The 115,343-nt window shown below is 44.7% G+C and carries 98 protein-coding genes (2 of these 98 only partly in view); 46 read left to right on the top strand and 52 right to left on the bottom strand.

What is annotated here, in order from left to right:
• Positions 1 to 380 carry the 3' end of a TonB-dependent receptor gene (locus C6Y39_RS18155; RefSeq protein WP_105932616.1) on the top strand. It extends 2,029 nt beyond the left edge of the window, so only the last 380 of its 2,409 coding nucleotides appear in the window; the start codon falls outside the window, past its left edge; it ends in the stop codon at positions 378 to 380.
• Positions 381 to 488: 108 nt separating this feature from the next.
• Here the strand turns inward: C6Y39_RS18155 and C6Y39_RS18150 are convergent, their stop codons facing one another.
• From C6Y39_RS18150 to C6Y39_RS18125, 6 genes are all read right to left on the bottom strand, one after another.
• The gene (locus C6Y39_RS18150; protein ID WP_105932615.1) at positions 489 to 1,442 is read right to left on the bottom strand and encodes a cation diffusion facilitator family transporter; all 954 of its coding nucleotides are present in this window, start codon (positions 1,440 to 1,442) and stop codon (positions 489 to 491) included.
• Between the two features lie 171 nt (positions 1,443 to 1,613).
• Positions 1,614 to 3,098, bottom strand: coding sequence for a tryptophan halogenase family protein (locus C6Y39_RS18145; protein ID WP_105932614.1), 1,485 nt, complete (start codon positions 3,096 to 3,098; stop codon positions 1,614 to 1,616).
• Between the two features lie 13 nt (positions 3,099 to 3,111).
• Positions 3,112 to 4,149, bottom strand: a complete 1,038-nt coding sequence (locus C6Y39_RS18140; RefSeq protein WP_240618932.1) for a cupin-like domain-containing protein — start codon at positions 4,147 to 4,149, stop codon at positions 3,112 to 3,114.
• A 41-nt stretch (positions 4,150 to 4,190) separates the two neighbouring features.
• Positions 4,191 to 4,913, bottom strand: coding sequence for a SapC family protein (locus C6Y39_RS18135; RefSeq protein ID WP_167390684.1), 723 nt, complete (start codon positions 4,911 to 4,913; stop codon positions 4,191 to 4,193).
• A 21-nt stretch (positions 4,914 to 4,934) separates the two neighbouring features.
• Entirely contained in the window at positions 4,935 to 6,503 is a 1,569-nt protein-coding gene (locus tag C6Y39_RS18130; protein WP_105932612.1) for a tryptophan halogenase family protein, read from the bottom strand.
• 120 nt (positions 6,504 to 6,623) lie between these two features.
• On the bottom strand, positions 6,624 to 9,575 hold the full coding sequence (locus C6Y39_RS18125; protein WP_240618931.1) for a TonB-dependent receptor: 2,952 nt from the start codon (positions 9,573 to 9,575) through the stop codon (positions 6,624 to 6,626).
• A 617-nt stretch (positions 9,576 to 10,192) separates the two neighbouring features.
• Here C6Y39_RS18125 and C6Y39_RS18120 point away from each other — a divergent pair.
• The 4 genes from C6Y39_RS18120 to C6Y39_RS18105 all read left to right on the top strand — a co-directional run bounded on the left by C6Y39_RS18120 (position 10,193) and on the right by C6Y39_RS18105 (position 18,332).
• Positions 10,193 to 12,874: a glycoside hydrolase family 16 protein gene (locus C6Y39_RS18120; protein ID WP_105932726.1), complete on the top strand. Its 2,682-nt coding sequence runs from the start codon at positions 10,193 to 10,195 to the stop codon at positions 12,872 to 12,874.
• A 63-nt stretch (positions 12,875 to 12,937) separates the two neighbouring features.
• The gene (locus tag C6Y39_RS18115; protein ID WP_105932611.1) at positions 12,938 to 15,883 is read left to right on the top strand and encodes a TonB-dependent receptor; all 2,946 of its coding nucleotides are present in this window, start codon (positions 12,938 to 12,940) and stop codon (positions 15,881 to 15,883) included.
• A gap of 150 nt (positions 15,884 to 16,033) precedes the next feature.
• Positions 16,034 to 17,869, top strand: a complete 1,836-nt coding sequence (locus tag C6Y39_RS18110) for an Lnb N-terminal periplasmic domain-containing protein (RefSeq protein ID WP_105932610.1) — start codon at positions 16,034 to 16,036, stop codon at positions 17,867 to 17,869.
• Between the two features lie 31 nt (positions 17,870 to 17,900).
• Positions 17,901 to 18,332 (top strand): DUF3015 family protein, encoded by a 432-nt coding sequence (locus C6Y39_RS18105; RefSeq protein ID WP_105932609.1) that lies wholly within the window; start codon positions 17,901 to 17,903, stop codon positions 18,330 to 18,332.
• A 72-nt stretch (positions 18,333 to 18,404) separates the two neighbouring features.
• Here the strand turns inward: C6Y39_RS18105 and C6Y39_RS18100 are convergent, their stop codons facing one another.
• Positions 18,405 to 20,957, bottom strand: coding sequence for a glycoside hydrolase family 3 protein (locus C6Y39_RS18100; RefSeq protein WP_105932608.1), 2,553 nt, complete (start codon positions 20,955 to 20,957; stop codon positions 18,405 to 18,407).
• 12 nt (positions 20,958 to 20,969) lie between these two features.
• A complete protein-coding gene (locus C6Y39_RS18095) occupies positions 20,970 to 22,232 on the bottom strand; it encodes a sugar MFS transporter (protein WP_105932607.1) in 1,263 nt (420 codons plus the stop codon).
• Between the two features lie 215 nt (positions 22,233 to 22,447).
• On the opposite strand from C6Y39_RS18095, the gene C6Y39_RS18090 reads away from it, so the two are divergent.
• From C6Y39_RS18090 to C6Y39_RS18080, 3 genes are read left to right on the top strand one after another with little or no spacing between them, the layout of a single operon-like run.
• Entirely contained in the window at positions 22,448 to 23,806 is a 1,359-nt protein-coding gene (locus tag C6Y39_RS18090) for a GH1 family beta-glucosidase (RefSeq protein WP_105932606.1), read from the top strand.
• A gap of 18 nt (positions 23,807 to 23,824) precedes the next feature.
• A complete protein-coding gene (locus tag C6Y39_RS18085; RefSeq protein WP_105932605.1) occupies positions 23,825 to 24,826 on the top strand; it encodes a LacI family DNA-binding transcriptional regulator in 1,002 nt (333 codons plus the stop codon).
• 1 nt (position 24,827) lies between these two features.
• The gene (locus C6Y39_RS18080; protein ID WP_105932604.1) at positions 24,828 to 26,402 is read left to right on the top strand and encodes a sugar porter family MFS transporter; all 1,575 of its coding nucleotides are present in this window, start codon (positions 24,828 to 24,830) and stop codon (positions 26,400 to 26,402) included.
• Here C6Y39_RS18080 and C6Y39_RS18075 read toward each other — a convergent pair.
• The 6 genes from C6Y39_RS18075 to C6Y39_RS18045 form a co-directional block, all read right to left on the bottom strand.
• Positions 26,392 to 28,044 carry an ATP-binding cassette domain-containing protein gene (locus C6Y39_RS18075; protein WP_105932603.1) on the bottom strand — a complete coding sequence of 551 codons (1,653 nt, stop codon included), beginning with the start codon at positions 28,042 to 28,044 and terminating at the stop codon, positions 26,392 to 26,394. The two genes, C6Y39_RS18080 and C6Y39_RS18075, sit on opposite strands and share 11 nt — an antisense overlap.
• Positions 28,037 to 29,794: an ABC transporter transmembrane domain-containing protein gene (locus C6Y39_RS18070; RefSeq protein WP_240618930.1), complete on the bottom strand. Its 1,758-nt coding sequence runs from the start codon at positions 29,792 to 29,794 to the stop codon at positions 28,037 to 28,039. Before C6Y39_RS18070 ends, C6Y39_RS18075 begins: the two co-directional genes overlap by 8 nt.
• Positions 29,795 to 29,916: 122 nt before the next feature.
• Entirely contained in the window at positions 29,917 to 30,030 is a 114-nt protein-coding gene (cydX, locus tag C6Y39_RS18065) for a cytochrome bd-I oxidase subunit CydX (protein ID WP_012519975.1), read from the bottom strand.
• 10 nt (positions 30,031 to 30,040) lie between these two features.
• Positions 30,041 to 31,177: a cytochrome d ubiquinol oxidase subunit II gene (gene cydB / locus C6Y39_RS18060; RefSeq protein ID WP_105932602.1), complete on the bottom strand. Its 1,137-nt coding sequence runs from the start codon at positions 31,175 to 31,177 to the stop codon at positions 30,041 to 30,043.
• Positions 31,174 to 32,754: a cytochrome ubiquinol oxidase subunit I gene (locus C6Y39_RS18055; protein ID WP_105932601.1), complete on the bottom strand. Its 1,581-nt coding sequence runs from the start codon at positions 32,752 to 32,754 to the stop codon at positions 31,174 to 31,176. The genes cydB and C6Y39_RS18055 overlap by 4 nt, the downstream gene beginning before the upstream one ends.
• Before the next feature lie 372 nt (positions 32,755 to 33,126).
• Positions 33,127 to 33,729: a Tll0287-like domain-containing protein gene (locus C6Y39_RS18045; RefSeq protein ID WP_105932599.1), complete on the bottom strand. Its 603-nt coding sequence runs from the start codon at positions 33,727 to 33,729 to the stop codon at positions 33,127 to 33,129.
• 151 nt (positions 33,730 to 33,880) lie between these two features.
• Here C6Y39_RS18045 and C6Y39_RS18040 point away from each other — a divergent pair, with 151 nt between their 5' ends.
• From C6Y39_RS18040 to C6Y39_RS18030, 3 genes are all read left to right on the top strand, one after another.
• The gene (locus C6Y39_RS18040) at positions 33,881 to 35,203 is read left to right on the top strand and encodes a sigma-54 interaction domain-containing protein (protein ID WP_105932724.1); all 1,323 of its coding nucleotides are present in this window, start codon (positions 33,881 to 33,883) and stop codon (positions 35,201 to 35,203) included.
• Between the two features lie 62 nt (positions 35,204 to 35,265).
• A complete protein-coding gene (locus tag C6Y39_RS18035; protein ID WP_105932598.1) occupies positions 35,266 to 35,676 on the top strand; it encodes a hypothetical protein in 411 nt (136 codons plus the stop codon).
• A gap of 69 nt (positions 35,677 to 35,745) precedes the next feature.
• Complete coding sequence (locus C6Y39_RS18030) at positions 35,746 to 37,860, top strand: TonB-dependent receptor plug domain-containing protein (protein ID WP_105932597.1); 2,115 nt, start codon at positions 35,746 to 35,748, stop codon at positions 37,858 to 37,860.
• A gap of 82 nt (positions 37,861 to 37,942) precedes the next feature.
• On the opposite strand, the gene C6Y39_RS18025 is transcribed toward C6Y39_RS18030, so the two are convergent.
• On the bottom strand, positions 37,943 to 38,713 hold the full coding sequence (locus C6Y39_RS18025; RefSeq protein WP_105932596.1) for a sulfite exporter TauE/SafE family protein: 771 nt from the start codon (positions 38,711 to 38,713) through the stop codon (positions 37,943 to 37,945).
• A gap of 115 nt (positions 38,714 to 38,828) precedes the next feature.
• Here C6Y39_RS18025 and C6Y39_RS18830 point away from each other — a divergent pair, with 115 nt between their 5' ends.
• The 8 genes from C6Y39_RS18830 (at position 38,829) to C6Y39_RS17985 (ending at position 46,520) form a co-directional block, all read left to right on the top strand.
• Positions 38,829 to 39,005, top strand: a complete 177-nt coding sequence (locus tag C6Y39_RS18830) for a hypothetical protein (RefSeq protein ID WP_167390683.1) — start codon at positions 38,829 to 38,831, stop codon at positions 39,003 to 39,005.
• A 322-nt stretch (positions 39,006 to 39,327) separates the two neighbouring features.
• A complete protein-coding gene (locus tag C6Y39_RS18015) occupies positions 39,328 to 39,750 on the top strand; it encodes a YybH family protein (protein WP_105932594.1) in 423 nt (140 codons plus the stop codon).
• Complete coding sequence (locus tag C6Y39_RS18010) at positions 39,743 to 39,937, top strand: GTP cyclohydrolase, FolE2/MptA family (RefSeq protein WP_240618929.1); 195 nt, start codon at positions 39,743 to 39,745, stop codon at positions 39,935 to 39,937. Before C6Y39_RS18015 ends, C6Y39_RS18010 begins: the two co-directional genes overlap by 8 nt.
• 62 nt (positions 39,938 to 39,999) lie before the next feature.
• Positions 40,000 to 40,797 (top strand): 5'-nucleotidase, lipoprotein e(P4) family, encoded by a 798-nt coding sequence (locus tag C6Y39_RS18005; protein ID WP_105932593.1) that lies wholly within the window; start codon positions 40,000 to 40,002, stop codon positions 40,795 to 40,797.
• A gap of 330 nt (positions 40,798 to 41,127) precedes the next feature.
• Positions 41,128 to 43,011 (top strand): tetratricopeptide repeat-containing diguanylate cyclase, encoded by a 1,884-nt coding sequence (locus tag C6Y39_RS18000; protein ID WP_105932592.1) that lies wholly within the window; start codon positions 41,128 to 41,130, stop codon positions 43,009 to 43,011.
• Between the two features lie 726 nt (positions 43,012 to 43,737).
• Complete coding sequence (locus tag C6Y39_RS17995) at positions 43,738 to 44,961, top strand: MFS transporter (protein ID WP_105932591.1); 1,224 nt, start codon at positions 43,738 to 43,740, stop codon at positions 44,959 to 44,961.
• A gap of 403 nt (positions 44,962 to 45,364) precedes the next feature.
• A complete protein-coding gene (locus C6Y39_RS17990) occupies positions 45,365 to 46,138 on the top strand; it encodes a siderophore-interacting protein (protein ID WP_105932590.1) in 774 nt (257 codons plus the stop codon).
• Positions 46,139 to 46,328: 190 nt separating this feature from the next.
• A complete protein-coding gene (locus C6Y39_RS17985) occupies positions 46,329 to 46,520 on the top strand; it encodes a CsbD family protein (protein WP_105932589.1) in 192 nt (63 codons plus the stop codon).
• A gap of 204 nt (positions 46,521 to 46,724) precedes the next feature.
• Here C6Y39_RS17985 and C6Y39_RS17980 read toward each other — a convergent pair whose 3' ends face one another.
• Genes C6Y39_RS17980 through C6Y39_RS17970 form a run of 3 tightly spaced genes read right to left on the bottom strand, consistent with a single transcriptional unit; the run spans position 46,725 to position 48,608 of the window.
• The gene (locus C6Y39_RS17980; protein WP_105932588.1) at positions 46,725 to 47,246 is read right to left on the bottom strand and encodes a CC0125/CC1285 family lipoprotein; all 522 of its coding nucleotides are present in this window, start codon (positions 47,244 to 47,246) and stop codon (positions 46,725 to 46,727) included.
• Positions 47,236 to 48,114, bottom strand: a complete 879-nt coding sequence (locus C6Y39_RS17975; protein ID WP_105932587.1) for an anti-sigma factor family protein — start codon at positions 48,112 to 48,114, stop codon at positions 47,236 to 47,238. Before C6Y39_RS17975 ends, C6Y39_RS17980 begins: the two co-directional genes overlap by 11 nt.
• Positions 48,111 to 48,608 (bottom strand): RNA polymerase sigma factor, encoded by a 498-nt coding sequence (locus tag C6Y39_RS17970; RefSeq protein WP_105932723.1) that lies wholly within the window; start codon positions 48,606 to 48,608, stop codon positions 48,111 to 48,113. The genes C6Y39_RS17975 and C6Y39_RS17970 overlap by 4 nt, the downstream gene beginning before the upstream one ends.
• 269 nt (positions 48,609 to 48,877) lie before the next feature.
• Between C6Y39_RS17970 and C6Y39_RS17965 the strand changes: the two genes are divergently transcribed.
• On the top strand, positions 48,878 to 50,317 hold the full coding sequence (locus C6Y39_RS17965) for a S8 family serine peptidase (protein WP_105932586.1): 1,440 nt from the start codon (positions 48,878 to 48,880) through the stop codon (positions 50,315 to 50,317).
• Between the two features lie 34 nt (positions 50,318 to 50,351).
• Here C6Y39_RS17965 and C6Y39_RS17960 read toward each other — a convergent pair whose 3' ends face one another.
• From C6Y39_RS17960 to arfB, 4 genes are all read right to left on the bottom strand, one after another.
• The gene (locus tag C6Y39_RS17960) at positions 50,352 to 51,371 is read right to left on the bottom strand and encodes a porin family protein (RefSeq protein WP_105932585.1); all 1,020 of its coding nucleotides are present in this window, start codon (positions 51,369 to 51,371) and stop codon (positions 50,352 to 50,354) included.
• A gap of 113 nt (positions 51,372 to 51,484) precedes the next feature.
• The gene (locus C6Y39_RS17955) at positions 51,485 to 52,396 is read right to left on the bottom strand and encodes a hypothetical protein (RefSeq protein ID WP_105932584.1); all 912 of its coding nucleotides are present in this window, start codon (positions 52,394 to 52,396) and stop codon (positions 51,485 to 51,487) included.
• Between the two features lie 124 nt (positions 52,397 to 52,520).
• Complete coding sequence (locus tag C6Y39_RS17950) at positions 52,521 to 53,198, bottom strand: SurA N-terminal domain-containing protein (RefSeq protein WP_105932583.1); 678 nt, start codon at positions 53,196 to 53,198, stop codon at positions 52,521 to 52,523.
• A gap of 126 nt (positions 53,199 to 53,324) precedes the next feature.
• A complete protein-coding gene (gene arfB / locus C6Y39_RS17945) occupies positions 53,325 to 53,741 on the bottom strand; it encodes an alternative ribosome rescue aminoacyl-tRNA hydrolase ArfB (RefSeq protein ID WP_105932582.1) in 417 nt (138 codons plus the stop codon).
• Positions 53,742 to 53,883: 142 nt separating this feature from the next.
• Here arfB and C6Y39_RS17940 point away from each other — a divergent pair, with 142 nt between their 5' ends.
• Complete coding sequence (locus C6Y39_RS17940) at positions 53,884 to 54,819, top strand: alpha/beta fold hydrolase (RefSeq protein ID WP_105932581.1); 936 nt, start codon at positions 53,884 to 53,886, stop codon at positions 54,817 to 54,819.
• 12 nt (positions 54,820 to 54,831) lie between these two features.
• On the opposite strand, the gene C6Y39_RS17935 is transcribed toward C6Y39_RS17940, so the two are convergent.
• The 4 genes from C6Y39_RS17935 to C6Y39_RS17920 all read right to left on the bottom strand — a co-directional run bounded on the left by C6Y39_RS17935 (position 54,832) and on the right by C6Y39_RS17920 (position 56,845).
• Positions 54,832 to 55,266 (bottom strand): hypothetical protein, encoded by a 435-nt coding sequence (locus C6Y39_RS17935; RefSeq protein ID WP_105932580.1) that lies wholly within the window; start codon positions 55,264 to 55,266, stop codon positions 54,832 to 54,834.
• Between the two features lie 76 nt (positions 55,267 to 55,342).
• Positions 55,343 to 55,786 (bottom strand): hypothetical protein, encoded by a 444-nt coding sequence (locus tag C6Y39_RS17930; RefSeq protein WP_105932579.1) that lies wholly within the window; start codon positions 55,784 to 55,786, stop codon positions 55,343 to 55,345.
• Positions 55,787 to 55,915: 129 nt separating this feature from the next.
• Positions 55,916 to 56,479 (bottom strand): CBS domain-containing protein, encoded by a 564-nt coding sequence (locus C6Y39_RS17925; RefSeq protein WP_105932578.1) that lies wholly within the window; start codon positions 56,477 to 56,479, stop codon positions 55,916 to 55,918.
• Between the two features lie 45 nt (positions 56,480 to 56,524).
• Positions 56,525 to 56,845 (bottom strand): hypothetical protein, encoded by a 321-nt coding sequence (locus C6Y39_RS17920; protein WP_105932577.1) that lies wholly within the window; start codon positions 56,843 to 56,845, stop codon positions 56,525 to 56,527.
• Positions 56,846 to 57,131: 286 nt separating this feature from the next.
• Between C6Y39_RS17920 and C6Y39_RS17915 the strand changes: the two genes are divergently transcribed.
• Positions 57,132 to 57,659, top strand: coding sequence for a cytochrome b (locus tag C6Y39_RS17915; protein WP_105932576.1), 528 nt, complete (start codon positions 57,132 to 57,134; stop codon positions 57,657 to 57,659).
• Between the two features lie 21 nt (positions 57,660 to 57,680).
• Positions 57,681 to 58,247 carry a YceI family protein gene (locus C6Y39_RS17910; protein ID WP_105932575.1) on the top strand — a complete coding sequence of 189 codons (567 nt, stop codon included), beginning with the start codon at positions 57,681 to 57,683 and terminating at the stop codon, positions 58,245 to 58,247.
• 120 nt (positions 58,248 to 58,367) lie between these two features.
• On the opposite strand, the gene C6Y39_RS17905 is transcribed toward C6Y39_RS17910, so the two are convergent.
• Together C6Y39_RS17905 and C6Y39_RS17900 are read right to left on the bottom strand one after the other, a co-directional pair.
• Positions 58,368 to 59,660 carry an NAD(P)/FAD-dependent oxidoreductase gene (locus C6Y39_RS17905; RefSeq protein ID WP_105932574.1) on the bottom strand — a complete coding sequence of 431 codons (1,293 nt, stop codon included), beginning with the start codon at positions 59,658 to 59,660 and terminating at the stop codon, positions 58,368 to 58,370.
• A gap of 209 nt (positions 59,661 to 59,869) precedes the next feature.
• Complete coding sequence (locus C6Y39_RS17900; RefSeq protein ID WP_105932573.1) at positions 59,870 to 61,939, bottom strand: TonB-dependent receptor; 2,070 nt, start codon at positions 61,937 to 61,939, stop codon at positions 59,870 to 59,872.
• A gap of 309 nt (positions 61,940 to 62,248) precedes the next feature.
• Here C6Y39_RS17900 and C6Y39_RS17895 point away from each other — a divergent pair, with 309 nt between their 5' ends.
• Positions 62,249 to 62,692 (top strand): DUF2721 domain-containing protein, encoded by a 444-nt coding sequence (locus tag C6Y39_RS17895; protein ID WP_105932572.1) that lies wholly within the window; start codon positions 62,249 to 62,251, stop codon positions 62,690 to 62,692.
• 278 nt (positions 62,693 to 62,970) lie between these two features.
• Entirely contained in the window at positions 62,971 to 63,855 is an 885-nt protein-coding gene (locus C6Y39_RS17890) for a LysR family transcriptional regulator (RefSeq protein ID WP_105932571.1), read from the top strand.
• A gap of 104 nt (positions 63,856 to 63,959) precedes the next feature.
• Here C6Y39_RS17890 and C6Y39_RS17885 read toward each other — a convergent pair whose 3' ends face one another.
• Entirely contained in the window at positions 63,960 to 65,315 is a 1,356-nt protein-coding gene (locus C6Y39_RS17885; protein WP_105932722.1) for an OmpP1/FadL family transporter, read from the bottom strand.
• A 386-nt stretch (positions 65,316 to 65,701) separates the two neighbouring features.
• On the opposite strand from C6Y39_RS17885, the gene C6Y39_RS17880 reads away from it, so the two are divergent.
• Positions 65,702 to 66,700 carry an NADP-dependent oxidoreductase gene (locus tag C6Y39_RS17880; RefSeq protein ID WP_105932570.1) on the top strand — a complete coding sequence of 333 codons (999 nt, stop codon included), beginning with the start codon at positions 65,702 to 65,704 and terminating at the stop codon, positions 66,698 to 66,700.
• Positions 66,701 to 66,762: 62 nt separating this feature from the next.
• Here the strand turns inward: C6Y39_RS17880 and C6Y39_RS17875 are convergent, their stop codons facing one another.
• From C6Y39_RS17875 to glmU, 8 genes are all read right to left on the bottom strand, one after another.
• On the bottom strand, positions 66,763 to 67,827 hold the full coding sequence (locus C6Y39_RS17875) for a GGDEF domain-containing protein (RefSeq protein ID WP_105932569.1): 1,065 nt from the start codon (positions 67,825 to 67,827) through the stop codon (positions 66,763 to 66,765).
• A gap of 95 nt (positions 67,828 to 67,922) precedes the next feature.
• On the bottom strand, positions 67,923 to 69,848 hold the full coding sequence (locus C6Y39_RS17870; protein WP_105932568.1) for an ATP-binding protein: 1,926 nt from the start codon (positions 69,846 to 69,848) through the stop codon (positions 67,923 to 67,925).
• A gap of 19 nt (positions 69,849 to 69,867) precedes the next feature.
• Positions 69,868 to 70,890 (bottom strand): ABC transporter substrate-binding protein, encoded by a 1,023-nt coding sequence (locus C6Y39_RS17865; RefSeq protein ID WP_105932567.1) that lies wholly within the window; start codon positions 70,888 to 70,890, stop codon positions 69,868 to 69,870.
• A 119-nt stretch (positions 70,891 to 71,009) separates the two neighbouring features.
• Positions 71,010 to 71,996, bottom strand: a complete 987-nt coding sequence (locus C6Y39_RS17860; RefSeq protein ID WP_105932566.1) for an LLM class flavin-dependent oxidoreductase — start codon at positions 71,994 to 71,996, stop codon at positions 71,010 to 71,012.
• A gap of 292 nt (positions 71,997 to 72,288) precedes the next feature.
• Positions 72,289 to 74,121 carry a glutamine--fructose-6-phosphate transaminase (isomerizing) gene (gene glmS / locus C6Y39_RS17855; protein ID WP_105932565.1) on the bottom strand — a complete coding sequence of 611 codons (1,833 nt, stop codon included), beginning with the start codon at positions 74,119 to 74,121 and terminating at the stop codon, positions 72,289 to 72,291.
• Between the two features lie 2 nt (positions 74,122 to 74,123).
• Complete coding sequence (locus C6Y39_RS17850) at positions 74,124 to 74,936, bottom strand: DeoR/GlpR family DNA-binding transcription regulator (RefSeq protein ID WP_105932564.1); 813 nt, start codon at positions 74,934 to 74,936, stop codon at positions 74,124 to 74,126.
• Positions 74,937 to 75,136: 200 nt separating this feature from the next.
• Positions 75,137 to 76,177 carry a Gfo/Idh/MocA family oxidoreductase gene (locus C6Y39_RS17845; RefSeq protein WP_105932563.1) on the bottom strand — a complete coding sequence of 347 codons (1,041 nt, stop codon included), beginning with the start codon at positions 76,175 to 76,177 and terminating at the stop codon, positions 75,137 to 75,139.
• A gap of 234 nt (positions 76,178 to 76,411) precedes the next feature.
• The gene (glmU, locus tag C6Y39_RS17840; RefSeq protein WP_105932562.1) at positions 76,412 to 77,770 is read right to left on the bottom strand and encodes a bifunctional UDP-N-acetylglucosamine diphosphorylase/glucosamine-1-phosphate N-acetyltransferase GlmU; all 1,359 of its coding nucleotides are present in this window, start codon (positions 77,768 to 77,770) and stop codon (positions 76,412 to 76,414) included.
• A 230-nt stretch (positions 77,771 to 78,000) separates the two neighbouring features.
• On the opposite strand from glmU, the gene C6Y39_RS17835 reads away from it, so the two are divergent.
• The gene (locus C6Y39_RS17835) at positions 78,001 to 79,422 is read left to right on the top strand and encodes a sensor domain-containing diguanylate cyclase (protein WP_105932561.1); all 1,422 of its coding nucleotides are present in this window, start codon (positions 78,001 to 78,003) and stop codon (positions 79,420 to 79,422) included.
• 1 nt (position 79,423) lies between these two features.
• On the opposite strand, the gene C6Y39_RS17830 is transcribed toward C6Y39_RS17835, so the two are convergent.
• Genes C6Y39_RS17830 through C6Y39_RS17820 form a run of 3 tightly spaced genes read right to left on the bottom strand, consistent with a single transcriptional unit; the run spans position 79,424 to position 82,257 of the window.
• On the bottom strand, positions 79,424 to 80,308 hold the full coding sequence (locus tag C6Y39_RS17830; protein ID WP_105932560.1) for a DMT family transporter: 885 nt from the start codon (positions 80,306 to 80,308) through the stop codon (positions 79,424 to 79,426).
• Between the two features lie 18 nt (positions 80,309 to 80,326).
• On the bottom strand, positions 80,327 to 80,818 hold the full coding sequence (locus tag C6Y39_RS17825) for a methylated-DNA--[protein]-cysteine S-methyltransferase (protein WP_105932559.1): 492 nt from the start codon (positions 80,816 to 80,818) through the stop codon (positions 80,327 to 80,329).
• Positions 80,815 to 82,257 (bottom strand): DNA-3-methyladenine glycosylase 2 family protein, encoded by a 1,443-nt coding sequence (locus C6Y39_RS17820; protein WP_105932558.1) that lies wholly within the window; start codon positions 82,255 to 82,257, stop codon positions 80,815 to 80,817. Before C6Y39_RS17820 ends, C6Y39_RS17825 begins: the two co-directional genes overlap by 4 nt.
• A 215-nt stretch (positions 82,258 to 82,472) precedes the next feature.
• On the opposite strand from C6Y39_RS17820, the gene C6Y39_RS17815 reads away from it, so the two are divergent.
• Positions 82,473 to 83,621, top strand: a complete 1,149-nt coding sequence (locus tag C6Y39_RS17815; protein ID WP_105932557.1) for a serine hydrolase domain-containing protein — start codon at positions 82,473 to 82,475, stop codon at positions 83,619 to 83,621.
• Positions 83,622 to 83,691: 70 nt separating this feature from the next.
• Here C6Y39_RS17815 and speA read toward each other — a convergent pair whose 3' ends face one another.
• The 5 genes from speA to C6Y39_RS17790 all read right to left on the bottom strand — a co-directional run bounded on the left by speA (position 83,692) and on the right by C6Y39_RS17790 (position 89,215).
• Complete coding sequence (speA, locus tag C6Y39_RS17810) at positions 83,692 to 85,602, bottom strand: biosynthetic arginine decarboxylase (RefSeq protein WP_105932556.1); 1,911 nt, start codon at positions 85,600 to 85,602, stop codon at positions 83,692 to 83,694.
• 156 nt (positions 85,603 to 85,758) lie between these two features.
• A complete protein-coding gene (locus C6Y39_RS17805; RefSeq protein WP_105932555.1) occupies positions 85,759 to 86,184 on the bottom strand; it encodes an arginine decarboxylase in 426 nt (141 codons plus the stop codon).
• A gap of 189 nt (positions 86,185 to 86,373) precedes the next feature.
• A complete protein-coding gene (locus C6Y39_RS17800; RefSeq protein ID WP_105932554.1) occupies positions 86,374 to 87,762 on the bottom strand; it encodes an NAD(P)(+) transhydrogenase (Re/Si-specific) subunit beta in 1,389 nt (462 codons plus the stop codon).
• A gap of 11 nt (positions 87,763 to 87,773) precedes the next feature.
• Positions 87,774 to 88,055: an NAD(P) transhydrogenase subunit alpha part 2 gene (locus C6Y39_RS17795; RefSeq protein WP_014951245.1), complete on the bottom strand. Its 282-nt coding sequence runs from the start codon at positions 88,053 to 88,055 to the stop codon at positions 87,774 to 87,776.
• Between the two features lie 2 nt (positions 88,056 to 88,057).
• The gene (locus C6Y39_RS17790; RefSeq protein ID WP_105932553.1) at positions 88,058 to 89,215 is read right to left on the bottom strand and encodes an NAD(P) transhydrogenase subunit alpha; all 1,158 of its coding nucleotides are present in this window, start codon (positions 89,213 to 89,215) and stop codon (positions 88,058 to 88,060) included.
• 542 nt (positions 89,216 to 89,757) lie between these two features.
• Here C6Y39_RS17790 and C6Y39_RS17785 point away from each other — a divergent pair.
• The 5 genes from C6Y39_RS17785 (at position 89,758) to C6Y39_RS17765 (ending at position 96,120) form a co-directional block, all read left to right on the top strand.
• The gene (locus tag C6Y39_RS17785; RefSeq protein ID WP_105932552.1) at positions 89,758 to 92,664 is read left to right on the top strand and encodes a TonB-dependent receptor; all 2,907 of its coding nucleotides are present in this window, start codon (positions 89,758 to 89,760) and stop codon (positions 92,662 to 92,664) included.
• A gap of 84 nt (positions 92,665 to 92,748) precedes the next feature.
• Positions 92,749 to 94,317, top strand: a complete 1,569-nt coding sequence (locus tag C6Y39_RS17780) for a tryptophan halogenase family protein (RefSeq protein WP_105932551.1) — start codon at positions 92,749 to 92,751, stop codon at positions 94,315 to 94,317.
• Positions 94,318 to 94,343: 26 nt separating this feature from the next.
• Positions 94,344 to 95,087 (top strand): SapC family protein, encoded by a 744-nt coding sequence (locus C6Y39_RS17775; RefSeq protein WP_105932550.1) that lies wholly within the window; start codon positions 94,344 to 94,346, stop codon positions 95,085 to 95,087.
• On the top strand, positions 95,066 to 95,767 hold the full coding sequence (locus tag C6Y39_RS17770) for a DUF6445 family protein (protein WP_105932549.1): 702 nt from the start codon (positions 95,066 to 95,068) through the stop codon (positions 95,765 to 95,767). Before C6Y39_RS17775 ends, C6Y39_RS17770 begins: the two co-directional genes overlap by 22 nt.
• Positions 95,768 to 95,937: 170 nt before the next feature.
• Positions 95,938 to 96,120, top strand: a complete 183-nt coding sequence (locus C6Y39_RS17765) for a DUF6435 family protein (protein WP_105932721.1) — start codon at positions 95,938 to 95,940, stop codon at positions 96,118 to 96,120.
• 29 nt (positions 96,121 to 96,149) lie between these two features.
• Here C6Y39_RS17765 and C6Y39_RS17760 read toward each other — a convergent pair whose 3' ends face one another.
• Positions 96,150 to 99,236, bottom strand: a complete 3,087-nt coding sequence (locus C6Y39_RS17760; protein ID WP_420808498.1) for a TonB-dependent receptor — start codon at positions 99,234 to 99,236, stop codon at positions 96,150 to 96,152.
• A 290-nt stretch (positions 99,237 to 99,526) separates the two neighbouring features.
• Here C6Y39_RS17760 and C6Y39_RS17755 point away from each other — a divergent pair, with 290 nt between their 5' ends.
• The 3 genes from C6Y39_RS17755 (at position 99,527) to C6Y39_RS17745 (ending at position 102,130) form a co-directional block, all read left to right on the top strand.
• A complete protein-coding gene (locus tag C6Y39_RS17755; RefSeq protein ID WP_105932547.1) occupies positions 99,527 to 100,117 on the top strand; it encodes a sigma-70 family RNA polymerase sigma factor in 591 nt (196 codons plus the stop codon).
• A complete protein-coding gene (locus C6Y39_RS17750; RefSeq protein WP_105932546.1) occupies positions 100,110 to 101,207 on the top strand; it encodes a FecR family protein in 1,098 nt (365 codons plus the stop codon). The genes C6Y39_RS17755 and C6Y39_RS17750 overlap by 8 nt, the downstream gene beginning before the upstream one ends.
• Positions 101,208 to 101,383: 176 nt before the next feature.
• Positions 101,384 to 102,130, top strand: coding sequence for a hypothetical protein (locus C6Y39_RS17745; protein WP_105932545.1), 747 nt, complete (start codon positions 101,384 to 101,386; stop codon positions 102,128 to 102,130).
• 105 nt (positions 102,131 to 102,235) lie between these two features.
• Here the strand turns inward: C6Y39_RS17745 and ppiC are convergent, their stop codons facing one another.
• The 4 genes from ppiC to C6Y39_RS17725 all read right to left on the bottom strand — a co-directional run bounded on the left by ppiC (position 102,236) and on the right by C6Y39_RS17725 (position 105,713).
• Positions 102,236 to 102,517, bottom strand: a complete 282-nt coding sequence (ppiC, locus tag C6Y39_RS17740) for a peptidylprolyl isomerase PpiC (RefSeq protein WP_105932544.1) — start codon at positions 102,515 to 102,517, stop codon at positions 102,236 to 102,238.
• A 406-nt stretch (positions 102,518 to 102,923) separates the two neighbouring features.
• Positions 102,924 to 104,561 (bottom strand): chaperonin GroEL, encoded by a 1,638-nt coding sequence (gene groL, locus C6Y39_RS17735; protein ID WP_105932543.1) that lies wholly within the window; start codon positions 104,559 to 104,561, stop codon positions 102,924 to 102,926.
• Positions 104,562 to 104,601: 40 nt separating this feature from the next.
• The gene (locus C6Y39_RS17730; RefSeq protein ID WP_012520088.1) at positions 104,602 to 104,892 is read right to left on the bottom strand and encodes a co-chaperone GroES; all 291 of its coding nucleotides are present in this window, start codon (positions 104,890 to 104,892) and stop codon (positions 104,602 to 104,604) included.
• Between the two features lie 305 nt (positions 104,893 to 105,197).
• Complete coding sequence (locus tag C6Y39_RS17725) at positions 105,198 to 105,713, bottom strand: FxsA family protein (protein ID WP_105932542.1); 516 nt, start codon at positions 105,711 to 105,713, stop codon at positions 105,198 to 105,200.
• A 211-nt stretch (positions 105,714 to 105,924) separates the two neighbouring features.
• Here C6Y39_RS17725 and cutA point away from each other — a divergent pair, with 211 nt between their 5' ends.
• The 10 genes from cutA to C6Y39_RS17680 all read left to right on the top strand — a co-directional run bounded on the left by cutA (position 105,925) and on the right by C6Y39_RS17680 (position 113,931).
• Positions 105,925 to 106,239, top strand: a complete 315-nt coding sequence (gene cutA, locus C6Y39_RS17720; protein ID WP_105932541.1) for a divalent-cation tolerance protein CutA — start codon at positions 105,925 to 105,927, stop codon at positions 106,237 to 106,239.
• Positions 106,240 to 106,275: 36 nt separating this feature from the next.
• Positions 106,276 to 108,177, top strand: coding sequence for a protein-disulfide reductase DsbD (locus C6Y39_RS17715; RefSeq protein ID WP_105932540.1), 1,902 nt, complete (start codon positions 106,276 to 106,278; stop codon positions 108,175 to 108,177).
• A complete protein-coding gene (locus C6Y39_RS17710) occupies positions 108,143 to 109,048 on the top strand; it encodes a M23 family metallopeptidase (protein WP_105932539.1) in 906 nt (301 codons plus the stop codon). The genes C6Y39_RS17715 and C6Y39_RS17710 overlap by 35 nt, the downstream gene beginning before the upstream one ends.
• A gap of 247 nt (positions 109,049 to 109,295) precedes the next feature.
• Complete coding sequence (aroQ, locus tag C6Y39_RS17705; protein WP_105932538.1) at positions 109,296 to 109,736, top strand: type II 3-dehydroquinate dehydratase; 441 nt, start codon at positions 109,296 to 109,298, stop codon at positions 109,734 to 109,736.
• A 14-nt stretch (positions 109,737 to 109,750) separates the two neighbouring features.
• Positions 109,751 to 110,215 carry an acetyl-CoA carboxylase biotin carboxyl carrier protein gene (gene accB, locus C6Y39_RS17700; protein ID WP_014951276.1) on the top strand — a complete coding sequence of 155 codons (465 nt, stop codon included), beginning with the start codon at positions 109,751 to 109,753 and terminating at the stop codon, positions 110,213 to 110,215.
• Between the two features lie 14 nt (positions 110,216 to 110,229).
• Entirely contained in the window at positions 110,230 to 111,573 is a 1,344-nt protein-coding gene (gene accC / locus C6Y39_RS17695) for an acetyl-CoA carboxylase biotin carboxylase subunit (RefSeq protein WP_105932537.1), read from the top strand.
• 27 nt (positions 111,574 to 111,600) lie between these two features.
• The gene (locus tag C6Y39_RS17690; protein WP_105932536.1) at positions 111,601 to 111,819 is read left to right on the top strand and encodes a hypothetical protein; all 219 of its coding nucleotides are present in this window, start codon (positions 111,601 to 111,603) and stop codon (positions 111,817 to 111,819) included.
• Positions 111,820 to 111,904: 85 nt separating this feature from the next.
• Complete coding sequence (locus C6Y39_RS19010; RefSeq protein WP_276309306.1) at positions 111,905 to 112,030, top strand: hypothetical protein; 126 nt, start codon at positions 111,905 to 111,907, stop codon at positions 112,028 to 112,030.
• A 257-nt stretch (positions 112,031 to 112,287) separates the two neighbouring features.
• Positions 112,288 to 113,232: a hypothetical protein gene (locus tag C6Y39_RS17685; RefSeq protein WP_105932535.1), complete on the top strand. Its 945-nt coding sequence runs from the start codon at positions 112,288 to 112,290 to the stop codon at positions 113,230 to 113,232.
• A gap of 258 nt (positions 113,233 to 113,490) precedes the next feature.
• Complete coding sequence (locus tag C6Y39_RS17680) at positions 113,491 to 113,931, top strand: hypothetical protein (protein ID WP_105932720.1); 441 nt, start codon at positions 113,491 to 113,493, stop codon at positions 113,929 to 113,931.
• Between the two features lie 84 nt (positions 113,932 to 114,015).
• On the opposite strand, the gene C6Y39_RS17675 is transcribed toward C6Y39_RS17680, so the two are convergent.
• The gene (locus tag C6Y39_RS17675; RefSeq protein ID WP_105932719.1) at positions 114,016 to 114,279 is read right to left on the bottom strand and encodes a TIGR03643 family protein; all 264 of its coding nucleotides are present in this window, start codon (positions 114,277 to 114,279) and stop codon (positions 114,016 to 114,018) included.
• Positions 114,280 to 114,372: 93 nt separating this feature from the next.
• Positions 114,373 to 115,343, bottom strand: partial view of an exonuclease domain-containing protein gene (locus tag C6Y39_RS17670; protein ID WP_105932534.1) — the end only. It continues 1,177 nt past the right edge of the window; the window shows 971 of its 2,148 coding nt (coding positions 1,178-2,148); its start codon lies off the right edge, out of view — the gene reads right to left on this strand; its stop codon occupies positions 114,373 to 114,375.

Genomic DNA, 115,343 nt, shown 5'->3' with positions numbered 1-115,343 from the left:
CAACATGTACTGACCGTTCAGGTCTTGATGTGCCTTTCTCGCCTGACATGAAGTACTCACTAACAGCTGAGTATTTTATGGAAACAGAGCATGGTTTTAACGTTTATTACAACGCGTCTTACATCTACACCGATGAACAGTATTCTGACCTTCCGGGTAACACAGGTGAATTTAATCCGCACTCATTGCTACCTGACTACAGCATGCTTAATGCTAGTGTTAGTTTCTCATTCAAAGACGACGCTTTCCGTGTATCTTTGATTGCTAAAAATCTGTTAGACGAAAGCTATGCAACCACATATAGCGGTGACAACTTCCGTTATCAAATTCCTCGAGATGCAGACCGTTACTACGGCATAGCATTTAAAGCACAGTTCTAAAGCTTCAAAACGTCTGTGTTCAAAGGGGCGTGCAAACGCCCCTCTTTTTTGCTTCGCCTCCACTTGCCAATCAGCAGCAAGGCATGCCCTTATAAAAAATAAAGACGTTCAACGTATTTCTTCGTGCTCATGATGATGAGAATGAGCATGCAAATGATCACTTTCATCACGGCAGGGTTCTCCCGGTAATTCAAACTCTATAGTGGTATGCGCAAGCCCAAAGGGCGATAAACGCGCGTGAACTTCTTGTTTGAGTAGTCGCAATTTTTTATTGTCTATTGCACAGTTAATTACCACATGTGCAGTAAGCACATGCTGCTCTCCGTCAAGTGACCAAAAATGCACGTGGTGGATTTCTTCAACATGCTGTATTCCCAACAACGCATTGCTGATCGCATTTCTTGTAGCCAAGTCAGGCACCCCTTGCAAAAACAAAGACATGGTCTGCACAACGTATCTCACTACGTTTATTAAAATGAAGAGCGTAAAACAAATAGACAATATTGGGTCGAGAATAGGCCACTTTACAAAATGAAGGACAATGGCAACAACCAGTACTGCGACCCACCCCATTGCATCTTCAATTAGGTGCCAGTTCAGCACCTTTTCATTCATTGAATGACCGCCATGGAGCTTGTAGGCCGCGAATCCATTTACCAAAATACCCAAAATAGCAAGTCCTATCATACCCTCCGTCATAGGCATTTCTGGGTTGTATAAACGGGGGATGGCTTCAGACAATACCCATATTGATCCAATAACAAGGATCACCCCATTTATCATCGCCCCCATGAGGCTCAAACGCTTAAAGCCGTAGGTGTATTTTTCGGTTGATGCCTTGTGACCAAGTTTACTTAAATACCACGCCAAGCCTATGGAAAGCGAATCACCTAAGTCGTGAACAGCATCAGCCATAATGGCGACACTATTAGTTAGCCATCCGCCGAGAAATTCAATAATAGTAAAAATAAAATTGAGCCAGAACGCCCAGCCAATGCGCGCGGAGTCTTCGCGATGAGCCGATGGTTCACCATGATGATGACTGTGGTCGTGATGGTGCATGTAGGTGTCCGATGCTAAGTGTACCGAACTATACTATGCCAACCTACATAAGCTTTTTCTTCTTTTTTCGATTTTGAGGCAATTAAAATAATGCGCTGGAGCAGGGTTAACAAACTGAAAATATAGCGTGGCGCCTATTGCTCACCACGCTGGAAAGTTAACTGTTAAGCCTTACCCGCAGAAACGAGTAATGTAGTCTTGGTGAGGAGGTAGTTTAGCAACGGTTTTTTCAATACCTTGCTTAATACTATTTAATAAGGTTTCCAACTCCTGTCGACTCATTGTATCCACAATCGGATGGTAGCTTTGTGGCATTAATCCTTGTCCAATCATAACTTGCTGCCAAGAATCATCAAACAATTCGCTACCTTCTCTAAACACACGTCCTGTTTTTTTGAATAAATCTATACGATGTCGCAGAGATGCTGGAATATCCATTTGACGACAGTGTCGCCAAAACGGCGAATCTGTCCTGTTAGTCACATGATAGTGAAGGATAATAAAGTCCCGAATGTGCTCAATATCGAAATCAGCTTGACGGTTGAACTCATCAATATCCTCTTGCACAATTCCTGCAGTTGGAAACATGCGAAGAAAGCGCACTATGCCCTGCTGAATTAGGTGAATACTCGTAGACTCTAAAGGCTCAAGGAAGCCGCTGGCCAACCCTAGTGCTAAACAGTTCCTATTCCATTGTTTACGCCTTTTTCCCGTTCTAAAATGAATAACTCTAGGGTCGTTTAGTGGCTTGCCTTCTACGTTGTTTAACAGTTTCTCAATGACTTCATCATCAGAAAAATAGTTACTGCAAAACACCATGCCGTTACCAACTCGATTTTGCAGAGGAATTCGCCATTGCCATCCGGCTTCATGCGCGATACAACGAGTATAAGGGATAGGTTCTCCAACAGACTCTGTCTGAACCGCTACAGCACTATCGCAAGGTAACCAATGCGACCAGTCTTCATAACCTGTATGTAGCGCTTTTTCTATCAATAGACCTTTGAAGCCTGTGCAGTCAACAAAGAAGTCACCTTCAATTACTTCACCAGATGCTAAGGTTAACGCCGTTATAAAGCCATCCGGCTCTCTTGTTGTTACTTCTTTTATTGTAGAGTCGATGCGACGTAGACCTTCTTTCTCCGCCAAGTTGCGTAAAAATCCAGCGTAGCGTGTGGCGTCAATATGATAAGCGTAATTTAGGCCATTGTTTGGCAAATGAGCGAACTTATTTGCTTCTGCCGCCTTCCGCTCTAGGCAGTAATCGCCGAAGTCAGTTGCGAGCCCCTCTTTCAGACCTCGCATCCAGAAATGCTGGAAACCTGCTGCCCAGCAGTCTTTTCCCGTTACACCGAAGGCATGCAAATAAGCATGTTCAAGATCTTTCCAGTTCTCAAAGTTAATGCCCAGCTTAAATGTTGCATTGGTTTGGGCCATAAATTCTTGCTCATTAATCTTGAGCAACTTATGAAAAAAGACAAGCGTTGGAATAGTGGCCTCGCCTACGCCCACAGTCCCAATTTCAGAACTTTCAATAAGCGTGACGTCAACTTCTTTACCTAGCAGCCGTGTAAATGCGGCTGCTGCCATCCAGCCTGCGGTACCTCCACCGGCTATGACCAATCGCTGCTTTTTCTTTGTCTGCGTAGATGCCATATTTACCTCTAATTTAATGCTTTAAATTGTTAACCAGCCACGCTTTAAACTGGCGTACGGTATTTTCGTCTAACTCGCTAAGAGGGCCTTGCTTTGACGGCGGTATATGATTAAAACGCGTCCCGTCGTCATCAAAGACGTAATGATCAAAAAGCGCCTGCCACGCTCTTCGCTGTGCCTTGGGTAGCTGCTTTAAAGTAAGTAGCGCGTGATATAAAGCATTTTCGGAGCGGCCGATATATGCGGGTACATCTCGCCACCAATAGTTGATAAGTAGATTAATTGATTCTGTACCTTCAATGTGATGCCACCACATAGACGGTATATATAGCGCGTCGCCCGGAAGTAACTCTACCACCAAGGCATGCTTCATCGCCTCCTCAAATCGAGGATATTTATTCAGGTCTGGCGCACTGAAATCAACCATGCTGATCGGTTGACCTGCAGGCGTAAAATGCAGCGGCCCAACATATAAATTTTTCGTCTGAGAAGGGGGAAACAACGTTACTCTTCGCTTACCAGACGCAACGCAGATTAAATTATCAGGAGCGTCGTAATGCGCAGCAATGCGACTTTTATTACCAATCCATAACGTACCCAATGGGTCCAACGACTCAATCGCGATTTTGTTTTTTCCAAGCAAACCTGGCAGACAGGAATCTACTGTTGTAGAGCCCACATAAAGGGTCTCGGCCGTTGAATTATGCTGCTCAGCCAAAAGCGCGCCTAGCGCAGTTTTAAAGAGCATTTTAACCCGCGAGAAATTAAAGCCGGTGATATCGTCGTTGTAAAACATGCGGCCATCGGCAGACGCTGGCAATCGAATTGCGTCAACGACTGCACCTCTATCAAACTCAAGAAGATAGTCACACAAAGATTCATTGCTAGCCTTCGCAGCTTGAACAAGTGGCCACTCTGCAACAAGCTGCTCAATAACGAGCGGTTCGTCCCGCCCAGTAAGATACTCAGCAAGTCCACTTTGCGAGCATTCAAGGGTCGACGTTGTTACAGTTTCTGGTTTGGCGCAGCGACGCTGCCACATGTTATCCATAGACGCGAAACGCTCTCTTATCTTTGCAACGGCTCAATTGTCTATTTCTCACGCGCGTTCTTTTTAAGCGTAACAAGAGTACTCAGTTGAGACATAGACGCGAGCATCATATAAATCGTGTTTAGGTGACCTTTCTCGTGCAGATCTCCTAGTGCATCTTTATCCAACGATTTAAGCACATCTTCGTTAATTGTATAAAAGCCAGACAAACGATTCGTTCCGTTGCCATCCAGATCAATATCTACAACAAACGACTCGATAAGGTTATTTGCCTCAAGGGCAGCTATAAATTGCTCGTGACTAGCTTGAGACTCGTGTAGCGTGCTGAGTACATTTGCTACATTGTCGATATATTCACTGTTACCTCCATGAGGCAAAAACACGTCAACACTACTATCGTGGGGTTCGTTTACTACTCTCGGGTCGTCCATATCGACATGAATAGACAAGCGCTCTTGGCCATCCGTATTGCTTCTTCCAATTAAAAATGGCCCTTTTTCAATGACTAAAGGAAGGTAAGAAGCGTGCCACTTGTCATCGTCTAGAAATAAGTTTTCACCTTGTTCTAGTCCAAACAATGCAACCATTTGAAAGTTGCCTTCACCATCTTTTGCGAAAACAAGAGGATAATGTGCTTGTGCATGTCTAGCCTCAACAGGAAAAGCGGCGACACACATTTGCTTAGCGTCAGGTGAAAGTGAAAAGTCTTGAATCACTTTTAGATCTTTGTGTTCCACATTGTTTAGCAAAACATGATTTGCCATCATTTTCTCCTAGGTGCAATTCTATGCGCGAATTGCCTTAATTAGTTCACGATTAGTCGGAAGAGCAGCAACGTGCTTGTGAGACAGTTTTTCGTTCGCCTTTACTGCGTTTAACGTTTGTCCCATCACGCTATCAGAGTATCGAGAGAAGTTAATAGCGAATTGCTCTGGCGCTTTCATTCCGTAAAGTACATACATGTAGCTAGCCGCTGGAAAAAGTTCGTCGGCATAGCAGAAATCTGTTAAAGAGATAGGTCTGTACTGCCACTCAAGCAGCCAATCTTTGAGCTGTTCAGAGGCATTATCAAGGTTAGTCATAAAGCGCCAATAGGGCGAATCCTTTCTTTCGCTTAACACGTAATGCAACTTCAGAAAATCAACGATACGCTCCCAGCGACGCGTGAAGTTGCTATTAAAACGCTTGCTCACCGAGGGCATAATTTCACGATGATTTGGCAAGTGCTCCGAAATAAAACGAGCGGACATTTCAACCATTACTAAAGCCGATGCCTCTAGTGGCTCTACAAAACCTGCGCTTGTACCTACCGCAACACAGTTTTTAACCCATGCTGTTTTTCTATAGCCTGGGCTGAAAGTGATTTTTCTAAAGTCATTTTCCGATACATCTTTCGTTTTTTTACATGATGTTAGATAGGCTTTCAGCGTTTCTGCTGCTTTCTCGTCACTTGCAAATTCGCTGCTATAGACGCAGCCTACGCCTTTTCTGTGCGGTAGACCAATATCCCAAATCCATCCGTTCTCATGGGCTGTAGATAATGTCGCCGAAGCAATATCAACAGTTTCATCAACGTAGCCAGCTTGAACTGCCATCGCACTGTTATTTTTCAGGCCCTGTGATACATCGGTGATGGGTGAATTAAAATGTTTTCCAATCAGGCTTGCAGAGAACCCCGTACAATCGACGAATAAGTCACCACGTATTTCTTGGGACTTACACTCTAGGCTTGCTATATAACCCTCAACATCTTCTTTAATATGCTCTATATGGTCGTTAACATAATTAACACCCAATCTTTCGATACAGTGTGTTTTTAGTAACTCTGCAAATTTGTGAGCATCAAGGTGATAGCCATAATTAGCCACGGCGGCATAGGGTGGTGTTTGCACCTGCTTTGGCGCTTTAGAAAAGTTACACAGTAATGACTGCGTACTAAACATTTCGGAAAAGGTAGATTTTTGATGCTGGTGACCGTGTGATAGCCACCATGCCCCAACTTCACCTTCGAAAAATCCGGCCGGAAGGCTAAAAGGATGGTCGTAGATATTCTCCGACTCTGTCGACTTCCAGTTTATAAAACGGGTGCCCTGCTTGAATGACGCATCGCAAGATGCGATAAAATCGGCTTCACTGATCCCTATTTTTCTCAGTGTATCCCGCATTGTGGGCCATGTGCCCTCGCCTACCCCTAGTATTTTTACATCTGGGGATTCCACAAGTGTCACCGACACACGGTCATTGTTTTTGATGTTGTGCTCTGCAGCGAGAATTGCAGCTGTTAACCACCCAGCAGCACCGCCGCCTGCCACGACAATGGAAGTTAATGGAGCTTGGAAATGTGATTCCTTCATATTACTTACCAACAATGATGGAGTTTCGACTTGGTGAACACTACTCTATTTCTAACGCAGATAAAAATAGAGCGTTACGGCATAAGCCACAACGCTCTTTAAGTTACAACTTAGTAATACTTAGAAGCTGTAACGGACACCAACATTGTAGCGAGGCTCAACATCGTAGATACCCATAAGCATATTCGGGTGTCTGCCATGCGCTCTTTGATATTCGCCAGTTACGTTAATCCCTTCAACAAAGAGTTCAAGGTTCTCATTAACGTTATAACGCACGTTAACATCAATTTGGTCGTATGCTTCTACATAAGTCGGGTTACGTTCGCCGTTTCCGTCAATCGTTCCTGACAGGAACTTATCACGCCAGTTCCACGCAACACGCACTTCCCACTCGTCTTTTTCATAGAAAAGTACGGCGTTAGCTGTATCGCTTAGACCAAGTAGCACGAACTGGTTTTGTACCCCTTCACCTTTGTTCGTGTTGTAGTTATCGTAAGTAACATCACCGTCAACCGTTGTGTAGTTGACGATAACACCAAAGCCAGTTTCACCGAATATGTGCTGAACCGCCATCTCAAAACCGTCTACGGAACGAGAGGTATCAGAGTTAACAGCCTGAGTTACCGTAATAGGTAACAGCGGATCTTCGCCAGGTATACCTTGTACAGGGTCACCAAAGTTTGCTCGCAAATACTCAAGTACCGCACCAGCATCATCTGTTCCCAGTGCTGCCACAGCTTCATCGTAACGCGGTCCACCAAATGGTGTAGGCAAGTCGAAAATCGTATCTACAAACGTGTCAGAACCAATAAAGTTATCTACTGTTTTATCGAAATAACCGATAGACACATAACTTCCTTCGCCATAGTAATACTCTGTCGAGAAATCGATATTCGTTGATTCAAATGGCAACAGATTTGGGTTACCCGCATTACCTGTACCGCCGTTAAAACGTGCAAGTTGATTTACGGTTAAGCCACCTTGTATATCTCCGTATCCAGGACGGGTGATGGTTTCACTGTAAGATGCTCTTACGTACCAGTCTTCACTCATCTCCATCTTGAAATCAAGTGATGGTAAGAAGTGGTCATATCCACCGTCAAGAGTCGTAAACGTTTCGCCGTCAATAACTGCATTGAACTCGTTTGCTCCTGACCATTGAATAGTCGTGAACTGAGGAACGAGCGCTGTAGACTCTACGTCAGTATCTTCGTAGCGCAGACCGGCACTTACCCACACTGGTTTACCTGCTAACTCAAACTCCATATTTGCTTGCAAGTAAGCAGCAATTTGAGTTTCAGTAACACGGCGATCTACTTGATAATTTGGATCCATACACAGACGCGTACCACATGGACTGATAGTTTCACCATTTGCTGCCGCTATAGCGCTTATCGCTCCAATCAGGTCCTGCATATTTGATGCATAGTAGAATGGTTCTAAATCAGCACCATTACTACCTAACACGTCATCGAAGCGACTTGGAAGGTCTTCTTGCATGAAGATATCATCTGGATAATCATCAGCCGTTCCATAACCACCCCATGTATCGCGCTGTGCAACTGAGTAAGCAGAACGGTTTTTCGCCTCCATAGCCGTAATACCAAAATCAATACTCGTGATTGTTCCTTCGTCGAAGAAGTAATTACCACGGAATTGAACTTGGTCAATTTCAGACTTCATGTAGCTGTTTCTGAATGACGTACCTGATGTAGACATGCGAGCAGGATCTAGCCCGTTCACGCCATCTGCGTAAGTAATGTCCATCACTGGGAAGTCTTGCGAGTAGTCAACTTCAGTCAATACGCGGTCAAAAGACACTGCGCTAACCACATTATCACTTCCTAAGTCATTAGAAGGGCCCGCTTCAGCAGTAGATGAATGGACATCTAGCTCTAGCGTAAGATTGTCGGTCGCAACCCATTCAACATTGAAACCAAGTGATTTGTTTTCGTTATAAGTTGAAGTATCTGAAGTGCCTAAACCGATGTCACAGCATGTAGAATCAGCATAAATTACTGGGCCCATTACAGAGCCTTCTGAATTCGTGCCAGGAGTATATTCACCATAGGCAGGAAGCCCATTGAACCAAGTAGAAAGTTGCTGTCTCTGTGTTTGAACTTCCAACTCAGAGTAGGTGTAATCTAATGATGTAGTAATTCTGTCGTTAGGCGCATATTGAAGTGTCAATTGGCCATTTGTTCTTGTTCTGCTGAATTCATCAAAGTTATACGCTAGATTACGAGGTGTTGAATAAACATCATTCGGGCCTGGTATATTGGTAAACGAACCATCGCGAGGCAGCGAGCCCCAGTCACCGCCGTCACCTTTAATAGTATACCAACCATTACCTGTTTCGGCGCTTGCCTGACCGCCATCACGCTCTTGATAAGAACCGATAATCTGAATACCAAACTTATCGTCATTGAACGTTTCACTGTAAATACCAGACACCAGCGGAGTGATAGAGCTACCGGTCTCGGTTGAACCGTCCATCATACCTTTCGCTGTGATAGTGGCCTTTCTTCCAGGGTTTGCCAATGGTTTTGCAGTAACTAGGTTAACCGTAGAACCGATGCCACCTGTAGGCTGAGATGCAAGACTTGTTTTATACACTTCTACCGCAGAAACACCTTCAGACGCCAAGTTCGCAAAATCGTATGAACGTGACGATGATGCAGAAGTAGCAGCAATGTTAGCCGCAGGCATTTGACGGCCGTTTAACGTAACCAAGTTATAGTCTGGTCCAAAACCACGTACTGTGATTCGACTACCTTCGCCTTGAGAACGATCAATCGAAACACCAGTAATTCGCTGCAATGATTCTGCTAGGTTAGTATCGGGAAACTTACCAATATCTTCGGCAGAAATTGCGTCAACTACGCCTGATGCTGCTTTCTTTGTTAGCATGGCCTTAGTCAAACTTTCTCTAATACCGCTTACTTCAATCACCTCAAAGTTTCCGGCTTCGATTTCGTTATCGTTTTCCTGCGCTTGTACTGGAGACGTAATGAGTGCTCCCAATACTAATGACATACTTGATGCCAAACGTGTTTTCTTAAATGTAGTCATGTGTATCCCAGCATTACTGTTTAATGGATGTAGGGAATGAGTAAGTTGTAAAAACGTCACCCTCTCCCCACATTTTTAATTCGATACTTTATTTTGGCACTTAAATTCAGCACCCTATGTAAGCGCTTACAAAAGAGTGCGGAATATTTGAAAGCGCTTACATACAACAATACGATCAGGATGAATGTAATGCAAGTGTTTAATAACTGTTAAATTAAAAACATGCGCCTACATTACTTAACAATACAGATGTAAAACACGCGTGCTTAGACACTATTGACGGCTATACAGATTGAAATAAACATTGATACCTCTATTCTCATTAAAAATCTGTTAACTACAAAAAAATGACAGCCTTTGCTGTTTTGCAGCCCAAGAAATATCGATTACACCGCCACTTTCGCCTTACTTTAGAGGCAATGTATTAGACCAATTATTTAACAATATAAGGCTCAAAACTAAGCTAGATGCATTGACCTTTGATTGCCGTTGAATTAATGTTAGCAAAATGTAAGCGCTTACAAAACTCTAAAACAAAAATGTAAGCGCTTCCAAAAGGCTAAATGTGGCTTTTGCCACAACATAAAAAACCAAAATCTTTGACCAAGGCTGAAATAATGAATAAAAAATTCACTCAACTATCGCAGGTAGCTGCTGCGATATCAGTCACAACTCTAGTTGGCTGTGGTGGTGGAGCAGAAACCTCTACCAATATCACAGCTGTTGACGCGTCTGTTCCAGTCATTGACTGGCAGCTTGTTTGGAGTGACGAATTTGACGGTACTAGTATTGATGACGATAACTGGACCCATGAAGTAGATTGTAACGGTGGAGGTAATAACGAAGCACAATGTTATACCGACAGTGAAGGCAACGCCTTTGTTTCAGAAGGCAGTTTAAAAATTGTTGCGCTTCCAGCAGAAGAGGGTGCGCCAAAACCGTACACATCGGCCCGTCTTAATACACGTTACAAAGCCGACTTTAAATACGGACGCATTGAAATGCGTGCAAAAATGCCAGAAGGCCAAGGTAGCTGGCCAGCATTTTGGATGATGCCAACGGATGAAGTTTACGGCGGTTGGCCACGCTCTGGCGAGATAGACATTGTTGAAGCAGTCAACCTAAAAGCGGCCAACGCTGAAGGTAATCCAGAAAATCATATCTATGGCACCCTTCATTACGGTCAAGAATGGCCAAATAACGATAGCTCTGGCCAAGCCTATTCATTACCAGATGGTGCAAACCCTGCCGATGACTTTCATACCTACGCCATTGAATGGCAGGAAGGAGAAATTCGCTGGTACATGGATGGATATTTGTACGCTACGCAGCGACGTTCTGAGGTGCGTTACAATGCAAACGGCGACGCTACAGGTCTTACACACCGCGGTTGGTATGCTGAGTACTATGAACAAGGTACTGGCGAGCTAACAACACACTGGGATAATGCCCCATTCGACCAGGAGTTTTATTTAATCTTAAACCTAGCGGTGGGCGGAAGCTGGCCTGAGGCCGTTAACGAGACAGGCATAGACGCAGACGCATTCGCAACCGGTCAGACTTTTGAGATTGATTATGTACGCGTTTATGAATGTGCTTCAGATCCGGACACTGGCAAAGGCTGTGAAACTGTTCGCCCGGGTTATGATTCTTTAGATGACGCATTAGTTGAAGGTGCAGCGCCTGTTCCGTCTCCGCCATCTACAGGTATTCCACAAAACCTGACTATCTTTGATGGAACACCAAATCCGAATTGGCCAGCATGGGATTGCTGTGGTGGTTCAACGCCTGCATTAGTTGAAGATGCGGGCCAAGGTCAAGTGTACGAATTCACATTTGGCGAAGCACCTACAGTAATGGGCTTTATTAGCCGATCGCAATTTATCACCGACCCAGAAGGTGAGGCATCGCCGTTCGACGCTTCGCCAATAGAAGAGACCGGCAGCGTTAAGTTTGACTTAAAGGTAACCTCGCTCCCAAACAATGCAACCACAAACTGGTTATTTAAAATTGAAAGCTCTGAAGGTAGTACTTTTGCAGAACTTCCTCTTATGGATGGTTATGTAGGACCGTCAGACACCGCTGGCGCAACGCCAGAGCAAGGCGTGTGGGAATCGTATGAGTTCCCTCTAAGCACACTGGCTGCGGCTGGGCTTGATACGAGTGCTATCGATGTAATCATGGTTTTCCCTGCGTGGGATACTGGTAACGGCGCAGTTTATCGCATTGCCAATGTTGAAATCTCACAAGAAGGTGGCGTTACCTATCCTGAACTTACCATCTTCGAAGACGGCCAAAATCCGGATTGGCCTATGTGGGACTGCTGTGGTGGTTCAACGCCAACGGAAGAAATGGACGATGAAGAACACGGTTTAACAGCGGAGTTCCGCATTGGCGCAGAACCTACCGTAATGGGCTTTATCACTCGCTCTGCTGCTGGCGGTGGTGATACACCATTTGATGCAACAGCGCTAACAGATGGCGGTTTACTGCAATTTGATATGCGTGTAGTTAATGCACCTAACAACGCCGAGGCATCATGGCTATTCAAAGTAGAATCTAACGATGCCTCCACTGCTGTAGAGCTTCCGCTTGCTGAAAGCGTAGAGGGTCAAGCGCCATCTGAAGGTGAATGGCAAACCTATACCTTCCCTATTTCAGACCTACAGGCACGCGGCTTAGATGTAAGTGGTATCGACGTCATCATGGTATTCCCAGCTTGGGGAACAGGTGAGGGCGCGGTCTATCGCCTAGACAACGTGAAGATTTATCACCCTGATAGTGGTGCTGAAACGCCAGCCGGAGGTATTACCCTGTTTGCAGATACTGCCGCAGAGCAGTGGAGAATCTGGGATTGCTGTGGTGGTTCGACACCTACAGAAGAAATCGACGACGCTGAGCATGGCACCGTTGCAGAGTTCAGAATTGGCGAAGCACCAACCGTAATGGGCATCATTGCAGACGACGGTCACTCATACGATGCATCCTCACTACTTACAAACGGCGCAGTGCGCTTTGAGATGAAAGTAAGCTCAATGCCAAATGATTCGTCAGCACCTTGGCTATTTAAAATAGAGTCAATAGGCGCATCAACCGCTGTTGAGCTTCCACTTTCTGCAAGTCTTGAAGGTGCAGAGCCTGTGCAAGGCGAATGGCAGACCTATACGTTCCCACTGCAAACTCTGTTTGACGCTGGCCTAGATATTAGTGCTATCAACGTCATCATGATGTTTCCAGCATGGGGGACGGGCGAAGGTGCAGTATATCGCGTAGATAACGTAGAAATAGCAGCGCAATAACAAAGCCACCGCCGCTCGAAAACGGGTGGCGGTGTTTTATTGATAAGAATCAGTAGGGCAATTATGAAACACACTACTTTTAAAAAGACCCAGCTTGCCACGTCAATGGCTTTGTTGATGGGCTCCACACTAGCACTACCTACCTACGCACAAGAGGCGGAAACGGCAACACCCGCGGAAGGCGAAGTAGAAGTTATACAAGTTAGCGGTATTCGCGGCAGCATGATCCGCTCTATGGACTTAAAGCGCAGTTCAAACGGTGTAGTAGATGCAATATCAGCTGAAGAGCTGGGCAAGTTCCCCGACACGAACCTTGCAGAGGCATTGCAACGTATTACTGGTGTAACCATTAGCCGTAATAACGGTGAAGGTAGCCAAATTACCGTTCGAGGTTTTGGTCCAGAATTCAACCTAGTGACACTAAACGGTCGTCAAATGCCTGGTACTGGTTTTACCCGTTCATTTGACCTTGCTAACCTTTCGTCTGAAGGCGTAAGTACGTTAGAACTTCAAAAAACAGCACGCGCTGAAAATCCAAGTGGCGGCTTGGGTGCAACGGTAAACATCATTACCATGAAGCCACTCTCTCAGCCTGGTCAAAATGCTACAATTTCAGTCAAGGGCATTCATGATACCTCTGTTGATGAAGGTGATGAGTTAACACCAGAAATTGCGGGCGTTTACAGCAACACGTTTGCCGATGATATGTTTGGGTTCGGTTTATCCTTCTCGCATCAAGAGCGTGATTTCCAGCAACAATCAGCGAATATCCAGGGTTGGCAGCTCCAAGAAAACGAGGCACTTCCCGACTTAGATCCGTCTAGCGTAGTAGATAATCGTACCAATATCACCAATGCTGCGTTCTTTCCTAAAGACATGAATTACGGTATTAATGATGTTCAACGTGAACGTCAGAATGGGCAACTTGTCTTCCAATTCCGACCAATTGATGCCTTTACTGCGACCGTCGACTACACCGCAAGTAGAGCAACGACAGGCTCTAATTCGGTTGGCTGGGGTATTTGGAATAACTTTGGCGCTAACATCAACGCATACGAGCTTGATGAAAATGGTACGGCTGTTTTTGCCGATATTAGTGGCGATGATGCTTCTTTCACCGCAAGCCGAAATACAACTCGCGTAGATGCTCGCTCATTGGGTGTCAACTTAGACTGGATGGTAAACGACAACCTTCGCCTAAGTCTTGATTATCACGACTCATACAATGAAATTGACAACGGATTTGATAAGGGTCTAGGCAGCTCGGGGCAAATTATTTTAGGCTCCAACCAGCTAGAATCAAAGGTTTACGACTACCGCGAGGGTGAGATTCCTCAAGTTTTTGTAAACTGGAACAATGGCACTAATGAAATTCTACCAAGTGAAATCGACTCTAACTTCAGTCAGTTCATATACTCGCCAGGTCGTTCTGATATAGAGCAAATTCAACTTGATGGTACTTGGTACAATTCAGCCTTTGATATTCCGCTAAGTAAAGTTGACTTCGGTTACGCGCGCACAGAACAAGCGCTGTCTGGCTTTAACGCATGGAGCGGATTACGTGGTGGGCCGGGCTTCAACCCATCTTTCACACAAATCTTCCCTGATAGCATGTTTGTTCGCAATGATACGTCTGGTTTCTTGGATAACTTCGATGGTGGTGGTGCAGCTATGAACCCTGGCTATTACTACACCTTCAATTTTGACGAGGCCATCGCGCGTCAGCTTCAGTACATAACTGCAGATGTGGTTGGAGAAGGTAACGCTTATTCAATCGACCCCTTCTTTATGGGTGCCCCTTCAGTAAGTAATGTTGAAGAGATTACCGACTCGATCTACGTTCAAACCGAGTGGGACTTCGAACTAGGTGACTACTACGTACAAGTTAATGCTGGTGTACGTTATGAAGAAACAGAAGTACCAAGTTCTGCAGAGGTACGTGTACCACAGCAAGTCAACTGGGTAGCGGCATCTGAATGGATTACGCAATTTGAAGACGGTCTTCAACTACAAGATTTTACCGGTGAATACGACGTTTTACTTCCAATGTTCGACGTTAAAGTGGATGTCACCGACGATATTGTAGCCCGTTTCTCTTGGGGTAAATCAATTACTCGTGCGCCAATTGGCTTACTTCAGGGCGGCTTATCGTTTAGCGGTAGCCCAAAAATTGGAGCGCGCACTGCGTCAGCGGGTAACACCAGTTTGCTGCCATTCGAGTCATCAAACATAGATCTATCTTTTGAGTGGTATTACGACGAGGCGAGTTACGCCGCAATTGGCTTGTTCAGAAAGTCGGTAGAAAACTACATCACGACTACAGGACAAGATCGCCAATTTGAAGGCCTACGTGATATATACCAAGGCCCTCGTTGGAACGAAGCGGTGAACGCACTTGAGGCTGCAGGAGAGCAAGCTACGGACAGCGCTATTTACGATTACTTTGTAAATAACGGCTACGCAGATGAAAATGGCGTAGTAACACCGAATGCTGACGATCCGCTTATCACTTGGCGAACTACACAGCCTGGTAACTCAAGCGACTCAAAGACAGTGGAAGGTATCGAGCTTGCCATTCAGCATACGTTTGGCGATACCGGCTTCGGCTTTGGTGCAAACGCCACATTAGTAGATGGAGACGTAGAGTACGACCCATATAACCTTGAAGAACAAGATCCATTGGTAGGCATCAGTGACTCGGCCAACTTCCAAGTATTTTACGAGAAAGAAGGCTTGTCAGTTAAAGTAACCTACGCATGGCGTTCAGACTACGTGGTGGGTATTGGACAATCTCAAGGCTCGTCGGACAATCCTGCTACTCAGTTTGACACCTTCGGTCAAATTGATGCAAGCATCAACTACGATGTTAATGAGAACCTGACTGTATTCCTTGAAGGTATCAATATTAACGATGAAACTGAGCGTGGTTACGGTCGTTTTGAGGAGCAATTCTTATTTGCTCGCCAGTACGGCCCTCGCTACACGCTAGGCGCTAGATATAGTTTTTAATTTTACCATCCAATTTAAGTTAAAAGGCCATAACAGCGTTATGGCCTTTTTCATTGAATTTGTTGAATAGTAGTGGGAACTTTGTGTATTATCGTGATGGTTAAAAATCAAAAATTAGAATAAAAAATTTACGGAAAAATAAAGCATTTCATGGAAGGAATTATTCGTTTCCTTGTAGTTTCCATATTTATGCTGTCGCAGCTTTTTACCTTTGCAAGCGCCGATACATTAATAGAAACCGCATCACAACACCCAACATGGCTATCATTGTTGCATTATGAGAAGCCATTAGTTGGTTCAGCGTCTTCAGCCATTAAAACTTCCGATTTTTTTTATTCAGAAACTGGTTCAGTTGACGCTTATGCTGAATTAAAAGCCACACTTAGTGCCTTTCGTGACTCTCCAAGTGAGCAATGCAAGTTTCCAGCTAGATCTTTGTTTATATCTGAGTACGTCCAACCACTAACTGAAGTGAATTGTGTGCAATTCGATGCTTTTTTATCGAACATCAACCCAACTGACATGAGCCTTATATACGCGTCCGGATATCTAGGAAATCCAGCCAGTATGTATGGTCATGTATTTTTGAAGTTTAATAATACTGAGCAAAGTGAACTACTAGATAATACATATAATTACGGTGCCCGTTATCCTGAAAACGAACACCCTATCACTTATATTTTTAACGGTATATTTGGCGGGTATGATGGCTATTTTGCGAACCAGAAATACCATCATCAAACACTAACTTATACTGAAAATGAGCTTAGAGATTTGTGGGAATATTCTCTTTCGCTTGGCTCTAAAGAAATCACGTTTTTATTAGCGCATCTTTGGGAACTAGAACAGGTCCCAATGACTTATTATTTCTTTAAACAGAATTGTGCGTATCAAATTGCAAAGCTTCTTGCCATTGCTACCAATCGTTCTTATTTGCCAAAGGGTAAGCCATGGGTAATGCCGTTCGACATCGTCACAACAATTAAAGAAAACCACCCTAGTCTCATTAAATCGGTTAACTACCACCCGTCAAGGCAAGAGGCATTGTATACACGGTTCGCGCAGTTAACCGATAAAGAACGGGTGGCACTAACAGAAGCACTAGAAGCAGAGGAAGTTTCATCTTACTCACTTAAAGAAATTCTGGCGCCACTAAACGATGAGCAAAAAAAGCGTGTCATAGACACAGCATTTGATTACTTTTCATATATTACACAAACGGAAGATGACGATGCACTTTTCGCTGCTCAACAAAATAGAAAAGTATTTGTAGATGCACGCTTTGAACTACCTCCAGGGAAAAGTAGCTTTGCTGCGAAAGCATCAACGCCACCTCACGATGCTCAAGATACAACGCTCATACAAATTGGACTAGTTCACAATAACAGCGCTGGTACGCAAGGCAGTATTAGGTTCAGAGCAAATTATTATGATTTACTCACTATTAATCCAGCGCGAATACCATTTTCGGAGCTCTCAACTTTTGATATGAAATTATATGTCGATAGCGAAGCTCGGATTGATTTTGCTGAACTAACCGCTCTGCGCATAACTAACTTGAATGCGGCCACTACTGGCCTTCCTGGCGATAGCAAATTAGCGTGGAAACTAGCCACAGGTTATAGAGAATTATCTGTACAAAACGACATGAGCTCCTTATACATCGACGGGCTTGTCGGCAAAAGTTATTCACCAAAACAAAATATTGCACTATACGGCGGTTTATCTACAACCGCCATAAGCAAGAACAATCTTGGCGGCTACCTAGCGGTAGGGGTTGAGTTTGGTGGTGTTACTCACGTTTCACCACAATATGCTATGTCCTTTAGCGTGGGACATCAGAGGTATGTCAATGCACCCGACCAGAAGCGAACCTATGCAACATGGGAACAACGCTTTTTGAATAATCAACAATATGATGTTAGGGCATTATTACGCTATGACGAAGAGTTCGAATATTCGGTATCTCTGTCGTATTACTTTTAATAAAACAATAAAACCAAAACGGAGTTTTAAAATGAAAAAAATTGCATCTATTGCACTAGCAGTCGCAGCACTATCTTCAAACGCGTTTGCACAAGACAATGTTGAAGGCGTAAACCCTTGGAAACACTGTGGTATTGGCGCAGCAATTTTTGATGACAACGGCACTGCTGCCGCCCTTTCTAACATCATCTGGGACCTTGGTACGACAGCGATTTCTTCTAAAGTATCGTCTGAAGATTCTTGTAACGGAAAGCGCACTAAAGTTGCGATGTTTATTCAAGACAACTTTGACGCGGTACTTGAGCAAACTGCGATGGGTGAAGGCGAGCACGTAAACGCAATGCTGGAAATCCTTGAAGTAAACGAAGATAACAAAGCTGATGTTGTAGCTGCGATCCGCACTTCTGTTGATGCACAAACACAGCCAGAAGCATACTACAACGCAGTTATTGCTGCGATTTAATAGCTTCCAAAGCAAACGTCGCCAGTGTTTAAACTGGCGACGTTTAATATATTATTAACGCTTAAACTTTCGTCAGTTCTGACAGCTTATACTCGCTGACTCTGCCGCACCTGGCGTAAACTGAATATCTGCCACACTCAAGCTTGCTTTACCCGCACTACCTAATTCAAACGGTACTACAAGGCCGGTAAAGTCGATACCTTCGTCAACAAAGCATTGTAGGTCGATACTCACATTCGTCCAGGTATCAGCAGGCATTGCTTTAAGCTGTTCACTGATATCAAGTTGTGTTGAGCAACTTCCTGGCGCGTCGCCCTCGCCTTCACAGTTCATTCCCACAGTTACAGGCTGCGTGATATCTGAATGACGGCTCACATTAAAGCTAAGCGCACCTTGCGTAAGTAGTTGCGCACTCAAATCCTCGCGGAAAAAGCTCTTACTTGCAAAGCGCATCGCGGCGAATTCAGAGCCATCAAATGTCACTTTACGGGCATCTTCTTGAACCACCTTATCGACGGTGCGGTACGTCAATGCTCCAACAGTATGAGTGCTTGCACTCACTGTTAACGACTCATCACCCGAATACAACCACAACACCCATGGAGACTGAACGGCACCGTTTAGAATTTCCATTGTCTCGTTGTTATCAGTGCTTACTTTTATCTCAGTGTTTAGCGAATCGCTTAATACGTTTTCGGCATCAAAGGTTAGCCCAAATCCATAGGGTAGCAATGGTTCGTAGATCTCATCGCCCTTATTCACGATTTGCTGAGGTTCCGACGGCCAAGAGAAAGAAAGCTTACCTTTGAAATCATGCTTACCAAAAAGTACATCGGCTACCGCTGCACCTTCAGACCCCGGAAGCCAAGCCGCAACAAACGCGTCAGAAGCATTAAGTTCAGCATTTACCCACATTGGACGACCACTGATAAACACCGATACCACAGGAATACCTTGGGATTTCAGTTTTTCTAGCAGTGCTAAGTCTTTTTTGCTGCCGTGCTGATAAATTAAGGTTTCTCTATCACCATGGCCTTCAGCATAAGGTTCTTCACCAAAAACAACTATCGCTACGTCAGGCTTGGTTTCAAAACTACCGTCAACCGAAAGCTCTACGTCACCACCCCCGTTTTCTACATGCGCCTTAATACCGTCATAAATTGAGCTGCCACCTGGGAAGTCATCATTCGTATTATTTGTGCCTTGCCACGTAATACTCCAACCACCTGATTGCTTGCCGATATTGTCGGCGCCATCACCTGCTACCAATATGCGTTTAGTCGCCGAAAGCGGCAGCGTTTTATCTTTATTTTTCAATAACACTAGCGATTCACGAACCGCTTGAGCGGCTACTTCACGGTGCTCAGCTTTACCAATTAATGAACGGTCGGCCGATAGCGGACGATTAGCCGGACTTGGCTTGTCAAATAGGCCTGCTCGAACTTTGACGCGAAGAATTCGGCGAACCGCATCGTCAATACGCGACATTGCAATAGTGCCATCTTTCACTTGAGCGATTGTGTTGTCGTAAAGCACCTTCCAGTCACTAGGCACCATAAAAATATCCAAGCCGGCGTTAATGGCTTGAGCGCAGTCTTCGTTATTACAGCCGGCTACTTGACCGTGGCCGTTCCAATCGCCGACGACGAATCCATCGAAACCCATTTGATCTTTAAGTACGTCAGTTAATAAGTATTTGTGACCATGAAGCTTTTCACCATTCCAGCTGTTAAATGACGCCATGACCGACTGAGCACCCGCCGTTAATCCGCCCACGTAACCTTGGGCATGAATATCGAACAAGTCTTGCTCGCTGGCAATATTGTCGCCTTGGTCATCACCACCAACTGTTCCACCGTCACCCACGAAATGTTTTACGGTACTGATAACACGCTGGTCGCTTAAAAAATCTTTTTCTGCAGCGCCCTGAAGGCCTTTTACAACAGAAGTAGCATATTCCCTAACAATGGCAGGGTCTTCAGAATAACTTTCATAAGTACGGCCCCAGCGGTCGTCACGTACAACAGCAACCGTTGGTGCAAATACCCAATCAATACCTGTCGCCATCACTTCTTTTGCTGTGATATGGGCAATTTCCTCTACTAGCTCAGGGTTGTTTGCTGCACCTAAACCTATGTTATGAGGAAATAAAGTCGCACCAATAACATTGTTATGACCGTGAACCGCATCCGTTCCCCACATCGTTGGAATAGTCGAACCGTCTAGGCTGTCGTCTACCGACGCTTGATATAGTTTTTCGGCAAGCGCTACCCAGTCTTCAGGTGTCGCATGCTTGTCGTTATTAGGGAATGCGCCACCACCGTTTAGGTAAGAACCAAATCCGTACTTACGCATATCCTCGACGGTTATATTGCGAATTTCAGGCTGGATCATCTGTGCAATTTTTTGCTCAAGTGTCATGGTAGAAAGAATGTCTGAAACCTTGCTTTCTACCGCTGGGTCAGCCGTCACCTCGATATTTAGTACAGGCCAAATTTCACTGGCTTTATTCGGTTTATCATCGGCACTGTTAACTGAAGAAGCGTTATTCTCGGTTGTACAAGCACTAACTAAAACACTAACTAGTGCACCTGTAACAACTTTTGCGATTAGACTTTTTCGCATTATTAATCCTCGTTACTTTTCAGTGGATTGAAATTTAGCTACGCGGCTTCCCACAAGACCATAATAGGCGATGTAGAGATAGCAAGAAGCTGGAAGTAAAAACGACAATGTGACGCCGATAGAGTCCGCCAGCATTCCTTGAAGCAAGGGCACGATAGCGCCACCTACTATTGCCAAGCATAGAATACCTGAGCCTTGCGGCGTATCTTTCCCCAACTGCTGAAGGGCAAGACTAAAAATAGTAGGGAACATAATTGAGTTAAATAAGCCCACACCGAGTATAGTCCATAGCGCTACGCTTCCCGTACTTGAAAGGGATAACAAAATTAATACGATCGCAACGCAGGCGTTGAACGCCAACACATAGCCGCCAGATATTTTTTGCATGACTACTGCACCGATGAATCGTCCGACCATGGCACCACCCCAGTAGTAAGCCAGAAGTTTTGCAGCACCTGCCTCGGTAAGCCCCCCAACTGCAGGGCTCGCTAAATAGTTCACTAACATACTGCCAATAGCAACTTCAGCGCCTACATACATAAATATGCCTACTGCGCCTAAAACAAGATGCTTGTGGTGCCACGCGCCGCCTTTAAATACACCCGTACTGGCGCTGGTATGATTTAGCTTAGGTAGCTTCAAATACATAAAAACAAGCGCTAATAAAAGTAACGAAGCAGCAAGAATCAGATAAGGCACTTGGACATCTGACGCACTTGGCGTGCCGCCGCCATGCTCTCCAGTAGCCCCGTAAATCAGGTAGGAGCCAAAAAACGGAGCAACTGTGGTACCAAACGCATTAAACGCTTGAGTCATCGTCAGGCGTGAAGAGGCAGTATTAGGGTCACCAAGAGCGGTAACATAAGGGTTTGCAGAAACTTGAAGAACGGTAATTCCCGACGCCAGGATAAAAAGCGCTAGTAAGAAAATACCGTATATTTGGGTCGAGGCAGCAGGGAAAAACAACAAACATCCAACACAGGCTATGCCCAAACCTAGAACAATACCTTTTTGATAACCAATGCGCGACACCACCATACCGGCTGGTAAAGATACGACAAAATAGGCACTAAAAAAGCAAAACTGAATAAGCATTGCTTGTGTGAAGCTTAAATTAAAAGCCCCTTTTAGATAAGGTATGAGAATGTCGTTCAAGCACGTTATAAAACCCCACATGAAAAACAACGTAGTAAGCGAGATAAGTGCAAAACGGTAACTACCATTCACATTTCCCTCTTGGGCGTTTAAATTATTAGGCTGCACTGGTGTGTCCACAAATAACCTCTGTTGCTATTTTTCGAATTAATGATAGATTTAAATTTGAAAGCGCTTACACAACAGCAAAAATAGCCTTTTAATAATTTTGTAAGCGCTTACATTGAGCAGATAATTACATGAAGCGTTATCGAATTCAATGTAAATATGATGTTATTTACTTTGTATTGCACATTGTAAATATAAGATTTTGTAATAATCAGGACATTCTCACGATGCCAGAAATTAACCTCCCTTCTACTTCAGCGATGTTATCGAAAGATTTTTTATTTGGTGTGGCTACATCAAGCTTTCAAATAGAAGGGGATAGAGGGGGGAGGTTAGATTGTATTTGGGACAGATTTTGTGCAGAAGAAAATACAATTTCCGACAGCACAAACGGAGATATTGCCTGCGATCATGTGAAGCTTTGGAAACAGGATATTGAGCTTATTGACTCCCTTGGATTAGACGCTTATCGCCTATCTATTTCTTGGCCTCGCGTTATGAATCAGGATGGCACCGTTAACGAAGTGGGCATGCAGTTTTACGTCAACCTAGTGAACGAAGTTGTTGAGCGTGGTATGAAAGTGTTCGTAACACTATATCATTGGGACCTTCCTCAACATCTAGAGGACAACGGAGGCTGGCTCAACCGCGACACTGCCTTTGAATTTGAGAAATATGCCGAAGCTGTTGCAAGTACATTAGGCGAAAAAGTTTATTCATACGCCACGTTAAATGAGCCCTTCTGCTCTGCTTACTTAGGTTACGAAGAAGGAATACACGCGCCTGGCAAAACAGGCATGGCTAACGGGCGTCGGGCAGCTCATCATCTACTACTTGCTCACGGCCTAGCGCTAAAAGTACTTAAGCGCCTGTGCCCAAACAGCAAAAATGGGATTGTGCTTAACTTCAGCAACTGCCACACGATAGGCAGTGATAGCAACGATCTTGAAGCCGCAAAACTTGCCGATGAATATCATAATCAATGGTATTTACAGCCAATCATAGATGGTAAGTACCCTGACGTAATTGAGCGACTAGACGCGGACGTAAGGCCTGAGATCCTAGATGGTGATATGGACCTTATTTCACAGCCTATCGATTATTTGGGTATCAACTTTTACACCCGCACTCTGTACAAAAGCGACGGCGCAGGTTGGTTTGAAGTTGTCCCTCCTGCTACCACCGAACTTACGGCTATGGGTTGGGAAATCACGCCAGATGCATTTACAGAATTATTAGTCGATCTTAACCAGCGCTACGCGCTGCCGCCTATCTACATCACTGAGAACGGTGCGGCAATGAACGATGAGCTAATTGGCGGCGAAGTAAAAGATGACGATCGAACTGCCTATTTCCATACCCACCTTAACGCGGTTGATGAAGCGATGAAGCAAGGTGTGGATATACGCGGATATTTTGCCTGGAGCTTAATGGATAACTTTGAATGGGCGCTGGGCTATTCAAAACGCTTTGGCATCGTGTATGTAGACTATGAGACGCAAAAGCGTACGTTGAAACAAAGTGCGTTAGCCTACTCAAAACTGGTTAAGAGCCGTGTAAATGGGTACATTAGCGGTATCAAATAAGAATAAGTACCGAACTGTATGGCAACAATTTATCAAGTCTCAGAAGCTGCGGGTGTTTCACTAGCTACCGTTTCTCGTGTTATGAATGGTAACGCGCGGGTGAGTGAGCGCACGCGCAAAAAAGTAGAAGACGCAATGGCATCATTGGGGTATCAACCCAACGCTATTGCCCAGTCTTTGGCGTCAAACCGCACGAACAGTGTAGGTTTACTCGTATCAGAATTGCATGGCTCCTACTTTGGCGACTTGATGAGTACCGTAGAACAGGTGCTAAAGCAAAACGGCAAGCACGTTATCATTACCGCTGGGCACGTCGATGAAAAACGTGAACACGAGGCCATAGAGTTTTTAAAAAGTCGTCGCTGTGACGCTCTCATTTTGCACGCTGAAGCAGTATCTGACGAGTATCTAAAACAACTGGTCGACGGTAATATTCCCGTTGTTGTTATTAACCGCAAGGTAGATGACTTAAATGACAACTGCTTTGTTGTAGACAACGAACAAGGCGGCTATCTAGCCACACAGGCGGCAATTAATGCTGGCCACAAGAATATTGGGTATATCAGCGGTCCACTGTTTAAAAAAGATGCCAGCGATCGGCTTTCAGGCCACAAGCGCGCGCTTGAAGAGGCTGGGATTAAGTTTGAAGAAACCAGTATGTTTGAAGGAGATTTTCACGAGTCAGCAGGCCAAGAAGGCATGCTTCACCTTCAAAAACACTATCCAAAATTTACTGCACTAGTTTGTGCCAATGACGAAATGGCCTCAGGTGCAATGACAGCAGCAAGAGAAGCTGGCTTTGATATTCCTGAACAGCTTTCCATTGTTGGCTTCGATAACGTGTTATTTTCGCGCTATCTTTACCCTAAACTCACCACAATAAATAACCCTATCCACGCTATGGGAGAAATGGCGGCTTATTGGGTGCTTCAACATGTTTATAACATCAAGAGCCCTATCCCAATTGAGCATCTGTTTGTTCCTGAAGTGATAAATAGGGATACATTAGGCAACCTATAAAATGAATAAAGCCCTGTCTCCATCTCTGTATTACACCCTAATTGTCTCGCTTGGAGGCTTTATTTTCGGTTTCGATGCCAGTGTAATAGCGGGAGCAAACGGCTTTATAGACGCTGAATTTGGCTTAAATGACTGGCAGCAGGGATTTGTTGTCAGTTCACCTACCCTTGGAGCCCTCATCGCTATGCTATTTGCTGGCGGTATCAGTGACGCTACAGGCAGGCGAAAAGCGCTCATACTAGTGGCTTTCTTATATTTACTTTCGTCTGTTGGTTCTGCCCTCGCTCCCAATTTCGAACTGCTGGTGCTTTCTCGGTTCATCGGCGGCATCGCATTCTGTTCACTAATTATCGCACCACTGTATATTTCCGAAATTAGCGCACCACGTAATAGGGGAAAGATGGTGTCGGTAAACCAGCTCAACATTGTGTTTGGTTTCGCCCTGTCTTATTTCACCAATTATTATTTATTACAGCTAAGTAACAGCGCAGCGCCTTGGGTGACCGACATAGGCTTAGATAGCCATTTGTGGCGCTACATGTTGGGCCTAGAAATTATCCCAGCACTTATTTGGTTTAGCTTACTTTTTACTATTCCTCGCAGCCCCCGTTGGCTGGTATTAAAGGGCCGTCAGCAAGAGGCAGAGCAGGTAATAAACCGCTTATTCGACCACGCACAAGCAAAAGCGCTGGTTGAAGACATTTCGTCATCGTTGAAAGAAAGATCTTGGTCACTAGGCGAGCGCCTTGGCTTTCTAAAAACAAAAGCCATGCGTTTTCCTTTGATGGTGGGAATCATCATTGCCATTGCGCAGCAAATTACCGGCATCAACGTTATCTTTTTCTACGCTCCTACTATTTTTGAACAAAGTGGTGTAGGTACCAATGCTGCCTTTATGCAAGCGGTATTGATTGGCGTGGTAAACGTAGCGTTCACCATAGTCGCCATGTTAACCATTGATAAGTGGGGCAGAAAGCCTTTGTTGTTGATAGGTCTTACTGGCGTAGTGATCAGTATGGCTATCTGCACTTATGGGTTTAAGCAGGCAACGTATCAAGTACAGCAAACTGAGATTACAGAACTTTCTCAAGAGAGTCCTTCGGTCGCTGCCAAGCTAACTCCGTTAATCAAAGAAACCTATTATTCAGATGTAAGCTTTAAACGTGCGCTTAAGGCTGTGCTAACAAGCAGTGAATACGACACCTATCAACAACCGCTACTTACTAGCAGTATCACTATGAATGCGCCGTTAGTGCTTTTTGGCATCATAGCCTTTGTTGCTTCGTTCGCTATGTCGTTGGGCCCTGTTATGTGGGCCATGCTTGCCGAGATATTTCCTAACCAAACTCGAGCACTGGCTATTTCTTTAGTGGGTATGGTGAATTCACTCACAAGCTTCTTGGTTCAAATGGTATTCCCATGGGAGCTAGCCAATTTGGGGGCTGCCGCCACTTTTGCCATATACGGCGGCTTTGCTTTAGTGAGCTTGATACTGGTCGCCAAGCTCTTCCCTGAAACAAAAGGAAGAAGCTTGGAAGACATTACAAAAGACTTTGAACAGTTCGCTACAAAGTAGCGCGATGCTCGCCATTGACGGTGACCACACTCGCTTCGTCTAACTGTACGTTTTTTTGCACCACGAGGGCTTTAGGGGTGACATGTGAAGCAATTATCACTAGCTTATCGGTAGCATAGCGGTTTAACACGTCACACACACGTTGTTGTGTGTGAATGTCTAAGCCTTCAAACGGCTCATCCACAAGCAATACTCGTGGTTTAGCTAAAATAGCTCGAGCTAGCGCTACGCGCTTTTTTTCACCACCGGACAGTGGCCGCCCCGCTTTGCCTACCCAAGTAGACAATAATAGGCCCTTATCCAAACCTAGCTCTTGCACCAGCGTCGTCATTTGATTGTGGGGTATTTCCTGTCCAGCAGGATCTAAATTTAAAGCAAGCGTGCCAGATAATATGATGGGCTCTTGCTCAACATAGCGCCAGTTAGAGACTAAACCAGGAGGTATGTTAACGCCATCAATCTCTCGTTTACCGTTAGCAGGAAGTAGCCCCGCGAGCCCCTGAAGCAAAGATGATTTACCACAACCAGAGGCACCTGACACACAAACCACACCTTTAGCTGGCATGCTTGTATTCACTTTGTTCGTACGACGACCTTTTATCGAAAAATCCGTTAAGGTTATCGCGGTATTTATCTCTCTTTCACAAAGCATCTTGATGGGCGTTGTTTTCATTTGCCGAAGCGCTTTTGCGCTCTGCTTGTATTGTGCAAACTTAGATATGCTTGAAAAAGCGTTCCCAGCCCAATCGGGCGCCGCTAGCAATACCATAGGCACTACGATAGCGATGGGAGCAAAAAGCAGCGTCTGCGCGATGGATAAAGCACCAGATATCATAAGCACAACCAGCAAAAACGCTATACCCTGAAACCACCACGCGGTGCGACTAGCTGTATTTTTTTGTGCGATCTTTTCTTGCCATACTGCTTTAGCACTAACGTTTTTTCCGACTATGTTCGATGCTTTTATCTCTTTAACATCCAGCGTGCTGGCATTAGAAGCGCTATGGCTATTATGCTGCTGGGTAGCATTGTCTTCGCACTGACCTACAAGCCCTCTGTTTAAATGCCATATTGCGCTGCTATTTAAAAAGTTGTTTGACGATTGTCTAAACTCGGCATTCGCGCACGTTGCGCGCTTAGCGATACGAAGCGCCCTTAGCCCTTGTAATGTCACGGCTATCGACCACGCCGCAAAAAGGACAATAAGCAATCCTGCACCGGGAAAGTCAAACCACGTGGCGATAAAACAAAGACTTGTGAAAATAAACATAATGCTAGACAGCGGTGCTATCCACGCTATCCAACGACTAGCAAGCTCTTCGGTATGATGAGCTAGTGCTTCCGTCGTTAAGGCTTTTTCATTGATCTGGCTGTTTTCAAGCTGGCTAAATACGCCTAATCTAATATTGGCTATTCGAGCGAGTAAATCGTTGTGGCCAACCCACATACTGGCGTAGCCTGATGCAATACGAAGTAGCGCAAGTGCGCGGATGACAACAGCAGGAATGACATAGTTAAAGCCCACAGGCGCAATTGCGCTGACGGCAATAAACCAAGAAGAAATAACCAAGATACTGATGCCTGCTACACCATGAGCTAGGGCGAGCAATAACGTTAAATAGGCGGGTTTAGTACTATTCATTTATCGACGTCTGCTCTTTGCTTTGGCTAGCAATTGATACTGTTTTCACTTCACCGTCTTTGATACTCCAGAAGTGTGTGAACCAATTGGCAGGCAGTGCCTTGTGCGAAGCCCAAATCAAGGTTTTGTTGTCACCTAGGCGGTTGATAAGCTGAGCCAGTCTGTGATGTTGGGGATCTGGTAAATGCGCCGTTGGTTCATCCAATAACCATATGCCTGCGTCTCGCAACAAAGCCCGAGCTAAAGATAGACGCTGCGCTTCGCCCCCAGAAAGTAATGGGTAATCTGTCATTAACGTGTCTAATCCATAGGGTAATAGGGCTAGCCATTGCCCTAATTCTACCGCGTGAAGTACCTCGTTAAGCGCCTCATCCGTATAGCTGTCATCAAGGCACAGGTTCTCTCGTACCGAACCTGGTGTAACCACTGGGTGCTGCGTGAGCCACACAACCGACTCGTTAAATTTGTGAGACGCAGGGCGCTGCCCACCGAGTGCTTCTAACAACAGCGTTTTACCAGAGCCCGAAGCGCCGCTGAGTAAAATTCTATCGCCGTTAAAAACATTAAGGCTATCTGCGCTAAGCAATGCAGGCAGTTCGTTTGTAGAGGATGATAACGACGTAAATAGCGACGCGTTCATATCAAAAACGTTAAAGTGAGAGGCTGAAAGCAAAGATTCGCGAGGAGCGTTTATAAGCTCAGAATGGCTATTCTCTTTTGTATCTGAAAGCATTGTAATTTCAGCTTGAATATACACAGAGAACAAAGGAGACAGTTCGTCTTGCGCGGCTTCTGCCTGTGCTTTTTGATGATAAATCTGACCCAATTTTTTCATTTCACTTAACAGTAAAGGTACGGTAAGCAACACCCACAAACCTTGCTGTAGTGTTATTGCAGGCCCAATATCTAATTCGCCCAACAATGAAAAACCGATAAATACCGCCACTAAGGCCACGGCAAGCGTGGCGAAAAAATCCAACACGCTGTTAGATAGAAACGCCACACTTACCACTTTCATAGTTCGCGTATTTAAATTATCACTGGCTTGCTTCAACAAATCTGTTTGTTTTTGATGGGCCTGAAAGCTAGCCAGCATAGGCAGTGCAGCCAAGCGATCAGTAAACAAGCTACCCAATCGTTCAAGCGCAATAAAGTGCTTGCGATGCAGTGCGGCCGCTCCTTTGCCTACGATGATCATAAAAAGTGGCACAACAGGTAGTGTAAGCAGTAGACCAAAACCGATTACAGGGTTTACGTAGAAAATAACGGCTAAAGCAAGCAATGGCACTATCACCGCTATCATTTGCTGTACCCGATATTCTAGCGCCCAATCGATAAAAGCCTGCATGTGCTGCAGCCAAAGGGTTTGCCAATAATAAACAGAGTGCTGGCGGATAAGCGCATGCTGACGGGCGACAAACACCTGCTTCAAATGCGCTTCAAGTTTATCAAGTACCTTCGCTTTACCCATACTAGAAAGGGCGTTAAACGCGCCTTGAAATAACCAGCAAAATGCTAAGCAGCAAGAAAGCCCTACTACATCGCCACGAGTCGCAGGTGTTTTATTCACCACCCAGTCTTGGGCAATATTAGAAAAGTAATAAAAGCCAATAATTAAAGAAAAAAGCGACAAACACTTAACCGCTACCTGTGACATAAGCGAACGGCGCAAGCCAAGCGATTGCGCGCTATCCACTTCCTTACACCACTTAGTAAGTGTTTGCCTGTTGGGAACCTTTTCTTTAATCACTGTTCGTTTCTATCTTTTTTGTTGTTTCGTTTATTTTTAACTTTTTTTGAAGTGATAGGCTGGCTGCTAAGCCCCCATGGATGGGTTCACGGCGTGTTCTTGCGGCCAGCCTATCTCCACTTCTACTCTTGGTCTTCGGGTCTATCCATGTTTTCCGTTGCTTCTAACCACATCGCATTAATAATGCCGAAAGAGCACGCCAGTAAAACACCTAATATCCAAGCGAAATACCACATAAATATCTCCTTAATAGATAGTGTGAGATTGGTCGAGGTCATCATTTTTGATACGACCACGCATCACGTAAAAGCTATAAGCGGTGTAACTAAGTACAATGGGTACAAAGATACAGGCAACGATGAACATAACGTTTAGCGTCATGTGACTAGACGTTGCATCCCATACGGTAAGGCTAGCTTCTGGCATTGTGATGCTAGGCATTAGGAACGGGAACATTGAAAAGCCCGCAGTTAAAATTACGCCAGTGATAAACAGTGCACTTGATACAAAAGCCATACCCGGATTGCCTCTCTTAGAGAAGAACGCGCAGGCAAGACCAGCTACTACACCTAATACGGGGGCTACCACCATGAAAGGATATTTGCTGTAATTGCTCATCCAAGCGCCCGCTTCAATAGCTACCTCTTTCTTAAGCGGGTTCGATGTGGCAATAGTGTCTATTGCAGAGGTTATCACAAAGCCATCTAAGCCAAATGCTACCCAAAAACCTGCAATAACAAACAAGGCTACGCCTACAAGGCTCAATACTACTGACACGGCGCGGGCTCTAACTTCAATAAAACCATCGGTTTTCATTTGTAACCAGGTTGCACCGTGGTTAAGTAAAATAGCCACTGACAGTAATCCGCTCACCAAGGCAAAAGGCGTTAGCAAACCAAAGAACGAACCTGTATATGTTGATTTAAGGGTGCTATCTAGCTCGAAAGGCACACCTAATAGCAGATTCCCGAACGCAACACCAAAGATGAGCGACGGAATAACGCCACCAGCAAATAGCGCCCAGTCCCAGGCTTTGCGCCACTGTGGGTTAGGTAATTTACTGCGGTAATCAAAACCAATAGGGCGCATCCATAGGGCAATTAACGTTAAAGCCAAAGCAAGGTAAAAACCGGAAAACGCGGTAGCATAAATCATTGGCCACGCCGCAAAGATGGCGCCACCTGCCGTAATAAACCACACCTGATTTCCATCCCAGTGAGGTCCAACAGTGTTAATCATCACACGACGTTCTTTGTCATTTTTCCCGATAAGGGTAAGCAAAGCGCCCACCCCTAAGTCGAAGCCGTCAGTGACGGCGAACCCAATTAGCAGCACGCCAACTAAGCACCACCAAATGACGCGTAACAGTTCATAATCAATCATGCTTTTGCTCCTTGCTCATCAAGGTCAATAAGATCAAGCTCAGTTTCAGTCTTTGTATCTTCGGGAGGCACAGGACCTTTCTTCGCGAATTTTTTCATTAGGTAAAAGCCAATGATGAACATTGCTGTGTAGAAGACGGTATAGGCAACAATAGTGGTTACCACGTCGCTAATCGCCAAGTTAGACACTGAGGTATGCACCGGCAATACTTCTGCAATAGACCATGGCTGACGACCATATTCAGCAACGAACCAGCCTGCTTCACACGCCACCCAAGGAAGTGGCAAACCATAGAGAGCGCCTCTTAGTAGCCAGCGAGGCTTGGTGATTTTATGTTTTGTGCTGTAATAAAATGCACACAGGAACAGAGCAAGCATAATAAAGCCTGCGGCAACCATGATTCGGAAACTCCAAAATAGCGGGGCCACCGGTGGAATGCTGTAGTCAACGGCTTGTTGAATGGCCGTTTCTGATGGGTTTGACACATCGTCTGTGTAGGGCTCAAGCAGCATGGCGTAGCCAAGACTGTCTTTGTTGGCTTCAAAGGCTGCGCGCTGCTCAGCTGTTGCAGTACCATTTCTTACATCATCAAGCACTTCATAAGCTTTGATGCCGTTTAAAATACGCTCACGATTATCTTCTTTAAGATCCTTAATACCTTTCACTTCTTCGGTTAACGAGCGAGTAGCAATAATGCCCATTGCCCAGGGAATCTGAAGGGCGTATTCGGTTTCTTCTTTTTCATCGTTAGGTATACCAAAAACCGTGAACGGTGCTGGCGCGGGATGCGTCTCGTATTCAGCCTCAACAGCAGCTAATTTCACTTTTTGCACGTCACCAAGTTCATAGCCACTTTCGTCACCTAAAACAATTACTGACAAAGTTGAAGCTAGGCCAAAGCTGGCTGCAATCGCAAACGAACGACGGGCAAACGCAATATGCTTGTGATTCAGTAGATAGTAGCTAGAGATTGCCAACACAAACATGGCGCCGGTCACGTAACCTGCTGAAACCGTATGAACGAACTTAACCTGTGCTACAGGGTTAAAAATAACGTCAGCGAAGCTGGTCATTTCCATACGCATCGCTTCAAAGTTAAATTCAGCGCCTACAGGGTACTGCATCCAGCCATTAGCGATTAGGATCCAAAGTGCTGAGAAGTTAGAACCAATGGCAACTAACCAAGTAGCCATAAGGTGCTTCACCTTAGACATTTTATCCCAGCCAAAGAAGAACAACCCCACAAAGGTAGACTCCAAGAAGAAGGCCATAAGCCCTTCAATAGCTAAAGGCGCGCCAAAGATATCGCCGACATAGTGGGAATAGTATGACCAGTTCATGCCGAACTGGAATTCCATGGTTAAGCCTGTGGCTACCCCAATGGCAAAGTTAATACCAAACAGCTTTCCCCAAAACTGGGTCATTTGCTTGTATATCTCTTTACCTGTCATCACATAGACCGACTCCATGATGGCAAGTAGAAAGCTTAGCCCTAGTGTTAAGGGTACAAAAATAAAGTGGAACATCGCAGTTAATGCAAATTGCCACCGCGATAGTTCTATTAACGTATCGCTCATGGGTTATCTCCCTCGTCTCTCTTGCGCGATAAGCGCTTGACCTTAAATAAATTTATTGGTTATTCAGTGGTTTTCACATGAACCTTCATCACAGCTAGAGCATGGTTTGTGCCATACATCACCTTTCTCGTTAATCTGAACTAACAAATGATGAATGACAGTCTATTCGTACTGTGCAGGACAATTATTCCATGGCGAAAAGTTGCACACTTTGATCCATCGCAAGGATTTAATATGAATTTTGCGCCAAATTTGTCATTCTTAGCGACAAAATTGGCACAGATAAAAAAGAAGGCGGGGATGTCGCAGCCTTGTTTAAAATGGTTGGATAAAGAGCTTTTACATTAGCTGATACAAAGTTAACTAAAGTTGTTACTGTGGCGAATAGGTCAGTGTGAACGCGCCGCGCAATTCACCAAGTTCAAACCCAGTGGCCTCGTCCTTAGGGTAATGTTTTAAAATGGTTTCCTTTACTGAAGGTGCAACTTGGCCACCGTGGCACGCCATGCAAACTTGACCTTGTTGAATAGCCATCATGTACCGGAACTCGCCACTGTCGCTGTCATATTTATAGTTGTCTATAGGCGTAGACGGCGGCTTACCCTCTAGCTTAGTCTTTTCCAATAGAGAGGCGAAAAGGGCTAGCTGCTCGCGCTCCCATTCGTCTGGCGCGTTATTCGGGTTTCTTACTTTTAGCGCAGTACGCCCTACTTCCCACCCATTTTGGCTAAGACTTTCGGCGATAGGCTCAGCGGCCAACTGACACTCTTCTACACCTGCTTCCAAACCGCCAGACTGAATTGCCTGTTTTAGCCTAGATTTTAGCGCTCCGCCAAGGGCTTTAGCGTGAACTTTTGCCTGCTTCACTTTTGTTTGTACTTCGCTTTCAGCTAGCTCGTTGGTTTGTGCATTAGCGAAAGAGCACCCGGCGCTTACGGCTAGCCCCAACGCAATTAAAAAGGTGCGTTTTTTCATTGTGTAACTCTCCTATTGACGGACGTATTTGCACTCAGGCATTGTGATTCAACTAAAACAATCAACAAGCTCTATGCCAATATGTTAAGTTGGCAAGATAAAAGTAGCATTAACTAATACGCTGACAATGAACATATCAATTGTACAAGCAATGATAGATGCAATAGACAAACCCGCTATTTTCATCAATCAAAACTACATTATTGAGGCGGTCAATGCGCCTTACAGAGATACTTACCCTGTCGATATCAAGCTCGGTTATAGCACCTGTTATCAGGTATCTCATCGAAACAATAAGCCCTGTGACCAATGCGGCGAGCAGTGCCCTATGCAGGAAAGTAAAAAGTCGGGCCGAGCAGCTAGTGTGGTGCATATCCATACTACCAGCGAGGGCCAAAGCTACTGTGACATTCTGATGCGGCCCATCTTCGACGGTCACGGGGATTTAATAGGTTATCTGGAAATTCTAGATAAGCTTGCCTTTGCGTCTAACCGCCCCTCTGCTGGAAAAATGATTGGCGAGTCAGAAGCATTTAAAACGATGCTGAATAAAATTAACCGCGCAGCAAACTCAGATATATCCGTTTTACTGTTTGGTGAAACCGGAACCGGGAAAGAACTGGTGTCTCAGGCTCTGCACTCAAGTAGCCATCGGGCTGAAAAACCGTTTGTTGTGATTGAATGCACTGGGTTGTCTGATGCGTTGCTTGAAAGCGAGTTATTCGGCTATGAAAAAGGCGCGTTCACCGGCGCGACCACCAATAAAAAAGGGCTGGTAGAGGCGGCTGAGGGTGGCACTCTATTTTTCGACGAAGTAGGCGATATTCCCCTCGCCATGCAGGTGAAGCTGCTAAGGCTTTTTGAAACCCAGACTTACCGCCCTGTGGGAAGCGTAGTTTCGAAGAAGGCCAACTTCCGATTGGTGTGTGCATCGCATAAAAATTTAAAGCAAATGGTAGAAAAGGGGGAATTCAGGCGTGACCTTTACTATCGAATAGCTGGCTTCCCTATCAACCTTCCGTCTTTACGAGAGAGAAAGTCAGATATTGCACTGATTGCAGCGCATTTTTTAGCCCAGTCCCACGAGAAAAAGCGTTTTGATAAAAAAGCTCTCGAAAAATTAAGCAGCTACGCCTTTCCGGGCAATATTCGCGAGTTGCGCAACATTGTTGACCAAGCTGTATTACTTGCCGATGAGACCGTGATCTACGAGTCAGACCTCCCCGTGTTAGACGAGTTCATCGGCGAGGATAACGCTTCAATGGAAGGTAGAAATGATCAATACCCACTAACAACAAACGGAGTTAATCTTGGCAAGGATATTATGACTCTCGACGAGGTAGAAGATGCTTATCTTGCTCAGGTAGCAAGTTCCTTTAAAGGCGATATAAACAGCCTCGCGGACGCACTAGGCGTAAGTACCCGTACGCTTTACCGAAAGCTTAAAAAGGCCGGTGTTAAAGAACTTAATTAAAATGTGGAAACATTCATCCATCGCACGCTATGATAAAGACGCGCAACGTATAAAGATAAACAATGTCGATTAAACACCTGACAGCCTTAACACTCTGCCTCTGTATGCTTTTGCAAAATGCATTAGCACTGGGCCTTGCTTCGCATACTATGCAGCATGCCCGTGGATTGGTGGGCGATGACATTGAACTTATCTGTACTGGCAAGTCCATGCGCTATATATCGGTAAGTGCAACAGCGCTTGAAGGTGAGTTTGTATTTATAAGCCCGGAGCTACTAAAAGCACCTATTGAGCACGTAGACTGTACCAACGGCACGTTGGCCGACCTCCCCCAAATTGACAACGTTCCTGTAGATGCATTGGTAGTGATATCCCTTGTGCGCTATCGCGCCTTGGCGTCTCGCCTTGCAGCAGCACCCTACACATCGTTTGCCTTTGCGGCACCGCCAGGTCGCGCTCCACCTTTCGCATAACAACACCTTAAACACACTTAACACGCATGGTTTAACCGTGCACACGTTCGTTTATTTAATGGAATTGTTATGAAGTATTCTTTACTGGCATTCGCTGTTACAGCTGCCTGCACATCTGCACACGTTTATGCAAACACATCTGAGTTCATTGATAGCGCTTCAACAGAAGTGATTACAGTGATTGGTTCTTCGCTCAATAATGTAAAAGACATAGAGCGAGAAGCAGTAACTGCCGCAACCAATATAGACGCGGACTTTGGCGATCAGTTAGCACTGCTACCCGGAGTCTCTATCTCGCGAAATGGCCCGGTTACAGGCCTCATTCAATATCGAGGCTTGTTTGGCGATAGAGTGGGTGTATCCGTTGACGGGGTCGACATCGCTGGCGCTGGTCCTAATTCAATGGACTCGCCATTATCTCACGTACTGCCAGAGCCTGGGCTTACCGCTACTTTATATCGCGGTATTGTACCTGTGAGTGCTGGCGTACAAACGCTAGGCGGCAAACTTCGTATTAACGCCGATGCGGTATCCCTTTTTGCTTTAGGAAACGGCATTACTGGCAGTGTAAACGCCAGCTTGATTGCCCCGGGTAGCGGGCACCAGTATCAGGGCAATGTACTTTACAAAACTGACCAAGCTTTCGTTAGCGGCGCGTTTATGCATCAGCAGCGTGATGAGCGAGAATCGGGTGATAACACCGTTATACCCAATAGCCACTACCAAAGAAATGGCGCAAAATTTAGACTTGGCTATGAATGGGGAAAACACCAATTTGACGCCAGCTACCAACAGCTAAACACCAATGAAAGCGGTACGCCAGCACTCGCAATGGATATCGGTTTTATTGATGCAGCATGGTACCGAGTCGGTTATCGCTATAACGCCGGGGAAGCTGAGTACTTTGCTATGAATTGGTTTGGCAACAGTAACCAACATGCCATGGATAACTTTTCCCAGCGCATGATAATGTCTGAGAGCATGGCGCGAGAAAACAACGCTGACGCTATCGCGCAAGGGCTAGATGCAAAATACGTTATGCCATTAGATACTGGCGAGCTTGAATTGGGCGCTTACCTACACCACGCCCGGAATAACTCCGTTATTACTAACCCTAACAACGGTATGTTCTTTGTAGATAATTTTACTAATGCAAAAAGAGATACCGCGAGTGTTTATGCTCAGTGGACGATAAACACAGATGCATATTCATCTACGCTAGGTACGCGATATACCCGTGTTAGCATGGATGCTGGAGAAGCGGGGTCTAATATGGTTATGATGAACCCAGCAATTGCAACGCTTGTAAACAGCTTCAACGCTGCCGACCGTGACAAAAACTACAGTATGTTAGATGTTGCCGCTACCACCCGATACCATGCGAGCGACTCGCTTGATATTGTACTTGGCATTTCTCAGAAAAATCGTGCCCCTACCTATTTCGAGCGCTACACCTGGCTACCGCTTGGTATTTCCGGGGGTATGGCCGACGGATTTAATTACATTGGCAACCTTGAATTAGACAATGAGACCGCGCGCAAAATAGATGTAGGAATTGATTACAACTATGAAAGTTGGACCATATCACCCCGACTTTTCTACCAAGATATAGAGGATTACATCACCGGCTCACCTAGTACGAATATGGCGGCAAACATGGTGTCTTCTATGATGGCTGGTACTGAGCCGTTTCAGTGGACGAATACCGATGCTGTTATCAAGGGTGCCGACATGACGGTGCAAGGACAGCTTTCCGATAGTGTGAGTTTGCGTGCAGTAGCCACTATCCAGCATGGCAACCGCGATGATATTGACGATGCCTTATTCCGTATTGCGCCCGAGCATTTAACAACAACAGTTCAATGGAATACTCAGGTCTTTGATGCGCCGCTTCAAATGCAGTTAACGTCTGAATTAGCCGGCGCCCAAAACCACGTTTCAGCGCTGCAGAATGAAGCGTCTACCGCTGGCTATGGGTTGGTTCACATTACTGGGCTTGTAACGCTTCTTGATAGTGCGCATTCAAACCTACAGGTAACAGCGACTATTCATAATCTGTTTGATAAAGAGTACGCACCACATACTGCCGGAATTAACCGCGTAATGAATACTGATGTGGAAGTGGGTGAGCGAGTACCTGGTGCTGGGCGCGAGTGGCATTTGTCGTTAAGCTATCGCTTCTAAATAGTGGAAAAACGCGAGAAACTATTAGCAATATACGTATGGAGCTTAAGAGACATGCCTCTTAAGCTCCCGTTTTTTTTAGCTAAAGTAAACTCACTAAAGCCTGCCATAGCAAGCGCAGGGCTAACAGGGTCACTACAATCTTGAATGCCAGCATAAACTTCTCCGCCGGCACACGCTTTAATACTTTGAGTCCGAAAAATGTACCGAGCGCACCACTGGCGATCATAATAATGATAAGTCCTGCCCACTGCGCAAAAGAAAACCCTACAAAGGTAAACACAAACGCTTTGAGACCGTGCTGAAGTGTCATACAGCTGGCAAACGTGCCGGTTATCTGCATTTTGCTGTAATTATTTCGGTGTACAAATGCCGCCACCAAAGGCCCTGTGGCACCTACAAACATTGAAACCAAGGTGGTCACCAACCCCGCCAATGTTCTACCCGTTGGCCTTATTTCTTGTACCTTGGGTTTACTGCCCCACACTAAAAATAAAATGAATGCGGCAACTGCAAACTGAATGATAACGAGCGGCAGCTGAACCACAATAAACGACGCTAAGAAAGCGCCGACGGTTGCGCCTAGAGAAAAATATTTCAGCATAGTCCAGTCGATATGCTTCGCCGTCATTAGTGCACGGTTCCCGTTAGAACCAAGCTGAACTAACCCGTGAACGGGGATCAGCGCACTAACCGGCACAGTACCTGCCATTACAGCAAGTAATAACACCCCGCCGCCAATACCCAGTGTTGCTGTCATCATAGACGTAAGGAACGAAGTGACAACAAGCACTGCTGACGTTGACATCGACAATGTATCGTTGGCCGTTAACCAGCTAAAAAGTAAATCCAAGATTTAAACTCCACCATAATTTGTGATGCCTTAACGACGTTTCAGTGATCACAACGCCACCTTTATTCGTTCAATTAATAAACAGTGATACAGTGTGGCACATGAGGTTTTTATCATGCCTTCAGTTAACTACTTGAACAAAGCACTTCAAATATTAAGTGACAGGAATAGTACAAAAGATGCCAAGCTTGTTGCCAGGCAAATTCTCCATAACAGTGGCTTTACTGATGAAGACATCTATGAATGTTTGAAACAGGGCTCGACTATTCGCATAACCATATTTGAAGCCTAAACTAGCATTAATCCCAATTCTCACCGCTTATCCGCCTGACCATACGTGGCTAACTTGTTCGCCTAAAAAACCCATTGACTTTCTCTTTGGTGCACAGGATACTCAGGTCATTAAATACTCACTAGCAGCACACTGTTTTTAAACACTATGCCTAAAAACACGACTACACATACTGCTTTTTCAGCCTCTGCGCTGATTATTATTCTCGCTATTCTAAGGAATGGGCGGGTTAGCTAGTGCGTAAATAGAATTCACTAAACCCGCCGCAAAGGCGGGTTTTTTATTGGCTCGTCTTGCGGTAATAAAAAACGGAACGACAGCCATGAACAACCCAATATCTCACGTATTACAACAGTTGCATGACGCAGTAAACCGCGGCGATCAAGACGCCTTATCCCAATGTTATGCTAGCGATGCAACAGTGGTCGCCACCCCCATGTCCAGTTCAACGCAAAACCAAACCACTGAAGAAGGTTCCACGCAACGCGACTGCGTTGACGCCCTGCTTAAATTTCAAAAGAAATTCATGCCCGACCATTTTGTAACAACCGGAGATGAACGGGTTATACAGGCCGGTGACGTAGCGCTAGTCGTCGCCAAACTTTACCTTGTACCAAAAGCCACGCCCAACGCCTTACCCTGCGAGGGCAAGCGCGCCGTTTACGTTCTGCAAAGGGATGGGAGTGGTGAATGGCGCTGTGTCATCGACAACTTCTTCGGTACTGATTTGTTAGATTTTGCGTGAAGATGAACAGGCGTTTGCCAAGCGCAATGCTGAAAACTTGATGTTTGTAGAAGATTCGGTAAGGCGACTGCATAAAGCGTTAAGTACGTATTACCAAGCTACCTATTTTCGTGTAAAAGTAGAACATCAAGAAAGTCTGCATGCACACGACGCCATTGCTGAATTATCAGGCCCAGTTCATCGATAAATTCAGACATAATTTGGGTGTTGAAACCGGTAGGCAGAAGAAACAATAAAAGGAAAATAACATTGTTATCTCTTAACAAGCTCTCTTTCATCAGCAAAGCAGTGTGCATAGGCGCTGCAGTATCAGCTCTTGCGGCGTGCTCGTCTGCGCCATCAACCCCGCTTGCTGGCGTAAAATCACACACTCTATCAAATGCCGTGATATACCAAACCAGCAGCAAAGAGTACCCTGTTCTTTCAAGCTTTGTGTATGGCCAAGCTATTTCAGCGCTGCCTACGCGTTTTTCTAATGGCGATGTTGTGGTGATGGATGTTGATGAAACCGTGCTAGACAATAGCACCTATCAAAAAGAACGGGAAACTGCTGGCTTGGGATATTCTTCACAAAGCTGGGCCGAATGGGTAAAACGTGAAGAAGCCACACTGGTGCCTGGTGTAGCCGCTTTTATCGATGAAGTTGTTGCACGAAATGGCAAGGTGGCGCTTATTACGAATCGCAATAAAGCGCTTGATAGTCACACGTGGAATAACCTTTTGGCGCAAGGTTTGCCGCTTACCACGAGTAATACCTGTGTTGTTGGCCGCACTGCTGAAGACAAAGAAGCGGTAGGCCAAGAAGGTATGGTTAATGACAAAGACTTGCGCAGAATGCAGCTTACCCAGGGCAAGATCGCATGTTCAAATAAGTCTAAAGACGCGACGTCTACGTGGGATGCGCCTCACACTATTATCATGCAAATTGGCGACAACATTGAAGATGTGGGCGGCGTAACCCAAGAATCTGCCAACGTTGAGTTGCTCATGCCACGAGTGGGCACAGAGATTTTTATTCTGCCAAACCCCATGTACGGTTCTTGGTAGCTTATTATAAAAGTAGAATCTACGAACGTTTCAAGCTTAGCCACTTCTCGTTTTCTTACGATATTAAGCGGTACGAGTGGCTCTTTAGCTGCTGCTAAATGTTGCTGCATCATGGAATGCTGAAAATCAATTAGGATTGTACAAGTTCTCTACTGCAACGCTTTATTGCATTTGACCTATTACAAGAAATAAAACGAAAACTAGCCTTTCTCCTTTGAAAGAGTCTATCGTAAGCTCCTCTGTGACAAATCCCTCTCGACATTTTCGAAATATATAAATCAATACTATAGTTTAGCTAATGGAGTCATTCTGCAAAGGACATAGAGTTGAATGTCTAAACTTGGATTGATAGTCGCGATTTTTGTTTTCACCGTTTCAATATTAAAACCTGTTTCCTCCTCTGCTAACCAGCTGAATTCAGCACCAAATGATGACGTTATAGCCGGTATCAAAGCACTACATCGAGCACCTGAAAAAGAAATGGCCAGATTGAAAACGCTGCTCGATGAAAATAAATCAGCGGCCAAACGTCACGAATGGCTATATCTTTATGCCTTGGGGAAAGAAAAGCGGGGCGAGTATGATGAGGCTTTGTCACTCGCAGAGAGCAGTATAAATGATGTTTACGCTAGCAGTTTAATGCAGCAACGAGCAAAATTGTTAAAAGCCAAGATTCTTTCACGCAAAGGCGAAATGCAAGAAGCGATTAGCTTGCTCAACGCTGTTAAGCAATGGTCTATGAACTACGGCGTAATTCAATTAAATATTGGCGTACTAATGACACTAGGTGCAGCTTTCGAAAATATTGAAGAGTCGAAGCTTGCTCTTGATAACTATCTTTCCGCTTACAATTTAGCTACGCAATTTAAAACTCAAGTCCCCCCCTCTCATATTGCCGGCTTAATAGGCACTATTTATTTGCAACAGTCTAAATTCCAAGAAGCAAAAGCTTATTTAAATGAGGCTTACGAATTTGCAGTTGAAAAGAAAAATACAGTTAATCAAAGCAACGTGGCAGAAAAGTTGGCAAGAACCGAGCTAGGACTCTCAAACTTTAAAACCTCTGCGCGCTTCTTTAACTTAGCCATAAAGATTGCTAGAAAAAACGACGATACCGCCCTATTGGCCAAAGCACTCCTCGGAAAAGGAGAGATGTGGTTAGCTCAAGATGATACCGCGGAGGCAATTAACACCGCCCGTAATTTATTTAAAGAAGCAAGCGACCTAGCCCTTACTTTGGAATCTAAAACTGTCTACTTTGAATCACTCATCGCACTTTCTCGCCTCGCGTTGTCCAGCGGAGACAAAACGAGGGCGTTAGAAAAGGTCAGACTTGCAGAAGAAGTAATAGCAAATGAGAAGCTGGGGATTTCCCACTTGGAGACCGCTTATCTTAAACTTTCTATTCTTGAGGCGTTTGGCAACAAGCAAGATACGATAGATGCTCTTAAGAAGTATATTGAGTTAAGTAAAATAATAACCGAATCACTAGATAAGTCGCGGGTTCAAATAATACGGACGCTTTACGAACTAGACGAAATACAGGCAGAAAATAGTGACCTAAAAGCCATCACTCAATTACAGGAAGAAAAGCTTACTCTTAATCAACAACGAAACTTTTTACTGGCTGTCATCACTGGATTATTCCTATTACTCAGTCTTTTACTCTTTTTACTTTACATCAAACGTGCGCGTTACCAGAGAAGATTAGAGCGGTTGGCTACCACCGATGCATTAACCCGGTTCTATAACAGAGCCAAAATTCTGGAATTGCTAAATGCGAAATTAGAAACCCTCGAAAATTCTGCCAATGAATTTTGCATAGCAATGATAGACATCGACTTTTTCAAATCTATCAATGATAACTATGGCCACAAAATGGGAGATGATGCGCTACGCCTTTTCTCACAAACTGCACGACAAATTTTCCCGGACCACGTAGACATGGGCAGGTTAGGTGGTGAGGAGTTTTTATTCATCTTTCATAAATCTACCGAACGCCAGTGCGTCCAACTGCTCGATGACTTTCGCAAGCTGCTAAAGCCGGCTGCATGTAATCAGCTATCTGAAGAGATTAGTTTGACGTTTTCTGCTGGCTTGAAAGAGATAAATTCACCTCATACTACTACCGCGTGTTTGGAAGATGCGGATAAAGCACTTTATGAAGCGAAAGAAACAGGAAGAGATCAAACCGTAATATTTAAATGTTTGTAATTTGCTACATACCAATGGGAAAAAACTACATTGCCATTTCTCAGCACTAAAAGACTGACATCGGACTTTAGGTCTAAAAATAAAAAATAACTCTTAAAAATCAAACGCTTTAAATAAAGTTGCGCAACAAAAACCTAACTGGCACATTTCAAGCATAATCTAGACTAACGGATAACACCAGAGCGCAGCTTGTAGCTAGGATAGCTTTAGCGACGGAGAGGCCAAACTGCGTAGATTGAAGATACTGAAGGTGACGACACAGGATGTACAAGGATCAGTCACCAAGGATGAATGGAAGCATCAGTATTTAAGATTGAAGGATAGCTGGAGAAGGTTCGTTAAATTGCTGGTCGATGATGAGGTTAGGAAAAAGAGAACCTAATTAAACTCGCAGGATGCAAAGGCTTTGTTTCATAAGGATTGTAAGCAGGCACCGAGTACCTACATCGCAAGCACTGACAGTGATGTCTCGTGCAGCAAGGGATTGTTGACCCTTTTTGGATTTGTTGAAATACATGTGTGTTGTTTCAGCAGAACCATAGTGAGGACACTGGTAATGTCGTCGATGTTATTAGTGAGTTGTCACCCGACGACATTCCTCTCCCCTCAAAGGCCCATCCCGGCCTTTACATACCTCTGATTTTGGCCCGCCTCTGGCGGGCATTTTTTTATCTCCACTTGTGTTAAAATTCCGACGACTTTTTCGCCCATTTAAGAGCCAAACTTGTGCTTACGTCTTCTGCTTCTACCACCGTGTTTAGAATTCTTTTCTGCGCCTTGCTTGCAACGTCCGTTGGTCAAAGTGTTATGCTCACCACACTTCCCTCTATGGGGCGGCAGGCCAACCTTTCTGAATTCCATATTGCGACAATTATGTCTAGCTCTGCGCTAATATTTGCGATAGGTACAAATGTGTGGAGTAAAGTAGCAAAGCACGCTGGGTTTAAACGCATTCTTATGGTGGGCTTGGCAGGCTATAGCGTGGGAACCTTTGCCTTTGCGAGCGCATGGATGGCCGGCTTTTCCGGTATAATTGGCGGAACCAATTTATTCCTAGCCTTACTGATTAGCCGCAGTATGCAGTCCACGATTATGTCAGCAACCCCCCCCTCGGCGGTAGGTTATGCCGTCGCGATAAGTTCTGCGCAAGGACGAGTAAGCGCAATAAGCAAGGTAACATCGGCAAGTAATGTGGGCCAAATCATTGGGCCTGCCTACGCAGGTTTGCTCGTAGGTGTCGGCTTACTCGCGCCGCTTTATAGTATTGTGATACTCACCTTAATGGCCTTAACGCTGGTGTACTTAAAGCTGCCGATTCTCGCTCCGTCGGCTCAACAACACGCCGCCCAATCCGTGAATACAGACAATCCCTCAAAAACGAAATCACCTTACATCTTTGTCGGCGCTTGCGTATGTGTTTTTTGCGCTATGGCGATGATGCAGCAAACATTAGGTTTTTTCTTTATTGATTTTTACAACTACACGCCCGTGGAAGCTGCTAGACAAGTTGGCTTTGCAATGATGGTGAGTGCAGCCGCATCACTCACCGCTCAATTTGGATGGGTTCAGAAAGGCCGCGTTAGTGAAGAGACCATGATCATGATGGCGTTACCACTCTTAGGATTGGCTTATCTGCTATTATTTCTGCAAGCGTCTTTGTTTACATTATATATCGCAATGACGCTAATGGGGCTAGGCATGGGAATGGCTTATCCTTCTCTAGCCGCTGCCGCAACAACTTACTGCACACCTTCTCAGCAGCCATCCATTACCGGTCTTATCACGGCAACAACAGCGATGGGCTACATTGTAGGGCCACCGCTCGCCGCGTCGATTTATCAGTATGATATCGCCCTTCCTTTTGCGACTGCATCAGCACTCCTCGCCGTCACCACCTGCATTATTTTTATAACGCTTCAGCAGCTAAAAAAATCAGGCCAAAACACGTGAGTAAAACAGCAGAAGTAAGCCATTTAGAAAGGCCAAATAAAAGGTATTTAAATTTTTACCTTTTATTTTTAAAAAAGCGGAACCTTTTGTGAATTAGGCTATCTTACTTAATACATGAAGTCGATGAGTGTGCGTCTTTGTGGTGTGTAAATGTGTTTTCCAAGTTATGTTGTGGTTTTTTAAGGGGCTTTTAGCCCCTTTTCTTTTGCTCTCTACTTTTCAGCGTCATATAACCTCTTTCTTTCTCGACTGTTAAATCTATACAGCCTGCTCAACGCTGTTAAAGCCCCCTACTTTTCGTCCTAAAAAATAGAATTCTAAAAGGCAGATCGTTTCAAATCAACAAATAGAAATGCGAATCATTCTCAAATAATATGATTATCGAATTCTTTAGGAGAAGCTTATGTCCAGACCACAACCTCGTCATGCCGTTGTTACTCGCTCGGTTCGTATAACCCCTACTATGCAACGCGTTTATTTAGGTGGCGACGATCTCCGCACTTTTCCTACCGTAACTGCCGGTGCTTACGTAAAGCTAATGTTCGATAAAAACGGAAACCCGCTTTCAAAACCCACTGACATGAGCCAAGTGGCGATGCGCACCTATACGGTAGCCCAATCCGATGCGCATAAACCAGAGTTAGTGCTAGATATGGTTATTCATGCCAACAATGGTAAAACGGGCCCCGCGTCAGCATGGGCAATTAGTACTAAACCTGGTGATATCATTACGCTTGCGGGTCCTGGCTCTAGCAAAGGATTAAATGAGCATTATGATTGGGTGCTGTTGGCAGGCGACATGACTGCTCTTCCCAGTATTAGAAATCACCTCACAGAGCTTCCTTCCCATGCCAAGGGCTATGCCGTAATCCGGATTGAAGACGAAAAAGACGCGGTGGTGCTTAAAAAACCTGAGGGTATTGAGGTGATATGGGAATTCGAAAACAGCTTACCACACCGTCTTACTCAGCTTAATTGGCAAGAAGGTACGCCCACGGTTTGGGTAGCGTGCGAATTTTCAGATATGCGAGCAATCAGGACATGGCTGAAAGATGAAAAAAACGTAGCACACGAGAATATCTATATTAGTAGCTACTGGAAAAAAGGTCGCAGCGAAGATCAGCATAAAATAGAAAAGAGACAAGACAGTGAAGCATTTTCCCAATCCCTAAACTAACTATTACCCATGTAGGGTTTGCAACGACTTGTAAATCCTGCATGAAAGCCCATGACATTATTTACTAATAGCTTAATAAGCCTATATTTTTCAAAAACCTACACATTGGAACGCCCTTTGCTCCTATTTAAGTAACTGGCCGGCTTTTATGACCAGTTTTGAAACCAATTGTTTAGTTAAGGAGAGCACCATGAACAATGATCGTATTGAAGGTAATTGGAAAGAAATGAAAGGTAAGGTACAACAGAAATGGGGTAAACTTACCGATGATGACCTAGACGTAATTGATGGTCGCCGTGAAGAATTAGTCGGTAAAATTCAGAAAGAATACGGCAAAAGCCGTGACGAAGCTGAAAAAGAAGTAGACGCTTACTTCAATTAATATATTAGGTATTCTACAGTGCTTTAAGCGAGAGTACTTTTTTAGCAAGCGTTATCGTTTGCTAAATGTAAAATTAAAAAGGGACGAAACTTTGCGTTGCGTCCCTTTTTGTTGGTTAAGCCCATTAATCTATAACACTGATGTACTAGAAGACCAATTTCGCCTAATCATCACCCGAATCTAAGGAATAGCCGATGAAAAATATTACTCTTCTACCTTCGGCTGTAGATTTTCACGTACTTCCCTTGCATCAAAACTGGTTGCCGAAGTAGGACGGGGGCCTTTACCTAGCTCTATACTTAATATACTCTCGATTTCGCTTTTTTGAGAGCCCCCGACGAACACTCCGGTTTCAAATTGGCTAGTGGGGTGGTAAGACGTACGGCAAGTAAGTACACCGCAGTCAGTGACTCGTGCGTAACGCTGGCTAAAGCCGGCAGTTGGCGTGGTCTGCACCGTTTCTTTGTCTACTAAGGTTTCGCGGTCGGTAACGACAAACCAGTCATAACCTTCCAGTAGGGTAAGCTCAGCAGCGCGTAACATAGCATAGTCCATGGCTTTGCCTTTATCGGTGCCTTTTGCCTTAAAATGTACGCGGTATTGGGTATCACTTAACTTACTTTCGTTGTAACCAAAACCGCCTTTGTCTGCTTGTCTATAATCAGGTTGACTTGCACAGCCCGCCATAATCAATACCGCAAGTACTAACATAATTTTAGATTTCATCATCTACTCCTTCGGCTTTCTCAGCTAGCCAAGTTGCTTCAATTGCGTTTTTCTCTTGCTCTCGGTTTAATGGCGCAGACGCCATCATCACATCTAACTTATCTTCTAACAATTTGGCACTCGTAGCAGTCTGATATTGACCTGTATTTGCACCTAACTCATCCAGTTTGCTGGCGGCAAGTCGCCAGCCGCCATGCTTGTCTTTACAAGCAATCATCACATTTATCTCATCTTGAGACTTCACTTCAGCTTGTCGGCAAAAGTTAAGATCAGTATTTAAAAAAGACAGTTTAGGCGTTACTGTTATGCCAGTTTCAAACGAGGTAGTCTCTCCACTCAAGTTACTGTCGAGCACAGACGACACATTAGCCCAATGAGAAGGTTGTGAGATATCTGCACCTTGTTGATTAAAGAAAACCAAGCCGGCTAAAACCGCCACACTTGCAGCTATGGCGGCAGTTGAAGAAACTCCTTTCCACTTTGCTTTTTCAACGCGTGCGCCATCAGCGGTATTCACTTTTCGAGGAAACGGCCTCACATTTTCCCCTGTGTTTTGATTTGCTGAGAACGGGGTTGCTGGGTTCTTGTTTGCTGAACTCTCCCCATTTAAACGTTCACTATAACCCTGTACTACGCTTTTCTCTCTTGAGCGACTTTCATCACTCAAAAGCGCGACGATTTCTTTAGGGAGCGCAACCGCAGTCGCCTTTTCTGCTGCCACTTTTACTACTCTGTCTACGTCTGCAAGAGCGGCAAGACGGTCAGAAACAGTTACGTCATGTGCTATAGCATCGCGAACCGTATCCATTTCTACAGCATCTAACTCTCCATCTAAGAAAGCAGAGAGTTTTTCGTCAGATAAGATCACGATAGCACCTCATTTTGCCCGTTCAGTAAGTTGGATATCTTTGTTCTGGCTCTGGCAAGACGGCTCATGATGGTCCCTGCTGGCACCTGTAAAACTTCAGAAGCGTCGGCGTAACTCATTCCCTGTACTGCTACTAAAGAGAGAGTTTCTCTTTGCTCACAAGGCAGTTCATCCATAGCACTTGAAACCTGCTTCAATGTTATTGAGTGGGCTACCGTTTCATCCATATCTACATGGTCATTCGCTGATTGAGCTTCATATGAAAGGGTATCGCTAGCGTTAGTTCTCACTTTCTTCGCCCTGTATTCGTCTATCCAGCAATTTCGGCACACTCTAAATGCCCATGCCATTAGTGTAACTTGCTCAGGAATGGGTTTACTCAATAATCGTTCTAGCGTGTTCTGAAGCAAATCATCAGCATCATGTATGTTACCCGTCAATGAGTATGCAAACTTTCGCAATGACGGGACGAGTTCGGTCAACTCATCTTTCATTTTCATGTACCTTCGTGAAGATTTCCGTTATCAATACTCTATTAACGAGCCACGAGTATTTTTATTCCGCTGAATAAAAAATTTATTTTGGGCTTTGTGTTTTTAGGTTGGCAGCCCTTCTTCGACACTCAGCGGAATTTTTCTTCTTTCTATTCGTCACTACATAAAATGGCAGCAGTGACTTAGACTCTATTTATAACCATGGCACAATTTATGCCATTCCTTCTCAAGGCACTGAACTGCTCCCATGAAAATAGTAAGGTTGTAAAATGAAGTACACATTCTTTGTGGGGATAGTAGGTTTGTTTGCCGCATCTATCTCTCATGCCCAGCTTGCAGGCACATTAAATCAAGTGGTCCCACCGGTGCGCCCGATAATTGATAGAGCGCCCTCTGAATTGAAGAGCATTCGAGATGAGGCAAGGCGAAAGGTGAAGACGTCTGTCGAAGGCGCCAGAGACCTATCTACATTGACTTCAGGTGTAGTTAGTAATGTTCCCGCCCCCCAATTTATTGCCCCTAAAGCCACAACAATATTATCGGCATCGGGTCAGAAAGTTATCAAAGAAGTTAGTGTGGAAAATGGTTTTCTTGCCGTTGAAAAAGAGTGGCTTTTTATAGGTGAAGAAGCCGATAAAGCATATTTCAATGGTACGAATATGGAAATACAAGAGGCACAGTTTTTACCCGCACTCTCTCAGTGGCTTTATAAAGTAAAGGTAACGGGGGATGAGGATGATGTGTCGTATATTCGCAACACCTTACCCAAAAACCTACAGTCTCAACTAGGGCGTAATCATATTTACTTATCGCAAAGCGAAGTGGCTACGAACGCAAGCAAACCAGAGACTAAGCATAAGTCAAAAGCACCATCGCAAAAATTTGAATCTTGTTCGACGCCCTTGCGCATCGGGATGGTTGATACCCATGTTGTGCCTACCCACCCGATGCTGTCGCACATTACCTTAAGACAAGCCTCCTTTATCGTCGCTCCGAGTCATGGAAGCAAGCAAAGCCAGAATAGTAATACGAGCAGTAAAGGTGATGGCAACGGAAAAGATACAAGACAGCCAATTTCCCAAGAAAATACCGTAGCCTTTTCCTCAGATCACGGCACAGCAGTAGCAAGCTTAATAGCGGCGTCACTACCTGACTCAAGCCAGGTATTTAACGCTAGTGTATTTTACTCGCGCAATAGTGTTAGCCAAGGAGCAACACTGATGTCGTTAATTGAAGGCCTTAACTATTTAGCATCACAGCAGGTTGATGCCATAAACATGAGCCTTGCAGGGCCCGACAATCCTATTTTAGCGCGTGTTATACAACAGTTAGACACAAACGGTATACAAGTTATTGCAGCTGTAGGTAACGAAGGGCCAGCATCTTTACCCTTATACCCTGCAGCCTACCCCGAGACACTTGGCATAACCGCAGTGGATAAATCACATGCAATATACAGGTGGGCCAACCAAGGTGACTATGTAGATTTCGCTGCATTTGGCGTATCGGTTGATGCCGCACACCCTAATGGAAAAACGGTTAGGCAAACAGGAACCTCAATGGCCTCCCCTCGTGCCACTGCGCTGTACGCCTGCTTTTTCCGCACAGAGCAGCAAAGACACGCCGCCTTATTAAAAATGCAGAAAATAGCTTTAGATGCTGGTAGCCCCGGACGGGACAAGGTGTTCGGCTTCGGCGTACTGCCTTAAAATACAGCCGTATTCATATTGGCATTAACGTTCACTAGAAATGAACGTTAATGCCTAACTCAGCAATAGTTTCTTGGTAATTTGCTCCATCGACTGTAGAAGCAAAGTCTCCGTATTGGGTAGACAATCTTATTTCTACATGGTCGTAAACGGCGTAGTCTGCGCTCATTTCAACAAGGTGCCTGTCGTCTTCCCTGCCTATACCTCCATCTTGTTCTGAAGCGTAATCACGCATATCTAGCTGGTAAGCAACCTTTAGCTCAAGCGGCTTACTAAACACCGCAAATGGATAAGTGTAGGCAAGGTCAATTCCCTTCCCTGTAAAATCGAACGCATTGTCCTGCGCATCTTCATTTTGGTATTTAAGGGCAATTTGAAAAAAATCTTCCCCTTCAAAAAAGTAAAACAGGTCACTGCGTACGGCAACAGCTTCACTATCACGAATTGGCGTGTTCTCAGGCCTGTTCTCAAACTTCTTGTCGATAAGGTCGCTACTAATGCGCAAATAAGCTCGCTGTCCTACCAGTTTCCCCGCAGATAAACCATATTGTTGATAGGTAAGAAAATCGCGCCCAGCGAGCTTAGCGCTGGCGTGATAGTAATGCGCACCTAGTTTTGCAAAGTCTAACGCATACTTAGTGCTTGCAGATAAGGTGGTAAGCCCAAGATCAAACTCGCTGAGGGTTTGGTATTTGGTATTTACCTGACTTATCGAGAGCTCGTTTTCCCATTTATCCGTTGGTTTCACTGAAACTCTTAACTGTGCTTCTGACTGCACGGCGCTGTCGTCCACGTTAGAATTTGTGTCGAGCTCACTCACACTCACGTTACTATCGTGGCGATAGCCTATATAACCAGAGCCTGAAAACGAGATCGCTTGCTTCTCTTCATCTGTACTTCTTGCATCATTAGTTACTTTTGACTGACTGTTGTTGCTTGCATAAGCTGTACTGCTTGCTATTAATGCGGTAGCCGCAGCAAAAGCAAGGTATTTGCGACTCTCTTGGACGAAAACAATTTTCTTGAGTGAACGTTTAAGTGGTGGGGTTTTCATTATTGCTACCTACTACAGAGAAAGTGAAACTCGGTGTTTTCAACTATGAATGGGTTATGCGAGGAAGTTAGGAGGGAGAGCTCTCCCTCCTCCTATCCGTTGAGGCCCATACGTTAAAGACCCAATGCACCCGAGATATTTGAAGCAACGTTATCGTTTACTGTGCTCTCCACAGTGTTTGCAACCGATGCCTCTACTGTGCTTTCTACCGTGCTCGCTACCGTGTTCGCTACCGTGCTCTCTACCGTATTTCCTACATTGCTTGCTACCGTTGCAGCAATCACCCCGTCGACGGCGGTAGCGACAGCGCCAGTTACAGTATTGGTCACCGTACCCGTTACTGTGTTGGCCACGGTTCCCCCTACTGCACTTTGAGCAGCTCCCGAAGCCGTGCTTGCTGCAGCATTTTCCACCTCACCTTCTGACTGTGTATTCGGTTCAACAGATCCTAATGCTGACGACAAAACTGAAGTTGAACCAGAAACATTACCCGTAAGCGTTCCTGCCACCGTTGCTGTCATTGAATTCGCCGTGTCTGATGTCGCTGAAACAACGCCTTCAAGGGAAGCCTGCGAATTAGAAACCAGTGAAGATGTTGCGTTTGTAGAAAGCTGTTGAGCGCTATTTGCAAAGAGGTTAGCGTTTGAAGTAGTCGTTTGTGCTACTTCATTTGCCGCTGCTTGATCTGTGCTTTCTTCGGTATCGGCTTCGGTATTGACTTCAGGGGCTTGATTCAATTCTTGCCCGCTTGATAAGTCATTGCCTGTTTGGCTTGCCAATAGCTGTCCACTAGCATTAGCAGAACTTTCGGTAGACATTTGGCTTTGAGTGACTGTGTCGCCCTGTGCCGATGCCTGCATACTTGATTGAGCTGCAGCTTGGGCGTTTGCACCGTTTGTTAGAGAAACTGATGTAGACGTTGAAACATCAGCTGAAGTATTAGCCGAAAAGGTTGCTTCTTGAGCCAACACCGACGTTGACGCGATACCTAAAGCCAATGCAATTGCAGTATTTAACTTTTTCATCCGATTATCTCCGTTTTTCATAAAGGACACTGAGATAACGGTTAGATGAAAGGTTTTATTCCGCTGAGGAGTTATTTTTTCGCAAAGAATAAAAAAAGCCCTGTAAAAACAGGGCCTTTTTTGACTATTTTTCTGAAGCGGTCATGCTCTTTTCCCACCAAGGAAGTGAGAAGTCTATGTTTTCCGGGTCATAAGTTTTGGCATATTTCATTTTAACTGAACTCCAAAACGCCGCTTTAAAGGCCGGGTCGTAAATAACAAACTCACCTTTTTCTCGATACTGTTCAAATAACTGCTGATATGCCCCAACCGGAGTAAGTGGGTTATCTTGCTGAAAAACGACATCGCCGCCATAGGCGTCGTACAATGCTTTAGACACTTTCCAGCTTTTTGCCATTCCGTGTGCCATGGCCAGACGGTAGCGTTCAAGTTCGTCACCTTTAAACTCGCTGTTATCGTCTAGTTCAACGGTCCACTGCTTAATAACAGAATAAGCGGACTGAACCTCTGAGTCATCAGGCTCTATATCATTTTTATGTGCAAAGTCAGAAAGTACAGACTCTGTAATTTTATTACCCAATGCGCGCTGAGCGAGAATTGACCGCACTTCCTTTTCAGACTTATCAGTTAAAATAGACTGAAAACGATCGACGTCTGCCTGTGATGGCTGAAGTTCAGAATTTGAAATTGATTTATTGAACAAACGAGCGATGATCTCGTTTGCGGCTTGCGGTGTGTTAATCCCAAGCGAAACCACTATGGCTGCAAATAGCACCATAGGAATTACGTTCGAACGCGTCACTTTTTATGCTTCCCTAAGTTCCAATATTTAGCATGAACACAAGACACATTCATTTATTGTTGTAAGAATTTTCCGTTGTCTTGCGAAATGACCTTTTGTGAGCGTTATACTTTAGATTAGTTTTGATCAAAATTCCACTTTCTTGCGCATAGATTTTTTAACGCCTTGTTGTTTTTTTACATCAACGCGACGTGCTTTTGCCGCCCGGCTTACCTTGGTTTTAATTCGTGGCTTTTGCTCAATCGTTGCTGCTTTTATCCAAGCAACTAATCGTGACAACGCGTCTTCTCTATTTTGTTCCTGTGTGCGGTAATTCTGAGCTTTTAATACAAACACACCCTCATTGGTAACACGCTTGTCGTTTAACTGAAGTAACTTCTCTTTCAATCTTTCAGGTAAAGAAGAACCGTGAATATCAAATCGCAAATGGATGGCACTGCTCACTTTATTGACATTCTGCCCTCCACTGCCTTGGGCTCGAATAGCCTGTAAATCCGCTTCACTATCATCTATTGTGATACTTCGCGTTATTTGTAATTCCATCTTAGTTCCTAATTATCACTCGCTTTATATAGCTACGTGCAACCGTATGCATCTACGCTATAAATCATTATCACCAAGGCTTACTTGACCATTATTGCGTTAACCGCTAGGTTAAATTTCACTCTCACATAGGAAGCGCTCGATGATTGTTGTTCTGGTACTCTTGATTTGTATCATTGTTGGACTGATTTGGTTTACTTCAAAAATGGACAACAATATTGAATCAGCATTCACACCGGCGGGAAAACTTACTCCTGTATCAGGTGGAATTATTCATTGGCAAAAACAAGGTAATGGGCCTGCCCTGATACTTATTCACGGTTTACTAGGCAATAGTAACAATTTTAATGCGTTAGCAAAAACGCTCGCCCACCGCTATACGGTTTACTCTATTGACCGGCCAGGAAGCGGATTCTCCACACGTTACAAACGCACCTCTGCAAGTTTTGAACAGCAAAGTAAGATGATTTTAGAGTGGATGGAGAAAGAAAACATTACAAGCGCTAGTATTGCCGGACATTCGATGGGTGGAGGGATTGCGCTACGAATGGCTATTGATGCGCCTGAAAAAATTGCGTCAATATCGCTTTTGTGTCCGCTCACTACCCCCTTAAAAGGCGGTGCAGGCCCGTTATCCGTGCTCTACATACCTAACGAGTTTGTACGTAAGAGCGTCTCAAAAACCATCGCTAGCCCGCTAAGAGCAAGATTCGGCCGAAAGCAACTTGCGCAAATATTCCATCCTGAAGCTGTTCCGCCTTCTTTTTCAGTAGAAGGTGGAGGTATTTTGGCGCTTCACTCTCGCAGTTTCTATGAAGGTAGTAGGGATACAGTATCTGCGCAGGGCAGTTTGTTCAGACAACAGTCTAGATACAGCGAAATCAATTGCCCCGTAGGCGTACTGTATGGTGAAAATGATGAGATATTAAAGCCTACTGACCATATGAACGCCGTTACAAATGCAATCCCTAATGCTAAAAGCGATATTATCCCTAATGCGGGCCACATGATCCCAATAACTCAAGTTCAGGCTTGTGCAGATTTTATCTGCGATATCGATTCTAACGATGTTATTTAAATATCGGGAAATCTAGTGAACCCTTGCGCCTGTTCTAACTTCTCGTTCTTGATGGGCAAATTCAACGGTAGCAAGTGCACTCTGGCGTCCTGAACACGATTGCTTTAATTTGCGAAGTTGGTCAGCAACTCGTTCTACACCGTCATACTCTTTACACATCTTCAATGGTGACATCTCAAGGCTTACATTGTAGCTGGTGAACCACACCCGCATTTGGTCAGTGTCCCCTTCTGACAGCGTGATGAGTAAATGATACATACGAATAAACGCAAGCTGTTTCCGATACTCTATGGTGCCGCTTTCGAAACCCAGTAATGTAGTTTGAGCAAGAGAAGATGGGGAAATACCTAAGATTTCAGAGGCTTGCTTAATACTTAAACCCAGTTCTTGGTATGCCCAAGTAAATGCTTTGGTTACAACACTGGTTGGAAATAGTGATCTGTTCATGGTATCGCCTCGTTTCAATGCACAATATTACGTTGATGTGTAAGCTAATTGCGAAATGCGTACCACTTTTACTCTTTTATTTTAATGCCACTTTTTCCAAGTGTTCAGAAATATTTTCTTGTTCAATTGAAAAACCTTTGTCTGTTAGCCATTCCACAGCCTGAGCAATAAAATCTACAAAAATTGTGTCGATATTAATGTCTCGATAAACCCGCTTCAGTTGAGCTTTGGTGGTCGCTTTAGCGCTGGAATCTCCCATCACCAGAGCAACGTGAGTAAGGCCGAGTGGATGCATAGCAGCCGTGCGCTCTCGCAACGAAGCCTCGGCATCAGGAACAAGCAAGGACTCACCAGATACGCAAACGATATTACACCAAGTCTGACCAAATAGGCTCTCAGCTTTCTCGCGATACTCCTTTGCGAAAAGTGTGACGCACTCTCTATTCCAAGGACCATAAGCCTGCGTAACAATCGCGCTTCCACATCGAGATACAATAAATTCACCGTGAGCATACTGCATAAAACCATCTAGCCTTCTATAACGATATTTAGATCATCCATAGGCATACGCCCGTGTAAGCTTTTCACTGCGCATTGCATTATGACAATGCGCAGTGAAAGTATGGTTCAAAATTGGCGGAATTAAAAATTAAGCAGCGAGAATAGTGATGAGTTCTGCAAAGGTCGGGCGCCCCTGAATATCAAGCGGAACGCGCAGCTCTCTCGCAATGTCACTAACGCTGATCACGCCGCGGATTTCGTGACTATCTCTGTCCATAACAAGGCAGTGATGCTGACCGTAGTCTTTCAACGTTTCAATCACATCACCCACCGATGAGTGAGTCAGTTCGGTAAAGTCAAAAGACATTAAAGAGGTCTTCGGCCGCATAAAGTCATGAACAGTCAATTCATCGCGTTTTATTTTAAGCTCACTTAAACGCTGGATAATGCTTTGCTCACTAACGTCATGACTCGTAACAATACCAATGAAACGGTTATGACTATTAACTACCAGCATCATTCGCACATGAGATTGGCGCATAATAGACTCAACTTTTGTTGCCGGGGTACGCGCATCGATAACGTGCGGCAGGTGTTGCTTGAAGTCAGTAAATACCGCCATTGCAGACGAGTTTAGAGTAATGGTGTTTTCAACAACCGGCCATGCCAACGTGTCGATAGCTTCGGTTTTATATAGATTTAAGGCGTGCATACCTTCTCTCCTAATCAAAAATAAAAAATATAGTTTTTCAAGTGATTAAGTATAAGAAGGCGGTCCTCTGATGATATTAGCGCGCAGCTTAGCGTAAGATTTTGCCTCAGCTATATTGCCAGTGCAAAAAACATACTTTTCTACACTAGCATTAACGTGGAGAGACGCTAAACCGTCATCCAGGTCGTCATCAACATCATGAACGGACCGTTCCCACTCTTCAGCAAGGGTTGCTAATGCTGTGGTTTTGCTGAGCTCGTTGGCACTATTTTGCACACCTCGGCTCTCTCCCAGTGCAGAGACAGTAACCAGTGATGAAAATAGCGCTGGCAATATGACTGCCAACAAAACGTATGAAACGCGCAAAGCGTGAAACCTCAACTGTAAAGACTAATTCTATGGGCGGTCAGCCACCTTTGTGACTCCCTATTTAAACTATAAGTGTATTTTGCGCGTTTAATAGAGGCACTTGGCGCATTTTATCCTCCATTAAACGACACATAATCTGAATTTAGTAAATTATGAGTCGTCGCTGTGGTCGCTTACGCCATTCTTTATTCTATAAAAAAGAACAAATGCTCTCATTAAAAGTGATGTTTGGTCGAAGAAATTGAAATTACACTAGTGTTAACACTCGTTATATGGAAACGAAATGAAATCTAGGTGGCCCCGACTTGTTGTGTTTCTTCATTGGATAACCGCATTTGCTGTTATTGGCATGTTTGCATCGGGATTGTGGATGGTAGACCTTACCTATTACAGCGACTGGTACAAAACCGCTCCTCATTGGCATAAAAGTGTTGGTTTGCTGTTGGTCGCTATTACTGTACTTCGATTAGCTACTCGGGCAGTTACTTCACGCCCTCCTTCATTGGGCAGTGCCACAGAAAAGAAGCTTAGTCGCCTTGGCCATACGCTTCTATATACGTTAATGATTGCGCTGTTTGCCAGTGGCTATTTGATTTCAACCGCCGACGGAAGAGCCATCGATGTATTTAACTGGTTTGCAATTCCTGCCGTTGGCGAACTATTTAACAACCAAGAAGATCGTGCCGGAGATGCACATTTTTATATTGCATGGTCAGTGATAACAATATCAGTGATACATATGCTGGCAGCCTTAAAACACCATTTCATAAACAAAGACGACACAATGAAGCAGATGTTACGGCTTCGATGACATTAAGGAAAAGGAGAAATTATGAAGAAGTTAACACTTGCCCTAGCCGCTGCGCTATCTTTAAGCACTGCTCAGGCCGCGGATTATGTGATTGATAGTAAAGGCGCACATGCATCTATCAATTTTAAAATTCAGCATTTAGGTTACTCATGGCTAACGGGTCGCTTTAACGATTTCAAAGGCAACTTTAGCTACGATGATAGCGCACCAAGTGCCGCAAAAATTATGGTGACCATTGATACAGACAGTATCGACTCAAACCATGCAGAACGTGACAAGCACTTGAAAAGCGATGACTTTTTAAATGTTGACGATTTTCCCCAAGCAAAATTTGTAAGTACAAAGATTGTTGATAAAGGCAATGGCATGATGGATGTGATGGGCGATTTCACATTACATGGTGTAACTAAGCCAATTACTATTGAAGCCAAGAAAATTGGTGAAGGCAAAGATCCATGGGGAGGCTATCGCGCGGGCTTCATGGGTACGACTACAATTGCCCTTAAAGACTATGGTATCGATTACGACTTAGGGCCAGCGTCTCAAACCGTCGAACTCGAGCTTCACGTTGAAGGTGTGAAGCAGTAATAGAGCGTGTAGATATTTTTTGACGTAAACGAAAAATCGTTTACAAAGCGCCCCCCTAAGACCTCAACTATTCGGTCTCTGGGAGGCGTCTTATTTCAAGGGCTTTTCGTTATATAGAGACTAGTGAAGTTTCAGTTTCGGGCTTATTGCCTGACTCAACTTTTTCACAATTAGCTTAAGCGCCCCTTTCATTTTTCCGTGAACCGCAAACTGATGCATGTTATACAAAGAGACATAAACTAGCTTGGCTAATCGCCCCTCAATAAACATACTGCTATTTGATAGCGAGCCCATTAAGCTTCCTACCGTACTGTACTTACTTAAATGAACCAGCGAGCCATAATCTTGATACGTGAAATCTTTGGCCTCTTTCTGGTTAAATAACGACGTTATGTTATGAGCGACGATATCGGCCATTTGATGTGCCGACTGGGCACGGGGTGGCACCCATTTACCATTGTCTTGCTGAAAGCCGCAGCAATCGCCTAGCACCCATATATTTTTGTGCGTAGAGCTTCGCAGTTGCTTATCAACCAAAATTTGATTGGCGCGATTAGTTTCAAACAGATCTAATTTTGTAATGAAGTCTGGTGCTTTAACACCCGCAGCCCACACCATAAGATCGGCATCAATACGGCTGCCGTCTTTGGTGATTAATCCATTTGAATCTGCCTCAGCCACCATGGTTTGCTCTTTTATATCTACACCCAACTTGTGTAGCGCTTTTCTGGCTGAATTAGCAATACGCTCTGGCAATGCAGGTAATATACGCTCGCCGGCCTCTACGATCGTAATTTTCAATCGTGATGCGGACATATCAGGCATTCCATAGGCTTTCGACAAGTTAGCCACATGGTGAAGTTGAGCAGCAAGTTCAGTCCCCGTGGCACCCGCTCCCACAATGGCAACATCAATTCTTGCATCTTTGTCTTCTTGCTGGTTTATGCGAATAAGCTGATTGAGCAGCGCGCGGTGAAAGCGCTCGGCTTGCTTTAGAGAGTCGAGAAAATAGCAGTAGTCTGCTACACCCGGTGTACCAAAATCGTTGCTTACACTTCCAATGGCCAGCACCAGCTGGTCATAATGTATCTCACGCTCAGGTAAGACCTGCGTACCCTCTTCGTCAATCAATGGCAACAAGGTTATGGTTTTTTCATGCGCATTAAGTGAACACATTTCACCAAGCTGAAAACGGTAATGATGAGCAGCAGCATGGATTGCATAGTCCACACCGTCTGAATGCTTATCTATAACACCGGCGGCTACCTCATGAAGTAGCGGCTTCCAAATATGGGTTCGACTGCGGTCGACGAGGGTGATTTCGGCTTGCTTTTTTCTCCCGAGGGTGCGGCTTAAGCGACTGGCTAACTCAAGACCACCAGCACCGCCACCAACTATTACTATTTTTTGCATGGGTATACCTATTAACAATCATTCCACGTATACCGCCTGTTTCGTGAAGAGAAAAAGCGCTATACATGGCGTGACTGCGACCCATGCTGATTATTGCAGACTACGCCCGTCGCCCATTATGCACAAGCAAATCGCGTCCATAGTCTGCATTTTTAAGATTAATAGTTATACCAGTCCGCATAGATAATTATCAGGAGCTTTTATTTTCTTTACAGCATAAACGATGCGGAAAGCATAAAATTACGGGGTCTGCCAGGGAAGTAACGAGGGCCAGAAAAACTTGTGTAGTCAGCGCGTTCGGCGTACTCAGTATCTAGCATATTGTTGATGCGCGCATATAGGGTAATGCTATTTGTTACATCCCAGCTTATTCGACCATGAACCAAGTCATGACCATCATACTCATTGAGATTTTCAGCGTCAGTATAGTAGCTAGACACATGTTGCCATTCCAACTGAGCCTGTATTTTCTCTGTAACGTCATAGCTTAAACGGGTATTGAATAACACTTTAGGTGCCGTATCAATGTCGTTGCCCTTAATGTCCAACTCACCTGAAAGTTGACTGTGCTCGTAAGTATGCCTTGCATAAGTGCCCGCAAAATCAACGCGTAAAACGTCACTCAGTTGCTGGTCAAAAGTGAGTTCAACACCACGGTGCCACGTCTCTCCGTTGCTAACGTTAAAAAAGTCGCTATCGCGATAAATTACATTATCTTTTTCCAATCTATAAAACGACAGCGTATAGCCACCTGAAAGTAATGAACCCGTAATACCTAGTTCAACGTTATCAGCCGTGACTGATTCAAGCTCGCTCACCGTTTGAGCGCGCTGTAAACGATAGAGTTCAGTAGCTTGGGGCGCGCGATAGCCGCGGGCAACCCCACCGAAAAGTTGAATTTGGGGGCTAAGCTGATAGCGCAATGAGAGCTTAGGGCTGAAATTGTTATAATCATTTTCACTGTCTGCTGGTCGAGAATAGCGGCAGCCACCAAATCCACATTCAGTTCCATTTTCTCGTACACGACCTGTGTTCATGTTATTGGCGTAGTCGTACCGCATAGTTTCAAAGCGTCCGCCTAACTGAATAGCCCACTTATCATCCTGCCAATTCAACGCAAAAAATGGCGCGAGCAACGTTGCATCAACGTCATAATCATAGTGTTTACCGGCAGGTATGGTTTCAACTAAAAAGGCCGAGCCTTCGGTAGGACCTTGTTGAGATTGCGTCAATTCACCCTCTGTGTATTCCGCATCAACACCAACATCTAACGATATCCTGTCGTTCACCACATAATTAAACTGTGACAACACGCCCACGCCCTTTTGGGCGTTTTCTTCAAGGGGTTTTCCCGGTAAAAAGTGCATGCGAAAACGCATATCTTGATTACGTATGTAGGGGGTCACTGATAGCGCATGACCTCCCTCATACGTTGTATCGAATTTGCTCCATAGCCTGAAACTTCGAGCGTTTCGAAACGCTTCGGGGTTGGGATTACTTCGTGCTATCTGCGTATCTTTATAGCTTTCAAACCCCTCTATATAGCCCGCCGTTTCCTGATCTAAGTGAGTATATGTCATCCCGCTTGTGATAACGGTGTTATCCCACTCTAATCTATGACGTAAAGACACTTTTTCCTGGTCGACACCTTCGTCATCCCTATAGCCAGTATCACGGGTTAAGCTAGCCGCTATACCTACGCCACTGCTGCCAAAATTCTTGCCTTCCTGAAACTTAACTCGATGAAAACCGTATGAGCCATAATCAAAACCCAGTATTCCATCACCTTGTGTTGTATCTGGGGTGATGACGTTAATGACACCGTGAATTGCATTTGAACCATATAACGCAGAAGCTGGACCTTTGATGACGTCAATACGCTGTGCCATCTCGCCATGGGCTTCAAACAGTTCATTAATATTACAAAAACCTGCAGCACGCAGGGGTATTCCGTCTTCTGCTGCTAATATTCCTCCGCAGGCGCCAGCACCCGTAAGAACAGGCGAGCGAAGGGCAGGTAAATACTCTTGCCCATTTCCTCGCTGAACGCCAGCACCAGCAATGTAGTTAAGCGACTCTTGGATGTGCTGAAAAGAGAGCAGTGATAATGTTTCTTCTGAAACTGAAGAAACAGCGTAACCAGAGGCATTCACTTTTCCTTGAATACGAGAAGACGTGGTTTCTATTCTTTCTATACCTGACATCTCCTGCGCCCCTGCTAACATTGGTGAGAGAGAAATAGTTAACAATGACAGGGAAAACAGAGGGGAAACGCGCATTATTAGTCCTTATGCAAAAGAGATGTGTCGTAAGTCAGAAACACTATTCTACTGTGAATCAAGCCGTGAGTGAGTTAAAAAGCACTAAACTTAGGCAAAGTGTTAAGTTTAGCTGCCGTTATCTGGTATAAGCATTGGCTTACACTTTGCTTTTACTTTAATTTTCGATAATTGGTTTTGCCTCTACACAAGCTGCTCTTCAACAAGTGCATTGAAATGAAACTTTCATATGACTTTACGATTGGGCAGAGGCAAAAACGTTTGTTAAATCAAATCAATTTTAATTTGCCTAGCTGACTGGAGAAATTGTTGGACACACTTATACCTAGCCTTTCACAACTTATCGAATTTGCCGTTGCGCCTGTGTTTTTGCTTACCGGTATTGCGGGTTTTCTTAACGTAATGTCGTCGCGATTGGGGCGCATATCTGACCGGGTCAGAGTGGCAGAGCGACAAATTCATACCCTGTCAGACCCACACATCGTAGACCGCTCTAAAAAAGAAATTAAAGTACTGTGGCGCAGGGTGAAAGTCATTAACTGGGCTATTGGCCTTTGTGTAGCTTCAGCGCTCTTAGTGTGCACTGTGATCATGGCCTTGTTCTCAGGCTCGCTTTGGGTGGTTGATCTTAAAACACCCATTATTGTTTTGTTCATTTTGGCAATGATGTTTCTAATCAGTGCACTTATCGTGTTCCTCGTTGAAGTAAAGCTAGCAACAAACACCATCAACATGGTCAGGACCATTCGATAATATTACTGCCCACTCTTGAAAACTGGTGATTATAGAATAAGTAAAAGGCCGGGCCAGATAAGCGGGTTTATTGTCTGAACCCGCCTCTTTGCTATATGGAGTGTTATCGCTTACTTCGCTGTGAAGCGCTGAAGTTTTAAACGTAAGTTTTGAGTAAAAGCTAACGTAAAAACGATCATTAACCATTAAATAAGATAGAATTCGCCCTCTTACATCGTTAATTTGCTACAAATGTTCACTCATAAGTTTACGGCCAATCGAAAGGATTAAACTGCGCCATGAATACTAAATTACTTCGCTCCCTTCAGGTATTTACCGCAGTAACAGACAGCGGAAGCATGAGTGTAGCCGCGCGAGAACTTCACATGACGGTCTCTGCAATTAGCCAGCAATTAAGAAAACTAGAGCATGATATTGGCCTTAGCCTATTCAATCGAAATACGCGAAGTTTGAGCCTAACCGAAGCGGGGCGCATCTACTACGAGACTAGCAAGCAAATGCTGCAAACCGCAGAACTTGCCCAGCAAAAGATAGAAAGCCTTCAAGACGACCCTACCGGAAAAATCAATATTATTGCGCCAGAAGGTTTTGGCGGCGGCTTACTTAGTGAACCATTAAAGAAGCTTTGCGAAGAATTTCCGAAAATAACCATCTCGCTTACCGTTACCGATGAACCCAAAGATATTATTGCTTCAAGCGCCGATCTCGTTCTTTGCTTCGCCCCTGTTTCTGACACTAATTTCAGTAGTTTAGAGCTAGCTACGTGGAAGCGTATTTTGTGCGTATCTGCAGAGCATCCGTTAGCGAATACTAATCTTTCAAGCCCTGAGCAACTCGTTAGTCACGCTTATATTGCTCATCGACATATCGAAGATTACGTGATGGTTCACAAAGACAATGGCGACTATGAACTCGATACACAGCGTATTGATGTAAACTCGATGCAAACGCTGATTAAGCTCACTCAAGATGGATTAGGTTATGCAGTGCTGCCAGAACCAGAAGTGAGGCATCTTTTGAAATCTGGCGGTATGAAACAACTCTTTGCCGATTGGACGCTGCCTGATTACACGGTTTATGCAGTAACGCCAAAGCGAGATTTAATGCCTGCAAAAATCAGTGCTGCAATTACTTGTCTACAAGACTTGTTTGCGCAAATTTAAGCATCAGTTTTAATTACTTCGACAAGCTATTGCAAGGGTTAGCCTGGTAGCTCAAACAAAAATGGCAGCGTTCAAGCTGCCATTTTTATGAACAACGCTTCTAATTAGAAACGTGTATTAAGCTGAACACTAAGAATATGTGCAGTCGCAGACTGTGTACCTGTGAAGTTAGTAGTGAAGTCTGTACTAGGAAGAACGTTACTCAAAATAGTTCTGTCTTTATTGATGTTTGCTTCACGGCCATCAATAAATACGTAAGCCACATCAATTGAAGTGTCTTCACTCATGGTGTAAGTCATACCACCAGAGAACCAGTGACGGTCAGTATCTGGAATACTTAGCGAGCGGTTTTCTACCGAAACCACTCCATCGTCGTAAGCATAGCCAGCACGAAGGGTAATTTCATCGTTTAGAATGTAAGTAACACCAAGCGCTGCGCGCCATGAATCATCGAAGTTTTCTTCTTTGATTAAGAAATCGACGCCATCTTCCAGGTTGGCTTCAAGCTTCTCAAACGTACTCCAATCGGTAAACGTTAAGCTCGCTTGCACAGACCATTGGTTATCGATTTTCTGGTCAACCGCTAATTCAGTAATAGCAGCAAGATTCAGGTCAAGGCTACCAGGCTGGTTAAGATTAATAGGAAAAATAGGCGTTTCTGAAGATACTGCACCTTCAAGCTCTAATTTTGTTTCAGCACGGTATGAAAGCGCAATATTAGTCATGTCAGTTGGCTGCCAGAAAACACCGGCGTTCCAACCGAAGCCAATATCATCACCTTCCATGCTAAACAACGAATTACCAGCAGTAAGCTGTGGCAAGGTAACACCAAGCGCTTCAGCGCTTGGCGCTAAATCAACCAAGGTGTCAACAAGAGTGTTTGAAACGCCAGAGCCAATTTCGGCTTCCGCATATGTAATATTCAAACCAAAGCCAACCATAAGTTGCTTGTTTACTTTATACGAAACCGCTGGGTTTACCGTTACGGTTTTCACTTCTGCTGTGTCGGCAAAATGAAGGGCTCCGAAGTCATCTGAGTAATCTGAACGAAGACCATAAGTAGTGAAAACTCCAACACCTGCAGACAGTTTATCGTTGATAGGCGAGACATAGAAGAAACCAGGGACGATAGCTGTATCAGCGATATTGTCTTCTTGCGCTGCACCGCCGCCAACGGTATTGCCGCCGAGGTTATAAGTAACTGCACCATTGATATCTACATTCGGGTCGATAAAGCTTGCCGATGCACTGAATTCAGCTTCTTTAAATACACCAATTGCCGCAGGGTTGGTTGCTAAAATAGAGGCATTCTCTGGCTTTGCCGCCTGACCAGCCATTGCGCGGCCTAGACCGTTTGCGCTGTGTTCATTAACTTGGAAACCAGCTGCCAGCGCTGAAGAAGAGGCTAAAGTAGCAAGCGCTAGGCAAACTGAGGCACGTAAAGAAAACTGTTGCTTCATAAGATACTCATTGTAATAGGGGAAAATTGCAGCAGGCATTCTACGGATCTGAGTAGTTTTGTTCAATGCAAGTAAACGTTATTTACGCACTTTTATCGCATTTTTTACAATTATAGCGACATTTTCGCCGCATTTATAAACAAAATTGAAAACCCACAGTTAATATAAGATCACAATATTGTTAATAGTTTTTTGCAATTATCACTAACAACCATTGGAACTAATCTAATATTTAATTCAAATTCATGAAAAAGTGGCTTGAACGGTTGAGTTAGTTCCAGCAAGCCCCACCCTTTACTAAGTAAGTGATAGCGCCAACAAACTGGTGCGGTGTAACTTAATATGCCAAGAAGGCAGACACTTTTTAATTGTTACTGGAGGATACAATGTCAACGTACAAAGCAATAACGCTGGTTCAACGTCCCAACGATCGGAAGATTGGCCCTCACCTTTTTGAAACCAAAGAGTTAGACGTTCCTTCTGTGAAGGACGGGCTAATTCTGATAAAGCAAACGCACATGTCGTTAGACCCCGCAATGCTTGGTTGGATGAGCGAAGACAGAGAAAGCTATATTCCTCCAGTAGAACTTGGCGATGTAATGCGTTCGAGCGGTGTGGGTGAAGTTGTAGAGTCAAAAAACCCTGATTTCTCTGTTGGCGATAAAGTTATGGGTATGACAGGCTGGAGCGAGTATGTACTCAGTGACGGTTCTGGATTCAATAAGCTACAGGATGGTGTGACTGAAGAAATGGCGCTATGTGTGTTTGCATTGCCGGGTTTAACTGCCACCACAGGGCTTTATAATTTTGGCGAGCCTAAAGAAGGCGAAACACTTATAGTTACAGGTGCAGCAGGCTCGGTTGGTTCGATGGTAGGGCAGCTTGCAAAAGCTGACGGCTTACGTGTTATAGGTGTAGTCGGTAGTGATGAAAAAGCGGACTGGATTGTAAATGAGTTAGGCTTTGACGGCGCGATTAACTACAAAAAAGATGATCTGGAAGAAAAGCTAGCCGAACTGACCCCTGATAAAATTGATGTTTTCTTTGAAAACACGGGCGGCCCTATTCAACATCACATCTTTAACAGAATGAACGCTCATGGCCGTATTGTTGTGTGCGGCATGATTGCTGATTATCAGTCCGAAGAACCTTCACCGGGTCCGAACTGGATCCCATTAATTAAAAAACGTATCAATATCCGCGGGTTTGCTATGCCTGATCACTGGGGTGAAATTCCTCAGCTATTACAAAAGCTCACGCCTTACGTACAGCAAGGTAAAATTAAGTACCGCGCACATACGATAGAAGGTTTAGAAAATGCTGAGAAAGGCTTAAACATGCTTTTCGAAGGTAAAAATACCGGCAAAATGATTGTAAAGCTTTAGTAAGCACGGGCAATAGAATTGGAGGGCGTGGCGCACGTCGTTTCGCCCCTTTTTCTGTAATATTAGGCCTCTGTTAATACGAACTGGGCTTTACCTCTTTCCTTAGCGTCATAAAGCGCTTTATCCGCTTTATCGATAAGCCAGTCGATGGAGCAATTATTAACAGACTTCGCAAACACCACACCAATCGAACAACTTACAAACGGGTGCTTAGCATCTTGTGCGTGTTGCAACGCTGCTTCTTCCCATTCATTTAAAAGCGCCTGACAGTGCTTCGCCACTTGGTCTTTTTTGATATCGCTTAGCACGATAATAAACTCTTCGCCGCCATATCGCCCCAGTATATCGGTATCCCGCTTAAATACCTGCTTCATGATGCGCGCCTGTATTTTTATTGCTTCATCACCCTGCTGATGGCCAAAAGCATCGTTGTACTTTTTGAAATCGTCTAAGTCGAGCATCAATACTGCCATTGAAACCTTGTGCCGTTTACTTAATGCCAACAGTTTTTCGCTTTGCTCTCTTAAAGCACGTCGATTCAGTAAGTCAGAGAGCGGGTCGTATTTACTTAGCTTAAGCAATCTATCGTTCGTTTGTTTCAGCATTTGCACACTTCGGTCTAAACGGTAGCGAGCATATACAGAAATAAATAGCGACCCTGACACGAATGCTGCAGAAATTGGCACTCTATCGCCGTAAACAGGCGCTACCCACATTAGGCCAAGGAAACCCAGGATATTAACCAGGTTAACGGTTATCGCCAGTTTAAAGGGAATACCGAGCGCAAAAACACAAAAGAAGGCATATAAGATAGTCCCCTCGTAGGGAAAAATAAAATCATGCTCAGTCCAACATACCCAAATGAGCCAATAATTGCTGTATGAAAGAGCGACAAGCAATGTTGCAAAGACAATAGCCCTATATTGGATAAACTTGCGCCAATAGGATATCGCTATGACTGTAAGTATGATTGGAAATTGGATAAGTAAGCGGTCAAAAATGTACAATTGATACATGGAGCTTGGCAATAGCAACAAGTCAGCGGCCATGAAGACGAGCACGAGTACAGCGCCGATTATGAGCGCAATTCGCAAACGCCTCAATTCACTTGGTTTATTAAAACGCACACGCCATCCTATGCATCAAGATTGAATGTAGACCTAAGCGCTCTATTCATTAAGCGTTCATTCACTTATGAAATCTACAAAGACACTCAGTAACTCTACTTATTATCAGTGACATCTTGCTTAAGCGCCAGTTTTACCAAGCTTTCTTGTAACGCTTCAACAGTAACAGGTTTAGTTACAATGTCGTCCATTCCTGCCGCCTTAAATACTATATGACGCTCTTTGAACGCTTCTGCAGTCAAACCTATCACCGGCGTTTGGCCTAAGTCGCCATTTAATTTGCGAATGCGCTTTGTGGCTTCTATTCCATCCATTACTGGCATGTGAACATCCATAAAGACTACGTCAATGCCACCTTCTTCAACCCGTGCAGCCGCTTTCAGCCCATTGTCAACGTGCTCTACTATACAATTGAGTTGCTCTAGAAGCGCTTGTGCTACTACTGCATTAATCGCGTTATCTTCTGCCAGTAATACTTTCAATCCCGATGGTAAGCTTGCATCACGAGCCTTTTTTACCAAGACTGAATCTGTTGATGACTCAACTTTTAAGCGAGACTGTACGTTGGCTGTAACGGTAAAACACGAGCCTTCGCCTACCTTGCTTACGACTTTGATGTCTCCACCTAGTAGCTGAGCGAGCTGTCTTGCTATGGCAAGCCCAAGACCTGTCCCCCCGTATTCTCGGGTAATCGATGAATCAGATTGTGTGAACTTATCAAAAATGTGTTCTAACCTATCTGGCTCGATGCCAATACCACTATCTTTTACCGCAATAACCAAACGGTTCGCACCCACAGTTTCCGTTGACGGCTGTTTAAGCTTTGCGGTAATCCTCACCGTACCTTTATGTGTGAACTTGATGGCATTGCTTACAAGATTAATAATAATTTGACGAAGCTTGGTGATATCACTCGTAACCGCCACAGACTCAAGGTTCTTACTTGTATATACCAAACGGGTATTATTACTGCTGGCATTAGTCCCAAGTAATGTGATCAGTTCGTTAAGCATAACGTTGAGGTCAAACTCAGTAACGTCCACTTCCGACATGCCAGACTCAATTTTAGACAAATCCAGTACATCGTTTATGACCGTTGCGAGAATAGACGCTGAAGACTTCAAATCACTTGCATATTGATGTTGCTTCTCTGAAAGCGGCGTTTCTAACAGCAATGCTGCTAACCCTTGAATGCCGTTTAGTGGAGTACGAATTTCGTGACTCATCACAGCAAGAAAATCGGTTTTTGCTCTATTCGCCTGCTGCGCTTGAGCGACATACTGCTCTATTTCACCAGACATTGCCTCAACATCCCGTGCAAGGCCTCCGAGTTCATCGTTTTGCTGTAAATCGATGGTGACTTTTTTATGATCTACCGCGATTCGGCTAGCGGCCGATTTAATTTTTTCAATGGGCGACACAACTAAAATCTGGGTTACGCGCCCCATAAGGAGGCTTACAGTGACAACGGCAAACAGCGTAACGAGAACGGTGAGCCAGGCTATAGTAAACAAAGAAGACTGCAAAGGTTCAGCTGGCTGTAAAACCGTCACCTTCCAGTTCCACGGATTGAACTCTGAACACGCAAAAAGTACATCCATGTCATTAACGTTAGACTCACCAAACGCCACGGTGCGATTGGCAATGGTGGCCATGCTGGCGCCCTCGACATTTAGCAATACAGGGGCCTTCATCGTGCTAAAAACAAGGGTTTCGGTACTTCTATCACTTATCGCAAAGTGTCGGTTGGTTGCCTGCTGTAAGGACTTAAGTTCTTCAAATACCTCTTTTTGATAGGCATCCCTGAACACAGGCACGTTTTCAAGACCTGACTCAATAAGTAATTCACGTCGTTCGTTTATGATTTCCATAACGTTCAATGTGAGTGTTTGAGTAAGAAGCTGATACTCTCGTTCACGAACGGAATCATAGGCTGTTAAGTAAGCCCAGTAGCCTGTCACTGCCATTCCAATTAGCAATATTGGAATGTATATCATCAATAGTTTCGTTTTAATCCGCATATTAACTTTTTATTTGACCCTACTGATAGACGTGTTTTTTTGCGAGTTTGAGGTAATTTGAAGGGATCGGTAGCTGTAGTTTTATTGCTGTAGAAACATTTACTGCCACCGTATACGTATCCATTTTTCCAACAGGCATATCTTTCGCCGAACTGTTCTCAAGTATCAACTTAGCTTTTCTTGCCGCTGATTTCCCAATACTAACTGGCTCGGATACCACTCCAATGAGCGCCCCCTCTTTGACGGATGAAATACTCTCTGCAAATAAAGGAAATAAACCTGTTTTTTCTTTTACTTTAGCCACCAGCCCATTTGCTTCAGCGAGCGGCCCTGAAGATAGCCAATAACCGTCTAACTTGTCTTCGTTTTGTTGCAGTTTTTCAACAATATTATCGGTCATCGCCACGAGCCCTTCATCGCCCTCTAAATAAGGGGTGCTGACAGCAACCAAATTAATCTGCTTATAGTTTCCGTTAAGCGCAAGCAGTTGATTTACCAAGTTGCTTGAAGATGGATACATTGAGTGAATTAGCCCAATGGTTAAAGGCTTATTTTGATCAGAGGCTCTAAGCACCCCTTCCAGCATATCCAGTTTCACTTTTGCGTCGAGTACGTGTGACTCACCCGTTATATTGCGATCGCTGCTTGCGCCGATAACCGGCACAATACCTTCTTCAACTGGTGAAGAAACCGCCATAAAGAGTTTTGGAACTTCAAGAAATTCGCTAGACGCATTAAGCGCCCGGGTAGCGAGCGTAGCGACAGACACCATTAAATCGGGGGTAGGCTCTTTAGCTAAATCGGCGAGTATTGCCTTGGCGCGAAGCTCGGAGCCCTCTGCGTCGTAGGCCGTCACGTTAATGTCATGGTTGGGCATAATACGGGCCAACTCTTTTTCAAACGCAATGCGTGACTCGGTTACAATAGGAACGGGCAAAGTCTCAATTATAACAACGTTATACACTTCTTTTGCCAGCACTAAGCCAGTGCTCAGCGACAATGAAAAAAAAGCATATAAAGTGAAAGCTATGATCCTTGTCATTCTCTACGACCTGCTATAACTACCCGAGAAATTAATACTAAAGTAGTATCATAAGGTTATTCGACAGCAATGCATAGAAGAAGTTATAGCCAATTATTCTGAACTGGTGATATCACGTCCTAGCCAGCTAACTCCGCAAAAGTCTTAACGCTAAGCAATCGAGCATTTATGTCGTAAATAGGCATAGACACGATAATTTCATCAATTTGTGTCGCTTCTATAAACTTGTTGAGCTTTGTTTTTACCGTTTCCTTTGAGCCTACTAACGCATATCTCAATACACTTGATAGCATAGCTTCATCCGTCGCCGTGCAATACTCGTTGAAGTTATGCATAGGCTTGGCAAACGGCTTGTTAAGGCCACGTCGCATGTTCATAAATTGCTGTTTTACCGACGTGAATAGCCATTCCGCCTCCTCGTCAGTTTCAGCAATCACCACCATTACACCTGCCATGGCCTTTGGTGCTGATAATTGGGACGAAGGTTTAAACATGTTGCGATACACGTGGAGGGCATCAAATAAGGCATCGGGCGCAAAGTGGGAAGCAAATGAATAAGGCAGCCCCATTTTTGCCGCCACCTGTGCACTGTATAGGCTTGAGCCAAGTAACCATAAAGGCACGTGGGTATTCGCTCCAGGCACTGCAACAATTGGCTGCCCTTCTTCCGGGGTACCAAGGTAATGCTGAAGTTCCCGAATATCTTCTGGATAGCTATCTACATCGCTCTGTAGGTTACGACGAAGCGCTCGTGCAGTTGCCATATCAGTACCTGGTGCGCGACCTAGTCCAAGCTCTATCCGATTGGGAAATAATTCAGCCAAGGTGCCAAATTGTTCAGCAATGACCAAAGGCGAATGGTTAGGCAGCATAATGCCACCGGCACCCACTTTGATAGTAGAGGTAGCATTAGCAATATGCGTTAACACTACCGAGGTCGCTGAACTGGCTACACCTTGCATACCGTGGTGCTCGGCTAACCACACTCGTTCATAACCACTACGCTCAGCTTCCTTAGCCATCAGCGTTGAGTTATTTAATGCGTCTTTTACGCCAAAACCTTCTGAAATAGGCGCTAAATCTAGCAGTGAGTACGGAATAGCCATGGTGCCTCGCTAACGTGTTAAATCTTTAGAAGAGTTACATATGAACCCAGCGGCTGATTTACAACCATTTACATAAGTGAAGTAAGCTGAATTGGGAAGCGATTGCGACGAAAGGATAAAAAGCTAAGCTAAAAGGACGTATACAAACTTAAGCATGAAAAGCAAAAAGGCCTGATTTCGACATATTATCGATATCAAGCCTTTTCAATCATTTGCATATGAGCCCAGCTATAAAAAATTAAATTAAGAGTTGAAGGCTCACGCTTTTTTTAGAAAGTGCTCAAACTTAGCGCTATTCCACTGTAACTGACTTTGCCAAGTTTCTAGGCTGGTCAACGTCGGTGCCCTTAATTAACGCCACATAGTAGCTCAATAGCTGTAGCGGCAAGGTATAAATGATAGGTGCAATAGCCGCTTCGCAGTGCGGTACGTCAATAACGCGCATGGTTTCATCCCCTGCAAACGCCGCATCTTTGTCAGCAAATACATACATGATACCGCCACGTGCGCGCACTTCTTCAACGTTCGATTTAAGTTTTTCAAGCAATTCGTTATTCGGCGCCACAACAATAACTGGCATTTCGTCGTCAATTAGCGCAAGAGGGCCGTGCTTCAATTCACCTGAGGCATAGGCTTCAGCGTGAATGTAAGAAATCTCTTTAAGTTTTAGCGCGCCTTCCATAGCAATGGGATATTGGTCGCCACGACCTAAGAACAAGCTGTGGTTTTTGTCTGCAAACTCTTCCGCTAAATCTTCGATACCGCCTGTAATAGCTAGGGTCTCTTCAAGTTTGGCAGGCAAACTGTGAAGTGCAGAAACAATGGCCTTGCAGTCGGACTCGGTCATGCCGTTTTCTTTGCCCAATGCAAGGGTTAGCATAAGGAAAGCAGCAAGCTGTGTAGTAAAGGCTTTAGTAGATGCCACGCCTATTTCTGCGCCCGCGCGAGTCATAAATGCTAGGTCAGATTCGCGTACTAATGACGAGCCCTGAACATTACATATGGTCAAACTAGACATATAGCCCAACTCTTTCGCTAAGCGAAGTGCGGCTAATGTATCGGCTGTCTCGCCTGATTGAGAAATAGTAATAAGTAGGCTGTTTGGGTGCACTACCGATTTGCGGTAACGAAACTCTGATGCAATTTCTACGTTACACGACACATTGGCGTACTGCTCTAACCAATAGCGCGCCGTCATACCTGCGTGGTAGCTAGTCCCGCAGGCAATGATTTGAACGTGTTTAACCTTTTTAAATATTTCGTCAGCACCTTTTCCAAATACATCAGAGGTAAGTCCGTTTTCATCAATACGGTCTTTTAATGCGTTGCGCACAACCGTTGGCTGCTCGTGAATTTCCTTAAGCATGTAATGGCGGTAACCCGCCTTGTCACCCGCGTCGTGCTCGATGTTCGATTCAATGATTTCGCGCTCAACGGCGTTGCCGCCTTTATCGAATATTTTAACGTCTCTACGCGTAATCTCAGCTACATCACCTTCTTCCAAAAAGATAAAACGGCGTGTTACCGGCAATAATGCCATTTGGTCCGAAGCAATAAAGTTTTCGCCAAGACCTAAACCAATTACAAGCGGGCTTCCAGAACGTGCAACCACTACGCGGCTAGGGTCTTCTTTATCCATAATAACTGTGCCGTAAGCACCGTGGAATGTCTTAACCGCACTTTGTACTGCGTCTAAGAGTGTACTTCCCGATTTAAGCTCTTCATGCACCGTATGCGCAATAGTTTCAGTGTCGGTGTCGCTGGTGAAGGTGTAGCCTTTTTCTTTTAGTTGTGCTTTTAAACTTACGTAGTTTTCAATAATGCCGTTGTGAACCACGGCCACGCGCTCGGCAGAGAAGTGTGGGTGAGCGTTTGCTTCAGTTACACCACCATGGGTCGCCCAACGGGTGTGTGCAATACCGGTTGTTCCCAAAGCTTCGCCTGCTGCTACCGCATCAGCAAGCTCTTGCACTTTGCCTGTACGGCGAATACGCGTCAGCGTACCATCGTTTTGAAGCAGCGCCACACCGGCTGAATCATAGCCGCGATACTCGAGTCTTTTTAAACCCTCTAAAAGAATTTCTACCACGTTACGTTCAGCAACTGCGCCAACAATTCCACACATAATTATTCTCCACTCGGCGCTGCAATAAGCACGGTCACGCCCTGATTTTCAATATTAAGTTTGTCTTCATCACTAATGCCTTCATCGGTGATCAAAACAGAAATGTTTTTCCAGCTCAGCTCTAGATTAGGCATTTTATGGGTTAGTTTTTTTGAGCTGGCTAATACCACCACCTTACTGGCCGCCGCGGCCATCGCGCGAGTAACACCTATTAGCTCGTTAAAAGTGGTAGTGCCTCTGTCTACATCTATGCCCGCAGCGCCAATAAACGCAATATCAAAACTATAGGCGCTAACTAACTGTTCAGCCATGGCTCCCTGAAAAGACTGAGACTGTGCATCCCAGGTTCCACCTACCATTAGGACAGTAGGTTCATTCTCGCACTGGGTAAGAAAATTGGCAGTAGACAGGGTATTGGTCATCACCACTAAGTCATCGATATTTGATAAATGGGACAACACTGTTGCGGTTGTAGAGCCGCAATCTATAACTAACTTGTTGCCTGGTTTCACCAAGCTTACTGCGAGTTGGCCTATAGCATTGATTGCTGGACTAGCAGTTGAATTAGTGAAAGGATCATTGGCGATAAGTTGAGATGATCCAGCATTTGAGTTCGTAATGGATGGCACAGGCACTGCGCCACCAAACTGTCGAATCAGTAAACCTTGCTGCGAAAGAGCCGCGAGATCTTTTCGAATGGTCACTTCAGACGTAGCAAAACGCACGGCCAAATCTTCAACTTGTGATTGGCCATGTTCTGTTACCCACGCCACTATCTGCTGGCGGCGCTGTTCGACTGATTTACTGCTTTTCAATACAACCCCGATGCTTGTGCGGGCTACTTATTTAGCCTTCCTGTTAGCGTTGCCCTAATTGTGCAAAAGCTAAGGAAAAGGTTTGCAAAATAGTCCACAAAGAGCTTTCTATTCTCAACTCATAACTTTCAAAACGAAAGATTAAAATTTTAAAGTGAAAGAATCGTAAGTTAAATTGAAATATTGGTCAAGGTAATTGTTTAATTAAACGTCAGCGATGCCTTTTGGGCACTCGCTTTTATGGCTAGCTCAATGACTTTGATAACAGGTACTACCGTACTCGCGTCTGCGGGTGAGAACTTACCGTCTTCAATAGCGTGAGCAAGGCGATTGAAAAACGTCAGGTATTCGCCTTTAAGTGTTGTAACCGTCTCTTCAATTAGCTGGCCGCTTTCATTGGCAACAACTAGCACGCCATGCTCGTTATCTTTTGTAATCGCCCAGTGTTTATCGTCAAAGGATAGCTCTGCACGCAATTGGTCTTCTTGCGGATCTAAATAGAATTTTCGAAAGCTGCCTTTTGTACCTTGCAAATCGTAACGCAGTGTTGCCCCCGCCTGGAAAGCTGAGCTACCTAGCTTCACAACTTTGTCACTGTAATGAAGCGTTACATCGAATGTATCATCTGATTGCCCGTTTTCGCGCAATGTCTGTATGCTTGCCGACACTTCTTTCGGCTCGCCAAAAAGCTGCAGAGCTTGGTCGATTAAGTGGGGGCCCAAATCCCAGAAAATACCGCTGCCAGGCCCCGAATTTTCACGCCACCTGTTGCGTGGAATAGGGCGAAAACGATCAAAACGACTTTCAAGACGTTTAATTTCACCAAGACGTCCATCATCAATTAGCTTTTTAATAGTAAGAAAGTCACCATCAAAGCGCCTGTTATGATACACACACAGCTGTTTATTCTGCGTGTTAGCAAGGTCAACCAAGGCTTCAGCTTCTTCACTATTTAATGTGAAGGGTTTTTCTACCAACACATGACAACTGTGCACTAACGCCACCCTCGCTTGCTGGCCATGAAGATGATTAGGTGTGGTAATGATCACTAAATCAACATCGTGAATTTTTAATGCTTCTTCTAACGAACTGTAGACTTCTGCGTGGGGCAACACTGCTTGAACCGCATCCGGCTTTGATGAAATAACCACATCGATAGAAAACTGTGGCAGATAATTGAGAAAGGGTAGATGAAAGGTGGTTGCAGAAAATCCAAAGCCAACCAGTAAAGTAGATATCATTGCAGCTCCATGTGAGATTTTAAGGTAAGTGAATACACACTATAAAAAAGATAGAGTGATACATCAGCCAGAGGTTCACTATTTCTCATCACCGCACTTGTGAAAACTAGAGGGAACGATAGTTTTGACTGAATTGCGGGCTAAACCAGTTTGCTTTTAAATAACACTGCTGGGGAAATGGGCTAACAGAATGTTTTGTACTTCTGTTAAGCCCATTAAAAAGCGAGGGGGCTTTTATTTTTTCGTCGGACGCGGCCAGTTCGGAATATTGCGCTGTTTACCACGTGCAACAGCCAAAGCGTCTTCGTCTACCGTTGAGGTGATGACCGACCCCGCCCCCACTGTTGCTCCTTTGCCAATGTTTACAGGTGCTACGAGTGACGAGTTCGAGCCGATGAAAGCATTTTCACCGATCACTGTCTTTGATTTGTTCACGCCATCATAGTTACAGGTGATGGTACCTGCACCGATATTAGCTTTAGCACCTACTTCGGCATCGCCCAAATAGGTCAGGTGGTTAGCTTTTGCGCCTTCACCTAATACCGCTTTTTTCATTTCAACAAAGTTGCCCACTTTGGCATTTTTTTGCATAACGGCGCCTGGTCGTAGTCTGGCGTATGGCCCTACTGTGCACCCCTCTCCAACGTCCGCTTCTTCAACTATAGAATTTGGCTCTATAACAGCGTTATCGGCGATAGTGCAGTTGCGTAGAATACAATTAGCGCCAATGATGACGTTGTTGCCAAGGGTTACCTTACCTTCAACAATAACGTTCACGTCTATAACAACATCGTTGCCGTTATCTAACTGCCCGCGCAAATCAAAACGAGCAGGATCTAAGAGTGTTACACCATTAGTCATTAATTCGTCAGCTTGGCGACGTTGAAGTGCGCGTTCCAGGTTTGCCAACTGTAACCGGTTGTTCACACCTTCCACTTCAACTGCAGATTGAGGCTGAGCAGACTGGATACGCTTGCCTTCTGATGCTGCCATTGCAATTACGTCGGTGAGGTAGTACTCGCCTTGCGCGTTATCATTGCTTAACTTACCCAACCAGCGCTTAAGATCAGCGCCAGACATCATCATCATGCCGGTGTTTATTTCTTTGATTTCACGCTGAGCATCAGTGGCGTCTTTGTGCTCGACTATCGCGGTAATATTGTCATTTTCGCGAATAATGCGGCCCATGCCTGTGGGATCATCTAAGTTCACGGTGAGCAGCGCTAAATCGCAGTTTTCTTTTACAGCCTTCAACGCACTCAGGGTTTCTTCCCGAATTAGTGGTGCATCTCCCACAAGAATCAATACATCTTCATTGTCTTTGATATGCGGCGCCGCTTGCTGCACTGCATGGCCTGTTCCTAACTGCTCGGCCTGCAAGCACCAGTTCAGATTCTCCTCAACGACCGTTGCCTTTAGCTGGTCGCCTCCATGACCGTATACTAAATGAATGTTATCAGCGCCGAGCGACTTAACCGTATTAATAATGCGCTGTACCATAGGTACGCCGCCTACCTTGTGTAAAACCTTAGGTAACGAAGACTTCATGCGAGTACCTTTACCCGCCGCTAAAACAACCACTGAGAAAGCCATATAATTCTTTATTTCGCAAAGAGAATGAAAACGGCGCTTAGTGTAGCTAAGCTAAAATAAGAAGTCAGCGACTGATTAAGAAAATAACTTTACAGGCACCATAGGATTGCACTCAGGTGCTTCGTTATTTAGTCTAAACTTACGGTGAGCCACCTAGTAGTTCATAATTGCAACGGGTATACTCACACTCTTAGGTAAGGTTCAGTCAGGCAAGGGAGCATGCGCAGTCTGTGAACACATTTCGTACACTACATAGAAGTATTTTGGTGTTATTTGCGGTAGTGGTTATCGCAATAGTAACACTTGTCCATTTCAGTATTTCAAAAATTGTTGCCGAGCAAAGCCGCGCGCAACAGCAGTCGTTGTCGCCTGCAATTTCATTAATTGTAGAGCAATTGCTGAAACCTCTGCACATATCAGACGCCCTTGGTCACTCTACCGAATTGGTAGAGCTTATGAATGGGGAAACCATTGATAGAGACGCAGTGTTTAAAACATTAGACCGCCTGGAAAATGAATTTGGTTTATCGTTTTTTATCGCTACGGAAGCAGATAGAAAGCAGTACAATTCAGACGGTAGCATTATCAATCTTATTGAAGGTGAAGTTAGCTGGTATTTTAAATATCGCGACTACCCTGCTGATGCAGTGGCCGACATAGGAAAGTGGGAAGACACTCACTTTTACATCGATATAAAAATTCACGATGAAGATGGCAGATTCTTAGGCTTTTTCGGCGTGGGGAAAAGTTTACGTAGCTTTATTGAAATATTCGATACTTACAAGCAAGAGTATGGCTATGACTTTTTGTTCGTTGACGGTCAGGGAGACATTATGTTGTCATCCGACCCTAGCCTAATCGCCTCCTATTCAGACTTTACTAATTTATCTGAATTACCTTGGTATGCGAGCCTTCCTCTTGTTATTCAAAATGAACAAGCCTTAAATAATAAGCTCGTCACTATCGACCAAAAAGATTTCCTTATTGCAGAGGTAAAACTCAACCAGTTTGGGTGGACCGTATTTCTATTAAGTCCACTTGAAGATCGCCAGGCAGAAATTTCTCAAGCCTTTATTTTCAGTGTAGTTACCTTATTGGTTGTTGTATTTTCATTATTCTTGCTGATTTACAACTTGCTCTATTACTTTAGAAAAGACATGCAGCCAGATCTGGTAGTCCGCAACAACAATCGCCTGCCAGAAAAAGACAACTTACAGCTTATCTATAAAACCCTGTTAGCTGAGCACAAGTCATTGAGCGTAATGCTGATCAGCGTTGATGAATTTTCAGATATTATTGATGCGCATGGACGCAGCGTAGGCGATGATATTCTCGACAAGATAGTTTCTTACTTGGCAGAACATTTAAGAGAACAGGATATATTAGGCAGGTGGAGCAGCGCTGAGTTTCTTATTTTACTGCCGCAAACAGGTCCTCATGTGGCGTTTGATATAGCTCAAAACCTTCGCCACGGCATAGCAACACTGCCACCACTGCAAGAATTACCTGAACTCGTGATAACTGCGTCTATCGGCCTTTCCTTTACCGCGTCACCCCGGGCTATGCACGAGGTCACGGCTCATGCCGAAGACGCGCTGTATCAGGCAAAACGCGACGGAAGCAATTTAGTAAGAATGCAACTCATCGACTAGCTCACGCAGGCTTAACTTTAAGGCGTTTTCGTTTGAGGACGCCTGTTGTTAATGCGACGCCAAATAAAATCATTAAACCGCCCACAATGGTCTGCAAAGACAGATGTTCTTGTAAAAAAAGTACGCCCCAGATAATGCCAAATAGCGGTACTAAGTAAGCCACCGTAATGGCTTTGGCTGGGCCAATGTCGGCAATAAGTTTAAAGTATAAAATATAGGCAATGCCTGTTCCACCAACCGCCAATGCTACGGCATTCATCCACGCATTAGCGCTTGGCATAGCTTCAGGTAGGGTAGCTAGTGCAAAAGGCGCGAGCATTACGCTGGCCATGGCCTGACTTCCCGTTGCCACCACTAAAGGTTTTACCCCTTGCAGCCATTTTTTCATCATACAAGCCGCAATACCGTATCCTGTGGTAGCGAGGAGTGCGGTAAGAATAGGTAGAAAGCTGACTTCTCCCTCGCCTAGCTTTTGCTGGCTGATCACAGTAACACCAATAAACCCCACAAAAAGGCCAGCTATTGCTGATTTATTCAGTTTGTCACCAAGCCAAAGCCACGCCACAATTGCGCCAAACATAGGCGCTGTAGCATTCAATATAGCGTTTACGCCAGCCTCTAAATGAAGGCTGCTGTAATTGAATAACACGAAGGGAACGGCGGTATTTGCCATCCCCACAAGCGCTATGGCAAACCAGTGGTGCTTAATCTCTCGAACCGAACCCCGTATCAATAGTAAAGGTAATAACACCGCTGTTGCTAGTAGGGTACGTATTGCCACCAACACATAAATGCCAAACTCTGGCGCTGCAACGCGCATAAAAATAAATGAGCCGCCCCAAATCCCAGCTAATACTAAAAGCGAGATAATGTCTCTTACTGCCATTCTTTTATCACCATTCTCTTATGACCAGAGCACCCCTTGGGCCCCTTCTAAATTCAATAAGTATTGCTTTCGCGGTAGGCCACCTGCGTAGCCGGTTAGGGTTTTGTTGCTACCAATTATACGATGGCAAGGCACTATAATCGCAATAGGATTGCGACCATTTGCCATACCAACGGCACGCACCGCTTTCGGATTACCTATGGCATTCGCAATATCTAGATAACTGGCTGTTTCCCCATAAGGTACTGACTGTAGCGCCTTCCACACTGAATGCTGAAAACGGGTTCCGTCAGGAGCCAGAGGCAAGTCAAACTCACGTAACCTCTTTTCAAAATAAGCGTTAAGTTGCTTACATGCCTCTTTCGTTATGGCGTTACTATTCTCTTCGGTGCCGCACGCCACATCTTCGTCTTTATGTGGCGCTACAAATTGAACGTCGGTTATCCCCGAGTTGTTGGCATCTACTCTAATCAGCCCTTCGGGACTGCTTACAAAACTTGTAAATATCATAATTGTAATTCTTTTTGCTGGTTACTTAGTTGCCACAATTGAAGGGTTAAATAACTGCGCCATGGCGCCGCTTTATCCGGTTCTATTGGATACTGAGCTGCCATTTTACGTACGATCAGATCACCATTGAGATAAATATCAGGGTTTCGCTCACCCCGCATTTTTAAATAATCGAGAGTCCATTGCCCAACGCCCTTGATTGCTAGTATCGCTTCGTGGCTTGGGTTATTGCCGTCTAAAAATAAACCTGCGAAGTGGCGCACCGCTTCTTTTCTCGCTTTCGGCATGCGTAAAAATTCAAGGCTATTAGTTGCCACTGCTTCTGGTGTGGGAAAGCAATAGCTTTTTTGCCTGTTCATGTTTTGATCTATCGAGAACACGTTATCAGGTGCTTTGCTGCCGAGTTTATGGCAGAGCAACGTCACTTGCCCAATGGCGGCTTTAACACTGACCTGCTGCCCTACTATAGCGCGACAGCCACTTTCAAACACGCTCCAGGCGCTAGGTAAACGCAAACCTTCTGTTAATAAGTGATCAGGCAAACCGGCTTGCAAAAGGCTTTCCTCAATGAGTAATGGGTCGGCATGTAGGTCTAACACCATCTTTATATTGTCGATTATTCTATAAAGACAGTTCAAATCCGACATGTCGATTTGAACCTCAAAGCCATGTCGCGCTGAGATATGCTCGGCTTTGAAGGCACCGATTTTCCCGTTTTCAGGAAAATATCGCGCATAGCTATTTTCAGTTACCTTCTCTACTCCCTCCACTGCTCGGGCAGCTAAAAACCCTCTGACATAGGGCCAGTTATAAGGAGGCCGATAAGAAAGAAACAACGTTATATTTTTTTGTGTAGTCACTCTCTTTTTTCTCAATTGCGTTGGTGAAGTATTACAGTATTGCTCTACTGAACGCTGTAATTGTCTAAGCGATTGAAAGCCTGCTGTCACTGCCACGTCAGTCATAGACAGTTGAGTTTGCTGTATTAGCTGCTTTGCAAACAAAGCGCGCTGCATATTCTGAAACTGTTTAGGAGAGATACCGATAGCACTAACCACAAGTTTGTTGAGATAGCGCTCACTAATGCCAAGGCGGGAAGCTATTTCAGCCACAGGTTGAATTGGTATTGATGACAACAGCGACAACGAACGAGTTATCGTGGCTCCTACCCCTTTCCAAGCGGGCGAATTTAGCGCGCTATCTGGCCTGCAACGAAAGCAAGGGCGATATCCTTCTTTCATCGCCTGCGTGGCATATTGATAGTAGGTGACGTTCTCTTCAAGGGGTAAACGTGCGGGGCAGATAGGTCTGCAAAAAATGCCGGTTGTTTTTACTGCAACAAAAAAGCGGCCATCAAAGCGAGGATCGCGACTAAGCCTGGCTTTCGAAAAAACACTTTCGCCTAACAGGGGTTTTATTGGAGCAGCACTGTCTGCCATAAACTTGCCACGTGTTGTTACAGGTTAGTGAATGCAGATAAGTGTATCGTCAATTAACAGCTTAAGTGCGACAAAATCAGAACTCAATAAAAACGAAATATTGACCACCAATAGCGACATTTGATCATTAGAGCGGCTAAACGCATAATAACACGACAATAATAATGAGCGCCTGATGGATTTCGTTTTAGACCGCAGGCATAACGAGTGACTGTATGCTGAACTCTCTGCGCTTCTTGATGCTGCGCCTATCTCAATGCTGGTTAGTAGCTATGCTACTGGTTACTTCACAAAATGTAACCGCTGACTGGCTGGACGATTACGCTAGCTTTGTGCAAAAAGAAGCCGCCAAATACAATGTGCCAGGTTATGCTTTTGTTTTTTATGAGCAGGGTAAAGCCCCGCGTGTTTATGTATATGGGAAGACTCAAAAGAAAGGAGGCGAGAAGGTAACACAAGATACCGTATTTCGTTTAGCCTCTGTCTCAAAGACGTTTACGGCATTACTTTCGGCAAAGCTTGTTGAAAAAAAGCAGCTAAGCTGGGAGACGCCCATCTCCACATTGCTACCGGATATTCCTTTCAAAGGAAAAGGCATGGGGGCACTACAACTACAGCATATCGTTGGTCAGTCTAGTGGCTTCATGCCAAACGCTTACGATAACCTTATAGAAGCAGACTACTCACTAGAGCGGGTTCTCAAGTCATTAGGTGAACTTGAACCTCTATGCAAACCAGGTGAATGCTATACTTATCAAAACGCCCTATTTGGTGCACTAGAGTATTACTTTAGCAACAACAACACCTCCTATTCTCGTCAACTTCAAGCCAACTTGTTTGCGCCGCTAGGGATGAAAACCGCAAGCGTAGGGAAAGGTGGGTTACTGGCCTCAGACTCTTGGGCTCATCCTCATATCGCCATTGCTAGAAATAAATGGCGTGAAGGTAAAGTGGAAAGCAACTATTACCGGTTTTCTCCGGCGGCAGGCGTCAATGCCAGCATTTCAGACATGACCATATATTTGCAGGCATTGCTTGGAGAGTTCCCTACCGTTATTTCTGAAGAGATGATCGACTATGTCACCACCGAACGAGTTAAGACAAAAAGGGAAACCTACAGACGAGGCTGGCGAGGGATGATTGATGATGCTCACTATGGATTGGGCTGGCGTGTTTATGACTTAAATGGCGTGAAGCTCAATTACCATGGTGGCTGGGTAAAGGGTTACCGCGCCGACGTAGCATTTTCACCTGAACACAAAGTCGGTTACGTAATGCTAATGAATGCAGAGTCTAATATGATTAACTCAACCACTGCTGAGCTATGGAAACGCTATTTGAAAAAAGCCGACACAGATAAGTAATATCGGTATCGGCTCAATAAGTCTGTTAACCATTTACGCATTAACAGACCAAGCTTTATTCTCGCTACGATTACTGCTTAAGGTAAGTGTAACCAGCTAAACAATTTTCGTAGAAGTCAGTCCATCGTACCCCTTCACGAGGGTTCAACTTTCCATCCCACACTTGCTTGTCGATTAAGCGTTTTACGTCTGACGCCATTGCTCGCGGGTTGTACTGCATGATGTTCAATACATCTTCTACCGACGAGCCTTTCACTACTTCTTCTATATAAAAGTCTTCTGGGTCGTCATCATAGCTGTAAATATGCACTTCGTTTAAACGACCGAATAAGTTGTGCATATCACCCATTACGTCTTGATACGCACCTGTCAAGAAAAGCCCCACATAGTATGGTTCGTCTTTTTTGAGTGGATGCATAGGCAGCACGTCAGTAATTTCGCGACCAATGGTGAACTGGTCAATTTTGCCGTCACTGTCACAGGTAATATCCACCAAAGAGCAGTTAATCGTTGGCTCTTCATTCATGCGCGTTAGCGGCACTACAGGTAGAAGCTGGTCGATAGCCCATGTATCCGCGGCCGACTGAAACACAGAGAAGTTACACAAATACTGAGACGACAGGCTGTAGTCTAGTTCTTGTAGTTCTTCTGGCACGTATTCTTCGTTGCGATACCACTGCTGTAACCGACCCATAATTTGCCAGTAAAGGGTTTCGATTTTACCCAGCTCTTCAAGTGACAGCACGCGAAGCTTGAACGCATCGAGCGCTTGCTCTTTATACTGAGACGCGTCGTTGTAAATTTCATGCATGTTCGTTTGTTCATCAAACGTATCAGCCAGTTCACGCATGTTTTTCAGGAAAAAGTGCTCACCCTCTGTCGCAGACGTATCCATGTGAGACGCATTAGATTTAATCTCACCCACAATCTCAGTAATAACACAGCTATGATGCGCAGTGATGGCCCGACCGCTCTCACTCACAAGGTGTGGATGTGGTACGCCTTCTAAATCACACATTTCTTTCATACCGTAGACCACATCTGCTACATATTCTTGCATGCTGTAGTTACGGGAAGACTCGTTAGTAGAGTTACTGCCGTCGTAGTCGATACCTAAACCACCACCAACATCAACATAATCTAACTCGAAGCCCATTTTGTGAAGGTCGGCGTAAATTCGTGCACCTTCGGTTACCGCTTCTTTTACCGCGCGAATGTCGGTCAACTGGCTGCCGATATGGAAGTGAAGTAACTTCAGGCAGTGCGCCATGCCTTGCTCTTCAAGATAGCGGGCTGCGTTGATGATCTCAGTAATTGTTAATCCAAATTTCGCACGTTCGCCACCAGAACTTTCCCATTTACCACGACCTTTCACCGTCATTTTAGAGCGCACGCCAATAATAGGGTCGATTTCTAGCTCTTTAGCTATTTTTACCAATAAAAGAAGCTCTGTGTACTTCTCTACAACCACGACAACACGGCGGCCAAGCTTTCTGCCTAATAGCGCAAGACGCATTACTTCATCGTCTTTATAGCCATTTAAAATAGTCAGCGACTCTTCATTTGTGTTCATAGCAAGCACGGTAAGCAGCTCGGCTTTTGAACCCGCTTCTAAACCGTAGTTAAAAGGTTTACCGGCATCGACGATTTCTTCAACGACTTCACGCATTTGGTTAACTTTAACCGGGTATACGCCTTGATATTGGCCCTGGTATTCAGCTTCTTCGATAGAACTTCTAAATGCTTTATTTAAGCCTGCAACTTGCGAACGCAATATATCGTGGAAACGAACAACGACTGGAAATTGAACGCCTTCTTTACGGATATCTTCAATCACCGAATTAAAGTCGATTTGAATGCTAGGATCTTCAGGAACAGGGGTTATATGGACGTTACCGTTTTTACCAATTTGAAAGTAGCCACCACCCCATTTAGACACGCCATAGACGCGCTCTGCTTCTTCGATGCTCCAATCTGACAATTTATTCACCTGTTTGTAAGTGGGCTAGGCTAATACCTAGCAGAGAAAGTGCGAAAATAGGCTGCGTATTATAGACAACACAGAACTGAACGCGATAGTAGTTGCGACGTAAAATATCTATTGTCGCGACTAATTTTGTTAATCGAACATTCGCGTTTAAACGCCTATCCATGTTCGAATATACTCAATAGCCATGTCATCAGCTTTATCCTCACAATGGGTGATAAAATCCGAGACGTTGTGAGTACGTATAAGTGTAAACCCCAGTTTAGTCGAAGACGAATTAAAAAACTTTTGAGCGATATGCTCTGCGTCTGTTTCTTCATTCTCTAACCACAGCTCACTTAGCTGGTTCCGCCTGTCTAGGGTTATGGATGATTTAATTTGATTAAAATTATCTGATTTAGGAATTTGCCAGCCGCGCATGTCTACAAATAAATGAAAAGGCTTACCTTGCCGCGCTTTTAAGCTTTCGGAGAGTTTGCCTAGATATTGAATATTGGTAGACATCGTCCACTTGCCGCGAAGGGTTACCAACATACAATTTCTGAACAGCTCTATGTGAAAGGGCGCTATATGCATCTATTCGTAAATCTCTTTGACTCTGTTAATGATTTTGGTAGTTCTAAAATAATATATTAGAGATGAAAGGTGTGGATCTCAAATAAAGACGGGCTCTTACAGTTAAATTTAATACTCTTTTCAAAAAGAAAAGACCTGTGTTTAAACAGGCCTTTTAAATCCGCTTACTAGTGTTGTAAAAACTTAGTTCTAGTCGTCGCCAAACTCTCGAATAATACTATTAATGGTGTCTTTTGCGTCACCTAGTACCATACGCGTATTGTCTTTGAAGAATAGGGGGTTATCTACACCTGCAAAACCAGCATTTGCAGAGCGCTTAAGCACAAAGACTGTTTTCGCACGATAAGCCTCAATAACCGGCATACCGTAGATAGGGCTACCTTTCATCTCTTTGGCCGCAGGATTAACGACGTCATTGGCGCCAATAACAATAACCACATCATAGTTTTCCATACGAGGGTTAACATCATCCATTTCGTACAATTGGTCGTATGGGACATCAGCTTCTGCCAGCAGCACGTTCATGTGCCCCGGCATGCGCCCCGCCACTGCGTGGATAGCATAATCAACCGTACAGCCGTTTTCTTCTAGCAGTGACTGAAGTTCTCTTACTGCATGCTGTGCTTGCGCAACCGCCATACCGTAACCGGGCACCACCAGGACTGCTTGCGCTGCTTCTAATACATAAAATGCATCTTGCGCTGACAGTATTTTGATTTCGCCCTCTATTTTTTCACCCGCTTCTACCGGCTTCGCAAAGCCAGACAAAAGCACGTTCATCAGTGAGCGGTTCATGGCCTTACACATAATGTTGGTAAGTATAAGCCCTGAAGCGCCAACCAATAAGCCAGTTACAATCAGTATAGTATTGCCAGTGGCAAGCCCTGCAGCAGACGCTGCTACACCTGAATAACTGTTTAGTAGTGCGATAACCACCGGCATGTCTGCGCCACCGATTGAAATAGTAGCCCACAAGCCAAAGCTTAAAGACAACGCTATTGCACAGTATATCCAAAGTGGATTGCTTGGGTCAGTGGTAAAGAAGTAGCCAATGACCACCATCCCAATTATGTGCAAAATGCTAAGCTCGCGAAGCCCTGTGAAAATAACCGCTTTCGAGCTCATTTTTCCTGACAGTTTACCCCAGGCAACAACCGAGCCTGAAAACGTAATACCGCCTACTAAAATAGTGAAAAACAGTGTTATAAAAGTAAATGCACTTTCTGTTTTAAGGGTAATTAGGCTCATACCGGCTAATGTTGCCCACCCCAAAAGCAAAGATGCTGCACCACCAAAACCGTTAAACAACGACACCATCTCTGGCATTGCTGTCATTTCAACGGTTTTGGCCTTCCATGCGCCAAACGCACCGCCGATAACAAAACCCAAAAGGATGTAGTGATAGCTAATAATCTGCTGATCAAGCAGAGTTACCACTACGGCTATCAGCATACCGATAGCTGATATAAAGTTACCTTTTTTCGCCGTATCTGGATGACTAAGTAGTTTGAGTCCAAGAATAAATAGTGCTGCTGCTACTACGTACGCAAGGTTTATTACGGTTACGATATCACTCACTTGCGTACTCCTTATTTATCTTTTTTCTTGAACATACCGAGCATACGGTCGGTAACGAGATAACCGCCAACGACATTAATACTTGCCAGCGCGACCGCAGCAGTACCTAAAATGGTGGTCAGTAAATTGTTATCGCTACCCGAAGCAACCAACGCTCCCACTAGCGTAATGCCCGATATCGCATTGGAACCAGACATCAAGGGCGTGTGTAACGTGGCAGGTACTTTTCGAATTAATTCAAAGCCTAAAAAAGCCGCCAACAATACGATGAAAAGTAAGTAGATGATTTCCATAATTAGGCTCCCTTGTATGCGTTGTTAAGCATCTCGTTGATAATCTTTCCATCGTGAGTAATCACACAGCCGGCAAGAATGTCGTCTTCTAAGTTCAAACCAAAGCTTTTGGTTTCATCATCAAAGAATTCATCAACCAAATTATAGATATTGTTGGCATACATATCGGTTGCAGCTCTGGCAACAAACTGACTCCAGTTGCCGTTACCAATAACGGTCACACCACTAATTTCAACGGTTTCGCCAGCCACAGAGCCCTCTACGTTTCCGCCCGATGTTGCAGCCATATCAACTACCACACTGCCTGGCTTCATGAGTGCTAGCGTGTCTTTCGAAATAAGTACCGGTGGTTTGCGACCAAATAGCTGTGCCGTAGTAATAACGATGTCAGAGTCGGCTATAGCGTCGCGCTGTGCTTCTTGCTGCTTCGCTTTTTGCTCGTCGGTAAGTTCTTTCGCGTAACCATCTTTAGTTTGACCGGTTTCGCCAATATCAATTTTTAAAAATTTCCCACCCAGCGACTCTACCTGCTCGGCAACAACCGCTCGGGTGTCGTAAGCAAGCACGTTTGCCCCTAAGCGCTTCGCGGTTGCAATAGCTTGTAAACCCGCTACGCCTGCGCCAATGATAAATACCTTCGCTGGTTTTATTGTTCCAGAGGGCGTCATCATCATAGGTAATATTGATGGCAGCTTGTTCGCAGCCTGCATAACCATGACATAGCCAGCAAGACTTGCTTGTGAACTTAGGGCATCCATTTTCTGAGCACGTGAAGAACGGGGGATCATTTCTACAGAAATGGCGGTTAACCCTCTCTCGGCAATAGATTCAATTAGCGGTTGCTGAAAGAAAGGGTCAAGATGGCCAACCACAACGGCCCCTTTTTTCATCAACGCCAGCTGTGCATCCGAGGGTTTATTAACCGAAACTACCATATCTGCGGTTGATAATGCTTCATTCACATCATCGATGACAGTTACACCTACATCTTCATATTCTTTATCTGAATACCCTGAGTGTAAGCCCGCCCCTGCTTCAAGTAGCAAGTTCGCACCTTTCTTTACCAGTCGCTGTGCACTACTTGGTGTAGCTGCACATCGCTTCTCCACATTATCTAGCGGATCTGGCGCTTTTGACTCATTTAAAATTATGATTTCCACACGCTTCTCCTTACATTCCGGCTATTCGAGAATGACACTTTTTGAACAGTATCAAGCCATTTTATTCACTTATGCCTAGCATTCCCTAGCGAAATTCAAAATAGAGATATCAATCTCTGTAGTGATTTCGATTTGAATAACACCTTTCCCCCGCTCAATTTTCAAGCAAAACTGCGGCAAAGCTACGCTATCAGGGCATACATCACTAGTATCTTTTGCTTACGAGTCATAACTAATATTTATATAGAGATGGCATAGGGAAGATAAATGGAGTAGATAAATTTGCATTCATTTTATGAATGAAACGAAAAGTGTGTGTTTTTTAGACAACCGTAAAGGTGAAAGATGTTTACCGTTATTCAAATAAAACAGTGCACTCTCATCACCTCGAGTCAATTAATTTAAAAAATTGTTAAATTAAATTGGGGGATTTTACAAATGGTGTCGTCTTTACAAATTGACAGCGTAATGCTGTAAGAAAAAGCCGAGTGGGGTGCACACCACAAAGCGAATTAAAATTAACGATTAGGACACACACCATCATGTACAGGAAAACAAAGCTTGCATGCTCAGTGGCAGCAGTTTTAGCATCCGCTATTTCTGCTAATAGTGCATTTGCCCAAGAGGCGCAACCCAATAATGACGTAGAAGTGATTGAGGTAAGTGGTATCCGTTCATCGGTTGCAAAATCGATGGATGTTAAACGAAGCTCAGCGGGCGTAGTCGATGCCATAAGTGCAGAAGATATCGGTGACTTTCCCGATACCAACTTAGCTGAATCACTACAACGTATTACCGGCGTATCTATTGACCGTTCTGGTGGCGAAGGTCAGCTTATTACCGTGCGTGGATTTGGTCCACAGTTCAACACGGTATTAGTAAACGGTCGCCAGATGGCGTCTGAAAACGATTCGCGCGCGTTTAGTTTTGACACAATTGCTTCTGAGTTAGTAAGCAGCCTTGACGTGCATAAAACGTCAACGGCCACAATGCAGTCTGGTGGTGTAGGCTCTACTATAAATATTAATACCGCACGTCCGTTTGCACTAAACGGCTTCAAAATGGCGGGCTCGGTAAAAGGCGTGTATGACGAAAATAGCGAAGAAACAACGCCGCAATTTTCTGGCCTCATCAGCAACACGTTCAACGACGACACCTTCGGCGTATTACTCGCCATTTCACACCAAGAGCGAGAGACTCGCCTTAACCAAGCTCAAATGGACGGTTGGCTAGAAAACGTTGGTGTGCCGAACCCTGTTACACAATCAGGCGAAGCCTGGACAGGCAATGTATTTTCGCCACGAAACTACGACCACAAAGTTACCTTTGAAGAACGTACCCGCACAAACGCTAACCTTGTATTCCAATATGCGCCTAACGACAAACTGGTTGTAACTGCTGACGCACTGTACTCAGATTTTGACGTAGAATCGGAAGCGACGTCTTACGGCCACTGGTTTACCGCACCTAACATACAGGGTGTAGGCGATGACGGCAGCTTGTTTGATGAAAACGGCAATCGCCGCAGCCCAACGGTAGACGCAAACGGTACTATTGTCGACTTATACCAAGAAGTCGGTTTGGCGACAGATATGCACGCCAAAACGTTCGACCGTTTAACCGATACCTATGCAATAGGCCTCAACTTTGATTACCAGTACTCTGATAATCTGAATTTATCGTTTGATTTAAGCCATTCAGAAGCCGAGCGCGAAGCCAATAACGGCGGCGGCGATCAACTATCACTTATTGGTTATGCCAACCGCGTACGATTCCAAGTAGATGACAACATTTTACCGGTTGCCAGCATGTTCGCCTCGCCTAATGGCAATATTTATAGCGGTCAACAAGAACTAGATGGCGCGATTGTTACAGGTCCTGACGGTTTCCCTATTTACAATCCAGCACTTACGCCTGATGGTGTTAGCAATCACCTTGATGAAGCTAACAGCCGAGCTCACGTAATGCTGCGCCGCGGATGGGCTGTAGAAGACGAAGTAAGCCAACTGCGCTTTGACGGCGAATACGTAACAGATGGCAGCGGTCTAACTGAAATTCGCTTTGGCACACAGTACAGTACCGAAACCAAATCACTCACCCGCTGGGACAATGAAGGCGTAGGTATTCACTGTACTTACTGTGGTTACCCTGACTTACCTGAGATCCCAGCAGGCAGCCAATACGTTTTTGATGCGGGCAGCGATTTCCTTTCTGACGTAAGTGGTAGCGGTCGTATGCCCACCTCTTGGCTTGCCCATGATGGCGAAGCCAACTTTGCGTTTCTAGAATCTTATTATCAAAGCGTAAATGGCGAATCTATTAGTTTTGATGCGGTACGTCGCAACAATAGCTTTGAAGTTGAAGAAGATATTCTCTCTACCTACGTAGAATTCGATTTTGAAGGCGAAGTAGCAGACATGTTCTTAAGCGCGACCGCTGGTGTGCGCTATGAGATGACAGATGTAACGGTTAACGGAACGCAGGCGCCCATAACGGGCTTAACGATTCTAGATCAAACCGAAATGCTCGCGGGTTTTGGCGACGCGCAAAGTATTGCCACAGAGTCTGATTACGACGTGCTATTGCCAAACTTCAGTGTACGTTTGGAAATTACCGACGACTTAATTGCGCGCTTTGCGGCAAGTTCAACTATTACTCGCCCCACGCTTAACAGCATGTCGCCGGTAACAGTCATTACGACCACTCGCCAAGGTGGTGACTTAACGTCCACAAGTGGTAACCCTGCACTAGAGCCATTCAAATCAGATAACTTAGACTTATCCCTTGAGTACTACTACGACGAAGCAAGCTATGCATCAATTGGTTACTTCAGAAAGCTGGTATCGAACTTTATTGTTAATAGTCAAGAAGACAAAACGTTTGAGCTTGCTGACGGCAGCCTGCTAACCGACCCTTCGACAGGAGCAAACACTAGCGCGCCAGATGCGGGTGACGAGGTGGCTGTGTTTACTAATACACTACCAAATAACGGGGAAGACGCCACGGTAGACGGATTCGAGCTTGCAATTCAACATACGTTTGACAACGGCTTTGGGGTACTTGCCAACGGAACCATCGTTGACAGTGACGCCGAACTAGACCCGTTCGATATTAATCAAGTATTTGCGCTAACTGGGTTGAGTGATTCATACAACTTAGTGGCATTTTATGAAACTGACGACTATCAAATTCGACTTGCCTATAACTGGCGTGATGAGTTTGTTCAGTCGTTAACACAAGGGCAGGGTGACGGCCCAACCATTGTTGAGTCTTACCAACAGCTTGACATTAGCGGTAGCTACAGCGTGACAGACAATGTAGAAATCTTCTTTGAAGGTATTAACCTTACCGAAGAGTTTGTACATAAACGCGGTCGCTTCTCTAATCACTTGCTGTTAGTTGAAGACAGCGGCAGACGTTGGGCTCTCGGTGTGCGCGGAAACTTTTAGTTTCGCGTAATTGGGGCCGGCATTTGTTGGCCCTACATTCGTGGCTACCCTTTGGTAGCCACAGTTTTTATTCAGGAATACAGTATGGCAACAGCAACTCCCATAACGCACATTGTAGTAGTCGGTGGCGGCAGCGCAGGGTGGCTTACAGCTGGTCGTATTGCAGCGCAACATCAATGTGCAACCCGCAAAGACATTAAAGTAACTTTAGTAGAAAGCCCCAATGTACCTATTATTGGTGTGGGGGAAGGCACCTGGCCCACCATGCGCTCTACATTGATTGCATTGGGTATTAGTGAAACCACCTTCATCAAAGAATGTGACGCTACATTTAAACAAGGCGCAAAGTTCGCTAAGTGGACTACAGGTGAAGAGCACGACTTTTACTACCACCCTCTCATGCTGCCCCAAGGGTTTTCACAAACAAATTTAGGCCCTTATTGGCAGATGGTAGCACCAGAACTAAACGAATCTTTTTCCCATGCAGCATGTGTTCAGGAAGCTATATGCGAAGCAGGCTGTGCACCTAAAAGCATACGTCACGCAGAGTTTGCAGGCACCGCAAATTATGCTTATCACCTAGATGCAGGGAAATTTACCGCCTTTTTAACCAAACACTGTACTGAAAAACTAGGCGTACACCATGTATTAGCCGATGTTAACCGCGTCGAAAGCAATGACAACGGCGATATTAAGGCTCTTCATACCGAGCAAGGGGTAACAGTAGAAGGCGATCTGTTTGTTGACTGTACCGGGTTTAAATCTATGCTGCTTGGTGAGCATTACAAGGTGCCGTTTATTCCCTGTGACGATGTACTTTTTATCGACCGAGCATTAGCAGTACACGTGCCTTATGACACTCCGCAAAGTCCTATTGCCTCCCACACTATCTCCACCGCACAAGACGCTGGTTGGATTTGGGATATCGGTTTGCAGTCACGCCGAGGTGTAGGCCACGTCTATTCCAGCAGGCACCAAAGTAAAGATGAGGCCTATGCTCGGTTAGATGCCTACGTTCGCCAAACTAGCTCATTGAATGGCATAGAAGGGATAAACGTAAAAGACATTACTATTCAAAGCGGACACAGGCAGCGCTTTTGGCAAAACAACTGCGTGGCTGTTGGGCTAGCAGCGGGCTTTTTAGAGCCGTTAGAAGCCTCTGCCCTTGTACTGGTTGAATTATCGGCCTCAATGATTGCCGAACAATTGCCAGCAAACCGAGCCGTGATGGATATTATGGCGAAGCGCTTTAACGACACGTTTTCTTATCGTTGGCAGCGAATTATCGACTTCTTAAAGCTGCATTACATGTTGAGTAAGCGAGAAGACAGCGCATTTTGGCGAGACAATCGCGATAGCCACACCATTCCTGACTCATTAAAAGAATTACTCGCACTGTGGCAGTACCACCCGCCGAGTGACAAAGACTTTACCAGCAACAATGAGGTATTTCCTGCGGCAAGCTATCAGTATGTGCTGTACGGAATGGGGTTTACCTCAGATTTAGCTACACATCAACAATGGGTAAATGCAGACTTTGCCAAACAGCAGTTACAGCAAAATAGGAAAGCGCGCACAATGGCGGTGGAGAAGCTGCCTAAACATCGCGAACTTATAAATAAAATTCACCAATTCGGCCTGCAGGCCGTTTAACGTAAATCAATAAGCAGGACCTACGTATGACTCACATGGTTGCCATTAATAATAAACAGCATGCAGATTTGAAAGTAACCGAGGATGCATTGTCACTAAGCGCCAATCAGCACCTTGTTCCTGTGGTGGTCTCTGAGCTAAACAAGCTAGTGGTGCATTATCCCGTGGTGATCACCAAGTTTGACGACTCAGGACAATTTGGTTTATCGGCCTTGTTAGGTTTTGAAGAAAAGGAAAACCTATTTTGGCAGCAAGGTGAATGGGATGCGGTTTATATTCCCGCACAGTTTGAACGGCTGCCTTTCTATGTAGGAACGGAAACGCAAAGCGCTGACAGCAATAACAGGGTGCTGTGCATTGATATGGATAACGCTTCAGTAAGCGAAGAAAAGGGAACGCCGCTTTTTGATAACACAGGAGAGCCTAGCAGCTACCTGTTAGAGAAGCAGCAGATCCTTGCTCAGCTTCTTGACGGTGAAACGCAAAATCAGCGTTTTATTGCCGTGCTGCAACAGCACAACCTTATTACACCATTTACGTTAGATATTACCTTTGAAAACGATAGCAAAACGTCTATAACAGGGTTATATACTATTGATGAGGATAAGCTTGCGGCGCTTAGCGCTGACGCGATTGCTGATTTGCATGCACAAAACATGCTGCAAAGCATTTACACGCTGATAGCGTCAAACGCACAAATCTATGCCCTTATCAACAAAAAGAACAAGGCAAATAAAAACGCAGACGCATGGTTTCAAACTACGAATTAATTAAAGTTGGCGAAAAAGCCACGCCGGTTGTTGTTATTGATGATTTCATACCAGACCCGCAGAGTTTGGTAGAGACAATAGCCCAGTATCATCAATTTACAAAACGCGATGGCGACTTTTACCCCGGTGTTAGAAGTCACGCGCCTAAAGGGTACGAAGCACACCTACATACCTCGCTAAATAAACTGTTTTGCCTACTTTCTTTGCACGAAAGTATGCAAAGCTTTGGCGTGGAAAAACCACTTCAAATACCACTTGTGCAGCTTTCCATCGCCAATCAAGCACCGAAGAGCTTGTCGCCCATTCAATGTATTCCACACATTGATACACAAAGTGATAATGAATGGGCATTCGTGCACTACCTGTTTAGTGAACCTTTAGGCGGCACGGCTTTTTATCGACACATTGAAACCGGATTAGAGCGCGTGGACTCAGCCCAGTATGAAAACTATTTCAGAACGCTAAAACGGCAGGCCACCAGCGTAGGGCTTCCGCCCAAAGCTTACATCAATGGTGATACCGACATGTTTACTCAAATCGCTCGAGTAGAACCAAAATTCAACCGCGCTTTATTGTATCCTGCCAACCTATTGCACAGTGGCTGTCTACCCAACAATATTTCGAATTCAGCGGATGCAAAGAACGGCAGACTCACTGCAAACGCCAGTATTGTTTTTTGACGCACTCTTTAACGAGCATAACTTTACATCGGTAAAGAAGCTAAAAACGTACTCACACCACAGTGGGCGCTTTGTGCAAAACATTCATGAAGGTTTATTCACACAAAAAAGGTGATCGAAAGTTTGTTTTCAAACGTTTCCTCGCTAAATCACCATATAGGATGTTTACCATGTTTGGACTTTTCAAAAGTAACCCAACGAAAAAAATGCGAAAGCAGTATGACGCTTTGCTTGAAAAAGCCATGCATGCTCAAAGAAACGGCGACATAAAAACCTACTCATTGCTCACCGCACAATCTGAGCAGCTTTGGAAAGAAATAGAAGCATTAGAGCAAGGTAAGCCAAAGTCGTAGAGTGCTATGCGCCAAAATAACCAGAACGATTAGTAAATAATGTTAACCCCTAATGCATAGCGGGCGCCTGCATCTTGTACAAGTAATAAATGATTACTGAAACGGCCCCGTTTATGCACAGTTTCATTAGTAATATTGATACCCTCAAAGGATATGGCGACGCGAGGGCTAATTTGATATGAAAGACTCATATCCCACTGTTGATATGGGCTGACAAAGGTTGGCTCAGTACTTTGAGTTTGGTTGAGCGATTGCAGAAAGCCTTCTCGCTGGTTCCAAGCCAGGCGCCATTGTAAGGCGTCTTTTTCATAAAACAGCACCACATTCTTTGCGCCAGATAGCCCGGTAAGCGCAAAGGTTGAGCGAACATTGGCCGCATCCAGCTCTGCGTTGCTGTCTACGAAACTTGCATTGGCCTGTAATCCCCACCCTGACTCACCGAAAAAGTGTTGCATCGCTATCTCTACACCTTCGACGGTTGCAGATTCACCATTGTTAGGCGAAATTACTGTAAACAAGGCTAAAGCGTCGGCATCATCAACTGCGTTTGGATCATCGCCGGTACTAGGGTCAGTTACGTTATTGAATGCTTGCGTATTGCTCTCATTCACGATGAAGTTATCCACTGTTTTTCTGAAATAGCCTGCTGATACATAGCTGTTTTCTTGGTAATAGTGCTCAATGGCAATATCAGTATTAATTGCCTCAAAGGGCAGTAGCTGTGAATTTCCAATACGTGCCCTTAAATCGCCTCCTTGCCGCGTGGTGGTATAAGTCACGCCTGGGGCCATCTGCTCCAAAGTTGGGCGAGTAATACTGTGGTTATAAGCCACGCGTAGCACCCAATTATCGAGCCAGCTGGCTTTCAAACTCAAATTCGGAAGTAAGTTGGTATAATTTGTGGACTTATTGATATTTACAGACGCGCCAAACTCCTGCCCGAGTTCGGTTTGATCTAAAATGACAAGCGCTGATAGCTGCTCGTCGACGCCACTTACCTGCACATCTGTATATTCAGCCCGAAGCCCTGCATGAATATCGATAAACCAAGGCGCATAATCCTTTTCAATGGCGGCCTGAATATATCCCGCATACACTGCTTCTTTGACTGCAAAAGAGCTTCCTCTTGTCTCAGCGGCAAGACTAACACCACCAGTGTTTTCTAAGTAAGTGAACAATTTACTGCCGTCGTGCCTCAACCATTGACGAGGAATATTTTCATGCCCACTTATCGAACCAAGAAAATTATCGCCCGCATCAAATATGGTTTGAAAACTATCTGGGATATCTGGCATATCGAAATAGCCACAAAAACTACAGTGTCTTGCATCTGCTTCGTTGTCTCTTCTTTCGTTGGCTTTTTCTCGCTGAGTTAAGGCTGCGCCAACGTCAATTTTGCTAAACCAGTTATCGTCGCCCAACACGCTGATATTCACCTTCGCCTGCCCTATATCGTCATCAATACTCCACCCTCTACGTAACATAACGTGAGCGCGACCGTTTGAAGGGTCTAAGTAATGCGATACGCCTACAGGCTTACCAAAAGCATTTACTTGGTCTGGGTTGGCTTGCTCAAAACCCGATATCGCGGGTAGGACATTTTGCTGGGTGTGATCGAAGGAAGAGCGATTAAGATAACCGATAAGTGAAAGTGCGTTACCTTCTCCATTATTGTCGTCGACATTGGCTGTCGAATAAGACAAGTCGGCATCGACTATAACACTATCGCTTGCAAGATAACTTGCTGAAACGCCAAAGCTCTGTGAGGTGGATGAACGATTAAATGTGCGAGCGTGAAAGTCGGTGGCATGGCCACTGATTTGTGAGAACGCCACCGCCGTGCCGTTTTCATCCACCGTGACATCTTCAAGATTACTTGAAGTAAACCAATGTCCCATTGAGGTTGCAGAGGTCTCGACGTCGAATGTCGACCCCAAATAGTCGGCAGTAAGCTCCAGCTTGTTGTTAGGTCGATACTGTAAAACGAGCGCAGACCCTGTACGGGTTCTATCGTCAAAACGCACTCTCTGATCGTAATTTCTTGGAACGTATAACGTATCGACGTCTTTAGAAAGCTCACTTTCAGGTACGTTAGTATTTACCAACCAGCCATCGATTTGCGCTTCTTCTAGTCTGGCTTGACGTTGGTGCTGAGTAAAGGAGGCTAAAACACCCAACGAGTTATTTAAATAGGTGTTGCTGAACATAGCGGACGTTGACGGCGCGTATTGCTGCGAGTTGGTATCGTATTGCATTTTGACGCTGCCTGCCGCTCGCATTCCCTTGAAGGACAAAGGTTTAGCTGTTTGAACATCTATCGTTGCGCCAATTCCGCCCGATTGCATACTTGCTTGGCTTTGCTTATGTACGATCACACTACTGACAATCTCAGAGGCTAGGGTATCGAAGCTAAATTCGCGCCCGAGCTTATCAGTTGCCATTGGTCTACCGTTTAGCAGAACCCTATTAAATTCAGGCCCAAAACCTCGCACTGTGACAAGTTGCCCTTCTCCCTCGGCGCGGTCGATAGATACTCCAGACACCCGCTGCAATGCCTCTGCAAGGTTTTGATCAGGAAACTTACCCATGTCCACCGACTGAATTGTGTCCATAATAATGCTGGCATTACGTTTAATAGCAACTGATTGGGCGATACGCGCCCGTAAGCCTCTTACTTCAATATATTCAATATCATAGTTGCCTTGCACATCTGGCACGGTGACTAGGCTGTCGTCTTGTGCGGTAACGGTGTCAAACAAGCGCCCAATTAGATAATTACTCTTATCTCGTTCACCAATAGGCACTATTTTTATGCGCGTGTTGTCCACAATGTAAGCACTCAGCCCTGTTCCTTCTAAAAGCTTTTTAATTGCGAGCTGGGGCGTATAGTTACCACTTACTTCATTCGCTAAAATATGCCTTACTTTGTTAAATGGAAAGACAACAGTTAACTCGGCTTGATTAGCAAATGCAATAATCGCCTCGTCTGCATTCTGTGCAGGAATGGCAAAATCTATAGCAGGAAGGGGCGACGCCCTCTGCGCAAGCACCTCGGCTTGCTGATGAGGCTCTACCGACTCAGCATAAGCAACGTGGTTTACCCCTAACGACACCATGCAAAGCGCCATCGCTAAAGCGCTAGGCTTGAAAGGTAACAAGGTGATGGAATCTTGCAGAGTGGTTGCCGCAGGCATAGTTGTGTTTACGCTGTTGTTATTATGTTTTATCGGGAGTTGTGATGCGTGAGCCTCACTCTCAACTTAATTGGATGGTGTTGTTTTAAACCAGCAACGCATTTAATACAACCTATTAACAAATTTAATTTTTGAGTGATAATGCTGAAAATAGCTGGGGGAAAATCACGTGCCTGTCGTCTTATTAATTAACAACGATAATAAATAACAATATGCCCATAGAAACAGCTATACATAATGCCTATATGTCGGCGCGCGGCTCGATGGCCAAAATGCTATCGCGTCTTGTGCCGCCTAAAGAAGTGGATGACATACTACAAGACACATATGTGCGCTTGTGTCAGGCAAAAACAACTGAGCATATTAAAGAGCCCAAGTCGTTTTTGTTCAAGACGGCAAAAAATTTGGCTTACGACCATCTTAAACGTGCTGAAACGCGCATGGTCGATGATAGCGTAGAAGTTAAAGCCGCCCTTGAAAGTGCCATAAATGGCGCTGAAGACGAGACGTTTAACAATAACGCGACACAACAAGAATTTAAATTGTTTTGTGATGCAGTACGCGGCCTTCCTAAACAATGCAGACGCGCATTTGTGTTAAAGAAAGTGTATGGCTACTCTCTAAAAGAGATCGCCCAAGAATTAGAGATAAGTGAAAAAACCGTGGAAAAGCACATTGCTGAAGGTATAAAACGATGCACGTTATTTATGCGAAGACAATCAGCATCGCATACACGGCCTACTACTTATCAACGTAGCGGGCAGCAAAGCACGGCGGAAGTAAAGAGAGACGCCCATGAATAGCTCGAAGAGCGAGACCAATACCGACACCTCTAGCAACGTTGTTCAATTCAACAGTGATGAGCGCGTGCTTGATACTGCCAGTGAGTGGCTTGTGAAGCTAGACAGAGGCCTTGATAACAGTGAGACCGAAGCGTTAAAAACGTGGCTTGCTACGCCGTTACATCGAAACACCTTCTTAGAAATGGTAGCCTTGTGGGACAAAATGTCTGTGCTTAGCGAGCTGTCTGATATCGTGCCTCATACTCCTGAGCTTAGCGTAAAGCAAAAGGCGGGCAACACAATATCTTGGAAGCGTCCATTAGCTATCGCTGCTTCGTTTCTAGTAGTGGGGTTATTAAGCTTTCAGGGAATAAATTTATTCTCGCCATCTCATCAAACAGCACCTGCTGCACAAATCGCAAGCTACTCGTTACAGGTCTCGACCAAAGCGGGAGAGCACAAGAACATTACTCTAGAGGATGGCAGTACGCTTTGGCTCAATACGAATTCTCAAGTGAACATTGCTTTTACGGATACGTCCCGGATTATTCAGCTCGTGAAGGGCGAACTTCATATCGAAGTAGCGAAAGACAAAACGCGTCCACTTAATGTGCTTGCGGCAGGTAAAGCTATACAGGCGGTTGGTACTGCATTTAATGTGCAATATCACCGCGGCGACCTTGAGCTTGTAGTCACCGAAGGCGTGGTCGAGGTCGCCAGCTATACACTTAACAAGGCCAACGGCGAGAGCATTATTGACCCAATAATTAAGCCTCAGGCAATTCCACTGATGTTGGTTCAAGGTGAGAAGTCGCTTTTATCTTTGCCTAACAGCACCATTGAGACAGTGTCAGATGAAGATATCGCGAATGATTTAAGCTGGCGTGAAGGCAAAATTGTATTTCGCGGCGAACCTTTAATTGACGTAATTGAAGAAGTTAGCCGATATACCGATAAAACCGTTGTATTAGGCGATGCCGCGCTTGCCAATATGCAAGTGGCGGGGCTATTCAATACCAATGATGTAGACGCGCTTATTGCTGCTCTTGCCGACAATTTACAGATATCGACAGACTACTCTAGCGACACCATTGTCCTTCGCCCCCGCTAACGGTGGACTTGAGTCTTAAGGGCATACTTAGTTTTATTGGGCTACAAACTAAATTTAAAGCGCGTTTCAAAGCTTAACTCGCGCTTTGACCCACTACCCCTTACAATGACGCCTTATACCAGTTCGCATGCGTTGGTATTATATGTAAATGCATCAAACAATAAGGCTTCTTTGATATGCAAATAGGCAGTGCTGTAACGGCATTTAAACAGTTCACTTCTAGACTACTATTTCTGACCATCAGCGCGGTGCTATCTAACACAGCTTTCGCCATTGAAGCGGGCCAATATTACTATTTTATTTCCGACAAGTGCGTAGTCAAAGGGCCTCAAACGCCAGAAGAGCGAGGCGCTGTAACTCCCGATGTTATGCTATTTGAAGTAGTGCCTGCTGGAATTAGCGATTATTACGTGAACATGAACACCAAAGCGTTACTCCACTATGGAGAAGAAGGACAAGCATACCTTTCATCACTGGAGTCTGAACAAGCTTACACTGCGGGTAAAATGCCTTCAGAAGAAAGCTTAAGAAAAGATGGCAATGCTATTCATCACGACTTTATGCTACAGCGCGAAGCCATCGACGTAAAAGCGTTAATAAATACCTTAAACGGCTTTTCACAACTTCAAACTGATAAAGGTTACTTTTTTAAGAAAATAGTAGGTCTTTCAAACCCTAACGCTAAATTTAAAGCTATCACCCAAGTTCGCTTAAGCGATTTCGGTCACGATAACCGCATGATGTTGACAAGCTATACCAGTAACTATTTTATGCTAGATGAACAAGGGAAAGCGTCCGAGACTCCATTTATCTCTGTGGATCACGGCGCAGCACTGCGCAGCCAACTTCACGACGCTAGCAGTCCTTATTCCATATTTACAGAAAAAACGGTATGCGGTGAAAAGTGGGAACCGGGTAATTAGCAGCGCAATATATCCGGCTGTAGAAGATTTATGTTTAGCTAATAACGTTTAGCTAAAAAATGTCACCCTTACTTCGGTTTCCCTACAGTTTTCTATGTAGAAGCGTTAGTTACTACGATAAAGCGTTTTAATCAGGTGATACCCGAAGCGTGTTTTCACCGGCCCATGTACTTTTAGCACGTCTTTTTTGAATACCACATCGTCGAAGGCTTTCACCATTTGGCCTCGACGAAACTCACCAAGGTCGCCCCCACGCTTGCCTGACGGACATTTGGAATGGCGCTTCGCCAACATCGCAAAGTCCTTGCCTTTTTTAAGCTGCTCTAAAATAGAAAGCGCTTCTTTCTCTGTTTTAACCAAAATGTGAAGTGCGGATGCCGTTGCCATGACTGGGACCTAATGAGTATCGTAGTTTTTTGGAATTAAATCGTGCTTGTTAAGTATACCCCAGTAAACCACTCACGTTCTATTCGTGAATGATACGTATCGATACGACATGTAAAAGCTAGGTGAGTAGGATTGATAAAGAGAACAGAAAGGTCTTAGCTAGTATTCAAACTAGCTAAGACCTAGAATTTCTTAATCAGAACGACTCCCACTCGCTTGAAGCGGGCATACCAGGTTTAAGCGAATGCTTTTTGTCTACCAGATTCAGGTGACCAAGTGCTTTACTCTCTACTTCCCTATCATGTCTAAATTAAGACTTAGCCTATAAACTTTTGCGGAGCAATAGATACAAAAAAGCGCAGCTCTAAGAGCTGCGCTTTTCGTTTAAGCGTTAAGCTTGGGGGGATTACATCATGCCGCCCATTCCGCCCATGCCGCCCATATCAGGCATTGCTGGTCCGTCATCTTTAGGTAGTTCAGCTACCATTGCTTCAGTTGTGATCATTAGTGAAGCAATTGAAGATGCGAACTGAAGTGCAGAGCGCGTTACTTTAGTTGGGTCAAGGATACCCATCTCTAGCATGTCGCCGTAAGTGTCGTTGCCTGCGTTGTAACCGTAGTTACCTTCGCCGTTCTTCACTGCGTTAACTACTACAGATGCTTCTGCACCTGAGTTGATAGAGATTTGACGTAGAGGCGCTTCCATTGCACGTAGTGCAAGCTTAATACCTACGGTTTGGTCTTCGTTGTCGCCAGTAAGGTCAGCAAGTTTAGCTGCCGCACGAACTAGTGCTACACCACCACCAGGTACCACACCTTCTTCAACCGCTGCGCGAGTTGCATGTAGTGCATCTTCTACGCGGTCTTTCTTCTCTTTCATTTCAACTTCAGTTGCTGCACCAACTTTAATTACTGCAACACCGCCTGAAAGCTTAGCTAGACGCTCTTGAAGCTTCTCTTTGTCGTAGTCAGACGAAGACTCTTCAATTTGACCTTTGATTTGAGCACAACGGCCTTCAATCGCTTCTTGGTCGCCGTTACCGTCAACAACAGTTGTGTTGTCTTTGTTGATAACTACGCGCTTAGCAGTACCTAGGTCTTCAAGCTGAACTTTTTCAAGGTCTAGACCAATCTCTTCAGAGATTACTGTACCGCCAGTTAGGATAGCGATGTCTTGAAGCATTGCTTTACGACGGTCACCAAAACCAGGTGCTTTAACCGCTGCAACTTTAACAATACCGCGCATGTTGTTAACTACTAGTGTAGCTAGCGCTTCGCCTTCAACATCTTCAGCGATGATCATTAGCGGCTTACCAGCTTTCGCTACGCCTTCAAGGGTAGGAAGTAGTTCGCGGATGTTAGAAATCTTCTTGTCAACCAATAGGATGAACGGGTTGTCTAGTTCAACAGTACCGTTTTCTTGATTGTTAATGAAGTAAGGAGACAGGTAACCGCGGTCGAACTGCATACCTTCAACAACGTCTAGTTCGTTTTGAAGTGCCTGACCTTCTTCTACGGTGATAACACCTTCTTTACCCACTTTTTCCATTGCTTGTGCAATGATGTCGCCCACTTCTGAATCAGAGTTTGCAGAGATAGTACCTACTTGAGCGATAGACTTGCTGTCTGCACAGTCAGTAGAAAGGGCTTTTAGCTCTTCAACTGCGGCAATAACTGCTTTGTCGATACCGCGCTTAAGATCCATTGGGTTCATACCCGCTGCAACACTCTTAAGACCTTCAGTTACGATTGCTTGCGCTAATACAGTTGCAGTAGTAGTACCGTCACCCGCTTCGTCGTTCGCTTTAGACGCTACTTCTTTAACCATCTGCGCGCCCATATTCTCAAACTTGTCTTCAAGTTCGATTTCTTTCGCTACAGATACACCATCTTTAGTGATGGTTGGAGCACCAAATGACTTGTCTAGAACAACGTTACGGCCTTTCGGACCTAGTGTTACTTTTACTGCGTTCGCTAGAATGTTTACGCCTTTTAGCATTTTACTGCGAGCGTCATCACCAAAACGTACTTCTTTAGCTGCCATGATTAAATTCCTCTAAAATTCGTTTTAACGTTAGTTGTAATTACTCAACAATCGCTAGAATGTCGCTTTCGCTTAGGATAAGTACTTCTTCACCATCCAGCTTTTCTGTTTTTACGCCGTAACCGTCGTTGAAAATAACGGTGTCGCCAACTTTAACGTCTAGCGCTTTTACTTCACCGTTCTCAAGGATGCGACCGTTACCTACTGCGATTACTTCACCGCGTGTAGATTTTTCTGCTGCAGAACCAGTCAGAACGATACCGCCTGCAGATTTGCTTTCTTGCTCTGCGCGCTTAAGGATTACGCGGTCGTGTAAAGGACGAATTGCCATTTTCAAGTCTCCTGAAAATTCCACTATTCAAAGTTATGTAGTTACCAACACCCAGACTGTCTGAATGTTGTGTGCTTGGGTTGCTCATTGCTGAGCAGTTAAAATCGTTTCTGCACGGATAGATGGGGTAGTACCCAGATAACTTCAAGGGTTTTTAAGCAAAAAAATGTAAAAAAATTGGTTTTTTCGCTAAATATTTATTTTTCTTAGAAGATTTTACTTGGAAGGCAAAATATAAACGCCGTTTATTCTGCTAAACGGCGTACAAGTGAAAATGAGTCAAACACGTTGGCAGTAAGAAAAGCTTATTTCAATCGTTTATCAGGGTCGTTAGTGGTGTGATCGGTGTATTCGCCTTCGATGATATCGTCACCGCTTTGACCTTGTCCGGGTCTCTCGCCAAACGGACTCTGACCAAAAGGTGATTGGCCTTGCCCAAAACCAGGCCCCATGCCTGGCGTAACGACGCGCATTTTCATGTGCTTGCTAACTTGTGCCGCAAAGAAATGACGGGAGCCCGGCATGGCTAACAAGAAACCAAAAATATCCGTTATAAATCCCGGCGTAACTAATAAAATACCGGCGACAACAAGCATAAGACCTTCAACGAGTTCCTTTCCAGGCACTTCGTTTCGCTGCATTTTTTCTTGTGCAGTCTGCAACGTACTTACACCTTCGCGTTTAACAAAGTACGCACCGATAAATGCTGATAAAATAACCAAGCCTACGGTATTCCAACCGCCAATCACGCTTCCCACATTAATCAGCAGCGCAATCTCTAAAATAGGTAATAGGGCAAACAATAAAAATAAAACCCGCAAAACTTTTCCTCTTTCATGTATTCATAACCCGTTATAGTGACTTTGTACGTAATAACAAGAAAAGGTGCCCATCATTTCGCTTAAATAGTCACTTAAAGCGACCGATTGCGACCGTGATATACTTTGTTTGTGAAAGAATGAAGGCCCTATTTAGGTCTGTTTAGTTACGCCATAACGACCACGTAAAATATGCATATAGGTAGAAGATGCCATGACAATTAAGCTTGTATTGTGCACTGCACCAGATGAGACGACGGCACAGTTAATTGCTCGCGCACTTGTTGAAGAAAAACTCGCCGCCTGCGTAAATATTATTAAGGGGATCGAGTCAGTGTATGAATGGCAGGGAAAGATAGAAAGCGACAGGGAATGCCAGCTTCTCATCAAAACCAACACACAAAATGTTCTTCAGGCATTTGATAGGGTAAGCGAACTTCATCCCTACGATGTTCCTGAGTGGTTAGAACTTAATGCCGAAGCAAGCAGCGCTTACGGCCATTGGTTACAAACCACGTTGCAACGTTAACTGAACAAAAATAATCAAAAAGAAAAATAGAGAATAATGAAATTTGACCTTATGACTACGTTTCTCATGCCAACCAATCTGCCAGTAGCGCCACTGTACCGCCGGTTTACCGCACATGTCATCTTAGTGCTTTGTTTCATGTCGATGTTCAGTGCAGTTTCTTTTGCGCAGGTACCCAGTGCATTCGATGATCCCTTTGCAGACGAACCACAGTTTTTAGACGTAGAACAAGCGTTTGCTTTCGACTTTAATCAAAAAGAAAACACGTTAAGGCTTACCTTCGATATTGCAGACGGCTATTATCTGTACCGAAAGCAATTCAAGTTCGTGGCTAAAGAAGCTGAAATTGGCGAGCCCGCTTTCCCAAGCGGGGTAATGATTGAAGATGAGTTTTTCGGCGAATCTGAGGTATTTTACGACGGCGTATCTATTACTTTGCCTATCGAATCGGCGGGCAGTGACGGCGTAGTTAAAGTTCGGTATCAGGGCTGCGCTGACGCCGGGCTTTGTTACCCACCAACGGTTAAAGTCGTATACCTAAATGAAGTAGGACGCAGCGCGCCGGCTAGTATAGATGCGGCGTCGGGATCAAATAACACATCAACCTCTTCGCAAAGCGAGCAGTTTGACCTAGCCCAACAGCTTATCGATAAAGATAATATTGCCCTTACTCTTGCTTTATTTTTCGCTCTAGGTGTAGGACTGGCTTTTACCCCTTGTGTGTTTCCTATGTACCCCATTGTCTCGGGTATCGTTATTGGTCGGGGCAAACCTAAAACCGCATCGCATTCGTTCTGGTTAACCTTTGTTTACGTTCAGGGTATGGCGATCACCTACTCATTGCTTGGTTTGGTGGTTGCTGTGGCAGGTGCCCAGTTTCAGGCTGCCTTGCAACACCCTGTGGTGCTGGGTGTGTTCATTGTTCTGTTTGTGGCGCTTGCCGTTGCCTTGTTTGGTGGTTTTGAAATTCAGCTTCCCGCAAAGTATCAAGAAAAGCTAACTCACATGAGTAACAACCAAACACCCGGCAGTTTCGCAGGTGTGTTTGTTATGGGCGTATTGTCTGGCCTTATTGCATCGCCCTGCACTACTGCACCGCTCACCGGTATTTTGTTATTTATTGCTCAAACGGGCGATATGACGCTCGGCTTTATTTCCCTTTACCTGTTAAGTATAGGCATGGGCGTTCCGCTCATTCTCTTTGGTATGACCGGCGGAAAACTGCTTCCAAAAGCGGGTAACTGGATGAATGTGGTCAAAGTAACCTTCGGCTTTATGATGCTGGCGGTGGCTATTGTGTTTATTGAGCGTCTCTACAACAGCCCTGCCACTGGCTTTCTCTGGGGCCTGTTAGGCTTTGGTCTATTTGGTTATTACTGGGCACTTAATCGCGCTAGTAAAAATTCTTTGATGAAGCTACTGCGCGCTGTGTTGGTTGCAGTAGGTATCATGGGCAGCGCAGGTCTTACCTATCAAGCGGGGCTTAACACTGGGTTGTGGGGCGAAAGTACCGACGGTAACCATGTGGGTCACCCAGACTTTGTTATTGCAAGAGATTTAGCGGATTTACGCAATAAAATAGATGCCGCTAACGCCAATGGAAAAACCGTAATGGTTGATCTCTACGCAGACTGGTGTGTGGCCTGTAAGGAATTTGAAAAATACACCTTCCCTGACCAGAAAGTGGTTACAGCGCTTAGCAACACGGTGTGGATGCAAATGGACCTTACCGATAACACACCAGAACGCCAGGAGATTTTCGATACCTTCAACGTCCTTGGTCTACCTACTATTTTATTCTTTGATAAAAATGGTGATGAAATAGAAAAAGCTCGCGTAACCGGGTTTATGAAAGCAAAAGCCTTTGCTAGTCATGCTGATGAATGGCTAAACCAAACACTCGATGACAGTAGCCGTGGGAATATTAGCCCTGACTAAATCATCGGATTTCCCTACAGGAAGCACGGCCCTTATCAATTTTGTTAAGGGTCGCCTCATATGGCTATTCTTAATTGTAATCATTGTTAGTTTTTGTTGTTTGCTCTCCTCGCATGTTTTAGCGAAAACGACAGGCTGTTTTGATAATAAGCGTTTTTGCTTCAAACTCACCCCTTCATCCACTTCCCTTTATCTTGTCTCTGTTCAACGAAAAGTCTCTTTTCCAGTAGCGCTCACGCTGTATTCCGATGAACTGTTACAAATACCGTCTCAAGAAAAGTCACTAAAGTCCCTATTTCATGCCAACGCGTTTTTAAATACAGACAACCCTATACCTTTAGGTGTAATAGAAGAACCTGAAACATTTTGGGAAACCATGCGCGTTAAATGGACGGTGGGGCGAATAGATGCGAAGCATGACGATACTTATACCTATCTTTCTCCCCTGCAGCCTGCCAGTAAATACAGTATTGTTCAGGGTTTCAATGGTACCTTTACCCATTCTGGAGCGTCGAGATTTGCGCTCGACTTTGCCGCGCCTGTGGGCACTCCTGTTCTAGCAGCGCGTGAGGGCGTGGTCATAGACACAAAAGACGATGGCGATAAAGGCGGGCCATCGCCCGAACTTGCTAAATACGCTAATTATGTTGTTGTTCTTCATAGTGACGGTACAACCGGTGAATACTATCATCTTAAGCACAAAGGAGCGGTAGTAACGCGAGGGCAAACCGTGCAGCGGGGACAACTAATCGGCTATACCGGCAACACGGGCTTCTCTTCGTTGCCTCACCTCCACTTCGCTGTTTATGCGGCTAAGTTTCACGGTAAATACGTTAGCGTTCCCTTTTCTCTTGCCGACACCTCTCTCTAACTCGTGTAACCAATACCACTGAATCACACAGCTTGCTGCGGGTTCACGCCCAAAACCACCACTTAAACTTTGCGGCGAAAACACCTGATTAGACCAGTATTTTGCTGCGAAAACTTTATCTATCACTATAATCATCAGTTAACACAATAAATGAGAAAATAAATTGGCGTTTTTTCGTGCAACTGTCACAAAAATTTGTTGAAATGACGAAAACAGTGATTTTTTCCCGAAGATAGCAGCAAACTAGATGAACATTATGTTACTGAACGGCCCTAACTTAAATATGTTAGGCCAACGAGAACCCGAAAAGTACGGCACACAAACCTTGCAAGACATCGTTGATGATTTGCAGGCTCAGGCTGCCTCGAGCGACGTGACCTTAACGCACTTTCAGTCTAACGCAGAGTTTGAACTGATTGAACGCGTGCACGCTGCTATGGGTAAAGTTGATGCCATTATTATTAATCCTGCTGCTTTCACGCACACCAGCGTCGCCCTTCGCGATGCATTGTTGAGTGTCAGTATTCCGTTTATTGAAGTGCATTTGTCGAACGTTCATGCCCGCGAACCGTTTCGTCACCATTCTTATTTTTCTGATGTTGCAGCTGGCGTCATTGTTGGCCTTGGTGCCATGGGTTATTCGCTCGCGCTAACTGCAGCAATCAATTTACCGAAATCGTTAAAATAACGCAGAGACAGAACATGGATATTAGAAAGATTAAAAAACTCATCGAACTAGTGGAAGAATCTGGCATTGCCGAGCTAGAGATCACTGAAGGCGAAGAGTCTGTACGCATCCACCGTGGACCGACAGGTGTTCAAGCGCCAATGAACTACAGTTTTGCAGCGCCTGCTGCACCACAAATGGCTCCTGCTCCAGCAGCGGCAGCCACCACCGCATCAGAAGCGCCAGCAGAGCCTGCACAACCAGAAGGTCACGTTGTTAAGTCTCCTATGGTAGGTACTTTCTACCGTGCATCTTCTCCTACTGCAAAAGCCTTTGCAGAAGTGGGTCAGCAAGTAAAAGTTGGCGACACGCTTTGTATCGTTGAAGCCATGAAGATGATGAACCAAATTGAAGCAGATAAAGCAGGTGTGGTTAAGGCAATCTTGGTGGAAAACCAAGATCCTGTCGAATTCGACCAGCCAATGTTCATCATTGAATAAGCGAGTGCTTAACTATGCTAGATAAAGTACTTATTGCTAACCGTGGTGAGATTGCCCTACGTATTTTGAGAGCCTGTAAAGAACTAGGCATCAAAACCGTAGCCGTGCACTCTACTGCGGATAAAAACTTGAAGCACGTGTTGCTAGCTGATGAATCAATTTGTATTGGTAAAGCATCGGCAACCGAAAGCTACCTTAATATACCGCGCATCATCGCTGCGGCCGAGGTCACAAATTCAATCGCTATTCACCCAGGTTACGGTTTTCTAGCGGAAAACGCAGACTTTGCTGAAGCGGTAGAAAAAAGCGGCTTTATTTTCATTGGCCCTAAACCCGAAACCATTAACCTAATGGGTGACAAAGTTTCTGCTATCAATGCAATGAAAAAAGCAGGGGTACCTTGTGTGCCAGGCTCTGACGGGCCGCTAACAGATGACGTAGAGCGCAACAAAGCCATTGCTAAGCGCATTGGCTACCCTATCATCGTTAAAGCTGCGGGCGGCGGCGGTGGGCGTGGTATGCGCGTGGTTCGCAGCGAAGCTGAACTGATTAAAGCCATTGAAACAACGCAGGCTGAAGCTGGCGCTGCCTTTGGTAACTCAACGGTTTACATGGAAAAATTCCTTGAGAACCCACGTCACGTTGAAATTCAGGTACTAGCCGATGGACAAGGCAACGCCATCCACTTAGGTGAGCGCGACTGTTCAATGCAGCGTCGTCACCAGAAGGTCGTTGAAGAAGCTCCGGCACCAGGTATCTCTGAGCAAATGCGCACCAAAATTGGCGATCGCTGCCGCAGAGCCTGTGTTGAAATTGGCTACCGCGGCGCAGGTACGTTCGAGTTCTTATATGAAAATGGCGAATTCTATTTCATTGAAATGAATACTCGTATTCAGGTAGAGCACCCTGTATCTGAAATGATTACAGGCGTTGATCTCATTAAAGAACAGCTTCGCATTGCTGCTGGTCAGCCACTGTCTATCGACCAGTCGCAAATTCAAATTCGTGGCCACGCCATTGAATGCCGAATTAATGCAGAAGATCCAAAAACCTTCATTCCAAGCCCTGGTCCTATCACCATGTTCCACGCGCCAGGTGGCTTGGGTATTCGCTGGGAGTCGCACATTTACGCGGGCTACCACGTACCGCCTTACTACGACTCTATGATTGGTAAGCTTATCACTTATGGTGAAAGCCGAGACGAAGCAATCGCTCGTATGCGCCACGCACTTGAAGAGATTGTAGTTGAAGGAATTAAAACGAATATCCCGCTTCAACGTGCCATTATGGCTGATGAAAACTTCTTCGCTGGTGGAACCAACATCCACTACCTTGAGAAGAAGCTAGGCCTAGCCTAATCCCCCCTTTGGGCTACACGGTGTTTTTTGTGTAGCCCAATTTTCTTTTCGCTATTCGCTATTCGCTATTCGCTATTCGCTATTCGCTATTCGCTATTCGCTATTCGCTATTCGCTATTCGCTATTCGCTATTCGCTATTCGCTATTCGCTATTCGCTATTCGCTATTCGCTATTCGCTATTCGCTATTCAGCGTCTTCTAATTTTTCGATTAGCACAATCAATTTTTAACGATTTTACTATTTAACACATCAATCTAAACTAGCCACAAGTTTTAAGACATCTCCCTAGGTTTTGAAATTTTGTGTGTTTATACCAATCCGCATAGATAAGTGCCCACTCAGAAGGCGCTGGCAAGTTTCCTAGCGAAGCGTGGGAATGCAGGAATGGCTGCTCCCTTTCAAATTCCCAGAATGAAGCTAGGAAGCTTGCCAGACCTTCCCGAAGGGCGAGTTTAAAATGTCCGTACTCTTTGTTGAGTCACCTTGGTGTAGAACCACTATACCTGCGGTAACACACCGCGATTACGAACATTTTAACTCTCGCTGAGTGGGTAATTATCTATGTGGATTGGTATTACTTTTATTGGAGCCCCACTCCACTTGTGCCGGCATCCCTGCCGGCTTTTTTTATTTTTCATCAATACCAACTCGTTACCCAATTAACAGGATTTAATGTATAAACGTAGATAAATTCACTGCTTAAGAGTCTACGAGTGCGTTTTTTTATATTGCTTATCACACCGCTTTTGTCTTGCCCGTTAACCAATGCTTACGCGAATGGGTTTTCCCCATCTTTTTCACATAAACTTGATGTACAGATACGCTATGACGATCGCTCCAACAGGCCCAGCAGAGAGCAATACCGTTTACGTTACTATCCCTCTATCGCACTCTCGCCATCTCTGTCCGTTCACAGCTTTATTGTTACCGGAGAGGACTTTTCTTCTAGCCACAATACATTCGGTAGCGATACTACAGATTACCTTTATCCGCGTCGTCTATATGTAAGACACAAAAATGACTTTGGTAAGACTGAGTTTGGCGTTATTCCAACCTACAAAGGCAGGGTTTCATCTACAGGACTTTCTAAAGATGGCTGGATAACGGGGGTTCGACACGTCCGACAGCTCAAAGACGATACGGCCATTGAAATAGTGGTGGGGCAATTAGCAAATGCACAGGCGAATGAAGCATTTAATATTGGCGAAGAAGACGATTATTTTGAAATTGAGTACTCGGCAAAAATGGGGCAGCGTCACAGTTATGAAGCAAGTTTTGAAAAAATGCTCAATGGAACGTTTGTACGGGCTGAATATCGCTTTCGAATTAATGATGAAGATACCGCCTTTGTAGAACTTGTTCAGCGGACTGACGAAAGCGCTGCTAAGTTCGTAGTTGGGACAAGTGGTGAGCTTGCAACAGGCTTTCTCAACACTTCTTATCCTATCGAATATTTTGCATATTATTCTTACATAGATAATCGTTTTGGCGAGCGTGCCGAACTCATAGAAGACTTTTTAGGTACAGGCCATGGAGGTTCGTTGGAATTCAGTGGTGTTCTTTCGAAAAAACATGATGTTGAGTGGTTTGTGAGAACAGACATTGTTAATAGCGTAAGCCGACTGTTAGCAGGTATCAAGCTGTCTTTCGAGGGCTGACAGCCAAGCATAACGCCATTCAAAAAAAAGGCCCATCAAACGATGGGCCAAACAGCAAGAACGCGTACACACTTTAACAGTGCATAATAGATTACGGGGGTAGACTGCTAGGAGTTCAGTTGTAATTAATTACTTATTTTTAATTTCAGACGCTTTAAAGTCCTCGGCAGATTTATTAGACTTTAGACTAATAAGAGAGCTTGTTCTGTCTTATTGATGTATCCATTGTTTGACCTGAAGAAATATCAAGGTGTGTTTGTGTCTAGTCGTTATGCCCAATTTAAAGAACAACTACCAATTTCTCGTCTTTCAGATGAAACGCTCCTCGCATTTCGAGTGTTATTTGATGATCCACTCGACATTGTCGACCTCGCTCAAGATATAGCCGACTTAGCTCTCTACCCGGAACGGTTAAATGAGAGCTACCGAAAAGAATGGGAAACCTATGTCATAAAAGCGTTAGCCCTTGAGATAAAGAAACAAGATAACTTAAAGCCTGGAGAGTTTATTGAACTTATGATGACAAAAGTGGAGGACATTCAAAATAACAACGACACCTATTCAAACCTCCTTCGCCAAGTCCACCACGCTAAAAGCATTTTATTATCAGACAACACCATCGTATTTCCAACCCCGTTGCGACAACAGCTCACTGCTTTTCTCTTGCCAATTACTGCAATATCACCGCCCAAGAAGTGACCTAAGAGCTCTTAATTACATGCGCTGATATGCTGTTTAATCCACCACAACCCGAGCGTTGGGTGACGACATGATTGTTGATATTTACTTGTTAGCACCTTTATATTTGTATTGAGAAGGGCAGTAACCTCTATCCACGCCTTCTGGTCGCAAGCTCGCATGTTTTGTCTTTCTACCCGACACTCTCTCACGCCAGTTTTTGAAGGTTTTTTGCTTGAGGTTTTTACGCATGAGCTTTATTACGTCTTTCTCGGGTAGGCCAAACAAACGCTCAATAGCTTCAAATGGGGTGCGGTCTTCCCATGCCATTTCTATAACTCGTGATTCTTGCTCTTCAGTAAGTGCCATCTCAAACATCTCAATAAGTACTTTTAAACTTCAATATTTACTCTATAAGGAACGATTTCGTTCAGTAAAAACCATAAATTCCGTGTTGCTAACTTACTCGCTAACGTTAGCAATAATAGTCTCATCGTCTTTTTCAAACGCTAGCTTTAAAAGCTCTGCAGCTGCTACGGCATCACTCAGTGCACGGTGATGTCGCTCCATTTCGATATGGAAATGTTTGGTCAAGTTGGCTAGCGAATAGGACGGTAGGCCAGGGTAAGTTCGACGCATCTCGCGCACGGTACACATTTTAGGCCTTCTAAACGATTGCTCTAATCGAGCAAACTCTTGTTTAATGAATCCATAATCAAAGTTAACGTTATGTGCAACAAACACAGCATCCTGAGTAAAACTTGCGATATGATCCGCCACTTCAGAAAACAGTGGCGCGTCAGCCACCATGTCGTCTGAAATACCGGTAAGCTTGGTAATATTGCTGGGGATACGGCGCTGAGGATTAAGAAGGGTTTGAAACCTGTCTACCTCCTGTCCAGCCACAAGCTTCACCATGCCTATTTCCGTAATGCGGTTGTAACTGTTATTGCCACCTGTTGTTTCAATGTCTACGACAACATAAGGTTGTTCCGGATCCCGTATCCAATTAACAGTTGTAACGGCTACATCAAACCCCGCTTGCTGCAAACGCTGGATAGACACAAGTTGGTTACGTCGAAGTTGATCGCCAGGGGCCTTTATCTCTTCAAAGCGAAGGGTGTTATCAAACACCATAATGTCGGGGAATCCGTCCCTCAGGTTGGCGAAGTCTTTACACATCATTCGTAGTAAGGTGTAAATTACCTCAAGTGAACCATGCTTTATTAGTGCTTCAATTGGCGTTAGCAAATAGCTTGACCACATAAACAAACTGTTTACTTTGCCATAATGCTGGGTCGCCATTTTATGAAGGTGGAATCGCAACTTTTCTTTAGTATCGAGCTTGCGCAGTAGGTCTTCAATACTAAGTTCAAACTTTGCATAAAAGTTGTTTTGCTTTAGCGAAAGTGGCCTGCGATCAAATTCAGTAA

The sequence above is a fragment of the Alteromonas gracilis genome, assembly GCF_002993325.1.
GTDB lineage: Bacteria > Pseudomonadota > Gammaproteobacteria > Enterobacterales > Alteromonadaceae > Alteromonas > Alteromonas gracilis.
This window is presented reverse-complemented; position numbering and strand designations above follow the sequence as displayed.

Excerpts from the sequence above, each read along its gene's own strand:
- C6Y39_RS17905 (WP_105932574.1), bottom strand. The coding sequence starts at position 59,660 with ATGCAAAAAATAGTAATAGTTGGTGGCGGTGCTGGTGGTCTTGAGTTA.
- C6Y39_RS17710 (WP_105932539.1), top strand. The coding sequence starts at position 108,143 with ATGACAGTAGCCGTGGGAATATTAGCCCTGACTAAATCATCGGATTTC.
- cutA (WP_105932541.1), top strand. The coding sequence starts at position 105,925 with ATGACAATTAAGCTTGTATTGTGCACTGCACCAGATGAGACGACGGCA.
- groL (WP_105932543.1), bottom strand. The coding sequence starts at position 104,561 with ATGGCAGCTAAAGAAGTACGTTTTGGTGATGACGCTCGCAGTAAAATG.
- C6Y39_RS18130 (WP_105932612.1), bottom strand. The coding sequence starts at position 6,503 with ATGAAGGAATCACATTTCCAAGCTCCATTAACTTCCATTGTCGTGGCA.
- C6Y39_RS17915 (WP_105932576.1), top strand. The coding sequence starts at position 57,132 with ATGAAATCTAGGTGGCCCCGACTTGTTGTGTTTCTTCATTGGATAACC.
- glmU (WP_105932562.1), bottom strand. The coding sequence starts at position 77,770 with ATGGCTTTCTCAGTGGTTGTTTTAGCGGCGGGTAAAGGTACTCGCATG.
- C6Y39_RS17825 (WP_105932559.1), bottom strand. The coding sequence starts at position 80,818 with ATGATATTTACAAGTTTTGTAAGCAGTCCCGAAGGGCTGATTAGAGTA.
- C6Y39_RS17960 (WP_105932585.1), bottom strand. The coding sequence starts at position 51,371 with ATGAAAACCCCACCACTTAAACGTTCACTCAAGAAAATTGTTTTCGTC.
- C6Y39_RS18145 (WP_105932614.1), bottom strand. The coding sequence starts at position 3,098 with ATGGCATCTACGCAGACAAAGAAAAAGCAGCGATTGGTCATAGCCGGT.
- C6Y39_RS18140 (WP_240618932.1), bottom strand. The coding sequence starts at position 4,149 with ATGGATAACATGTGGCAGCGTCGCTGCGCCAAACCAGAAACTGTAACA.
- C6Y39_RS18090 (WP_105932606.1), top strand. The coding sequence starts at position 22,448 with ATGCCAGAAATTAACCTCCCTTCTACTTCAGCGATGTTATCGAAAGAT.
- C6Y39_RS17770 (WP_105932549.1), top strand. The coding sequence starts at position 95,066 with ATGGTTTCAAACTACGAATTAATTAAAGTTGGCGAAAAAGCCACGCCG.
- C6Y39_RS17980 (WP_105932588.1), bottom strand. The coding sequence starts at position 47,246 with ATGAAATCTAAAATTATGTTAGTACTTGCGGTATTGATTATGGCGGGC.
- C6Y39_RS18135 (WP_167390684.1), bottom strand. The coding sequence starts at position 4,913 with ATGGCAAATCATGTTTTGCTAAACAATGTGGAACACAAAGATCTAAAA.
- C6Y39_RS18115 (WP_105932611.1), top strand. The coding sequence starts at position 12,938 with ATGAAACACACTACTTTTAAAAAGACCCAGCTTGCCACGTCAATGGCT.
- C6Y39_RS18015 (WP_105932594.1), top strand. The coding sequence starts at position 39,328 with ATGAACAACCCAATATCTCACGTATTACAACAGTTGCATGACGCAGTA.
- C6Y39_RS17730 (WP_012520088.1), bottom strand. The coding sequence starts at position 104,892 with ATGGCAATTCGTCCTTTACACGACCGCGTAATCCTTAAGCGCGCAGAG.
- C6Y39_RS17820 (WP_105932558.1), bottom strand. The coding sequence starts at position 82,257 with ATGGCAGACAGTGCTGCTCCAATAAAACCCCTGTTAGGCGAAAGTGTT.
- C6Y39_RS17780 (WP_105932551.1), top strand. The coding sequence starts at position 92,749 with ATGGCAACAGCAACTCCCATAACGCACATTGTAGTAGTCGGTGGCGGC.
- C6Y39_RS17715 (WP_105932540.1), top strand. The coding sequence starts at position 106,276 with ATGAAATTTGACCTTATGACTACGTTTCTCATGCCAACCAATCTGCCA.
- C6Y39_RS18105 (WP_105932609.1), top strand. The coding sequence starts at position 17,901 with ATGAAAAAAATTGCATCTATTGCACTAGCAGTCGCAGCACTATCTTCA.
- C6Y39_RS17760 (WP_420808498.1), bottom strand. The coding sequence starts at position 99,236 with ATGGTGTCGTTAGGGGTAAACCACGTTGCTTATGCTGAGTCGGTAGAG.
- C6Y39_RS18085 (WP_105932605.1), top strand. The coding sequence starts at position 23,825 with ATGGCAACAATTTATCAAGTCTCAGAAGCTGCGGGTGTTTCACTAGCT.
- C6Y39_RS18035 (WP_105932598.1), top strand. The coding sequence starts at position 35,266 with ATGTCGATTAAACACCTGACAGCCTTAACACTCTGCCTCTGTATGCTT.
- C6Y39_RS17940 (WP_105932581.1), top strand. The coding sequence starts at position 53,884 with ATGATTGTTGTTCTGGTACTCTTGATTTGTATCATTGTTGGACTGATT.
- cydX (WP_012519975.1), bottom strand. The coding sequence starts at position 30,030 with ATGTGGTATTTCGCTTGGATATTAGGTGTTTTACTGGCGTGCTCTTTC.
- C6Y39_RS17865 (WP_105932567.1), bottom strand. The coding sequence starts at position 70,890 with ATGACAAGGATCATAGCTTTCACTTTATATGCTTTTTTTTCATTGTCG.
- arfB (WP_105932582.1), bottom strand. The coding sequence starts at position 53,741 with ATGGAATTACAAATAACGCGAAGTATCACAATAGATGATAGTGAAGCG.
- C6Y39_RS18110 (WP_105932610.1), top strand. The coding sequence starts at position 16,034 with ATGGAAGGAATTATTCGTTTCCTTGTAGTTTCCATATTTATGCTGTCG.
- C6Y39_RS17925 (WP_105932578.1), bottom strand. The coding sequence starts at position 56,479 with ATGCACGCCTTAAATCTATATAAAACCGAAGCTATCGACACGTTGGCA.
- C6Y39_RS18830 (WP_167390683.1), top strand. The coding sequence starts at position 38,829 with ATGCCTTCAGTTAACTACTTGAACAAAGCACTTCAAATATTAAGTGAC.
- C6Y39_RS17955 (WP_105932584.1), bottom strand. The coding sequence starts at position 52,396 with ATGAAAAAGTTAAATACTGCAATTGCATTGGCTTTAGGTATCGCGTCA.
- C6Y39_RS17745 (WP_105932545.1), top strand. The coding sequence starts at position 101,384 with ATGCAAATAGGCAGTGCTGTAACGGCATTTAAACAGTTCACTTCTAGA.
- C6Y39_RS17750 (WP_105932546.1), top strand. The coding sequence starts at position 100,110 with ATGAATAGCTCGAAGAGCGAGACCAATACCGACACCTCTAGCAACGTT.
- C6Y39_RS17880 (WP_105932570.1), top strand. The coding sequence starts at position 65,702 with ATGTCAACGTACAAAGCAATAACGCTGGTTCAACGTCCCAACGATCGG.
- C6Y39_RS18100 (WP_105932608.1), bottom strand. The coding sequence starts at position 20,957 with ATGCGAAAAAGTCTAATCGCAAAAGTTGTTACAGGTGCACTAGTTAGT.
- C6Y39_RS17775 (WP_105932550.1), top strand. The coding sequence starts at position 94,344 with ATGACTCACATGGTTGCCATTAATAATAAACAGCATGCAGATTTGAAA.
- C6Y39_RS18055 (WP_105932601.1), bottom strand. The coding sequence starts at position 32,754 with ATGAGCGATACGTTAATAGAACTATCGCGGTGGCAATTTGCATTAACT.
- C6Y39_RS17910 (WP_105932575.1), top strand. The coding sequence starts at position 57,681 with ATGAAGAAGTTAACACTTGCCCTAGCCGCTGCGCTATCTTTAAGCACT.
- C6Y39_RS18075 (WP_105932603.1), bottom strand. The coding sequence starts at position 28,044 with ATGAATAGTACTAAACCCGCCTATTTAACGTTATTGCTCGCCCTAGCT.
- C6Y39_RS18045 (WP_105932599.1), bottom strand. The coding sequence starts at position 33,729 with ATGAAAAAACGCACCTTTTTAATTGCGTTGGGGCTAGCCGTAAGCGCC.
- C6Y39_RS17970 (WP_105932723.1), bottom strand. The coding sequence starts at position 48,608 with ATGAAAGATGAGTTGACCGAACTCGTCCCGTCATTGCGAAAGTTTGCA.
- C6Y39_RS17930 (WP_105932579.1), bottom strand. The coding sequence starts at position 55,786 with ATGCAGTATGCTCACGGTGAATTTATTGTATCTCGATGTGGAAGCGCG.
- cydB (WP_105932602.1), bottom strand. The coding sequence starts at position 31,177 with ATGATTGATTATGAACTGTTACGCGTCATTTGGTGGTGCTTAGTTGGC.
- aroQ (WP_105932538.1), top strand. The coding sequence starts at position 109,296 with ATGAACATTATGTTACTGAACGGCCCTAACTTAAATATGTTAGGCCAA.
- C6Y39_RS17900 (WP_105932573.1), bottom strand. The coding sequence starts at position 61,939 with ATGCGCGTTTCCCCTCTGTTTTCCCTGTCATTGTTAACTATTTCTCTC.
- C6Y39_RS17805 (WP_105932555.1), bottom strand. The coding sequence starts at position 86,184 with ATGCATATAGCGCCCTTTCACATAGAGCTGTTCAGAAATTGTATGTTG.
- C6Y39_RS17890 (WP_105932571.1), top strand. The coding sequence starts at position 62,971 with ATGAATACTAAATTACTTCGCTCCCTTCAGGTATTTACCGCAGTAACA.
- C6Y39_RS17785 (WP_105932552.1), top strand. The coding sequence starts at position 89,758 with ATGTACAGGAAAACAAAGCTTGCATGCTCAGTGGCAGCAGTTTTAGCA.
- C6Y39_RS17985 (WP_105932589.1), top strand. The coding sequence starts at position 46,329 with ATGAACAATGATCGTATTGAAGGTAATTGGAAAGAAATGAAAGGTAAG.
- C6Y39_RS17795 (WP_014951245.1), bottom strand. The coding sequence starts at position 88,055 with ATGGAAATCATCTACTTACTTTTCATCGTATTGTTGGCGGCTTTTTTA.
- accB (WP_014951276.1), top strand. The coding sequence starts at position 109,751 with ATGGATATTAGAAAGATTAAAAAACTCATCGAACTAGTGGAAGAATCT.
- C6Y39_RS17990 (WP_105932590.1), top strand. The coding sequence starts at position 45,365 with ATGTCCAGACCACAACCTCGTCATGCCGTTGTTACTCGCTCGGTTCGT.
- C6Y39_RS18040 (WP_105932724.1), top strand. The coding sequence starts at position 33,881 with ATGATAGATGCAATAGACAAACCCGCTATTTTCATCAATCAAAACTAC.
- C6Y39_RS17885 (WP_105932722.1), bottom strand. The coding sequence starts at position 65,315 with ATGAAGCAACAGTTTTCTTTACGTGCCTCAGTTTGCCTAGCGCTTGCT.
- C6Y39_RS17675 (WP_105932719.1), bottom strand. The coding sequence starts at position 114,279 with ATGGCACTTACTGAAGAGCAAGAATCACGAGTTATAGAAATGGCATGG.
- C6Y39_RS17755 (WP_105932547.1), top strand. The coding sequence starts at position 99,527 with ATGCCCATAGAAACAGCTATACATAATGCCTATATGTCGGCGCGCGGC.
- C6Y39_RS18030 (WP_105932597.1), top strand. The coding sequence starts at position 35,746 with ATGAAGTATTCTTTACTGGCATTCGCTGTTACAGCTGCCTGCACATCT.
- C6Y39_RS17830 (WP_105932560.1), bottom strand. The coding sequence starts at position 80,308 with ATGGCAGTAAGAGACATTATCTCGCTTTTAGTATTAGCTGGGATTTGG.
- glmS (WP_105932565.1), bottom strand. The coding sequence starts at position 74,121 with ATGTGTGGAATTGTTGGCGCAGTTGCTGAACGTAACGTGGTAGAAATT.
- C6Y39_RS18120 (WP_105932726.1), top strand. The coding sequence starts at position 10,193 with ATGAATAAAAAATTCACTCAACTATCGCAGGTAGCTGCTGCGATATCA.
- C6Y39_RS17765 (WP_105932721.1), top strand. The coding sequence starts at position 95,938 with ATGTTTGGACTTTTCAAAAGTAACCCAACGAAAAAAATGCGAAAGCAG.
- C6Y39_RS18000 (WP_105932592.1), top strand. The coding sequence starts at position 41,128 with ATGTCTAAACTTGGATTGATAGTCGCGATTTTTGTTTTCACCGTTTCA.
- C6Y39_RS17815 (WP_105932557.1), top strand. The coding sequence starts at position 82,473 with ATGCTGAACTCTCTGCGCTTCTTGATGCTGCGCCTATCTCAATGCTGG.
- C6Y39_RS17935 (WP_105932580.1), bottom strand. The coding sequence starts at position 55,266 with ATGAACAGATCACTATTTCCAACCAGTGTTGTAACCAAAGCATTTACT.
- C6Y39_RS17845 (WP_105932563.1), bottom strand. The coding sequence starts at position 76,177 with ATGATATCTACTTTACTGGTTGGCTTTGGATTTTCTGCAACCACCTTT.
- C6Y39_RS17860 (WP_105932566.1), bottom strand. The coding sequence starts at position 71,996 with ATGGCTATTCCGTACTCACTGCTAGATTTAGCGCCTATTTCAGAAGGT.
- ppiC (WP_105932544.1), bottom strand. The coding sequence starts at position 102,517 with ATGGCAACGGCATCCGCACTTCACATTTTGGTTAAAACAGAGAAAGAA.
- accC (WP_105932537.1), top strand. The coding sequence starts at position 110,230 with ATGCTAGATAAAGTACTTATTGCTAACCGTGGTGAGATTGCCCTACGT.
- C6Y39_RS18080 (WP_105932604.1), top strand. The coding sequence starts at position 24,828 with ATGAATAAAGCCCTGTCTCCATCTCTGTATTACACCCTAATTGTCTCG.
- C6Y39_RS17965 (WP_105932586.1), top strand. The coding sequence starts at position 48,878 with ATGAAGTACACATTCTTTGTGGGGATAGTAGGTTTGTTTGCCGCATCT.
- C6Y39_RS18150 (WP_105932615.1), bottom strand. The coding sequence starts at position 1,442 with ATGCACCATCACGACCACAGTCATCATCATGGTGAACCATCGGCTCAT.
- C6Y39_RS17870 (WP_105932568.1), bottom strand. The coding sequence starts at position 69,848 with ATGCGGATTAAAACGAAACTATTGATGATATACATTCCAATATTGCTA.
- C6Y39_RS18125 (WP_240618931.1), bottom strand. The coding sequence starts at position 9,575 with ATGACTACATTTAAGAAAACACGTTTGGCATCAAGTATGTCATTAGTA.